Origin of the sequence: Microbacterium sp. JZ31 (assembly GCF_016805985.1) — a bacterium.
Classification (GTDB): Bacteria; Actinomycetota; Actinomycetes; order Actinomycetales; family Microbacteriaceae; genus Microbacterium.
The window spans coordinates 1,637,698-1,749,339 of the sequence record NZ_CP017661.1 but is presented as its reverse complement, the minus strand read 5'-3'; the positions used below and the strand labels follow the sequence as shown (position 1 = coordinate 1,749,339).

Annotated in this window: 111 protein-coding genes and 5 tRNA genes (1 of these 116 only partly in view); 77 read left to right on the top strand and 39 right to left on the bottom strand. The window is 71.1% G+C overall.

The features are described 5' to 3' along the window. Positions 1–237: 237 nt before the first annotated feature. From rpsB to BJP60_RS08325, 9 genes are all read left to right on the top strand, one after another. Positions 238–1,089 (top strand): 30S ribosomal protein S2, encoded by an 852-nt coding sequence (gene rpsB / locus BJP60_RS08365; protein WP_203135336.1) that lies wholly within the window; start codon positions 238–240, stop codon positions 1,087–1,089. A 48-nt stretch (positions 1,090–1,137) separates the two neighbouring features. Continuing rightward, positions 1,138–1,965, top strand: a complete 828-nt coding sequence (gene tsf / locus BJP60_RS08360) for a translation elongation factor Ts (RefSeq protein ID WP_203135335.1) — start codon at positions 1,138–1,140, stop codon at positions 1,963–1,965. Positions 1,966–2,093: 128 nt separating this feature from the next. After that, positions 2,094–2,813 (top strand): UMP kinase, encoded by a 720-nt coding sequence (pyrH, locus tag BJP60_RS08355; RefSeq protein ID WP_203135334.1) that lies wholly within the window; start codon positions 2,094–2,096, stop codon positions 2,811–2,813. A 78-nt stretch (positions 2,814–2,891) separates the two neighbouring features. Beyond that, positions 2,892–3,446, top strand: coding sequence for a ribosome recycling factor (frr, locus tag BJP60_RS08350; protein ID WP_203139130.1), 555 nt, complete (start codon positions 2,892–2,894; stop codon positions 3,444–3,446). Positions 3,447–3,492: 46 nt separating this feature from the next. Further along, a complete protein-coding gene (locus BJP60_RS08345; RefSeq protein ID WP_203135333.1) occupies positions 3,493–4,623 on the top strand; it encodes a phosphatidate cytidylyltransferase in 1,131 nt (376 codons plus the stop codon). Next, the gene (locus tag BJP60_RS08340) at positions 4,620–5,183 is read left to right on the top strand and encodes a DivIVA domain-containing protein (protein ID WP_203135332.1); all 564 of its coding nucleotides are present in this window, start codon (positions 4,620–4,622) and stop codon (positions 5,181–5,183) included. The genes BJP60_RS08345 and BJP60_RS08340 overlap by 4 nt, the downstream gene beginning before the upstream one ends. 68 nt (positions 5,184–5,251) lie before the next feature. Next, positions 5,252–6,070: a transglycosylase SLT domain-containing protein gene (locus tag BJP60_RS08335; RefSeq protein ID WP_238439351.1), complete on the top strand. Its 819-nt coding sequence runs from the start codon at positions 5,252–5,254 to the stop codon at positions 6,068–6,070. A gap of 10 nt (positions 6,071–6,080) precedes the next feature. Then, positions 6,081–6,365 (top strand): hypothetical protein, encoded by a 285-nt coding sequence (locus tag BJP60_RS08330; RefSeq protein WP_203135331.1) that lies wholly within the window; start codon positions 6,081–6,083, stop codon positions 6,363–6,365. Positions 6,366–6,385: 20 nt separating this feature from the next. Continuing rightward, entirely contained in the window at positions 6,386–7,099 is a 714-nt protein-coding gene (locus tag BJP60_RS08325) for an alpha/beta hydrolase (RefSeq protein WP_203135330.1), read from the top strand. A 66-nt stretch (positions 7,100–7,165) separates the two neighbouring features. Here the strand turns inward: BJP60_RS08325 and BJP60_RS08320 are convergent, their stop codons facing one another. After that, positions 7,166–8,215 carry an AI-2E family transporter gene (locus tag BJP60_RS08320; RefSeq protein ID WP_203135329.1) on the bottom strand — a complete coding sequence of 350 codons (1,050 nt, stop codon included), beginning with the start codon at positions 8,213–8,215 and terminating at the stop codon, positions 7,166–7,168. A 178-nt stretch (positions 8,216–8,393) separates the two neighbouring features. Between BJP60_RS08320 and BJP60_RS08315 the strand changes: the two genes are divergently transcribed. The 7 genes from BJP60_RS08315 (at position 8,394) to putP (ending at position 18,707) form a co-directional block, all read left to right on the top strand. Then, positions 8,394–10,349 (top strand): glycosyl transferase, encoded by a 1,956-nt coding sequence (locus BJP60_RS08315; RefSeq protein ID WP_203135328.1) that lies wholly within the window; start codon positions 8,394–8,396, stop codon positions 10,347–10,349. Between the two features lie 43 nt (positions 10,350–10,392). Continuing rightward, positions 10,393–11,358, top strand: a complete 966-nt coding sequence (locus BJP60_RS08310) for a tetratricopeptide repeat protein (protein WP_203135327.1) — start codon at positions 10,393–10,395, stop codon at positions 11,356–11,358. 17 nt (positions 11,359–11,375) lie between these two features. Next, on the top strand, positions 11,376–12,539 hold the full coding sequence (locus BJP60_RS08305) for a cysteine desulfurase family protein (RefSeq protein WP_203135326.1): 1,164 nt from the start codon (positions 11,376–11,378) through the stop codon (positions 12,537–12,539). A gap of 70 nt (positions 12,540–12,609) precedes the next feature. Continuing rightward, complete coding sequence (mnmA, locus tag BJP60_RS08300; RefSeq protein ID WP_203135325.1) at positions 12,610–13,713, top strand: tRNA 2-thiouridine(34) synthase MnmA; 1,104 nt, start codon at positions 12,610–12,612, stop codon at positions 13,711–13,713. Positions 13,714–13,901: 188 nt separating this feature from the next. Then, positions 13,902–16,094: an NAD-dependent DNA ligase LigA gene (gene ligA, locus BJP60_RS08295; protein ID WP_442923420.1), complete on the top strand. Its 2,193-nt coding sequence runs from the start codon at positions 13,902–13,904 to the stop codon at positions 16,092–16,094. 9 nt (positions 16,095–16,103) lie between these two features. After that, positions 16,104–17,093: an aldo/keto reductase gene (locus BJP60_RS08290; protein WP_203135323.1), complete on the top strand. Its 990-nt coding sequence runs from the start codon at positions 16,104–16,106 to the stop codon at positions 17,091–17,093. Positions 17,094–17,225: 132 nt separating this feature from the next. Further along, entirely contained in the window at positions 17,226–18,707 is a 1,482-nt protein-coding gene (gene putP, locus BJP60_RS08285; protein ID WP_203135322.1) for a sodium/proline symporter PutP, read from the top strand. Positions 18,708–18,740: 33 nt separating this feature from the next. On the opposite strand, the gene BJP60_RS08280 is transcribed toward putP, so the two are convergent. Both BJP60_RS08280 and BJP60_RS08275 read right to left on the bottom strand, forming a co-directional pair. Then, positions 18,741–20,591, bottom strand: coding sequence for a DEAD/DEAH box helicase (locus BJP60_RS08280; RefSeq protein ID WP_203135321.1), 1,851 nt, complete (start codon positions 20,589–20,591; stop codon positions 18,741–18,743). A gap of 64 nt (positions 20,592–20,655) precedes the next feature. Beyond that, the gene (locus BJP60_RS08275) at positions 20,656–22,362 is read right to left on the bottom strand and encodes a long-chain-fatty-acid--CoA ligase (protein ID WP_203135320.1); all 1,707 of its coding nucleotides are present in this window, start codon (positions 22,360–22,362) and stop codon (positions 20,656–20,658) included. 59 nt (positions 22,363–22,421) lie between these two features. On the opposite strand from BJP60_RS08275, the gene gatC reads away from it, so the two are divergent. From gatC to BJP60_RS15525, 9 genes are read left to right on the top strand one after another with little or no spacing between them, the layout of a single operon-like run. After that, positions 22,422–22,721, top strand: a complete 300-nt coding sequence (gene gatC, locus BJP60_RS08270; RefSeq protein ID WP_203135319.1) for an Asp-tRNA(Asn)/Glu-tRNA(Gln) amidotransferase subunit GatC — start codon at positions 22,422–22,424, stop codon at positions 22,719–22,721. After that, positions 22,718–24,247 (top strand): Asp-tRNA(Asn)/Glu-tRNA(Gln) amidotransferase subunit GatA, encoded by a 1,530-nt coding sequence (gatA, locus tag BJP60_RS08265; protein ID WP_203135318.1) that lies wholly within the window; start codon positions 22,718–22,720, stop codon positions 24,245–24,247. The genes gatC and gatA overlap by 4 nt, the downstream gene beginning before the upstream one ends. Beyond that, entirely contained in the window at positions 24,247–25,764 is a 1,518-nt protein-coding gene (gatB, locus tag BJP60_RS08260) for an Asp-tRNA(Asn)/Glu-tRNA(Gln) amidotransferase subunit GatB (protein WP_203135317.1), read from the top strand. Before gatA ends, gatB begins: the two co-directional genes overlap by 1 nt. Beyond that, positions 25,764–26,963 carry a glycoside hydrolase family 3 N-terminal domain-containing protein gene (locus BJP60_RS08255; RefSeq protein ID WP_238439350.1) on the top strand — a complete coding sequence of 400 codons (1,200 nt, stop codon included), beginning with the start codon at positions 25,764–25,766 and terminating at the stop codon, positions 26,961–26,963. Before gatB ends, BJP60_RS08255 begins: the two co-directional genes overlap by 1 nt. A gap of 46 nt (positions 26,964–27,009) precedes the next feature. Further along, positions 27,010–28,269, top strand: a complete 1,260-nt coding sequence (gene dinB / locus BJP60_RS08250; RefSeq protein ID WP_203135316.1) for a DNA polymerase IV — start codon at positions 27,010–27,012, stop codon at positions 28,267–28,269. Positions 28,270–28,301: 32 nt separating this feature from the next. Beyond that, positions 28,302–28,622 carry a hypothetical protein gene (locus BJP60_RS08245; RefSeq protein ID WP_203135315.1) on the top strand — a complete coding sequence of 107 codons (321 nt, stop codon included), beginning with the start codon at positions 28,302–28,304 and terminating at the stop codon, positions 28,620–28,622. A gap of 46 nt (positions 28,623–28,668) precedes the next feature. Next, positions 28,669–29,196 (top strand): hypothetical protein, encoded by a 528-nt coding sequence (locus BJP60_RS08240; RefSeq protein WP_203135314.1) that lies wholly within the window; start codon positions 28,669–28,671, stop codon positions 29,194–29,196. Positions 29,197–29,209: 13 nt separating this feature from the next. Continuing rightward, a complete protein-coding gene (locus BJP60_RS08235) occupies positions 29,210–29,728 on the top strand; it encodes a pyridoxamine 5'-phosphate oxidase family protein (RefSeq protein ID WP_336244343.1) in 519 nt (172 codons plus the stop codon). Next, entirely contained in the window at positions 29,676–29,810 is a 135-nt protein-coding gene (locus BJP60_RS15525) for a pyridoxine 5'-phosphate oxidase C-terminal domain-containing protein (RefSeq protein WP_336244342.1), read from the top strand. The genes BJP60_RS08235 and BJP60_RS15525 overlap by 53 nt, the downstream gene beginning before the upstream one ends. Positions 29,811–29,820: 10 nt before the next feature. Here BJP60_RS15525 and BJP60_RS08230 read toward each other — a convergent pair whose 3' ends face one another. The 5 genes from BJP60_RS08230 to orn all read right to left on the bottom strand — a co-directional run bounded on the left by BJP60_RS08230 (position 29,821) and on the right by orn (position 31,709). After that, entirely contained in the window at positions 29,821–30,306 is a 486-nt protein-coding gene (locus BJP60_RS08230; protein WP_203135313.1) for a DUF2017 family protein, read from the bottom strand. Continuing rightward, positions 30,303–30,605 (bottom strand): ATP-dependent Clp protease adapter ClpS, encoded by a 303-nt coding sequence (gene clpS, locus BJP60_RS08225; protein ID WP_203135312.1) that lies wholly within the window; start codon positions 30,603–30,605, stop codon positions 30,303–30,305. Before clpS ends, BJP60_RS08230 begins: the two co-directional genes overlap by 4 nt. After that, positions 30,596–30,946 (bottom strand): metallopeptidase family protein, encoded by a 351-nt coding sequence (locus tag BJP60_RS08220; protein ID WP_203135311.1) that lies wholly within the window; start codon positions 30,944–30,946, stop codon positions 30,596–30,598. The genes clpS and BJP60_RS08220 overlap by 10 nt, the downstream gene beginning before the upstream one ends. Positions 30,947–30,967: 21 nt before the next feature. Next, positions 30,968–31,043 (bottom strand) — tRNA-His (locus BJP60_RS08215). Positions 31,044–31,082: 39 nt separating this feature from the next. Next, positions 31,083–31,709, bottom strand: coding sequence for an oligoribonuclease (gene orn, locus BJP60_RS08210; protein WP_203135310.1), 627 nt, complete (start codon positions 31,707–31,709; stop codon positions 31,083–31,085). Positions 31,710–31,786: 77 nt separating this feature from the next. On the opposite strand from orn, the gene BJP60_RS08205 reads away from it, so the two are divergent. Further along, positions 31,787–31,858: transfer RNA gene (locus tag BJP60_RS08205), tRNA-Arg, on the top strand. 99 nt (positions 31,859–31,957) lie between these two features. Continuing rightward, positions 31,958–32,170, top strand: coding sequence for a methyltransferase (locus tag BJP60_RS08200; protein WP_203135309.1), 213 nt, complete (start codon positions 31,958–31,960; stop codon positions 32,168–32,170). A 6-nt stretch (positions 32,171–32,176) separates the two neighbouring features. On the opposite strand, the gene yczE is transcribed toward BJP60_RS08200, so the two are convergent. Then, positions 32,177–32,788: a membrane protein YczE gene (gene yczE / locus BJP60_RS08195; RefSeq protein WP_203135308.1), complete on the bottom strand. Its 612-nt coding sequence runs from the start codon at positions 32,786–32,788 to the stop codon at positions 32,177–32,179. Further along, positions 32,785–32,946 (bottom strand): hypothetical protein, encoded by a 162-nt coding sequence (locus tag BJP60_RS08190; RefSeq protein WP_203135307.1) that lies wholly within the window; start codon positions 32,944–32,946, stop codon positions 32,785–32,787. Before BJP60_RS08190 ends, yczE begins: the two co-directional genes overlap by 4 nt. Before the next feature lie 61 nt (positions 32,947–33,007). Here BJP60_RS08190 and yczR point away from each other — a divergent pair, with 61 nt between their 5' ends. After that, entirely contained in the window at positions 33,008–34,441 is a 1,434-nt protein-coding gene (yczR, locus tag BJP60_RS08185; protein WP_238439349.1) for a MocR-like transcription factor YczR, read from the top strand. Between the two features lie 7 nt (positions 34,442–34,448). Here the strand turns inward: yczR and BJP60_RS08180 are convergent, their stop codons facing one another. Next, positions 34,449–34,715, bottom strand: coding sequence for a hypothetical protein (locus tag BJP60_RS08180; RefSeq protein WP_203135306.1), 267 nt, complete (start codon positions 34,713–34,715; stop codon positions 34,449–34,451). Positions 34,716–34,825: 110 nt separating this feature from the next. On the opposite strand from BJP60_RS08180, the gene msrA reads away from it, so the two are divergent. From msrA to ettA, 4 genes are all read left to right on the top strand, one after another. After that, positions 34,826–35,368 carry a peptide-methionine (S)-S-oxide reductase MsrA gene (gene msrA, locus BJP60_RS08175; protein ID WP_203135305.1) on the top strand — a complete coding sequence of 181 codons (543 nt, stop codon included), beginning with the start codon at positions 34,826–34,828 and terminating at the stop codon, positions 35,366–35,368. 144 nt (positions 35,369–35,512) lie between these two features. Next, complete coding sequence (locus BJP60_RS08170) at positions 35,513–36,049, top strand: single-stranded DNA-binding protein (protein WP_203135304.1); 537 nt, start codon at positions 35,513–35,515, stop codon at positions 36,047–36,049. Between the two features lie 52 nt (positions 36,050–36,101). Next, positions 36,102–36,608 carry a DUF6993 domain-containing protein gene (locus BJP60_RS08165; protein ID WP_238439348.1) on the top strand — a complete coding sequence of 169 codons (507 nt, stop codon included), beginning with the start codon at positions 36,102–36,104 and terminating at the stop codon, positions 36,606–36,608. A gap of 58 nt (positions 36,609–36,666) precedes the next feature. Then, positions 36,667–38,346, top strand: a complete 1,680-nt coding sequence (ettA, locus tag BJP60_RS08160) for an energy-dependent translational throttle protein EttA (RefSeq protein ID WP_203135303.1) — start codon at positions 36,667–36,669, stop codon at positions 38,344–38,346. A 102-nt stretch (positions 38,347–38,448) separates the two neighbouring features. On the opposite strand, the gene BJP60_RS08155 is transcribed toward ettA, so the two are convergent. Genes BJP60_RS08155 through BJP60_RS08140 form a run of 4 tightly spaced genes read right to left on the bottom strand, consistent with a single transcriptional unit; the run spans position 38,449 to position 41,689 of the window. Continuing rightward, entirely contained in the window at positions 38,449–38,781 is a 333-nt protein-coding gene (locus tag BJP60_RS08155; protein WP_203135302.1) for a DUF202 domain-containing protein, read from the bottom strand. Beyond that, a complete protein-coding gene (locus BJP60_RS08150; RefSeq protein ID WP_203135301.1) occupies positions 38,778–39,194 on the bottom strand; it encodes a YidH family protein in 417 nt (138 codons plus the stop codon). The genes BJP60_RS08155 and BJP60_RS08150 overlap by 4 nt, the downstream gene beginning before the upstream one ends. Beyond that, on the bottom strand, positions 39,191–40,597 hold the full coding sequence (locus tag BJP60_RS08145) for an MFS transporter (RefSeq protein WP_203135300.1): 1,407 nt from the start codon (positions 40,595–40,597) through the stop codon (positions 39,191–39,193). Before BJP60_RS08145 ends, BJP60_RS08150 begins: the two co-directional genes overlap by 4 nt. Before the next feature lie 18 nt (positions 40,598–40,615). After that, positions 40,616–41,689: an MBL fold metallo-hydrolase gene (locus BJP60_RS08140; protein ID WP_238439347.1), complete on the bottom strand. Its 1,074-nt coding sequence runs from the start codon at positions 41,687–41,689 to the stop codon at positions 40,616–40,618. Positions 41,690–41,796: 107 nt separating this feature from the next. On the opposite strand from BJP60_RS08140, the gene BJP60_RS08135 reads away from it, so the two are divergent. From BJP60_RS08135 to sufU, 4 genes are all read left to right on the top strand, one after another. After that, the gene (locus tag BJP60_RS08135) at positions 41,797–42,720 is read left to right on the top strand and encodes a LysR family transcriptional regulator (protein ID WP_203135299.1); all 924 of its coding nucleotides are present in this window, start codon (positions 41,797–41,799) and stop codon (positions 42,718–42,720) included. Between the two features lie 46 nt (positions 42,721–42,766). Beyond that, positions 42,767–43,246, top strand: coding sequence for an acyl-CoA thioesterase (locus BJP60_RS08130; protein WP_203135298.1), 480 nt, complete (start codon positions 42,767–42,769; stop codon positions 43,244–43,246). 72 nt (positions 43,247–43,318) lie between these two features. Beyond that, the gene (locus tag BJP60_RS08125) at positions 43,319–44,587 is read left to right on the top strand and encodes an aminotransferase class V-fold PLP-dependent enzyme (RefSeq protein ID WP_203135297.1); all 1,269 of its coding nucleotides are present in this window, start codon (positions 43,319–43,321) and stop codon (positions 44,585–44,587) included. Continuing rightward, complete coding sequence (gene sufU / locus BJP60_RS08120) at positions 44,584–45,021, top strand: Fe-S cluster assembly sulfur transfer protein SufU (protein ID WP_203135296.1); 438 nt, start codon at positions 44,584–44,586, stop codon at positions 45,019–45,021. The genes BJP60_RS08125 and sufU overlap by 4 nt, the downstream gene beginning before the upstream one ends. A 24-nt stretch (positions 45,022–45,045) precedes the next feature. Here sufU and BJP60_RS08115 read toward each other — a convergent pair whose 3' ends face one another. Then, a complete protein-coding gene (locus BJP60_RS08115) occupies positions 45,046–45,915 on the bottom strand; it encodes an acyl-CoA thioesterase (protein ID WP_203135295.1) in 870 nt (289 codons plus the stop codon). Between the two features lie 39 nt (positions 45,916–45,954). Between BJP60_RS08115 and BJP60_RS08110 the strand changes: the two genes are divergently transcribed. Next, positions 45,955–46,620, top strand: a complete 666-nt coding sequence (locus BJP60_RS08110; RefSeq protein WP_203135294.1) for a hypothetical protein — start codon at positions 45,955–45,957, stop codon at positions 46,618–46,620. Here the strand turns inward: BJP60_RS08110 and BJP60_RS08105 are convergent, their stop codons facing one another. From BJP60_RS08105 to pepN, 3 genes are all read right to left on the bottom strand, one after another. Next, positions 46,621–47,061 carry a globin gene (locus tag BJP60_RS08105; RefSeq protein WP_203135293.1) on the bottom strand — a complete coding sequence of 147 codons (441 nt, stop codon included), beginning with the start codon at positions 47,059–47,061 and terminating at the stop codon, positions 46,621–46,623. It lies immediately after the preceding gene. A gap of 25 nt (positions 47,062–47,086) precedes the next feature. After that, complete coding sequence (locus BJP60_RS08100) at positions 47,087–48,295, bottom strand: mechanosensitive ion channel domain-containing protein (protein ID WP_203135292.1); 1,209 nt, start codon at positions 48,293–48,295, stop codon at positions 47,087–47,089. Between the two features lie 84 nt (positions 48,296–48,379). After that, positions 48,380–50,929, bottom strand: coding sequence for an aminopeptidase N (gene pepN, locus BJP60_RS08095; protein ID WP_203135291.1), 2,550 nt, complete (start codon positions 50,927–50,929; stop codon positions 48,380–48,382). A 159-nt stretch (positions 50,930–51,088) separates the two neighbouring features. Between pepN and BJP60_RS08090 the strand changes: the two genes are divergently transcribed. From BJP60_RS08090 to BJP60_RS08075, 4 genes are all read left to right on the top strand, one after another. Next, entirely contained in the window at positions 51,089–52,339 is a 1,251-nt protein-coding gene (locus BJP60_RS08090; protein ID WP_203135290.1) for a ferrochelatase, read from the top strand. A 78-nt stretch (positions 52,340–52,417) separates the two neighbouring features. Continuing rightward, entirely contained in the window at positions 52,418–52,903 is a 486-nt protein-coding gene (locus tag BJP60_RS08085; protein WP_203135289.1) for a ribose-5-phosphate isomerase, read from the top strand. Continuing rightward, positions 52,903–53,946 carry an Fpg/Nei family DNA glycosylase gene (locus BJP60_RS08080; protein ID WP_203135288.1) on the top strand — a complete coding sequence of 348 codons (1,044 nt, stop codon included), beginning with the start codon at positions 52,903–52,905 and terminating at the stop codon, positions 53,944–53,946. The genes BJP60_RS08085 and BJP60_RS08080 overlap by 1 nt, the downstream gene beginning before the upstream one ends. Beyond that, complete coding sequence (locus tag BJP60_RS08075) at positions 53,925–54,488, top strand: GNAT family N-acetyltransferase (RefSeq protein ID WP_203135287.1); 564 nt, start codon at positions 53,925–53,927, stop codon at positions 54,486–54,488. The genes BJP60_RS08080 and BJP60_RS08075 overlap by 22 nt, the downstream gene beginning before the upstream one ends. Before the next feature lie 59 nt (positions 54,489–54,547). On the opposite strand, the gene BJP60_RS08070 is transcribed toward BJP60_RS08075, so the two are convergent. Further along, positions 54,548–55,339 carry an SDR family NAD(P)-dependent oxidoreductase gene (locus tag BJP60_RS08070; RefSeq protein WP_203135286.1) on the bottom strand — a complete coding sequence of 264 codons (792 nt, stop codon included), beginning with the start codon at positions 55,337–55,339 and terminating at the stop codon, positions 54,548–54,550. Positions 55,340–55,417: 78 nt separating this feature from the next. Between BJP60_RS08070 and BJP60_RS08065 the strand changes: the two genes are divergently transcribed. The 5 genes from BJP60_RS08065 (at position 55,418) to BJP60_RS08045 (ending at position 60,331) form a co-directional block, all read left to right on the top strand. After that, positions 55,418–55,936 (top strand): MarR family winged helix-turn-helix transcriptional regulator, encoded by a 519-nt coding sequence (locus tag BJP60_RS08065; protein WP_203135285.1) that lies wholly within the window; start codon positions 55,418–55,420, stop codon positions 55,934–55,936. 58 nt (positions 55,937–55,994) lie between these two features. Further along, positions 55,995–56,648: an FMN-binding negative transcriptional regulator gene (locus BJP60_RS08060; RefSeq protein ID WP_203135284.1), complete on the top strand. Its 654-nt coding sequence runs from the start codon at positions 55,995–55,997 to the stop codon at positions 56,646–56,648. Continuing rightward, positions 56,645–58,162 (top strand): amidohydrolase, encoded by a 1,518-nt coding sequence (locus tag BJP60_RS08055; RefSeq protein WP_203135283.1) that lies wholly within the window; start codon positions 56,645–56,647, stop codon positions 58,160–58,162. Before BJP60_RS08060 ends, BJP60_RS08055 begins: the two co-directional genes overlap by 4 nt. 91 nt (positions 58,163–58,253) lie before the next feature. Further along, complete coding sequence (locus tag BJP60_RS08050; RefSeq protein ID WP_203135282.1) at positions 58,254–59,642, top strand: sensor histidine kinase; 1,389 nt, start codon at positions 58,254–58,256, stop codon at positions 59,640–59,642. 20 nt (positions 59,643–59,662) lie between these two features. Continuing rightward, entirely contained in the window at positions 59,663–60,331 is a 669-nt protein-coding gene (locus tag BJP60_RS08045) for a response regulator transcription factor (protein ID WP_238439346.1), read from the top strand. A 54-nt stretch (positions 60,332–60,385) separates the two neighbouring features. Here BJP60_RS08045 and BJP60_RS08040 read toward each other — a convergent pair whose 3' ends face one another. Together BJP60_RS08040 and BJP60_RS08035 are read right to left on the bottom strand one after the other, a co-directional pair. Continuing rightward, positions 60,386–60,871, bottom strand: a complete 486-nt coding sequence (locus tag BJP60_RS08040) for a Dps family protein (protein ID WP_203135280.1) — start codon at positions 60,869–60,871, stop codon at positions 60,386–60,388. 187 nt (positions 60,872–61,058) lie between these two features. After that, positions 61,059–61,241, bottom strand: coding sequence for a DUF1918 domain-containing protein (locus BJP60_RS08035; protein ID WP_203135279.1), 183 nt, complete (start codon positions 61,239–61,241; stop codon positions 61,059–61,061). Between the two features lie 113 nt (positions 61,242–61,354). Here BJP60_RS08035 and BJP60_RS08030 point away from each other — a divergent pair, with 113 nt between their 5' ends. After that, positions 61,355–61,909 (top strand): gamma carbonic anhydrase family protein, encoded by a 555-nt coding sequence (locus tag BJP60_RS08030; RefSeq protein WP_203135278.1) that lies wholly within the window; start codon positions 61,355–61,357, stop codon positions 61,907–61,909. 6 nt (positions 61,910–61,915) lie between these two features. On the opposite strand, the gene BJP60_RS08025 is transcribed toward BJP60_RS08030, so the two are convergent. Both BJP60_RS08025 and BJP60_RS08020 read right to left on the bottom strand, forming a co-directional pair. Then, the gene (locus BJP60_RS08025) at positions 61,916–64,786 is read right to left on the bottom strand and encodes a helix-turn-helix transcriptional regulator (protein ID WP_203135277.1); all 2,871 of its coding nucleotides are present in this window, start codon (positions 64,784–64,786) and stop codon (positions 61,916–61,918) included. Between the two features lie 44 nt (positions 64,787–64,830). After that, complete coding sequence (locus BJP60_RS08020; RefSeq protein ID WP_203135276.1) at positions 64,831–65,013, bottom strand: hypothetical protein; 183 nt, start codon at positions 65,011–65,013, stop codon at positions 64,831–64,833. 203 nt (positions 65,014–65,216) lie between these two features. Here BJP60_RS08020 and BJP60_RS08015 point away from each other — a divergent pair. From BJP60_RS08015 to BJP60_RS08000, 4 genes are all read left to right on the top strand, one after another. After that, positions 65,217–65,287 (top strand) — tRNA-Gly (locus BJP60_RS08015). 83 nt (positions 65,288–65,370) lie between these two features. Beyond that, a tRNA-Pro gene (locus BJP60_RS08010) sits at positions 65,371–65,444 on the top strand. A gap of 75 nt (positions 65,445–65,519) precedes the next feature. Beyond that, positions 65,520–66,941, top strand: a complete 1,422-nt coding sequence (gene tig, locus BJP60_RS08005) for a trigger factor (protein WP_203135275.1) — start codon at positions 65,520–65,522, stop codon at positions 66,939–66,941. A gap of 87 nt (positions 66,942–67,028) precedes the next feature. Further along, positions 67,029–67,610: a tetratricopeptide repeat protein gene (locus BJP60_RS08000; protein ID WP_238439345.1), complete on the top strand. Its 582-nt coding sequence runs from the start codon at positions 67,029–67,031 to the stop codon at positions 67,608–67,610. Here BJP60_RS08000 and treZ read toward each other — a convergent pair. Genes treZ through glgX form a run of 3 tightly spaced genes read right to left on the bottom strand, consistent with a single transcriptional unit; the run spans position 67,597 to position 73,789 of the window. After that, positions 67,597–69,303, bottom strand: a complete 1,707-nt coding sequence (gene treZ, locus BJP60_RS07995; RefSeq protein WP_203135274.1) for a malto-oligosyltrehalose trehalohydrolase — start codon at positions 69,301–69,303, stop codon at positions 67,597–67,599. The two genes, BJP60_RS08000 and treZ, sit on opposite strands and share 14 nt — an antisense overlap. After that, positions 69,303–71,618: a malto-oligosyltrehalose synthase gene (gene treY, locus BJP60_RS07990; protein WP_203135273.1), complete on the bottom strand. Its 2,316-nt coding sequence runs from the start codon at positions 71,616–71,618 to the stop codon at positions 69,303–69,305. The genes treZ and treY overlap by 1 nt, the downstream gene beginning before the upstream one ends. Beyond that, a complete protein-coding gene (gene glgX / locus BJP60_RS07985; protein WP_203135272.1) occupies positions 71,615–73,789 on the bottom strand; it encodes a glycogen debranching protein GlgX in 2,175 nt (724 codons plus the stop codon). Before glgX ends, treY begins: the two co-directional genes overlap by 4 nt. Before the next feature lie 200 nt (positions 73,790–73,989). Between glgX and BJP60_RS07980 the strand changes: the two genes are divergently transcribed. From BJP60_RS07980 to BJP60_RS07960, 5 genes are all read left to right on the top strand, one after another. Then, a complete protein-coding gene (locus BJP60_RS07980; protein WP_203135271.1) occupies positions 73,990–74,583 on the top strand; it encodes an ATP-dependent Clp protease proteolytic subunit in 594 nt (197 codons plus the stop codon). 38 nt (positions 74,584–74,621) lie between these two features. After that, entirely contained in the window at positions 74,622–75,290 is a 669-nt protein-coding gene (locus BJP60_RS07975; protein WP_203135270.1) for an ATP-dependent Clp protease proteolytic subunit, read from the top strand. 123 nt (positions 75,291–75,413) lie between these two features. After that, a complete protein-coding gene (locus BJP60_RS07970) occupies positions 75,414–76,877 on the top strand; it encodes an APC family permease (protein ID WP_203135269.1) in 1,464 nt (487 codons plus the stop codon). A gap of 111 nt (positions 76,878–76,988) precedes the next feature. Next, positions 76,989–78,260, top strand: coding sequence for an ATP-dependent Clp protease ATP-binding subunit ClpX (clpX, locus tag BJP60_RS07965; protein ID WP_203135268.1), 1,272 nt, complete (start codon positions 76,989–76,991; stop codon positions 78,258–78,260). Positions 78,261–78,325: 65 nt separating this feature from the next. After that, positions 78,326–79,438 carry an epoxide hydrolase family protein gene (locus tag BJP60_RS07960; protein WP_203135267.1) on the top strand — a complete coding sequence of 371 codons (1,113 nt, stop codon included), beginning with the start codon at positions 78,326–78,328 and terminating at the stop codon, positions 79,436–79,438. Here the strand turns inward: BJP60_RS07960 and BJP60_RS07955 are convergent, their stop codons facing one another. Further along, entirely contained in the window at positions 79,439–80,017 is a 579-nt protein-coding gene (locus tag BJP60_RS07955) for a carboxymuconolactone decarboxylase family protein (RefSeq protein WP_203135266.1), read from the bottom strand. Positions 80,018–80,080: 63 nt separating this feature from the next. Then, on the bottom strand, positions 80,081–82,144 hold the full coding sequence (locus tag BJP60_RS07950; RefSeq protein WP_203135265.1) for a M3 family metallopeptidase: 2,064 nt from the start codon (positions 82,142–82,144) through the stop codon (positions 80,081–80,083). An 82-nt stretch (positions 82,145–82,226) separates the two neighbouring features. On the opposite strand from BJP60_RS07950, the gene BJP60_RS07945 reads away from it, so the two are divergent. Next, the gene (locus tag BJP60_RS07945) at positions 82,227–82,829 is read left to right on the top strand and encodes an ArsR/SmtB family transcription factor (protein ID WP_203135264.1); all 603 of its coding nucleotides are present in this window, start codon (positions 82,227–82,229) and stop codon (positions 82,827–82,829) included. Beyond that, on the top strand, positions 82,826–83,053 hold the full coding sequence (locus tag BJP60_RS07940; RefSeq protein WP_203135263.1) for a hypothetical protein: 228 nt from the start codon (positions 82,826–82,828) through the stop codon (positions 83,051–83,053). The genes BJP60_RS07945 and BJP60_RS07940 overlap by 4 nt, the downstream gene beginning before the upstream one ends. Before the next feature lie 47 nt (positions 83,054–83,100). Here BJP60_RS07940 and BJP60_RS07935 read toward each other — a convergent pair whose 3' ends face one another. Together BJP60_RS07935 and valS are read right to left on the bottom strand one after the other, a co-directional pair. Next, positions 83,101–83,343 carry a hypothetical protein gene (locus tag BJP60_RS07935; RefSeq protein WP_203139111.1) on the bottom strand — a complete coding sequence of 81 codons (243 nt, stop codon included), beginning with the start codon at positions 83,341–83,343 and terminating at the stop codon, positions 83,101–83,103. After that, positions 83,343–85,907: a valine--tRNA ligase gene (valS, locus tag BJP60_RS07930; protein ID WP_203135262.1), complete on the bottom strand. Its 2,565-nt coding sequence runs from the start codon at positions 85,905–85,907 to the stop codon at positions 83,343–83,345. Before valS ends, BJP60_RS07935 begins: the two co-directional genes overlap by 1 nt. A 270-nt stretch (positions 85,908–86,177) precedes the next feature. Between valS and BJP60_RS07925 the strand changes: the two genes are divergently transcribed. Further along, on the top strand, positions 86,178–87,002 hold the full coding sequence (locus BJP60_RS07925) for an endonuclease domain-containing protein (RefSeq protein ID WP_203135261.1): 825 nt from the start codon (positions 86,178–86,180) through the stop codon (positions 87,000–87,002). A 114-nt stretch (positions 87,003–87,116) separates the two neighbouring features. On the opposite strand, the gene BJP60_RS07920 is transcribed toward BJP60_RS07925, so the two are convergent. Then, entirely contained in the window at positions 87,117–87,773 is a 657-nt protein-coding gene (locus BJP60_RS07920) for a pentapeptide repeat-containing protein (RefSeq protein ID WP_203135260.1), read from the bottom strand. Positions 87,774–88,021: 248 nt separating this feature from the next. On the opposite strand from BJP60_RS07920, the gene ileS reads away from it, so the two are divergent. The 4 genes from ileS to ndk are packed head-to-tail and all read left to right on the top strand — an operon-like array spanning position 88,022 to position 93,566. After that, positions 88,022–91,378 (top strand): isoleucine--tRNA ligase, encoded by a 3,357-nt coding sequence (gene ileS, locus BJP60_RS07915; RefSeq protein WP_203135259.1) that lies wholly within the window; start codon positions 88,022–88,024, stop codon positions 91,376–91,378. Next, positions 91,375–92,760 (top strand): bifunctional folylpolyglutamate synthase/dihydrofolate synthase, encoded by a 1,386-nt coding sequence (locus BJP60_RS07910; RefSeq protein WP_238439344.1) that lies wholly within the window; start codon positions 91,375–91,377, stop codon positions 92,758–92,760. Before ileS ends, BJP60_RS07910 begins: the two co-directional genes overlap by 4 nt. Beyond that, positions 92,757–93,143: a DUF4233 domain-containing protein gene (locus BJP60_RS07905; protein WP_203135258.1), complete on the top strand. Its 387-nt coding sequence runs from the start codon at positions 92,757–92,759 to the stop codon at positions 93,141–93,143. Before BJP60_RS07910 ends, BJP60_RS07905 begins: the two co-directional genes overlap by 4 nt. Before the next feature lie 3 nt (positions 93,144–93,146). Next, positions 93,147–93,566, top strand: coding sequence for a nucleoside-diphosphate kinase (ndk, locus tag BJP60_RS07900; protein ID WP_203135257.1), 420 nt, complete (start codon positions 93,147–93,149; stop codon positions 93,564–93,566). A gap of 210 nt (positions 93,567–93,776) precedes the next feature. Here ndk and BJP60_RS07895 read toward each other — a convergent pair whose 3' ends face one another. Then, positions 93,777–94,364 carry a vitamin K epoxide reductase family protein gene (locus tag BJP60_RS07895; RefSeq protein ID WP_203135256.1) on the bottom strand — a complete coding sequence of 196 codons (588 nt, stop codon included), beginning with the start codon at positions 94,362–94,364 and terminating at the stop codon, positions 93,777–93,779. Positions 94,365–94,634: 270 nt separating this feature from the next. Here BJP60_RS07895 and BJP60_RS07890 point away from each other — a divergent pair, with 270 nt between their 5' ends. Next, positions 94,635–97,256 carry an Rne/Rng family ribonuclease gene (locus BJP60_RS07890; protein ID WP_203135255.1) on the top strand — a complete coding sequence of 874 codons (2,622 nt, stop codon included), beginning with the start codon at positions 94,635–94,637 and terminating at the stop codon, positions 97,254–97,256. A gap of 20 nt (positions 97,257–97,276) precedes the next feature. Here the strand turns inward: BJP60_RS07890 and BJP60_RS07885 are convergent, their stop codons facing one another. Further along, on the bottom strand, positions 97,277–97,549 hold the full coding sequence (locus tag BJP60_RS07885; RefSeq protein ID WP_203135254.1) for a DUF4031 domain-containing protein: 273 nt from the start codon (positions 97,547–97,549) through the stop codon (positions 97,277–97,279). A 230-nt stretch (positions 97,550–97,779) separates the two neighbouring features. On the opposite strand from BJP60_RS07885, the gene rplU reads away from it, so the two are divergent. The 10 genes from rplU to BJP60_RS07835 all read left to right on the top strand — a co-directional run bounded on the left by rplU (position 97,780) and on the right by BJP60_RS07835 (position 104,857). Further along, a complete protein-coding gene (gene rplU, locus BJP60_RS07880) occupies positions 97,780–98,088 on the top strand; it encodes a 50S ribosomal protein L21 (RefSeq protein ID WP_203135253.1) in 309 nt (102 codons plus the stop codon). 24 nt (positions 98,089–98,112) lie between these two features. Beyond that, positions 98,113–98,367, top strand: coding sequence for a 50S ribosomal protein L27 (gene rpmA, locus BJP60_RS07875; protein WP_055991412.1), 255 nt, complete (start codon positions 98,113–98,115; stop codon positions 98,365–98,367). A gap of 86 nt (positions 98,368–98,453) precedes the next feature. Continuing rightward, entirely contained in the window at positions 98,454–99,962 is a 1,509-nt protein-coding gene (gene obgE / locus BJP60_RS07870; protein WP_203135252.1) for a GTPase ObgE, read from the top strand. Continuing rightward, on the top strand, positions 99,959–100,771 hold the full coding sequence (proB, locus tag BJP60_RS07865) for a glutamate 5-kinase (protein WP_203135251.1): 813 nt from the start codon (positions 99,959–99,961) through the stop codon (positions 100,769–100,771). The genes obgE and proB overlap by 4 nt, the downstream gene beginning before the upstream one ends. Positions 100,772–100,841: 70 nt before the next feature. After that, a complete protein-coding gene (locus tag BJP60_RS07860) occupies positions 100,842–102,119 on the top strand; it encodes a glutamate-5-semialdehyde dehydrogenase (protein ID WP_203135250.1) in 1,278 nt (425 codons plus the stop codon). A 58-nt stretch (positions 102,120–102,177) separates the two neighbouring features. Beyond that, on the top strand, positions 102,178–102,402 hold the full coding sequence (locus BJP60_RS07855) for a hypothetical protein (RefSeq protein WP_203135249.1): 225 nt from the start codon (positions 102,178–102,180) through the stop codon (positions 102,400–102,402). A 9-nt stretch (positions 102,403–102,411) separates the two neighbouring features. Continuing rightward, a complete protein-coding gene (gene nadD / locus BJP60_RS07850; RefSeq protein ID WP_257793725.1) occupies positions 102,412–103,011 on the top strand; it encodes a nicotinate-nucleotide adenylyltransferase in 600 nt (199 codons plus the stop codon). Then, positions 103,008–104,324 carry a hypothetical protein gene (locus tag BJP60_RS07845; RefSeq protein WP_203135247.1) on the top strand — a complete coding sequence of 439 codons (1,317 nt, stop codon included), beginning with the start codon at positions 103,008–103,010 and terminating at the stop codon, positions 104,322–104,324. The genes nadD and BJP60_RS07845 overlap by 4 nt, the downstream gene beginning before the upstream one ends. After that, complete coding sequence (gene rsfS / locus BJP60_RS07840) at positions 104,324–104,710, top strand: ribosome silencing factor (protein WP_203135246.1); 387 nt, start codon at positions 104,324–104,326, stop codon at positions 104,708–104,710. The genes BJP60_RS07845 and rsfS overlap by 1 nt, the downstream gene beginning before the upstream one ends. A 71-nt stretch (positions 104,711–104,781) precedes the next feature. After that, a tRNA-Ala gene (locus BJP60_RS07835) sits at positions 104,782–104,857 on the top strand. Between the two features lie 129 nt (positions 104,858–104,986). On the opposite strand, the gene BJP60_RS07830 is transcribed toward BJP60_RS07835, so the two are convergent. Further along, entirely contained in the window at positions 104,987–105,631 is a 645-nt protein-coding gene (locus tag BJP60_RS07830) for a Pr6Pr family membrane protein (RefSeq protein WP_238439343.1), read from the bottom strand. A 19-nt stretch (positions 105,632–105,650) separates the two neighbouring features. Here BJP60_RS07830 and BJP60_RS07825 point away from each other — a divergent pair, with 19 nt between their 5' ends. Beyond that, positions 105,651–106,106, top strand: a complete 456-nt coding sequence (locus BJP60_RS07825) for a hypothetical protein (RefSeq protein ID WP_203139462.1) — start codon at positions 105,651–105,653, stop codon at positions 106,104–106,106. Between the two features lie 20 nt (positions 106,107–106,126). Here the strand turns inward: BJP60_RS07825 and BJP60_RS07820 are convergent, their stop codons facing one another. After that, the gene (locus tag BJP60_RS07820; protein WP_203135245.1) at positions 106,127–106,909 is read right to left on the bottom strand and encodes a hemerythrin domain-containing protein; all 783 of its coding nucleotides are present in this window, start codon (positions 106,907–106,909) and stop codon (positions 106,127–106,129) included. Positions 106,910–106,966: 57 nt separating this feature from the next. After that, positions 106,967–107,884: an SDR family NAD(P)-dependent oxidoreductase gene (locus tag BJP60_RS07815; RefSeq protein WP_203135244.1), complete on the bottom strand. Its 918-nt coding sequence runs from the start codon at positions 107,882–107,884 to the stop codon at positions 106,967–106,969. Positions 107,885–108,109: 225 nt separating this feature from the next. Here BJP60_RS07815 and BJP60_RS07810 point away from each other — a divergent pair, with 225 nt between their 5' ends. Then, on the top strand, positions 108,110–108,787 hold the full coding sequence (locus BJP60_RS07810; protein ID WP_203135243.1) for a DUF402 domain-containing protein: 678 nt from the start codon (positions 108,110–108,112) through the stop codon (positions 108,785–108,787). Between the two features lie 98 nt (positions 108,788–108,885). Here the strand turns inward: BJP60_RS07810 and BJP60_RS07805 are convergent, their stop codons facing one another. After that, positions 108,886–109,968, bottom strand: coding sequence for a LacI family DNA-binding transcriptional regulator (locus tag BJP60_RS07805; protein ID WP_203135242.1), 1,083 nt, complete (start codon positions 109,966–109,968; stop codon positions 108,886–108,888). A gap of 31 nt (positions 109,969–109,999) precedes the next feature. Here BJP60_RS07805 and BJP60_RS07800 point away from each other — a divergent pair, with 31 nt between their 5' ends. Continuing rightward, entirely contained in the window at positions 110,000–111,295 is a 1,296-nt protein-coding gene (locus BJP60_RS07800; RefSeq protein WP_203135241.1) for an MFS transporter, read from the top strand. Here the strand turns inward: BJP60_RS07800 and BJP60_RS07795 are convergent. After that, positions 111,253–111,642, bottom strand: partial view of an epoxide hydrolase family protein gene (locus BJP60_RS07795; protein ID WP_203135240.1) — the final stretch only. 702 nt of this gene lie beyond the right edge of the window; only the last 390 of its 1,092 coding nucleotides appear in the window; the start codon falls outside the window, past its right edge — the gene reads right to left on this strand; it ends in the stop codon at positions 111,253–111,255. The genes BJP60_RS07800 and BJP60_RS07795 overlap by 43 nt on opposite strands.

The following is a 111,642-nucleotide window of genomic DNA, read 5'->3' as shown; positions in this document are numbered from 1 at the left end:
CGCGGCGAGCGCACCCCGCACTGATACACTGGAGGTCGCATCCCGTGCATCGGGATGACTCCGCGTGCCCAGAGCGACTCCTCGTCTTCGGATGAGCGTCGCGGCATCCACTCCCATCGGTCCCTCCCAGAGGGCGGTAGTGCGCCGGGCACCAGGCTCGCCGGTCGACCAACCGGCAGATCAACCGCAATGGCAGGAACCGGCTCGGCCGTCCTGCCCGAAACAAGGAGAAAGACCATGGCTGTGGTCACCATCCGCCAGCTGCTCGACAGCGGCGTGCACTTCGGACACCAGACCCGTCGGTGGAACCCGAAGGTCAAGCGCTTCATCCTGACGGAGCGCAGCGGCATCCACATCATCGACCTCCAGCAGTCGCTCACCTACATCGACAAGGCGTACGACTTCGTCAAGGAGACCGTCGCCCGCGGCGGCACCGTGCTGTTCGTCGGCACGAAGAAGCAGGCCCAGGAGGTGCTCGCCGAGCAGGCGACGCGCGTCGGCCAGCCCTACGTCAACGAGCGCTGGCTCGGTGGTCTGCTGACCAACTTCCAGACCGTGTCGAAGCGTCTCGCGCGCATGAAGGAGCTCGAGGAGCTCGACTTCGAGGACCCGGCCGGCACCGGCTTCACCAAGAAGGAGCTGCTGCTCAAGAAGCGCGAGCTCGACAAGCTGCACAAGTCGCTGGGCGGCATCCGCAACCTCACCAAGACGCCGTCGGCCCTGTGGGTCGTCGACGCCAAGCGCGAGCACCTCGCGATCGACGAGGCCAAGAAGCTCGGCATCCCCGTCATCGGCATCCTCGACACGAACGTCGACCCCGACGACCTGCAGTACCCGATCCCGGGCAACGACGACGCCATCCGCTCGGTCGGCCTGCTGACGCGCATCATCGCCGACGCCGCGGCCGAGGGCCTGCAGCAGAAGCACAACCCCGAGGGCGACGCCGAGCCGCTGGCCGAGTGGGAGCGCGAGCTCCTCGAGACCCCGGCCGAGACCGAGGTCGCCGAGGCCGAGGCGCCCGCCGCCGAGGCTCCCGCCGAGACCGAGGCTCCGGCCGAGGCCGAGGCCGCCGAAACCACCGAGAAGTAAGTCGTCCGGATCCGATCGGATCCACCGAACCTGAGGAGCCAGCAACCAATGGCCAACTTCACCATCGCCGACATCAAGGCGCTGCGCGAGCAGCTCGGCACGGGCATGGTCGACACCAAGAAGGCGCTCGAGGAGGCCGACGGCGACGTCGAGAAGGCCACCGAGATCCTCCGCCTCAAGGGCGCGAAGGGCAACGCGAAGCGTGCCGACCGCTCCACGAGCGAGGGCCTCGTCGCCGCGCGCGAGCAGGACGGCAAGGTCACGCTGATCGAGCTCGCGTGCGAGACCGACTTCGTGGCGAAGAACGACCGCTTCATCGCGCTGGCCGACAAGGTGGCCGACGCGGCCGCCGCCGTCGGCGCCGACTCGGCCGAGGCCGCGCTGGCCGCCCCCGCGGGCGACCAGACGGTCGACCAGCTGATCTCGGACGAGGCCGCCATCATCGGCGAGAAGGTCGAGCTGCGCCGCGTGCGCACCCTGTCCGGCGACGCCTTCCAGGTGTACCTGCACAAGACCAGCAAGGACCTGCCCCCGCAGGTCGGCGTCGCGGTCGCGTACTCCGGTGCGGACGCCGAGACGGCGCGCAGCATCGCGCAGCACATCTCGTTCGCCAACCCGTCGTACCTCACGCGCGACGAGGTGCCCGAGGCCGAGGTCGAGAAGGAGCGCACGCTCGTCACCGAGCTCACGCGTCAGGAGGGCAAGCCGGAGGCCGCCCTTCCGAAGATCGTCGAGGGTCGCCTGAACGCCTACTTCAAGCAGGTCGCCCTGCTCGACCAGGCGTACGCGAAGGACGACAAGCAGTCGGTGAAGCAGGTGGCCGACGCCGCCGGCATCACCGTCACGGGCTTCGTCCGCTTCAAGGTCGGCGCCTGACAGGCGTCTGAAGGGGCTCGGATCCATCCGGATCCGGGCCCCTTTTCCGCGCGCGGGCGGCCGATCCGACCGCGCGGGGCGGATCCGGCCGTCACCGGTAGCGTAGGAACGCGACGAGAGGAAGACACGTGACCAATGAGAAGACCGGGCGCCGCCGCGTCCTGCTGAAGCTCTCCGGCGAGGCGTTCGGCGCCGGCCAGCTGGGCGTGAATCCGGATGTCGTCAGCCAGATCGCGCGCGAGATCGCAGCGGCCACCGAGAGCGTCGAGATCGCGGTCGTCGTCGGCGGCGGCAACTTCTTCCGCGGCGCGGAGCTGAGCCAGCGCGGGATGGACCGAGGCCGTGCCGACTACATGGGCATGCTCGGCACCGTCATGAACGCCCTCGCCCTGCAGGACTTCCTGGAGCAGGCGGGCGCCGCCACGCGCGTGCAGTCCGCGATCTCCATGACCCAGGTCGCCGAGCCCTATATCCCGCGTCGCGCGCAGCGGCACATGGAGAAGGGGCGCGTCGTGATCTTCGGCGCCGGCGCCGGCCTGCCGTACTTCTCGACCGACACGGTCGCGGCGCAGCGCGCGCTCGAGATCGGCGCCGACGAGGTGCTGGTCGCCAAGAACGGCGTGGACGGCGTCTACACCGCCGACCCCCGCACGGATCCCACCGCGACGAAGCTCGACACCGTCAGCTACGCGGACGCGCTCGTGCAGGGCCTCAAGGTGGTCGACTCGACCGCGTTCAGCCTGTGCATGGACAACCGGATCGACATGCGGGTGTTCGGCATGGAGCCCGCCGGCAACGTCACGAAGGCGCTGCTGGGCGAGAAGATCGGCACGCTCGTCACGACCTGACGCGCGGCGTTGCCCGCCGGCGCGTCGCGGCGGGCACATTAAACTTCCTCTGAGTACCACCTGATGAATGGAGCCACCGTGATCGCGGACGTCCTCGCCGAAGCCACCTCCCGCATGGACCGGGCCGTCGACGCGGCCAAGGAGGACTTCTCGACGGTCCGCACCGGTCGTGCGAACCCGCAGCTGTTCCAGAAGGTCCTCGTCGACTACTACGGCACGCCCACGCCGCTGCAGCAGCTCGCGTCGCTCGCCAACCCCGAGGCCCGCACGCTGATCGTCACGCCGTACGACAAGTCCGCGCTCAAGGCGATCGAGGACGCGATCCGCGACATGCCGAACCTCGGCGCGAACCCGAGCAACGACGGCAACATGATCCGCATCACGATGCCGGAGCTGACCTCCGAGCGCCGCAAGGAGTTCGTCAAGCTCGTCCGCGCGAAGGGCGAGGACGCGAAGGTGCGCATCCGCGGCATCCGACGCCAGATCAAGGACGACCTCGACTCGCTGAAGGACGAGATCGGCGAGGACGACATCGTGCGCGGCGAGAAGGAGCTCGACGCGATCACGAAGGCCCACGTCGACAAGATCGACGAGGCCCTGAAGCACAAAGAGGCAGAGCTTCTCGAGGTCTGATGCCGTGTGTGTCGCTCTTCGCGTCCGAGGCGGGTGAGGGGAAGTCATGACCGAGCCGCAGCCTGATGCGCCCGACGCGGCGGGTCCCGCGCGCGACGGGTCGCCGGCGCGTCCCGCGACGCCCGCGGAGCCGGACTGGCAGAGCCTCGTGACGCCTCCTTCCGCCGAGCCCGCCGCGCCGCCAGAGGTGAAGCACGAGTCGCTCGTGACCCCCGTCGCGCCGCAGGTGGATCAGCCCGCATCCTTCCAGGCGCGCGTGCGCGCCGCCCGCAACGAGTTCGAGATGCACGCGGCGCACGCCCGCGACCAGTTCGACGAGGCGAACGAGCGCATCAAGCAGCGCACGGGGCGCGACCTGTTCGTGGCGATCGCGATCGGTCTCGGCATCGGCGTGCTGACCGTCGCGTCGCTGGTGTTCGTGAAGTGGACGTTCGTGCTGCTCGCGGCCGCCGCGGTCGTGTTCGGCGTGTTCGAGCTCTCACGCGCGCTGCAGGCAGTCGGCCGCAGAGTCGACCTCGTGCCGCAGCTGATCGCCGTTCCGCTGCTGCTCGTGTCGGGCTTCCTGGGCGATCTGTGGCTGCACTGGTCGATGCTGTTCACGGCGATCGCGCTCATCATCGTGTGGCGCCTGCTCGCGCAGATGGCGGCGCAGGACGGGCGGGTGTACGCCGACGTGCTGTCCGACGTCGTGGTCGGCGCCTTCATCACGCTGTACGTGACGTTCCTGGCGAGCCTGGCGCTGGTTCTGCTGCGCGAACCGGGCGGCGAATGGTGGGTGCTCGCGTTCATCATCGTCGTCGTGGTGTCGGACACGGGCGCGTACGCCGCCGGCCTCTCCTTCGGTCGCACGCCCATGGCGCCCCGGATCAGCCCCAAGAAGACGTGGGAGGGCTTCGCGGGCGCCGTGCTCGCGTCGCTCGTCGCGGGTGCGCTGCTCGCCCACTTCATGCTCGGCCTGCCGTGGTGGAGCGGTCTCATCATCGGCGCCGTCATCATGGCGACGGCGACGGTCGGCGACCTCAGCGAGTCCATGGTCAAGCGCGACCTCGGCATCAAGGACATGAGCTCCTGGCTCCCGGGCCACGGGGGCGTGCTCGACCGCCTCGACAGCATCCTGCCCTCGGCGACGGCCGCACTCACCCTTCATCACCTGCTCGTGCCGCTGGGGGCATCATGACCGACGCCGCTGCTCACCGCTCACAGCCGTTCCCGCTCGCGCGCGGCCGCGAGAAGGGATACGACCGTCAGGCGGTCGACGAGTTCCTCGCGCGGGCTCGCGGCACCTTCGAGTCGGGGACGGCGACCCTCGACGCCCGCGCCGTGCGGGAGGCCGCCTTCCCCCTGCGCCGCGGCGGCTACCAGATCGCCGCGGTCGACGCGGCCCTCGGGCGCATCGAGGACGCCTTCGCCGCACGGGAGCGGGAGCGTGCGATCGCGTCGGTCGGCGCCGAGGCCTGGGTCGCCCAGGCTCGGGAGGAGGCGCAGGTGATCCTCGACAGGATGAGCCGCCCGCGGGGGGAGCGCTTCGACCGGGTCGGACCGTTCGCGTACGGCTACGCCCGCGAGGAGGTCGACATCGTCGCGGATCGGCTCACGCGGTACTTCGAGGCGGGTGAGCCGCTGACCGTCGAGCAGGTGCGCGCCGCGGCGTTCCGCCCGGCGCGCGGCGGCTATCGCGAGGAGCAGGTCGACGCCCTGCTCGACGCGGTGGTCGACGTGATGCTGGCCGTGCGCTGACGAAAAATCACGAACAGATCACGTCCGCGGTGGATTCACCGGGAGGCGCGGGTTAGACTCGTCGGACTGTGACTTCGCCCAACGAGACCCGAACCCGAACGGCAGCCCAGCTCACCAGACGTGACGCGCGCGCGTCGAGCACGCGTGCCGCGGCCCCCGCGCCGGCCCGTCTGAGCCGCCGCCGCGGTGCGCTGAACGTGTTCGCCGGCGTCGCCGCGTTCGGGTTCCTGGCGGCCTACCTCGTGCCCACGACGGCCGCTCTGGCCGAGGGAACGCCCGCGTCCACCTACGAGGCCGTGCGGGCCGACGCGCAGATGTACGTCGCGGCCGCGAACCTCGCTCCCGCCGGCAGCCTGCAGTACGGCGGCTACTCGATCGAGCTGCAGGATCAGGCGGACGGCTCGCCGCATCCGAAGGCCTCGCTCGAGGAGTGGGTCGCCTACGCCGAGTCGCAGGGCGTCGAGGTCCCGGAAGGGGTCACGCGCGAGGAGATCCCGACGCTCATCGCGGAGGCGGAGGAGGCCGCGAAGGCGGAGGAGGCCGCTCAGGCCTCCCAGCCCGCTTCGACAGGCGGGGCGACGACGCTGGCATCCCCGTTCTACACGGGCGGCGGCGCTCCCGAGGAGTGGATGCGTGCCGCCGGCATCGCCGAGAGCGACTGGGGCTACGTCGACTACATCGTCTCGCACGAGAGCGGCTGGAATCCCAACGCGACGAACGCCTCGTCCGGGGCCTGCGGTCTGGTCCAGGCGCTTCCGTGCAGCAAGGTGCCCGGCGGCGGCTACAACCCCGTGGCGAACCTGCAGTGGGCGACGGGCTACGCCAGCGGCCGCTACGGCAGCTGGGCGGGGGCCTACGCGTTCTGGACCGCCAACCACTGGTGGTAGGCCGCGCGCCATGCCCCGCTCGAACCGTCGTCGTCGCGATGACCGCGACGACGATCCGCTCGATCGCCTGATCGCGGGCTGGCGGCGCACCGAAGCGCGCCGCGGTCGGGAGTACTCGGTGCAGCCCGTCTCGGGCGCCCGCACCGAGAAGACGTACACGTGCCCCGGCTGCGGCGGCACGATCGGCCTGGGCGTCGCGCATGTCGTCGTCTGGAGCGAGGACGGCGTGCTGGGCGCCGCGGCGGATCTCGCCGCGCGTCGCCACTGGCACACGCACTGCTGGAGGACGGCTTGAAGGCCTCGGAGGGAGACACCATGGAGATCCGCGGCGCGACGCTGCTGCCCGCCCGGCGCGAGGAGATCGAGCTGCACACGAGCGACGGGCTCACGCTCGTCGGCGAGCTCGCGATGCCCGAGGATCGCGATCCGGTCGCGACGCTCGTGACGCTGCATCCTCTGCCCACGCACGGCGGCTTCATGGACTCCCACATCATCCGCAAGGCGGCCGCACGGCTGCCTGCCCTCGCAGACATCGCGGTGCTGCGCTTCAACACCCGCGGCACGACGTCGCCCCGCGGCACGAGCGAGGGCGCGTTCGGGGAGGGCGTGGCCGAGGAGGCGGATGTGGCAGCCGCCATGGACTTCGTCGCCGCACGGAGCCTGCCCGACCCGTGGCTGCTCGGCTGGTCGTTCGGCACCGAGCTCGTGCTCAAGTACGGACGGGCGCATGATGCGCGCGGCGCGATCCTGCTGTCCCCGCCCCTTCACCGCACGACGGAGGAGGAGTTGCGCGCGTGGCACGGCGATCCGCGCCCGCTCGTGGCGCTCATCCCGGAGTTCGACGACTACCTGCGCCCGGCCGAGGCCGCAGAGCGGTTCGCCGCGATCCCGCACATCCGGCTCGTGGACGTCGAAGAGGGCAAGCACCTCTGGGTCGGCGAGAAGCAGACGAGCCGCGTGCTGAGCGAGATCGTCGGCGTCCTGAACCCGCAGGCGCTGCCGCTGCCGACGCAGTGGCCGGACCGCTAGGCGATCTCCCGTCCCGACCCGCTCGGCCGACGGCCGGCGCTGCCCGCTGCCGGTCGAACCACGCGACTAGCGTTCGTTCATCCGGGGGATGACGACCTGGCGGTAGATGATCAGGATGCTCGCTGCGACAGGGATCGCGATGAGCGCGCCGAGCAGGCCGAGCAGCGCGCCGCCCGCCAGCGCGGCGACCACGACGACGCCGCCGGGCACGGACACCGCGCGGCTCATGATGCGCGGGGAGAGCACGTAGGCCTCGATCTGCATGTAGATCAGGTAGTAGATGGCGGCGATCAGCGCGATGGTCGGCGACCCCAGTCCGGGTACGAGGCACGTCAGCGCGATGATCGTCGAGCCCGTGAGCGTGCCCACCAGCGGGATCAGTGAGCCGAGGAAGGCGATCACCGCCAGCACGGCGGGGAACGGCGCCTGGATGATGTTGAGGAAGATCAGGCTCAGCATGCCGTTGATCAGCGCCAGGCTGACCTGCCCCATGACGTAGTAGCCGACGGAGTCTGTGATCTGGTCGCCGAGCGACACGAACATCGGGCGCTTGGACGCGGGCGCGAGCTGGTAGATCGCCCGCTTGAGCGACGGTGTCGAGGCCGTGAAGTAGATGGTCAGGATCAGCACGATGAACGCCCCGAACAGGCCGTTCACCACGCCGAACGTGACGCCGACCAGGCTCTCGCTGATGGTGTCGATGTTGCTGAGCAGCCAGTCCTGCACGGTCGTGAAGACCTGGTCGATCACGTCTTCCTGGAAGTACAGCAGCAGCCATGTCTGGATCTCCTGCTGCCACGTGCCGCGCTCGATGATCGCGCTCACCTCGATCACGAGCTGCCCGATCTGCTCCACCAGCACCGGCAGGATGATCAGCACGATGCCGGTGAACAGGCCCAGCACGGCGACGAGCGTGATGAGCACGGACGCCCAGCGGGGAAGGCGATGCCGCTCGAGCCACGACACGACGGGGTCGAGGCCGAGCGCGATGAAGAGGGCCGTCCCGACGTACAGCAGGATCGTCGAGAGCGTCTGCACGCTCTGCAGCAGGACGATCCCGAGGCCGACGCCGAGGGTCGCGACGAGTGCGACCCGGAACGGATTGTGGATCTTCACGCAGCCTCCTCGGTTCCGTCCGGCGGGACGGAAGTCTGTGAGGTCAGAATAGGGGTCGCCGAGGACGTCGCCGTCGCACGACCTGCGTCTGGGCGACTTTCAGGACCCTTCGCTAGTCTGGAGAGTCGAGTGCCGAGCCCGCGCTGCCGATGAGCGGGCCATGTGAGGAGTCGGATACGTGCGTTTCGTCTGGGCGGTCATCGCCTTCGTGCTCGCGGCCGCGCTGATCGGAGCGGGGATCGCGCAGCGCACGGTCTTCCTGGGACCCGACACCGCGACCTCGCGGATCGAGACCTCCGAGGAGCAGCCCTACACGATGATCGACGCGGACGTGTTCCGTGCGAACGCGGGTACGCAGACGCTCGAGGTGTCCGGGTCCGAGCAGGTCTTCGTCGCCTACGGCCGTACCGCCGACATGGAGGCCTGGCTGTCGGACGCGCCGTTCTCGCGCGTCGCCCTCGACGAGCAGGGCCAGGTCGTGACGGAGTCGGTCGAGGCCGCCGAGCCGACGTGGGAGGGCTCCGAGTACCCCGGCCGCAACCCCGCGGGCGCCGATCTCTGGCTCGAGGAGTTCACGGGCGAGGGCTCGGTCAGCACCCGTCTGCAGCTCGCGGACGGCGTGAGCGTGCTCCTCGCCTCCGACGGCTTCGCGCCCGCGCCGGCCGAGATCTCGATCACGTGGCCGATCTCGAACGCGACGCCGTGGGCGGGCCCCCTGATCGTCCTCGGCGGCCTCCTGCTGCTGCTCGGTGTGATCCTGTGGGTGCTCGGCGTTCGCCACGTGAGGCGTTCGCGCGGTCCCCGCCGGAAGGGCACGGTCCTGCCCCCGACCGAGCCGATCGGGATCGGCTCCCGTCGCCGACGCCCCGCGGTCGCCGCCGCCGAGCCGCGCAAGGAGATCGCGGCGGGGCCGGATGCCGCGGACGCGTCGGAGGGCGACCAGCACGAGGATCAGACGGGGCAGGGCGCTTCGGACACGCCCGCGAAGACCAAGCCCGCTGCGGACGAGTTCGCCGCCGCACCCGGCGCGGACCGGGGGCGCGGGCGACGACGCCGCGGCACCCGCGGGCTGCTCGCGCTGCCGGCGATGGGCCTCAGCCTGGCGTTGCTGACCGGATGCTCGCCCGACGCGTGGCCGCAGTTCTCGGCCTCGCCGACGCCGACCCCGACCTCGACGACGGCCGCACCGGAGGAGGAGCCCGATCCGGCCCTCACCGACACGCAGGCCGCGCGCATCGTGCAGGACATCGCCGAGACCGTCGCCGAGGCCGATGAGCAGCGGGACGCGGAGCTCGCGGCCACGCGCCTCGACGGCATCGCGCTGCAGATGCGCGAGGTGAACTACACGATCCGCGGCGAGGTCGAGGACTACGCGACGCCGCTGCCGATCCCCGGCGAGAACGTGCGCATCCTGCTGCCGCAGGCGGTCGACGACTGGCCGCGCTCGGCGATGCTCGTCGTGGAGGGGGAGACCGCCGAGGGGGAGCAGCAGGCTCCGCCCACCATCATGAACATCTCGCAGGCCGATCCGTGGTCGAACTACAAGATCACGACGGTCGCGAGCCTCGAGGCCGCGGTGCAGATCCCGGATCTGGCGCCGTGGTACTTCGGCGCGCGGCTCGTGCCGCCGGACTCGTCGTTCCTGTCCATCCCGCCGTCGCAGCTTGCCGCGGCCTACGCGGACACGCTCGCCAACGGCGAGGCGAGCGAGTACGCGACACTCTTCGACCTGGAGAGCGACGCCTTCCGCGTCGCGCTCGAGGAGGCGCGCGCCCAGACGCAGGCGTCGTTCAACGAGACCGCCGCGGAGACGGGCGAGATGACGTTCGATCAGGGCCCCGGGTCGTCGGATCCGACGGCTCTCGCGACGCTCGAGAGCGGCGCCCTGGTCGCCGTCACGGTCGACACCTCCATCGTGACCCGGCCCGCCGGCGAGGACATCGTCGTGAAGTTCCCGGACAACCAGGCCGTCGTCGCGCTCGTGGGCGAGGAGAACTCGACGACCGGCGTGCAGGAGACCGCGACGAACCAGCTGTTCTTCTCGGTGCCGGCACAGGGCTCGAGCGAGAAGATCCGCCTGCTCGGCTACTCGTCGGGGATCAGCTCCGCGTCCCTGCTCGAGGAAGGCGAGTGACCTGCTCGCCGTTGCATCAACCGGATCCTTCGAAAGGTGACCGATGACTGACGCCTCCTCCGGACTGAACGCCGCCGCGCTGCGCGGTGCCGTCGACCTGTCCGCACTGCGGAACCGCCCCGCCTCGCCCGCGCCGGCACCGGTTCAGCCCGCTGGCGCTCCCGCCGGTGCGAACGGCGCGGACGGCGCGCTGCCGCTGGTGTTCGACGTGACCGACGCGACGTTCGGCGAGGTGCTCGAGCTCTCGCGCCGCGTGCCGGTCGTCGTCGACCTGTGGGCCGAGTGGTGCGGGCCGTGCAAGCAGCTCAGCCCGGTGCTCGAGAAGGTCGTGAACGAGCTCGCCGGTCGCCTCGTGCTGGCCAAGGTCGACGTCGACGCCAACCCGCAGCTGCAGCAGGCCTTCCGCGCGCAGTCGATCCCGATGGTCGTCGCGCTGGTGGGCGGACAGCCCGTGCCGCTGTTCACGGGCGCCGTTCCGGAGGAGCAGGTGCGGCAGGTGTTCGATCAGCTGCTGCAGGTCGCGGCGCAGAACGGGGTGACCGGCACGGTCCCCGCGGGCGGCGCCGCTCCGGCCGAGGCCGCCGAGGAGCCGCCGCTCCCGCCGCTGCACGCCGAGGCCTTCGCCGCGATCGAAGCGGGCGACTATGCCCGGGCGATCGCCGCGTACCAGCAGGCGCTCAAGGAGAATCCGCGCGACGAGGATGCCCAGGCCGGCCTGGCGCAGGTCAGCCTGCTCGACCGCGTGCAGGGTGTCGACCTGCAGTCCGCGCGCCAGGCGGCCGCCGCCGCGCCGACGGACGTGGAGGCCCAGCTCGTCGTGGCCGACCTGGACGTCGCGGGCGGACACGTCGACGACGCGTTCGACCGGCTGCTCGAGCTGTTCGCCGCACTGCCGTCCGACCAGCGCGCGCCCGTGCGGGATCGCCTCGTCGAGCTGTTCGGGCTCGTCGGGGCCGCCGACCCGCGCGTCGTGCGGGCCCGGGGACGCCTGACGTCGCTGCTGTTCTAGAACCGGGGCTCCATCCGGTGACCGTCTACCTCGACCACGCCGCGACGGCGCCGGTGCGCGCCGAAGCCCGCGACGCGTGGCTCGAGGCGTCGCAGGCCGTCGGCAACGCGTCGTCGATCCACGGCGCGGGGCAGGCCGCGCGGCGCACGCTGGAGGACGCGCGTGAGCGGCTCGCCGCCGCGCTGGACTGTCAGCCCATCGAGATCGTCTTCACATCGGGCGGCACCGAGGGTGCCAATCTCGCGCTCAAGGGACTTTGGTGGGCGCGTCCCGAGAGCGCCGACGGCATCGTGCTGCCCGACGGCGAGCACCACGCCACGCTCGACGCCGTCTCCTGGCTGCGTGCACATGAGGGGGCGCGCGTGGTGCCGGTGCCGCTCGACCGCGCGGCGCGCATCCGGCCCGACGCGTTCACCGCGGCGCTGGGGCCCGACATCGCCCTCGCGACAGCGCTCGTGGCGAACAACGAGGCGGGGACCGTCAACGACGCCGCGGCGCTGTCCGCCGCAGCGGCCGACCACCGGGTGCCGCTGCACCTGGATGCCGTGGCCGCCTTCGGGCATGTGCCCGTCGCCTTCCGCCGCTGGCGGGGCGATGCGTCGGGATCCGCCGGGCTCGTCGCGCTGAGCGTCTCCGGCCACAAGATCGGTGCCCCGGTCGGCACGGGCGCGCTCGTGGTGTCCCGTGGGGCCGACCCGACAGCGCTGCTCCACGGCGGCGGCCAGCAGCGGTCGCTGCGCGCGGGGACCCAGGACGTCGCGGGCGCCGTGGCACTCGCGGTGGCGGCCGAGCTCGCCGAGGTCGAGCGCGCCTCCGAGGCGGCACGACTGACCGCGCTGCGTGACCGCCTGATCGCGCGCCTGCGCGCGGACGTGCCCGAGGTCGTCCTGCTGGGCGACCCGTCCGACCGGCTGCCCGGGAACGTGCACGTGCACCTTCCGGGCGCGCCGGGGGAGTCGCTGCTGTACCTGCTCGACCGGGCGGGGATCGCGGTGTCGACCGGATCCGCGTGCCAGGCCGGTGTGCCCGAGCCGTCGCACGTCGTGATGGCGATGGGATACGACGAGCGCACCGCCCGGCAGGTGCTGCGCATCACGCTGGGGCGCACGACGACCGACGCCGACGTCGACGCGCTGCTCGCGGCGCTGCCCGAGGCGTATCGGACGGCCGCGCGCCGCTGATCCGGCGGCGTCCGTGCGCTGCGCACCGGCGATCCGCCCCCGCTCAGGATCCCGTTCGTAGACTGAGGACATGCGGATCCTGGCGGCCATGAGCGGAGGCGTGGACTCCGCCGTCGCCGCGGCGCGCGCGGTCGAGGCGGGACACGACGTGGTCGGCGTGCATCTCGCGCTGTCGCGCGCGGGCGGCACGCTGCGCACCGGCAGCCGCGGCTGCTGCACGATCGAGGACGCGATGGACGCCCGGCGCGTGGCCGACAGGCTCGGCATCCCGTTCTACGTGTGGGACTTCTCCGAGCGCTTCCGGGACGACGTGATCGACGACTTCGTGGCCGAGTACCGGGCGGGTCGCACCCCGAACCCGTGCATGCGCTGCAACGAGAAGATCAAGTTCGCCGCCCTGCTGGAGCGGGCGCTCGAGCTCGGGTTCGACGCGGTCTGCACCGGCCACTACGCGATCCTGCGCGACGGCGAGCGCGGCCTCGAGCTGCACCGCTCCAGCGAGGAGGCGAAGGACCAGTCCTACGTGCTGGGCGTGCTGACCGCCGAGCAGCTGGCGCACACGTACTTCCCGCTGGGGGAGACGCCCTCCAAGGCGCTCGTGCGCGCGGAGGCCGAGGCGCGCGGATTCACCGTGGCGACCAAGCCCGACAGCTACGACATCTGCTTCATCCCGGACGGCGACACGCGCGGCTGGCTCGCCGAGAAGGTCGGCACCGCCCCGGGCGAGATCCGGGATCGCACGGGCGCGGTCGTAGGGTCGCACGACGGCGCGCACGCGTTCACGGTCGGGCAGCGCAAGGGACTGCGCCTCGGCGTGCCCGCGCCGGACGGCAAGCCGCGCTTCGTGCTCGAGGTGCGGCCGGTGTCGAACACGGTCGTCGTCGGCCCGAAGGAGGCGCTCGCGATCGGCGAGGTCGCCGGATCCCGGTTCACGTGGGCCGGTGCCGCACCGCTCGACCCCGCCACGCCGTTCTCGTGCGACGTGCAGGTGCGCGCACATGCGGACCCGGTTCCCGCGACCGCGGTCGTGCGCGACGGCGAACTCGTCGTCACGCCGGTGGAGCCGCTGCACGGCGTCGCTCCCGGCCAGACCGCCGTGATCTACGATGGCACGCGCGTGGTCGGCCAGTGCACGATCGACCGCACGGTGTCGGCGGTCCCCGCCGGCGTCTAGCCCCGAGCGATGTCGGCGCCCGTCCCTAGACTTGGGGCGTGGCTGATGTCGTGAACGACCTTCCTGCTCTGACCCTGGACGAGGCGCGCGCGGAGGCGCGCGAGCTGACGGAGCGGATCCTCGAGGCGAAGGACGCGTACTACGGTCGCGACACGTCGCTCGTGGACGATGCGACCTACGACTCCTGGATGCGCAGGCTCGAGGCGATCGAGCGCGCGCACCCCGAGCTGCAGGGCCAGGACTCTCCCACGCAGATGGTGGGAGCGGCCGAGGGCACGGCGCTCGCGACGATCGAGCACGCCGAGCGCATGCTGAGCCTCGACAACGTGTTCTCGGTCGACGAGCTGCGCGAGTGGGCGATGAAGACCCGGGATGCCGCGGGCCGCACCGTCGCGTGGCTGACCGAGCTGAAGATCGACGGCCTCGCGATCAGCCTGCGCTACGAGAACGGCGTGCTGACGTCGGCCGCGACGCGCGGGGACGGCCGGATCGGCGAGATCGTGACGGAGAACGCGCTGCGGCTGTCCGACATCCCCGAACGGCTGTCGGGGGAGGGTCATCCCGAGATCGTCGAGGTGCGGGGCGAGGTGTTCATCCCCGTCGCCGCCTTCGAGCAGCTGAACGCACTGCAGGCGGACCTGCGCGAGCGTGCGGTCGCCGAGGGGCGCGACCGCGCCGCGTCGCGCGGACGCCCGTTCGACGAGGAGAAGGCGCAGCTGTCGGCCCTGCGGCGGTTCCCGGCGTTCGCGAACCCGCGCAATGCCGCGAGCGGCGGCCTGCGCCAGCAGATCGAGAAGAAGTCGGGCCTCGAACTCGAGGCCGCGCTGGCCCGCATCGGATCGCTGCGCCTGTACGTGCACGGCATCGGCGCGTGGCAGAACCCGCCGGTCGCCTCCCAGAGCGAGGTGTACGCGCTGCTGAAGGACTGGGGCCTGCCGATCAGCCCCCACCCGAAGGTGTGCGCCTCTATCGACGAGGTGCTGGGGTTCGTCGAGTACTTCGGCGAGCACCGCCACTCGATCGAGCACGAGCTCGACGGCATCGTCGTCAAGGTCGACGAGCTCGCGCTGCACGACGAGCTCGGTGCCACGAGCCGCGCGCCGCGCTGGGCCATCGCCTACAAGTACCCGCCGGAGGAGGTGCACACGCGCCTGCTCGACATCGTCGTCTCCGTCGGGCGCACGGGCCGCGCGACGCCGTATGCCGTGATGGAGCCCGCGCACGTGGCGGGATCCGTCGTGCGTCAGGCGACCCTGCACAACCAGGACGTCGTCAAGGCGAAGGGCGTGCTGATCGGCGACACGGTGGTGCTGCGCAAGGCGGGCGACGTCATCCCGGAGGTGCTCGGTCCCGTCGTCGACAGGCGCGACGGGAGCGAGCGGGCGTTCGTGATGCCCGAGGAGTGCCCCGAGTGCGGCACGCCGCTGCGCCCCATGAAGGAGGGCGACATCGACCTCCGCTGCCCGAACGCGAAGGACTGCCCCGCGCAGGTGCGCGGTCGCGTCGAACACGTGGGCTCGCGTGGCGCGCTGGACATCGAGGCGCTCGGCGAGGTGACGGCCGCGGCCCTGACGCAGCCGGACGTCCCCTCCGAGCCGCCGCTGCGCACCGAGGCGGGGCTGTTCGACCTCACGATCGAGCAGCTCGTGCCGATTGAGGTGGTCGTGCGCGACGGCGAGACCGGCGAGAAGCGGGTGGACGAGAAGACCGGCGAATACGTCCGCCGCGCGCCGTTCCGTCGCAACCCCACCGCTGCCGAGCGCAAGGAGGGGCGTGACGGGCCGCAGCCGTCCGCGCAGGCGCTCGTCCTGCTCGACGAGCTCGAGAAGGCGAAGACGAAGGACCTGTGGCGCCTGCTGGTTGCGCTGAACATCCGGCACGTCGGCCCGGTCGCGGCGCGCGCGCTCGCGCTGTACTTCGGATCGCTGGACGCCGTCCGCGGGGCCTCGCGCGACGAGCTCGCTGGGGTCGAGGGCGTGGGGCCGATCATCGCCGACTCGCTCCGGGAGTGGTTCGAGGTCGACTGGCACGTCGAGATCATCGACCGCTGGCGTGCCGCGGGCGTGCGGTTCGACACCCCGGGTCATCCCGGTCCGGGCGCGGCCGCGGTCGCCGGGGGCGTGCTCGAGGGCGTGACGGTCGTCGCGACCGGATCTCTGGAGGGTTACACGCGCGAGGGCGCGCAGGAGGCGATCATCAAGGCCGGCGGCAAGGCGGCCTCGAGCGTCTCCAAGAAGACCGACTTCGTCGCGGCCGGCCCGGGCGCCGGCTCGAAGCTCGCGAAGGCCGAGCAGCTCGGCGTCCGGATCATCGACGCCGCCCAGTTCCACATCCTCGTCACCGAGGGCCCGGACGCCCTGCCGCCCGCCGCAGCCGAATAGGCTCGAACCATGCAGCAGCGCACCCTCGGCCGCACCGGCCGCGACGTCTCGGCCATCGGCCTCGGAACCTGGCAGCTCGGAGCCGACTGGGGCGATGTCGCCCAGAGCGACGCGTTCGCGGTGCTCGACGCGGCGTACGCGTCGGGTGTGACGATCTTCGACACGGCCGACGTCTACGGCGACGGCCGCAGCGAGCAGACCATCGGGGAGTGGCGGCGCGCCAACCCCGACGCGCAGGTGTTCGTCGCGACGAAGATGATCCGCCGCGCGGACGCGCCGGATCTCGCGCACGCCACGCTCGAGAACTTCCGCGCCTGGACCGACCGCTCCCGCGAGAACCTGGGCGTCGACACTCTCGACCTCGTGCAGCTGCACTGCCCCACGAGCGACGTGTACGACGCCGACCGCGTGTTCGACGACCTCGACACGCTCGTCGCCGACGGGGCGATCGCCCACTACGGCGTGAGCGTCGAGACCGTCGCGGAGGCGCTGCGCGCGATCCAGCGTCCCGGCGTCGCGAGCGTGCAGATCATCCTGAACGCGTTCCGTCGCAAGCCGCTGGACGACGCCCTGCCCGCCGCGCGGGAGGCGGGCGTCGGCATCATCGCGCGTGTGCCGCTCGCGAGCGGTCTGCTGAGCGGTCGCTACACGCGCGAGACCACCTTCGCCGAGAACGACCACCGTTCGTACAACCGACACGGCGAGGCGTTCGACGTGGGCGAGACCTTCTCGGGCGTCGACTACGAGACGGGCGTGGACGCGGCGCAGCGCTTCGCCGCGCTGGCGCGAGAGGCGGGGCTCGAGCCCGCGACCGCCGCGCTCGCGTGGGTCGCGCAGCAGGCCGGCGTGACCACCGTCATCCCCGGCGCGCGCAATCCCGAGCAGGCCCGTGCGAACGCGTCGGCCGGCGAGGTCGGCGCGCTGCCGCAGGACTTCCTGGACGCGGTGCGCGACCTGTACGACGAGGCGATCCGCCCGCTGGTGCACGACCGCTGGTGAGGCGGGGGCCGGCCGGCGACGCCGGACGAACCGGGCATCGGGAGGGTCGCGAGTTCGCGCGATCGCGGGCAACCTCGTAACCTGGGCCGCTGCGCCTCGTCCGCGGCGCCAAGGCTCAGGAGGTTCTTCCCGATGTCCGCACACACATGGCTCATCGTCGCGCTGGTGATCTACTTCGGAGCGATGATCGCGATCGGCGTCTACGCCGCGGTGAAGACGAAGGATCACGAGGACTACATGCTCGGCGGCAGGAACCTGCCGCCGGCCGTCGCCGCGTTGAGCGCGGGCGCGTCCGACATGTCCGGCTGGCTCGTGATGGGGCTTCCCGGCGCGATCTACGCGGCGGGACTCATCGAGGCCTGGATCGCGATCGGACTCACGATCGGGGCCTACCTGAACTGGAGGTTCGTCGCGCCCAGGCTCCGCGCCTACACCGAGGTCGCACGGAACTCGATCACGATCCCGAGCTTCTTCGAGAACCGGCTGCGCGACCGCTCCCGCCTGCTGCGGATCGTGTCGGCCGTGGTGATCCTCGTCTTCTTCACGCTCTACGTCTCGAGCGGCATGGTCGCCGGCGGCGTGTTCTTCGAGAGCGCGTTCGGCGGCGACTACCTGGTCGGCATGCTGCTCGTCGGCGGCGTGACGCTCGCCTACACGCTGTTCGGGGGGTTCCTCGGAGCATCGTTCACCGATTTCGTGCAGGGCATCATGATCCTCGCGGCGGTGCTCATCGTGCCGGTCGCCGCCGTGGTCGCGCTCGGCGGCTTCGGCGAGGTCGGCGCCGCCGTCGATCCCGCGCACCTGTCGCTCGTCGGCGGCGAGGCCGTCACCGGCGCGACGATCATCGCGATCGTCTCCTCGCTGGCCTGGGGGCTCGGCTACTTCGGACAGCCGCACATCATCGTCCGCTTCATGGCGCTCCGCAGCGCCGAGGAGGCCAAGACCGCGCGGCGCATCGGCATGGGCTGGATGATCCTGTCGCTGGTCGGCGCGGTCGCCTCCGGCTTCGTCGGCATCGCCTTCTTCGCGGGCGCGGGACTGGACAACCCCGAGACGGTCATCCTCGAGATGGCGCAGGTGCTCATGCATCCGCTCGTCGCCGGCCTCGTGCTCTCCGCCGTGCTCGCGGCGATCATGTCGACGATCTCCAGCCAGCTGATCGTGTGCTCGTCCGCGCTCGTCGAGGACGTGTTCAGGGTCGTCGGGAAGCGCGAGCCGGGCCAGCGCCTGCTCGCGCTGCTGGGCCGCGGCTGCGTGCTCATCGTCGCGGTGATCGCGATCCTGCTCGCGCTGGATCCCGAGAGCACGATTCTCGAGCTCGTGGGCTTCGCATGGGCCGGATTCGGTGCCGCGTTCGGCCCGATCATCCTGCTGTCGCTGTTCTGGCGTCGCCTCACGGCCGTCGGCGCGCTGTCCGGGATGATCGTCGGCGCAGCGACGGTGTTCCTGTGGCCGCTGCTCGGCACCGGGCTGTACGAGATCGTCCCCGGGTTCGCGCTCAACCTGCTCGTCGCCTTCGTCGTCAGCCGGATGACCTACCGGCGGGACGAGGAGGTCGACGAGGAGTTCACCCGCACCGGCACGATCGTCACGAAGGGCGTGCGGGAGGGGTAGCCGGCAACGGCGCCCGGCTACCCCTCCCGGCGCTCAGTCCTTGCGGTGGCGCGGCTTGCGAGCCGGACGGTCGTCCCGGTCCGGGCGGTCGTCGCGGCTCGCACGGGAGTCGCGGTCCGGGCGGTCGTCGCGGGCCGGCCTGCGGTCGCGGTCGAAGCCGCGGTCGCCGTCGCGACGTCGACCCGGCGCCCCGCGGTCCGGGCGGATATCGATCAGCTTGCCGCTGATGCGGGTGTCGCGCAGCTTCTCCAGCACGCGACGGTCGAGGTTCGCTGGCAGCTCGACGATCGAGAACTCGGGGCGGATCGTGATGGCGCCGAAGTCGTCGCGCCCCAGGCCGCCCTCGTTCGCGAGCGCACCGACGATCTGCCGCGGCTCGACGCGGTGCCGGCGGCCCACGTCGATGCGGTAGGGCTCGTAGTCGCCGCGGCCGCGGCGCGCCGGACGCGCCTCGCGCGTGCCGCGCTCCCCACCCGCGCGCTCGCGCGGCGGACGGCCCGCCGCGTCGACCGCGGCCGCGAGCTGGTCGTCCTCGGCCTCGAGCAGCAGCGGCTTGTCGCCCTGCGCCACGATCGCGAGGGCGGCCGCGACGTCGGCCTCGGGCACGTCGTGGTGCCGCACGTAGTGCGAGATCACGTCGCGGTAGGTGTCGAGTCGGCCGGTGTCCTCCAGTGCGGCGGTGATGGCGTCGTCGAAGCGCGCCAGGCGCGTGGTGTTGACGTCCTCGGCCGTGGGCAGCTGCATCTGCGTGGGCTGCTGGCGCGTGGCCTTCTCGATGTGCCCGAGCAGGTAGCGCTCGCGCGGCGTGATGAAGCTGATCGCGTCGCCCGTCCGGCCCGCGCGACCCGTGCGGCCGATCCGGTGCACGTACGACTCGGTGTCCGTCGGGATGTCGAAGTTCACGACATGGCTGATGCGCTCGACGTCGAGTCCGCGCGCGGCGACGTCGGTGGCGACGAGGATGTCGAGCTTCGCCTCCTTGAGCTGGTTCACGGTGCGCTCGCGCAGGTTCTGCGGGATGTCGCCGTTGATCGCCGCGGCCGAGTACCCGCGGGCGCGCAGCTTCTCCGCGAGCGTCTCGGTCTCGTTCTTCGTCCGGACGAACACGATCATCCCGTCGAAGTTCTCGACCTCGAGGATGCGGGTGAGCGCGTCGACCTTCTGGGCGTACGCCACGACGAGGTAGCGCTGCGTGATGTTCGCGTTCGTGGCGGTCTTCGCCTTGACCGAGATCTCCTCGGGATCGCGCAGGTACTGCTGCGCGATGCGCCGGATCTGCGGCGGCATGGTCGCGGAGAACAGCGCGACCTGCTTCTCCTCGGGCGTCTGCGACAGGATCTGCTCGACGTCCTCGGCGAAGCCCATCTTGAGCATCTCGTCGGCCTCATCGAGCACGAGGTAGTCGAGCTCGGACAGGTCGAGCGTGCCCTTCGCGAGGTGGTCCATCACGCGGCCGGGCGTGCCGACGACGATGTGCACGCCGCGGCGCAGCGCCGACAGCTGCACGCCGTAGCCCTGACCGCCGTACACGGGCAGCAGCCGCACGTCGGGCATCTGCGCCGCGTACGACTCGAACGCCTCCGCGACCTGCAGCGCGAGCTCGCGCGTGGGGGCGAGCACGAGCGCCTGCGGCACCACGCGGTTGACGTCGAGCCGCTCGAGGATCGGCAGCGCGAACGCCGCCGTCTTGCCCGTGCCGGTCTGCGCCATCCCGACGACGTCGCGTCCGCTCAGCAGTGTCGGGATCGTCGCGCGCTGGATGGGCGAGGGCGTCTCGTACCCGAGGTCGCGGATCGCGGCCAGGACGGATCCCGTGATGCCGAGCTCCTCGAACCCGGGCTCCGGGGCGGTCGTATCGGGCTGCGTGTCGTCTTCAGGGCTCACCCGCCAACGTTAGCCCGTGCGCCTGTCAGGATGCCGGGGTCACGCCGACCGCGTGCGATCCGGGCTACTGCACGGCGCCCGTGTTCCGCGCGAGGATCTGCTCCTTCACCTGCCGGCGCAGCACCTTGCCGATCATGGACTTCGGCAGCTCGTCGACAATGAGGATGCGGCGCGGCACCTTGTACGGCGTCAGGATGCCGCGCACGTACGTTCGCACGGCCTCGACGTCGATGTCGGCGCCCTCATCCGGCACGACCGCGGCGACGACGTCCTCGCCGCTGCGGTCGCTCGGAAGCCCGACGACCGCGGCGTCGGCGATGTCGGGGTGCTGGCGCAGCGCGTTCTCGACCTCGGTCGGCGCCACGTTGAAGCCGCCGGTGATGATGAGCTCCTTGATCCTGTCGACGATCCGGACGAAGCCGGCCTCGTCGATCGTGACGATGTCGCCCGTGCGGAACCAGCCGTCGACGAACACCGCCTCCGTCTCCTCGGGCTTGCCGTAGTACCCGCCGAAGACCTGCGGCCCGCGCACGAGCAGCTCGCCCGGCTGCCCCGGCTCGACGTCGCGCCTCGGGTCCTCCTGGTCGACGACGCGGCACTCGGTGCCGGGCAGGGGAAGGCCGACGCTGCCGGCGACGCGGTGCGTCGCGACCGGGTTCGCCATCAGCACGGGGGAGCACTCGCTGAGCCCGTAGCCCTCGACGAGGAAGCCTCCCGACTCCGCCTCGAACGGCTCGACGAGCGCGGGGGACAGCGCCATGGCGCCCGAGATCGCGATCTCGGTGCCCGCGAGGGACACGCCCCGCTCCTTGGCCCGCGCGAGCAGCCGCTCCGCGATCGGGGGCACGAGGGGCAGGAAGGTCGCGGGGTGCTTCTTCACGGCATCGAGCACCATGTCGGGGTCGAACTTGGGGAACAGGATCAGCCGCGCCCCCATCGACATCGCGAACGTCAGGCACAGCGTGAGGCCGTACGCGTGGAACATCGGCAGCACGGCGTACACGTTGGTGCCCCGGCCTCGTGCGATGGTCGGCACCCAGGCGCGGGCCTGCGCGGCGTTCGCGAGCAGGTTGCGGTGCGTCAGGGCCGCGCCCTTGGGGGTGCCCGTCGTGCCGGAGGTGTACTGGATGATCGCGAGGTCGTCGGTGGACGGTCCGCGGTGCGACGCGGGAAGCGGGGCCGCCTCGAGCAGCTGCTCCCACGGCACGGCACCCTGCACCTTCGCGGTGAGCTGCGCGCGCGACTCGCGCGCCTTGCGGATCGGCAGCCGCAGGGCCGCGCGCGTCAGGAGCGGCATGGCGCGCGTGACGTCGACCGACACGAGCGTCTTCACCGCGAGATCCGCAGGGAACTCCTGCACGGTCTTCACGACCTTGCTCCACACGATCGCGTGCTTCGCGCCGTGATCCTCGAACTGCTTGCGCAGCTCGCGGGGCGTGTAGAGCGGGTTGTGCTCGACCGCCACCGCACCCAGGCGCAGGATCGCGTAGAACGCGATGATGTGCTGCGGGCAGTTCGGCAGGATGATCGCGACCGGATCGCCCCTGCGCACGCCGCGCGCGTGAAGACCGGCCGCGGCGCGGTCGATCGCCGCGTTCAGGTCGGCGTAGCTGGTGGTGCGGCCGAAGAACTGCAGGGCCGGCGCGTCGCCGAACTCGCGGCCGGAGGCGGCGACGAGGTGGGGGAGGGACCCGGTGATGTCATCGAGGTCGGCGGGGACCCCAGCGGCATAGCTGGAGATCCAGGGACGCGGCGGATCGTAGGTCGTCACGCGTTCAGCCTAGGGCTGACGGCTCCGGACGTCGGAGTCGCACCGCTTAGACTCGGGGGGTGTCTGAAATCACCCCCGATCTCGTGCGCCATCTCGGTGTGCTCGCCCGGATCCAGCTGTCGGATGAGGAGGTGACCCGCCTGACCGGAGAGCTCGACGCGATCGTCGACAACATCGCGAAGGTCTCGCAGGTCGCGACCCCGGACGTCCCGGCGACGAGCCACCCGATCCCGATGCGGAATGTCTACCGCCCGGATGAGGTGGCGGAGACGCTCACGACGGAGCAGGCCCTGCAGAACGCGCCGGACGCCGACGGGACCCGTTTCCGGGTGACCGCGATCCTGGGGGAGGAGCAGTGACCGACATCACGCGGCTGAGCGCCGCCGAGCTCGCCGACAAGCTCGCCGCGCGCGAGATCTCGAGCGTCGAGGCGACGCAGGCCCACCTCGACCGGATCGCCGCTGTCGACGGCGACATCCACGCGTTCCTGCACGTCTCGGACCACGCGCTCGACGTCGCGGCGGACATCGACCGCCGCCGCGCCGCGGACGAGCAGCTGGGTCCGGTGGCCGGCGTGCCGCTTGCGATCAAGGACGTGCTCGTCACGACCGACATGCCCTCGACGTCGGGATCGAAGATCCTCGAGGGGTACATGTCGCCGTACGACGCGACCGTCGTCGCCCGTTCGCGTGCCGCGGGCCTGGTTCCGCTCGGCAAGACGAACATGGACGAGTTCGCGATGGGGTCCTCGACCGAGCACTCGGCGTACGGTCCGACGCGCAACCCGTGGGATCTCGACCGCATCCCCGGCGGCTCGGGCGGCGGCTCGGCCGCGGCCGTCGCCGCCTTCGAGGCGCCGCTCGCGCTCGGCTCGGACACCGGCGGATCGATCCGCCAGCCCGCGCACGTGACCGGCACCGTGGGTGTGAAGCCGACCTATGGCGGCGTCAGCCGCTACGGCGCGATCGCGCTCGCATCGAGCCTCGACCAGGTGGGTCCGGTGACGCGCACGGTGCTCGACGCGGGCCTGCTCCACGACGTGATCGCGGGACACGACATCCACGACGCCACGTCGATCCCGGATGCCTGGCCGTCGTTCGCCGACGCGGCGCGCGAGGGCGCGCGCGGCGACGTGCTGAAGGGCCTCAAGATCGGCGTCGTGAAGGAGCTGCCCGACAGCGGCTTCCAGCCCGGCGTGGCGTCGTCGTTCCGCGACGCGCTCGCGAAGCTCGAGGCCCAGGGCGCCGAGATCGTCGAGATCAGCGCGCCGCACTTCGAGTACGCGGTCGCGGCGTACTACCTGATCCTTCCCGCCGAGGCGTCCAGCAACCTCGCGAAGTTCGACTCCGTGCGCTTCGGCATGCGGCTCGACGTGCCCGGCGGCACCGTGGAGGACGTCATGTCCGCGACGCGTGACGCCGGTTTCGGCGCCGAGGTCAAGCGCCGCATCATCCTCGGCACGTACGCGCTCTCGGCCGGCTACTACGACGCGTACTACGGCAGCGCACAGAAGGTGCGCACGCTCATCCAGCGCGACTTCGATCAGGCGTTCGCGGCGGTCGACGTGATCGCGACGCCGTCGGCGCCGACCACAGCGTTCCGCATCGGTGAGAAGATCGACGACCCGCTGTCGATGTACCTGAACGACCTGACCACGATCCCCGCGAACCTCGCAGGCGTGCCGGGCATCTCGGTGCCCTCGGGCCTCGCGGCCGAGGACGGGCTGCCTGTCGGCATCCAGTTCCTCGCGCCCGCCCGGGAGGACGCGCGTCTGTACCGCGTCGGCGCCGCTCTCGAGTCGCTGCTCCTCGACGAGTGGGGCGGCTCGATCCTGGATCGCGCGCCGGAGCTGACCGGCACCGAGCTGAAGGGGGCGAGCCGCTGATGGCGACCGCCAAGCTGATGGACTTCGACAAGGCGCTCGAGCTGTTCGAGCCGGTGATCGGCCTCGAGGTGCACGTCGAGCTGAACACGAAGACCAAGATGTTCTCGCCGGCCGCGAACCCCGCGCACGCCGACAATCACGACGCCGAGCCCAACACGCTCGTGGCGCCGGTGGACATGGGCCTGCCGGGCTCGATGCCGACCGTGAACGCCGAGGCGATCCGCTCGTCGATCAGCCTGGGCCTCGCGCTCGGCTGCTCGATCGCGCCGTCCAGCCGGTTCGCACGGAAGAACTACTTCTACCCCGACCTCGGCAAGAACTACCAGATCAGCCAGTACGACGAGCCGATCGCGTTCGAGGGGTCCGTCGAGGTCGAGCTGTCGGACGGCACGATCGTCACGGTGCCGATCGAGCGCGCGCACATGGAGGAGGACGCGGGCAAGCTCACGCACGTGGGCGGCGCGACCGGCCGCATCCACGGTGCCGAGTACTCTCTCGTCGACTACAACCGGGCGGGCGTGCCGCTCGTGGAGATCGTCACGAAGCCGATCCTGGGCGCCGAGCACCGGGCTCCGGAACTGGCGAAGGCGTACCTCGCGACGATCCGCGACATCGCGATCGCGCTGGGGATCTCGGAGGCGCGCATGGAGCGCGGCAACATCCGCTGCGACGCCAACGTGTCGCTGCGCCCGCGCGGCGCCGAGAAGCTGGGCACGCGCACCGAGACCAAGAACGTGAACTCGATGCGCTCTGTCGAGCGCGCGGTGCGGTACGAGATCCAGCGTCAGGCCGCGATCCTCGCCGAGGGCGGGACGATCACGCAGGAGACGCGGCACTGGCACGAGGACACCGGTGCGACCTCGCCCGGCCGCCCGAAGTCGGACGCGGACGACTACCGGTACTTCCCGGAGCCGGACCTGCTGCCCGTCGAGCCCAGCGCCGAGCTGATCGAGGAGCTGCGCGCCGCGCTGCCCGAGCCGCCGGCCGCGCGCCGGCGCCGACTCAAGGCCGACTGGGGCTTCACCGACCTGGAGTTCCAGGACGTGGCCAACGGCGGGCTGCTCGCCGAGGTCGAGGCGACGATCGCCGCAGGCGCCACGCCGGCGGCCGCCCGCAAGTGGTGGACGGGCGAGATCACGCGCGTCGCGAACGCCGAGGGCCGCGAGCCGGCCGCGCTCGTGTCGCCCGAGAATGTCGCGGCCCTGCAGAAGCTGATCGACGCGGGCACGCTGACCGACAAGCTCGCCCGTCAGGTGCTCGAGGGCGTCATCGCGGGCGAGGGCACGCCGCAGGAGGTCGTGGACGCGCGCGGCCTCGCCGTGGTGTCGGACGACGGCGCGCTGATCGCCGCGATCGACGAGGCGCTCGCCTCGCAGCCCGACGTGCTCGAGAAGATCCGCGACGGCAAGGTGCAGGCCGCCGGTGCGGTCATCGGCGCCGTGATGAAGGCGATGCGCGGCCAGGCGGATGCGGCTCGTGTGCGCGAGCTCGTGCTGGAGCGCGCCGCCCAGGCGTGATGTCCCGACTTGACCGAGGCCGGTCCGCGTGGCTCGCAGCCGCGCTGGCCGGCCTCGTGCTGTGCGGCTCGGCGGTGCCGCCGGCGGCGGCCGCGCATGTGCCCGCGCGGGCGGCGGCTGCGGCGATGCCGGCGGCCTCCGGCGACGACGCGCGAGCGACCCGTGAGGACATCGCCGCGGCGATCGCGACCGCGATCGTCGCCGACATGTCGCCCGCGCAGCGTGCCTCGGCCGTCGTGATGGGGCACATCGGCGGCACGGATCCCGAGACGCTCGGCTCGTATGTCGAAGACGGCGGCCTCGGCGGCTTCATCCTCATGGGATCGAACGTCCCGAGGACGCGCGAGCAGCTGCGAGGCGTGACGGATGCGCTGGACGGCGAAGACGGCGCGATGCCGCCGCTGGTCGCGATCGACCAGGAGGGCGGCGTGGTCTCCCGGCTGCGGTGGGACGACGGCCCGGCCGGCGCCGAGCTGCAGGGGCGCACGCCGGCGGACACGCGGGCGGCGTTCGAGGAGCGCGGACGGCTGCTGGAGGCGGCCGGGATCAGCGTGAACTTCGGTGTCGTCGCGGATGTCGGCACGAGCACGAGCGGGTTCATCCGGCCGCGCACGCTCGGCGGCGATGCCGGATCCGCGGCGGAGCGCGTGGCCGCTGCCGTGCAGGGGGAGCGGGGCCATGCGTTCTCGACGTTGAAGCACTTCCCGGGACACGGGGCCGCGCCGGGGGACTCGCACACCCTGATCCCGCAGACGCGGATGCCCGCCGCGCAGTGGCGGGCGGACCATGCCCCTCCGTTCGAGGCGGGCATCGACGCCGGCGCCGAGCTGGTGATGACGGGGCACCTGCGCTTCACCGCGACGGACGACGCGCCCGCCTCGCTCTCGCCCGCCTGGTACGGGATCCTGCGCGACGACCTGGGATTCGAGGGCGTGGCGATCACGGACGACCTGGGCATGCTGCGCTCGTCCGGCGAGGAGCGCTATGCCGACCCGGTGCGCAACGCGGTCGCCGCGGTCGCGGCGGGTGCCGACATGGTGCTGATGGTCGCGGGATCCGACGCGCGCACCGCGACCGACATGGCGGCGGGCATCGCGGCCGAGGTCGATGCCGGGCGGCTCGAGGAGGCCGCAACGCGCGTGGTCGCGCTGCGCGTCCAGGCCTCGGGGCTGCTGGACGATCCCGCTTTCGACGGGTGATCGCCGCGCGTCGCCGGATGTCGGCGCCCCGCGGGAGAATCGAGACATGGGACGCGCGGACGGATCGGGGCGCATCGTGTCGCCGGACGATGCGGACGACACGGGCACCGGCATCCTGCATGTCGACATGGATGCCTTCTATGCGTCGGTCGAGGTGCTCGACGACCCGTCGCTGAAGGGCAGGCCCATCGTGATCGGCGCGCCGGAGGGACGCTCGGTCGTCTCGAGCGCGTCGTACGAGGCGCGTCGCTTCGGCGTGCGGTCGGCGATGCCGATGGCGCAGGCGCTGCGGCTGTGCCCGCAGGCGATCGTCGTGCTGCCGCACTTCGACCGGTATCAGGCGGTCTCGGCGCAGGTGATGGACGTCTTCCGCAGCTTCACCCCGCTGGTGGAGCCGCTGTCGATCGACGAGGCCTTCCTCGACGTGCGCGGGGCGCGGAGACTGTGGGGCAGCCCAGGCCGGATCGCGCGGCTCATCCGCGAGCGGATCGCGGGCGAGATCGGCATCACGGCGAGCGTCGGCGTCGCGGCCACCAAGCACGTCGCGAAGATGGCATCGACCATGTCGAAGCCGGACGGCCTGCTCATCGTGCCGGGCGCGCGGACGCAGGAGTTCCTCGACCCGAAGCCCGTCCGCGCGATCTGGGGTGTGGGGCCGAAGGCCGCCGAGGCGCTCGAGTCCCGCGCGATCCGCACGATCGGCGACCTCCGGCAGACGCCCGTGCACGTGCTCGAGCGCATCCTGGGCCCCGCCGGCGCGCAGCGCCTGTCGCAGCTCGCGCGCGGCGTCGACGCGCGGGAGGTGCAGACGACGCACACCGAGAAGAGCATCGGCCACGAGGAGACGTTCGAGACCGACGTCGCCGACGTCGAGCTGCTGCGCGCCGAGCTGCTGCGGCTGTCCGATCGCGTCGCCGTACGGCTGCGGCGCGCCGGCTTCGAGGCGGCGGGCGTGGCGATCAAGGTGCGCTTCTCCGATTTCTCGACGATCACCCGCTCCATGACGCTGCCGGAGCCGTCCGCCGTCGGTCAGCGGATCGGGGAGGCGTCGCGAGAGCTGCTCGCCGGTGTGGATCTGCGGCTCCCCGTCCGGCTGATCGGCGTCCGCGCCGAGCGGCTGCGGCCCGCCGGAGCGGGCGGCGTCGCGCTGTGGGACGAGGACGAGGACTGGAAGCGGCTCGAGGGGACGCTCGATGACGCCCTGGCTCGCTTCGGCAGAGGCGCCGTCACACGCGCGACCTTCCTGGGGCGGAGCGAGAGCCGCCACCTGCCGTCCCATCCCCGGCCGCCCGCCGACTCGGACTGACGCGCCGGAGCGATCGTGGGTACGGTGGACGCATGTCCAACATCGCACTCGAGCTCGGCAAGGTCTCCACGAACATCGGCGTGCAGAGCGCCTACGGCGAGCAGCAGGATGTCGACGGCGTGCGGCTCATCCCCGTCGCCGCGACCTGGAGCGGCTTCGGCGGCGGGTCGGACCCGTCCGGCGGCGAGGGCGGTGGCGGCGGCGGCGTGACGCTTCCCGTCGGCGCGTACGTGCGGCGCGGCGACACGATCACCTTCGAGCCGAACGTCATCTCGCTCATCGCGGTCGCGATCCCGTTCGTGTGGGTCGCGGGTCACGCGCTCTCGCGCCTCATCCGTGCGCTCAAGAAGTAGCGCTCCGGATCCCTTCGCGATCGCCCATGACGCCGCGTTCGACGCGGTGACGGCTGCCGTGGCGGCGCTCGACGTCTCCGCGCCACGGGTGCTGATCGACGGCCGCAGCGGAAGCGGCAAGACGACGCTCGCGTCGCGGCTCGTGCGGGAGTGGCCGCGCGCGGGGGAGAAGCCGCAGCTGATCGCGCTCGATTCGTTCTATCCCGGCTGGGACGGGCTCGCCGAGGGGACGCGGCTCGCGCACGAGTGGCTGCTCGTGCCCCACGCGGAGGGTGTCGAGGGGCGATGGCGCCGCTTCGACTGGGAAGCGCACGCGTTCGCCGAGCCGCATCCCGTCGCTCCGCGGCGACCGCTGATCGTCGAGGGAGCGGGCGCCCTGACGCCCGCGGCGGCAGGCCTGGCACACGTCGTGGTCTGGGTCGACGCGCCCGAGCCGTCGCGACGGGCGCGGGCGCTCGAGCGCGACGGCGACACCTATGCGCCGCACTGGGAGCGCTGGGCGGCGCAGGAGGTGCGCCACATCGAGACGCACGATCCGCGCGCGCTCGCGCATCTCGTCTTCGACCTGCCGTGAACAGGGAGCCGCGATGACCGACACCCCACCCCTGGGCGACGTGGCCGCCTGGCTCCGCGCCCTGCTCGCGCTCAGCGGTGTGCCGTCGCCGATCGACGCCGGCGCGCTGCCGGCGGATCCCGTCGAGATGTTCCTGGCGTGGATCGGCGAGGCGGTCGACGCCGGAGTGCCCGAGCCGCACGCGGCGACGCTGGCCACCGTCGATCCGGACGGCATCCCGGATGCCCGGACGCTGATCCTGAAGGACGTGGGGTCGCGCGGCTGGGCGTTCGCCGGCACCCGGTCGTCCGGCAAGGGGCGGCAGCTCGCACACCGTCCGGCGGCGGCGCTCGACTTCTGGTGGCAGCCGCTCATGCGCGCGGTGCGTGCGCGCGGGCCCGTCGTGGAGGCGACGCGCGCGGAGAGCGAGGCGGACCTCGCCGCCCGCTCACCTGCGGCCCGCGAGGGCATCCCCACCGAGGACTGGGTGCTGTGGCGGCTTGTGCCCGCAGCGCGTCGAGTTCTGGCAGGGCGCGCTCGATCGGCGCCATGAGCGCATCGTGTACCTGCGCGACGAGTGCGGATGGCGCCTTGAGCGCGCCGTCGGCGGCCGGCCGGTCTCGGGGGCGGACTGACCGGGCCGACCTACTCGGCGCCGTGCTGCTCGGCGGCCTGCACGAGGCCCTCGAGCCGGTAGCCGAGCCAGTCGTAGACGCCGTATCGCGGGTCCTCGGGGTCGTGCTCCCCGGCGTCGTCCACGATCCCGAGCCGGTTCGCGATCACGAGGCGCACGGCGGCGAGAGTGCGCAGCCATGATTCGATGTGCTCGCCCTCGAGGGACACGTCGACGGGGGCCAGTTCGTCCTCCACGCGGTCGACGCGCGCGAGGTCGTCGAGTACGAGGCGGGCGTCGTGCGCGCGACGGCGCAGCAGATCTGCGCGCGTCACGGCCCGGAATTCGCGTGAGGCGTCGGCGTCGTCGGGATAGACGTCGGGTGTGAGGCGCTCGATCGCCGGATCGGGCATCGACGGCGTGCTGTCGACGAGATCCGCGAACTGTCGGACGAGGTCGGCGAGGTGCGTCGCCTCGATCCGCGTCAGGGTGAGCAGCACGATGCGGTCATCTGTCATGCGGGAGCCTTTCGGACGGTGGCCCACAGGCCGTAATCGTGCATCGCCTGGGCGTGCAGCTCCATCTGCTCGCGCGCACCCTCGGCGACGATCGCGTGGCCGTCGTGGTGCACGGCGAGCATGAGCTGGGTGGCCCGTTCGAGGCTGTAGCCGAAATACTCGCGGAACACGCGCACCACGTAGCTCATGAGGTTCACCGGGTCGTTCCAGACGACCGTCTGCCACGGCCGCGTGGGATCCCGGTGCTCGCGGAGGCGGGTGTCCTCGTCGAGATCAGGCGTCGCGGTGCTCATGCCCATCCCAGCTCGTGCAGACGCTCGTCGTCGATCCCGTAGAAGTGCGCGATCTCGTGCACGAGCGTGGTGTGGATCTCGTCGCGCAGCTCGTCCTCCGTCTCGCTCTGGGCGAGGTGTGGCTCGCGGTACAGGATGATCCGGTCGGGCAGCTCGCCCATCCCGTAGCGGTCGCGCTCCGTCAGGGCGAGTCCGTCGTACAGGCCGAGCAGGTCGAGCGAGCCGTCTTCCGGCCGGTCCTCAACCACGAACACCACGTTCTCGAGGCCCTCGACCATGTCGTCGGGGAGCCTGTCGAGCTCGTCGACGACGAGCCGTTCGAAGGCTTCGGTGTCCATGTCGATCATCGGATCATCCGCGGAATCCATTGGGGTGGCTGACGGGGCTTGAACCCGCGACCCCCGCGACCACAACGCGGTGCTCTACCAACTGAGCTACAGCCACCGTGGCCCCCGATCACTCGGGGACAACCTCTTCATTCTGTCACACTTCTGGAGCGAACGACGACACGACCGACGAGGCGATGGCACGCGCGGCATCGCTCGTCGGGCCGGGCTCGGCGACGAAGACGGCGCGGCGGTAGTACTCGAGCTCGCGGATGGATTCGAGGATGTCGGCCAGCGCGCGGTGGCCGCCGTCCTTGGCCGGAGCGTGGATGTAGGCCCGCGGGAACCAGCGCCGGGACAGCTCCTTGACGCTCGAGACGTCGACGCTGCGGTAGTGCAGGTAGGTGTCGACCTGCGGCATGTACTTCGCGAGGAACATGCGATCGGTGCCGATCGTGTTGCCGGCGAGGGGAGCCTTGCGCTCCTGCGGCGCGAACCGGCGGATGTACTCGAGCGAGAGGCGCTCGGCCTCCTCGAGCGTCACGCCGTCGGCGAGCTCGTCGAGCAGGCCCGACTTGCGGTGCATCTCCGTGACGAACTCGCCCATGTGATCGAGCGCGGCCTGCGACGGCTTGATCACGACCTGGAAGCCGGGATCCAGGATCCGCAGTTCGAAGTCGGTCACGACGATCGCGATCTCGACGAGTTCGTCGACCGAGAGGTCGAGGCCCGTCATCTCGCAGTCGATCCAGACGAGCCGGTCGTTCTCGGAGGCACCTACCATGCCCTCAAGCCTAACGACGGCGGGGACGGGCCCCGACGCATGCTCGAGCGGACGAGCGGGGTACCGTAGAAGGGCAGGCCTCCTTAGCTCAGCGGAAGAGCAGCAAGCTTCTACCTTGTCGGTCGAGGGTTCGAATCCTTCAGGGGGCACCGCCTGAGGTCGCCGTCCGCGAAGACGTGCGCCGCTGTCAACCCCTTCCGGCCGCGCGCCTCCGGGCGTAGCGTGCGAGCGGACGGAAGGAGCGGGCAATGGCGATGACGCACGAACGACGCCTGTACGTCGCATACGGTCCGGCCGGGGCGGTCGGAACCGTCCGAGAGGTCGAGGACGGGGTCTTCGCGGTCACGATGGCCGGCGCGGATGCGCCCGTGGGGCAGTACGAGGGCATCACGGTCGCGAAGAACGCGCTCGTCTCGCACCTGAAGCCCGGATCGGATCGACCGGAGTTCCGCGAGCACTGACTCCCGTCAGGCCACGGTGGCGACCGGCTCCGTCGGGGAGGCCTTCCGTTTCGTGTCCAGCAGGCGCAATGCGACGTCGACGCTCGGGCCGATCAGCAGTGCGAAGGCGAGCGTGCCGAGGCCGACCGTGCCGCCCAAGAGCCAGCCGAGGGCGAGCACGGTGAGCTCCACGGTCGCGCGCGCCCGCCATACCGGCCAACCGAAGCGGCGGTGCAGGCCCGTCATCACGCCGTCGCGCGGACCCGGTCCGAACTGCGCGCCGATGTAGAGCCCGGACGCGAGCCCGACGATCGCGATGCCGCCGAGCAGGGCGGCGACGCGCAGCCAGAGGTCCTCGATCGGCGGAAGCACGTCGAGCCCGAGTTGCAGCGCCGTGCCCACGATCAGGATGTTGAGGATCGTGCCGACTCCCGGACGCTCCCGCAGGGGGATCCACAGCAGCAGCACGAGCAGGCCCAGCAGGTTGGTGACCCAGCCCATGCCGATTCCCATGTGCAGGGAGATGCCCTCCGCGAGCACGGTCCACGGGTCGAGCCCGAGTCCCGCCTCGACCGTGAGCGAGATTCCGAAGCCGTACAGCGGCAGGCCCAGCATGAGCTGGATGACCCGGCGAATCACGGGATCCGGCTCTCGGACGATGCCCGCAGGTCGGGGATGCGCAGCGCGTCCGTGCGGACGGCACGGTAACCGTCGCGCGCGACCGCGCGCACGGTGGCGACGATCGCTGCGGAGCTGAGCAGTCCGATCGCGCCGAGCAGGATGACGAGAAGGAGCATGCAAGAAGTCCACACCGGAATTGGACACCGGTAAAGATGCCAATGCGGCTAGAGTGGCCGCATGGTGGACTCCCGACTCTCCGCACGTGCGCTCGACGCGCTTCTCGGGCTCTGGCGGACGCGAGAGCCGGCCTACGAGGCGCTGGCAGACGCGATCCGCCTGCTCTGCCTGGACAACCGCATCGCTCCGCGCACGGCTCTGCCCGCGGAGCGGGAGCTCGCCGTGCGGCTCGGTGTGAGCCGGACGACGGTCGCGGCCGCATACCGCAGCCTGCGCGCGTCCGGGCACATCGAGAGCATCCGGGGGTCCGGCAGTATCACGCGGCCGCTCGGACGCCGCGACCTCGGCCGGGTCACGGGGGACGAGCAGTCGATCGATCTGCAGCAGGCGAGCCCGGCGGCGTGGCCGGGACTCGCGGCCGTGTACGCCGATGCCGCCGCGGACGCCCCGTCGATCGTCGCCCGCGCCGGCTACGACGTGCTGGGCCGTCGTGGCCTGCGCGAGGCGATCGCCCAGCGCTACACCGCGCGCGGTCTGCCGACCGACCCCACGCAGATCATGGTCACCAACGGCGCACAGAGCGCGATCTCTCTGCTCGCGTCGCTACTGGTCGCGCGCGGTGATCGCGTGCTGCTGGAGACGCCGACGTACCCGCACGCGGCCGAGGCCTTCGCGCGGCAGGGAGCGCGTCTCGTCGGCGTGCCCGTCACGGTCGGCGCGGGGTGGGATCTCGAACGCGCGGAGCATGCCATCCTGCGCTCCCGCCCCAGCGCCCTGTACCTCATGCCCGACTTCCACAACCCCACGGGCGAGTCGATGTCGGTCGAGGCACGCGCGCGGATCGCGGATCTCGCGCGCTCGGTCGGAGCGCTCGTGATCGTGGACGAGACGACGGCCGAGCTCGGGGTGGATCGCGTGATCTCGCCCGTGCCCTTCGCCGCTTCCGCCGGCGATGACGGCGTGCTGACGCTCGGCTCGCTGGGCAAGACCGTGTGGGGAGGGGTCCGCATCGGGTGGCTGCGCGCGGACGTCGACATGATCCGGCGGCTCACGGCGGCGCGTCCCACCTCGGACCTCGGCACACCGGAGTTCGAGCAGGCTGTCGCCGAGCGGCTGATGCCCGCCATGCCCGAGATCCTCGCGCAGCGCTCGGAGATGTTTCGGGCGAGCCGGGACGTCGCCGTGCGGGTGCTGCGACGTGAGGTGCCGGAGTGGGATATCCCCGACGTGGCCGGCGGCGTGGCGCTGTGGGTCGGGCTCGGCGCGCCCCGCAGTTCGGCGCTCACCCTCGCCGCGCGACGGCGGGGGCTCCTGCTCTCGGCCGGCCCGCGGTTCTCGGTGGGAGGTGGACATGAGCGCCACATCCGCGTGCCGTTCACGGCGCCCGCGCCCGTTCTCGAGCGTGCGGCCGGACTGCTCGTCGCCGCCTGGCGCGACGTCGCGGACGCGCGGTTCGAGACGGGCGAGGCCGCGCCGCTCGACGCCGTGGTCTGAGGACCCGTCAGACCCGCAGGCTCGCGACGGCCTCGTCGGGCGACCAGAACTCGCCGACCTGGATGAACCGGCCGGTCGCGAGGTGCAGCCGCTCGGCGCGGAAGCGCATGCCGAGAGGGTGCTCGAGCCGCCGGACATGCCCGATCACGCGTCCGTCGGGTGCGACGACGCGCCAGAGCGCGGCGCCCGCGCGGCTCAGCGTCTCACGGCCGCGGATGGCGGGCGCGGCGTAGGGGACCTCGGGAACGACTGCGACCCGTGCGGTGTTGTGCATGATGGCTCCTCTCTGCACCCGACGATACGAGGGGCCACCGACATCCGCGTCTCACGGCTGATCCGCGTAGCGTGGAGCCATGCCGCCGGAGGCGGCGAAAGGAGCAAGACATGGAGACCTACGTTCTGGCAGGCGGCTGCTTCTGGTGTCTCGATGCGGCATACCGCGCTCTGCGTGGCGTGGAGAGCGTCGTCTCGGGCTACACGGGCGGTATGACGCCGCACCCGAGCTACGAGCAGGTCTGCACGGGCGCGACGGGACACGCGGAGGCTGTGAAGGTCACGTTCGATCCCGAGGTGATTCCGTCCGACGTCATCCTCGACGCGTTCTTCACGATGCACGACCCGCGTCAGCTGAACCACCAGGGTGCCGACACCGGCACGCAGTACCGCTCGGCGATGTTCCCGGCGGACGACGCGCAGCGGGAGCTGTTCGAGCAGGCGCGCGACCGCGCGTCCGACATCTGGGATGCGCCCCTCGGCGAGACCGAGGGCACGATCGTCACGACGATCGAGCCCCTGCGCGAGTACTTCGACGCCGAGGACTACCACCAGGACTTCTTCGCCAAGAACCCCAACCAGGGGTACTGCCTCGCGGTCGCCGTGCCGAAGGTGAACAAGGTGCGCGCCCGCTTCGCGGAGTTCGTCGCCTGAGCAGGCTCGTCCACAGCCGACCGGATCGCCCCCATCCATCCCGGATGGGGGCGATCCGCGTTTTCGCCCTCCGGATCGCGCCACAGTCGTCGCGAGGCCGACAGGCGGCCGGCCGGATCCCCGGCGAGCGAGAGAGGACGACAAATGACCGACATCATCACGATCACGGGCAACATCGCCACGGCGCCCGAGCACCGCGTGCTGCCGAGCGGCATCCCCGTGACCCGGTTCCGCGTGGCGAGCGGCACGCGCAGGTTCGATCGGGAGAGCAACGCGTGGGTGGACGGCCCGACGAACTGGTACAGCGTCTCGGCGTACCGCACGCTGGCGGACAACGCGCGCGACTCGTTGCAGAAGGGCGAGCGGGTCGTCGTGACCGGTCGGCTGCGACTGCGCGCGTGGGAGAGCGACGGACGCAAGGGGCTGGAGGCGGAGATCGACGCGGACGGCCTGGGGCACGATTTGCTCTTCGGGGTGAGCACGTTCCGCCGCACGGCCGCGCGCAGCGCGGCGGCCCCGGACGAAGCGGCCCCGGCGGACGGCCAGGACGCGTGGACGACGCTGGAATCGCCCGAAGCCGCCCCGACCGACTGGGGCAGTGCCGTCACGGCGACGAGCGGCGGCGCCTCGGCGCGTGAGCCGGTGCTCGAAGGCGCGTCAGGGGACACGAAGCCGTTCTGAGCAGACGGACGCCGGCACGGCGCGGATGCGGCGCCCCCGTAGACTCGGGCGCGTGAGCCTGCGACGCGACCCGCGACCGCTGCGCGCACGCGCTGCGGTGGCGGTCCTCGCGATCGCAGCCCTGACGCTGCTTTCCGGGTGCGCGGGAGACGAGCCCCGGCCCGACCCGACCCGCACGACGGCCACCGCGTCGGCGCCGACCGCGTCCCCCTCGGAGCAGCCCGTGGCACTGGTGCCGGAGGGCTCGGCGGCGGACAACCTGCCGATCTTCACGCAGGTGACCGAGCGGGTGTGGGCGTCGGACCGTCGGGCAGAGGGGCGGGCCTACGTCGACGCGCTCGTCGAGGCCGGCTTCGACAAGGCCGCGATGCAGGTCACCCGCGATGTGAGCACGGTGGGCAACCCCGCTGAGTCGATGCAGTTCTCCGTGCTGTGGCGGGGGGAGTGCCTCGTCGGTCAGGTCGGCCCGGACATCGGGGAGGCCGTGACCCGCGTGCTCCCCGCGCTGGAGGACGGGACGCTCTGCCTGCTCGGTGCCACCAGACCGATCGACTGGTGAGCTCGCGCCCCCTGCTCGCCCCGTGCATTCGGATGTGCGCGCCCTAGACTGGGTCCAAATGGCTGAATACATCTACTCAATGGTGCGCGCCCGCAAGAAGGTGGGCGACAAGCTCATCCTCGACGACGTCACGATGGCGTTCCTGCCCGGTGCGAAGATCGGCATGGTCGGTCCGAACGGCGCCGGTAAGTCGACGATCCTGAAGATCATGGCGGGCCTGGACACGCCGTCCAACGGCGAGGCCAAGCTCACGCCGGGCTTCAGCGTCGGCATCCTGATGCAGGAGCCGGAGCTCGACGAGTCGAAGACCGTGCTGGAGAACATCCAGGACGGCATCGCCATCAAGGCGAAGGTCGACCGCTTCAACGAGATCTCCGCGCTGATGGCGGAGCCCGACGCGGACTTCGACGCGCTCCTGGCCGAGATGGGCACGCTGCAGGAGGAGATCGACGCGGCCGACGGCTGGGACCTGGACTCGCAGCTCGAGCAGGCCATGGACGCTCTGCGCACGCCCCCGGCGGACGCCGCGATCGCGCCGCTGTCGGGCGGAGAGAAGCGCCGCGTCGCGCTGGCGAAGCTGCTGCTGCAGAAGCCCGATCTGCTGCTCCTCGACGAGCCCACCAACCACCTCGACGCCGAGAGCGTGCTCTGGCTCGAGCAGCACCTGCAGGCGTACAAGGGCGCGGTCATCGCCGTCACGCACGACCGGTACTTCCTCGACCACGTCGCCGAGTGGATCGCCGAGGTCGACCGCGGCCGCCTGTACCCCTATGAGGGCAACTACTCGACGTACCTGGAGAAGAAGGCCGAGCGCCTCGACGTCCAGGGCAAGAAGGACGCCAAGCTCCAGAAGCGCCTGAAGGACGAGCTGGAGTGGGTCCGCAGCAGCGCGAAGGGCCGCCAGACCAAGTCGAAGGCCCGTCTGGCGCGCTACGAGGAGATGGCGGCGGAGGCCGAGCGCACACGCAAGCTCGACTTCGAGGAGATCCAGATCCCCGCGGGCCCGCGCCTGGGCAGCATCGTGATCGACGCGAAGAACCTCCAGAAGGGCTTCGACGGCCGCACGCTCATCGAGAACCTCAGCTTCAACCTGCCGCCGAACGGCATCGTCGGCATCATCGGCCCCAACGGCGTCGGCAAGACCACGCTGTTCAAGACGATCGTCGGGATCGAGCCGCTGGACGGCGGCGACCTGAAGATCGGCGAGACCGTCAAGATCAGCTACGTCGACCAGAGCCGCGCAAACATCGACCCGGACAAGACGCTGTGGGAGGTCGTCTCGGACGGCCTCGACATCATCACGGTCGGCAAGACCGAGATCCCCTCGCGCGCATACGTGTCGAAGTTCGGCTTCAAGGGCCCGGACCAGCAGAAGAAGGCCGGCGTGCTGTCGGGCGGTGAGCGCAACCGACTGAACCTGGCGCTGACGCTCAAGGAGGGCGGCAACCTGCTGCTGCTCGACGAGCCGACCAACGACCTCGACGTCGAGACCCTGAGCTCGCTCGAGAACGCGCTGCTCGACTTCCCCGGCTGCGCCGTCGTCATCACGCACGACCGGTGGTTCCTCGACCGCATCGCGACGCACATCCTGGCCTACGAGGGCACGGACGAGGACCCGGCCAGGTGGTACTGGTTCGAGGGCAACTTCGAGGCGTACGAGGCGAACAAGGTCGACCGCCTCGGCCCCGAGGCCGCGCGCCCGCACCGCACGACGCACCGCAAGCTCACGCGCGACTGACGCGCAAACCCCAGCACGAAGGCCGTCCCGGATCCGGGGCGGCCTTCGTGCTCCGCGGGCTCGAGGCGTGACCGCGGACGGTGAGAGGGCCGCGGCGCGCGGTCATCCGAGCGCCACGACGAGCGCGGCGAGCGCGCCGAACAGGAACACCATTGCGGCGAGCGCCGCGACCGCGGCGGGAGAGGGCGCGCCCAGCCGAGACAGGGGAGTGTTCGCCAGGCGTGTCGCGCGCCGGCGGCGGGTCGCGCCGAGCGCGGACGCCGCGATCGCGCCCAGCACCGCGGTGAGCGTCAGCCAGGCGCCGAGGGACTCCGCCCAGCGAAGGCCCAGGACTCCCGTCACGAGCAGCGCGGAGCCCGTCCGGTTCCACGCGAGCCAGGTGCGCTCCGGTTGCAGCCCCGGATCCGCTGGCCCTGCGCCCGCGCGGGCGCTCATCCGGTCACGACCATGAGGATCGCGCCGCCCGCCGCGGCAGCGGACACCAGCGCCAGCACGGGGACGATGCCGGGGATCGGCAGGGGACGGCCGCGCCGCAGGCTCGTCTCGACGCGCCACCACCGCGCGGCCGCGCCCAGACCGATCAGCATCCCGGCGGCGATGCAGGACAGTGCGATGGCCTCGTGGGCGGCGGCGGACAGGCCGCCCGCCCCCAACGCCGCCAGCGCCACACCCCCGGCGATGAAGGCCAGGCCCGTGCGGATCCAGGCCAGGAAGGTCCGCTCGTTCGCCAGGGTGAAGCGCGGATCCGGCTCGCTGTCGCCGGGCAGGAACCGCCGTGCGACGGCGCCACGGCGAGGGAGCGGTGTCCCGTCCGCGGCGCCGTCGTCCGATCGAGGCGCGGATGTCACCGCGCCGGCTCCGACACGGCCGCTGAACTCGCCGACGTTCGGGAGGCGTGTGCGCCCGTGTCGCGATCGCTCGACGCTCCGGCCTGGGACGCGGGCCGATACAGCACGACCGCGCACGCGCCGGCGATGGCGAAGAAGGCCCAGTACGCGCCGATCCACCACAGCCCTCCGGTCGGCAGCAGCATGAACGCCGAGACGATCATGGGCGTCAGCCCGGCCCCCAGCGCCGACGCGGCCTGGTAGCCGAGCGACGCGCCGGTGTAGCGCACGGCAGGCGGGAACAGCTCGGCCACGTACGCGGCGATCGGGCCGTACACGAGGGCCTGCACGATGCCGTTGCCGACCACGATGGCGATCGCGTACTGGGTCAGCTCGCCGGTGCCGACGAGCATCGCGAGGGGGAACGCCGCGACGGCCGTCGCGGTGGTGCCGATCAGCAGCGCGCGACGACGACCGATCCGGTCGCTCACACGCGCGGCGGCGAAGGTCACGACGATCGTGAGGACGGCGGCCGCGGCCTTCCAGTTCAGAACGGCCGTCTGGTCCTCGCCGGCCGCGACGGCGACCGAGACGCCCCACACGGTGACGATGGACTGGGTGGTGTAGACGCTCAGGGTGACGAGCAGGGCGATCGCGACAGGTGCGAGGTGGTGGCGCAGGACGGTCACGATCGGCATGCGCCGCTCCTGTCCCTTCGCCTCGAGCGCCTGGAAGGCAGGCGTCTCGGCGACGCGCAGCCGGATGACAAGGCCGACCACGATCAGGGCTGCGGAGAGGACGAAGGGGATGCGCCAGCCCCACACCGCGAACTGATCGCCGGAGAGCACCGTCATGAGCGAGAGCACCAGGGTCGCGAGGACCGCGCCCGCGGGTCCGCCCGCGTTCGCGAACGCCGCCGCGAACCCGCGATGGCGCTTCGGGGCGTGCTCGAGGGCCATGAGCGCGGCCCCGCCCCACTCACCGCCGACCGCGATGCCCTGCACGATTCGCAGCAGCAGGAGCGAGATGGGGGCGATCGCGCCGATCTGCGCGGTCGGCGGCATGAGGCCGATCACCACGGTGACGCCGCCCATCATGAGCATGGAGACGACGAGCGCCTTCTTGCGTCCGACCCGGTCGCCGAAGTGCCCGAAGAGCACGCCGCCGAGCGGGCGTGCGAGATAGCCGGCCGCGAGCGTCGCGAAGGAGGCGAGCAGCGACAGGCCGGGACCGAGATCGGCGAAGTACAGCGTGCTGAACACGATCGACGACGCCGTCGCGTAGAGCATGAAGTCGTAGAACTCGATCGCCGAGCCGATGAAGCTGGACGCCAGGATGCGCCGCATGTCGACGGTGTTCAGGGAGGTCTGAAGGCCCTCGGCGTCGGTGGTGGGGGACGTGGAATCGCTCCGTTGCTGATCCATGGGTGTCTCCTTGTCAGGTCAGACGGGGAATGAGGCGGCCTCGAGGGCCGGGGTCGGGACGCGGCGCCCGTCAGGCCGCGGCGAGATGACGTCCAAGTCGGCGGGCACGAGGAAGCGCCCGGGCAGGAGCGCCTCCCCGCGTGCCCATACCGAGGCGTCGGTGTGACCCGGGACGAGGTGGTGCAGCGCGAGCCGGCGTGCGCCCGCGCGCTCGGCAACCCGGCAGGCACCCTCCACCGACGTGTGCGATTTGTAGTGGTGGTCGCGCGAAGCGCGCCCCTCCTCGTCGGTGCGGGCGCCGTAGAGGCCGTCCACCCACTCGAAGTCGATGGCCTCGTGCAGCAGCAGATCCGTGTCCCGCGCGAGACGCACGAGGTTGTCGGTCTCGCACGTGTCGCCGGAGAACGTCACCGAGCCTTCCTCCGCATCGATGCGGAACGCGAAGGCGGGCGCGATCGGCGGGTGCTCCACGAGGATCGCGCTGACCCTCACCCTGTCGTCCTCGAACACGACGAACGGCTCCATATCCGGTGTCGGCGCGAGGTTCGGGTGGTAGCCGATCCCGGAGGGGATCGCGATGTCGCGGGGATCCATGAGCTCCAAGGGATGGCGGCGGAGGGAGTCGAGGACCCGGTCGTTGAGGTCGGTCGCGAAGGCCCGCACGATGCCGTGCACGAGGCCGACCGTGCCCGGCGTCGGGTCGTCGGCCGCCACGGGGCGCGGCGCGACGGCCGCTCGCGGCGAGACGGGCGGCAGCGCGCCGCGGTCGCCGGGGCCGACGATGGGCACGGGGTGTGTCGAACGCCCCTGCAGCTCGTGCATGCCGAAGACGGCCAGAGCCGGCAGCCCGATCGTGTGGTCCGAGTGGAGGTGAGTGAGGAAGATCCCACCCAGATTCGACAGGTCGAGTCCCGCCTGCCGGATGCGTCGTCCGACGCCATCGCCGGCGTCGACCAGGTAGAAGCGGTCGCCCACCGCCACGGCGGTCGCGATGCCGGCGCGGTCCTGCCCGTCCGGCTTCCACCAGCGCGGCCCTCCCGCGGTGCCCAGGGTGATCACGCGCATCCGGTGATCGTCGGCGGCATTCGTCATGGTGCTCCTTCGCACGTCTCCCGCGTCCCAGCGGGTTGCAACCAGTCTCGGGCGCGGCGCATCATGGCGAAAGCTGAATAAAACTCACAAGGTCATAGGTGAAGGCGATGAAGGACGTCACGCTGCGCCAGATGCAGTACTTCGTGGCGGTGCTCGACCACGGCTCGGTCGGCGCGGGCGCTGTCGCGTGCCACGTGTCTCAGGCCACCGTCTCGGCGGCGCTGTCCCAGCTCGAGCGCACCATCGGCGCCGACCTGCTGGTGCGCGGTCCCGCGCGCCGCGCCCAGCCCACGCAGGCCGGTCTGGTGTTCGCGGCGCGGGCGCGGGACATCCTCGCGGCCGTCGACGACGCCACCGACGCCGTGGACGAGGCGCGCGAGAGCCTGCGCGGGCCGCTCGCCGTCGGCTGCATCCACACGGCCAGCCCCCGCTTCCTGCCGGGGCTCGTGGAGGCAGTGACGCTGGCGTGGCCCGAGGTCGAGCTGACGCTGCTGGAGGCCACCCCGTGGGAGATCCAGGAGCGGTTGGCCACCGGGCGCCTGGACATCGGGATCCTCTACGCACGCCAGGTGCGCCGGACGGACCTCGAGCAGCACCACATCGCGAACGTCGAGCTGCATGCGCTGCTGCCGGGCGACTCGCCGCTCGCCGCCGAGCCCGCGGTGTCGCTGCGAGACCTCGCGGCGCTGCCCGTCATCATGCTGGACATCCCGCCGACCCAGGAGCTGCTGCTCGAGCGCATCCACGCGATGGGACTCGACGTGACGGTGCGCTGGCGCTCGTCCAGCCCGGAGACCATCCGCTCCCTCGTGGCGCGCGGCCTCGGCTTCGGCCTGGTCAATGCGGTCCCTCACCGCGACGTCCGCTCCTTCGAGGGCCTCGATGTCGTGTACCGGCCGATCCGGGAGCAGGTGTTCGAGAACTCCGCGGTCGCGCTCACCGCGGCCGCCCGTCATCGCCCGCGCCGCGTGCATGCCGCGATCGACGTCCTGCGCCGGGTCGCGGCCGAGACGGATCCCCGGGGTTGGTGACGGCCGCATCGCGAGGTCGCCTGGGATGGGCGGGAGAATGGATCGCATGACTCGCGTCCACATCCCGATCCACCGCCGCTGGGGCGACCTCGATGCACTCGGCCACGTGAACAACACGTCGATGCTCAAGCTGCTCGAGGAGGCGCGCCTGCGCGCGTTCTGGGTGTCGGACGATCCGGACGACCAGGCGCCCACCGCGGTGTTCGATGCGAGCGCCCTGGAGGGCGGCGGGCCCATCGCGACGCTCATCGCGCGGCAGGAGATCGAGTACCTCGCGCCCGTGCCCTACGAGAAGAAGCCGCTCGACGTGCAGCTGTGGCTCGGTCGCGTCGGAGGGTCGAGCGCCGAGATCTGCTACGAAGTCTTCAGCCCCGTCGGCAGCGAGCCGCAGGTGAAGTACGCGCGGGCCTCGGCGGTCGTCGTGCTGGTGGACACCGCATCGGGCCGGCCCACACGGCTGCCGGAAGAGGTGCGGAGCGTGTGGGCGCCCTACGTCGAGGAGCCGATCGCCTTCAGCCGCCGCTGAGGTGGTGTCGGCCCGGAGCGCCGCCCGATGGGGGAGACTGGAAGACGGCCTTTCGGCCGGACTGGGAGCCTGATGAACACGACTTCGACCACGCCCACCACGCCGACCGCGTTCACCCGCGACGTCTACCCGTACCTGCGCCACAACGCCGACCGCACCTACCTGGACTCGGCGGCGACGTCGCAGCGTCCGGATGCCGTGCTCGCGGCCGAGGACGACTTCGCGCGCACGGAGTACGCGGCCGTGCATCGCGGATCCAGCATGGCGACGGGAGAGGCCACCTGGGCCTTCGAGGGCGCGCGTGAGGGGATCGCGCGGTTCGTCGGCGCGGCGGAGCGCGAGATCGTGTTCACCGAGAACGCCACCGACGCGCTCAACGTGGTCGCGCTGGGCCTCTCGGACGCCGCGACGTTCGGCGTCCCGCAGCTGGCCTTCGGGCCCGGCGACGAGATCGTCGTGACCGAGGCCGAGCACCACGCGAACCTCATTCCGTGGCAGCGCCTCGCGCGCCGCACGGGCGCGACGCTGCGCGCGGTGCCCGTCGACGAGCACGGCCTGTGGTCGATGGATGACCTGGCTGCGGTGATGAGCGAGCGGACCCGCCTCGTGGCGTTCGCACACGTGTCGAACGTCACCGGGTACATCGCACCCGTCGCGGACGTCGTGCAGCTCGCCCGCGAGTCGGGGGCGCTGAGCGTGCTGGACGCGTGCCAGTCGGCGCCGCACCTCCCGCTGGATCTCGGCGCCCTCGACGTCGACTTCGCCGCGTTCTCGTCGCACAAGATGCTCGGACCCACAGGGATCGGCGCACTCTACGGACGCGCCGAGCTGCTGGATCAGCTGCCGCCCGCTCGCACCGGAGGGTCCACGATCACCACCGTGACGATCGACGATGCCGAGTTCCTGCCGGCGCCGCAGCGCTTCGAGGCGGGAACCCAGCCGGTGACGCAGGCTGTCGGCTTCGGTGCCGCGGCCGCGTACCTGGCCGAGATCGGCATGGATCGCGTGCGCGCACACGAGGCGGAGATGGCGGGACTGCTCGTCGACGCCGTCTCGGCGGTGCCGGGCGTCACGCTCGTGGGGCCGGAGGCCGGCTCCGAGCGCGCGGGTCTGGTGAGCTTCGTGGTCGACGGCGTGCATGCGCACGACGTCGGGCAGTTCCTCGACGACCGCGGCATCACGGTGCGCACGGGCCACCACTGCGCGCAGCCGCTGCACCGCCGGCTCGGCGTCGCCGCGACCACCCGCGCGAGCGCCTACGTGTACACGTCGGCCGACGACGTCGCGCGCTTCGGCGCGGCCCTCGCCGAGGTGCGTGCCTTCTTCGGAGCCGACCGATGAGCGCCGGGCTGGAGGAGCTGTATCGCGAGCTGATCCTCGACCACTCGCGCAATCCGCAGGGCAAGGGCGATCCGGCGACGACCGCGCACACCCATCACGAGCTCAACCCGTCGTGCGGCGATGAGATCACGATGGGCGTCACGGTCGGTGCGGACGGCCGCATCGAGCGGCTCGTCTGGGACGGCCAGGGCTGCAGCATCTCGATGGCCTCCGCCTCGGTCATGGCGGACATGCTCGCCGGCGCTCCGAAGGCTGAGGCGCTCGAGCGGGTCGAGGAGTTCCGCACGATGCTGCGATCGCGCAGCGCCGGCGATCCGCCCGAGTCGCTCGAGGACGCCGCGGCGTTCCAGGGCGTCGCGAAGTACGTGATGCGCATCAAGTGCGCGATGCTCGGCTGGGTCGCCCTCGAGGCCTGCCTGAAGCAGACGGACTGACGGCAGGGCCGCCGGACCGCGTCCCTAGGGCACCCGGAGCATGACCTCCTGCGCGACGGACGCGAGCAGCCGGCCGTCGCGGGTGTAGAGGTGCCCCTGCGCCAGTCCTCGCCCGCCGCGCGCGCTGGGCGACTCCTGGACGTACAGCAGCCACTCGTCCGCCCGCCCGAAGCGGTGCCACCAGATGGCGTGGTCGAGGCTCGCCGTGCGGATGCCGGGCGTGGCCCACGGCACGCCGTGGGCACGCAGCACCGACTCCTGGATCGTGAAGTCGGTCAGGTACGCGAGCGCCGCGCGGTGCAGCACGGGGTCGTCCCCGATGGGGCGCCGCAGGCGGGTCCAGACCGCCTGCCGCGGCTCGCGCTCGTCCACCGACAGGTAGATGTCGGTGCCGACGTGGCGCACCTCGATGGGGTTGGCGCGCAGGAGCAGCGACGCGTCCGGCCGGTCAGCCACGAGCGGCGACGGCCCGCTCAGCTCCTCCGGTCCGGGGACGTCCGGCATCGGAAGCTGGTGCTCGAGGCCCGGGTCCTCGTCCTGGAACGAGGCGATGGCGGAGAAGATCGGCTCGCCGTCCTGGAAGGCCTGGATGCGCCGACGCGAGAAGGACCGGCCGTCGTGGATGCGGTCGACGGAGAACGTGAGGGGCTTTCGCACATCGCCGGGCCGCAGGAAGTACCCGTGCAGCGAATGAGGGGCGCGCTCCGGGGGCAGCGTGCGCGAGGCGGCGACGATCGACTGGCCGAGCACCTGCCCGCCGAACACCCGGCCGCTCGGCATCGGGTGGGACGACGCGGTGAAGATGTCCTCGCTCGTGCGAGCGCCGGTCTCGCCGAGGGACAGCACGTCCAGGAGCACGTCAATCGGATCGGCAGCGGCTGCGGCGTCGGTCATCCAGCCAGTCTAGGTTTCCCGCCGCCTAGGCTTGATCCAGTGACGACCGCCCGCCTCGTGCTCGCAGACCCGCCCTCCGCCCGGGACGCGCTGACCTTCGCGCAACGCGCGGCGCGCATCGGAGACGAGGGCGTCCGCCTGCAGGCGGCCGGCGGGGTGCTCGCGATGTCCACGGCGGCGCTGGCCCCTCGTGGCCTGCTCGATCGCACGCCGACGGTGCTCGGCATGCGGATCGTCGCGGCGGATCCCGAGCTCGAGTGCGATCTCGTCGTGTCCGAGCTGTCGGCGACGGACCAGGACACGGCGCTCGCCCTTCCGGAGACGGCCCTCGCACCCGCTTGGGCGGGCGTCGCGCCGCCCCGCGGGGGCTGGGAGCCGCGCGGCGGGATCGCGGCGGCGACCCTCGCCTCGCGAGCGCAGTGGGGGATCGCGGCGGTCGCCGAGCGCGTGCCGACGGACGCCGGCGAGGACGTCGTGCGCGCGATCCGCGGGGACGTGTGGGGCGCGCCCGATGACGCGCTCCTCGGTCTGCCGCTGGGCGTGGCCTTCGCCGCCTTCTCGCTCGGCTTCATCGGGGGCGAGGAGGACGCGCGCGTCACGACATCGGGTCGCTGGACGCGCATCACGCTGCACCGCGGGCACGTGCTCTCGCGCGGTCCGGCCGCGAGCGGCCTCACCGCCGTGCGGCGCACGGGCGCCGCCTGATCAGGGCGCCGAGGTGCCGGGCGTGGGCTCGAACGTGTTGACCATCGCGTGGGCGGCGCGCTGCAAGTAGTCCCACAGCGTCTCCTCGTGCAGCGGCGCCAGGCCGAGCTCGTCGACCGCCGTGCGCATGTGCTGCAGCCAGCGGTCGCGCGCGTCGGGGTTGACGTGGAACGGCATGTGCCGCATCCGCAGCCGCGGGTGGCCACGGTTCTCGCTGTAGGTCGTCGGTCCGCCCCAGTACTGCTCGAGGAACAGCGTGAGTCGCTCCTTGGCAGGCCCGAGATCCTCCTCGGGGTACATCGGCTTGAGCACCGGATCGTCCGCGACGCCGCGGTAGAAAGCGTCGACGAGCTTCACGAACGTCTCATGGCCGCCGATCGCCTCGTAGAACGTGATCGACGGGTGCTCCCCGTGCCCCTCCGGCCGGATCCCCAGGCTCATGCGCCGGCTCCGCTCGCCGCTTCGTTCACAGGGCACGGTCCTTTCCGGGGTGGCCGCCGTCGCCGTCCGGCGCTTCACCGGGGGCGTCGGCGGACGGGGCCGTCTCATCCAGATCGCCGTCGACGATCGGCTCGTCGTCCAGGGAGTTCGCCGGGGCGTTCCGAGCGGGCGAGGTGGTGACGGGGGCGACGTCGGCGTCGGTCGTCTTCTTGCGCCGACCGAGTGGGCGCCACGACGGGCGCTCCGGGATCGGCTGCGGCTCGGTGCGTGGCGGGTTCGCGCCGCGCACGCGCAGCGCCCCGTCGGCACCGGCGAGCGTCACGGTCTCGAGCGAGGGCAGCTCGTGGCCGAGCTCGTTCACCGTCTCGCGCAGCCGCATGCGCAGCTCGTGGGCGACATCGTCCTTCGCGCTCGGCTTGGCCCGCAGCACGAGACGCACGATGAGCGTCTCGCCCGCCACCGACTCGAGGCCCCACACCTCGGGCTTGTCGATGATGCGCGAGCGCCAGCGCTTGTCCTTCGCGAGCTCGTCGGCCGTGTCGAGCAGCGCCGCCTCGACCGCGGGGACGTCCACGTCGGCCGGCAGGCCCACGTCGATCACGACGCGTGACCAGCCCTGCGACATGTTGCCGATGCGGGTGATCTCGCCGTTGCGGACGTACCAGAGCGTGCCGTTCACGTCGCGCACGTGCGTGATGCGCACGCTCACGAACTCCACGACCCCGGTCGCGAGTCCCAGATCGACGACGTCGCCGATGCCGATCTGATCCTCCGCGACGATCAGGATGCCGTTGAGCACGTCCTTCACGATGTTCTGCGCGCCGAAGCCGAGACCCGCGCCGATCGCGGCGCTGATCAGCGCGAAGGAGCCGAGCAGGTTCTCGTCGATCACGTTGATGATCAGGATGATCGCCACGATCACGACGGTCGTGTTGATGATGTTCGTCAGGATGGAGCCGAGCGTGCGCGTGCGCTGCACGAGGCGCACAGAGGCCAGCGGCGACCTGTCGAGCGCGCGAGTGTCGTCGATCCTCGCCTTGCTCTTGGCGCCTCGCACGATGCGGTCGACCACGCGGCGCACGAGCACGCGCAGCAGCCACGCGATGAGGGCGCAGACGACGATCGTGACCGCGATCCAGAGGAGCTTTCCTCCGATGATCATGAGCACATCCAGAGCTCGCTCGCCGACGGTCAGCGCCTTGTCCACCGTGTCGTCCGTGTTCGTGAATCTCATCCCCTCCAGGGTATGACGCGAGCCCCGGGCCACGTGTCGTGGCACCGGGGCTCGCTGGGGATGTTCAGGCCCTGCTGAGGAAACTCATTCCGCGTCGCGGGCCTGCGCCGCGAGCGCGCGCTCGACGCCCGCGAGGTTCTCCAGCACGATGCGGCGCAGCGCGGCGGGGGCCTCCGGGTTCGCGCTCAGCCAGGCGCGGGTCGCCTCGCGCAGCGCCGTGTCGGCGAGCGGCGCGGGGTAGAGCAGCTCGCACAGGTACTCGGCGATCTTGTAGGTCCGCGATTCCCAGACCGGCAGCAGCATGTCGAAGTAGCGGCCGACGTAGTCCTCCAGCAGCGCGCGTCCGGCAGGGTGCACGAAGCCGAGCGCCGCGGAGCGCACGATCGTGTTCGGCAGGGTGTCCTGGTGGATCAGCGATGCCCACGCCGCCTCCTTGGCGGCCGCGGTCGGGATCGCGGCGCGTGCCTGCGCGGCGAACTCTCCGCCCTTGGCGGTGTTGTCGGCGTCGAGCGCCTCGTCGATCGCGGCCTCGTCGGCTGCACCGCTCGCCGCGAGGGAGACGAGGAGCTGCCACGACAGATCCGTGTCGATCGCGAGGCCGTCCAGCGCGAGCTCGCCCGCGCGCAGCCGGCGCACGGTGTCCGCGTGCGCGGGCGTCGCGGATGCCGACGCGAACGCCGTGACGAACTGCAGCTGCGCGTCGCTGCCGGCCTCGGCCCCCTGCGCGAGCTCCCAGAGCCCGTCGGCGACGTGCCGGCGAACGGCGTCGCGCCGCTCCGGCGCGACGTACGCGTTCGCCGCGAGCTGCAGCTGGGCGAGCGTCGTGCGGATCGTCGTCGACTCGGTCTCGCGTCCGATGTTGCGCAGCACGAGCTCGACGTAGTCGCTCGCGGCCGACTCGGCGTCGCGGGTCTGGTCCCACGCCGCACCCCACACGAGAGAGCGGGCGAGCGGATCCGCGATGTCCGCGAGGTGCTCGATCGCGGTCGCGAGCGATCGGTCGTCGAGGCGGATCTTCGCGTAGGCGAGGTCCTGATCGTTCAGCAGCACGAGGTCGGGGCGCCGCGTGCCCTTCAGCTGCGGCACCTCGGTGAGGTCGCCGTCCACGTCCAGCTCGACGCTGTGCGTGCGCACGAGAGCGCCGTCCGTCAGGTTGTAGAAGCCGATGCCCAGGCGGTGGGGCCGGATCGTGGGGTAGTCGGCCGGCGCCGTCTGCGTGATCGCGAAGCGCGAGATCGTGCCGTCGCCGGATTCGTCGATGACCGGCGAGAGGGTGTTGACGCCCGCCGTCTCCAGCCACTTCTTGGACCAGCCCGACAGGTCGCGGCCGCTCGTGCGCTCGAGCTCGACGAGCAGGTCGCTCAGCTCGGTGTTGGAGAACGCGTGCTTGCGGAAGTACGCGCCCACGCCGGAGAAGAACGCGTCGATGCCCACCCACGCGGCGAGCTGCTTGAGCACCGAGCCGCCCTTGGCGTAGGTGATGCCGTCGAAGTTGACCTGCACGTCCTCCAGGTCGTTGATCTCGGCGACGACGGGATGCGTCGAGGGCAGCTGGTCCTGGCGGTAGGCCCAGGTCTTCTCCATGGCGTTGAAGGTCGTCCACGCCTCGGTCCACTCGGTGGCCTCGGCGGTCGCGATGGTCGACGCCCACTCGGCGAACGACTCGTTGAGCCACAGGTCGTTCCACCAGCGCATCGTCACGAGGTCGCCGAACCACATGTGCGCGAGCTCGTGCAGGATCGTCACGACGCGACGCTCCTTCATCGCGTCCGTCACCTTGCTGCGGAACACGTACGACTCGGTGAACGTCACCGCGCCCGCGTTCTCCATGGCGCCGGCGTTGAACTCCGGCACGAACAGCTGGTCGTACTTCTCGAACGGGTAGGGGTAGCCGAACTTCTCCTCGAAGTAGGCGAAGCCCTGACGGGTCTTCTCGAAGATGTAGTCGGCGTCCATGTACTGCCACAGGCTCTGCCGCGCGAACACGCCGAGCGGGATGACGCGACCCTCCGAGTTCGTCAGCTCGGAGCGGGTCTCCTCGTAGGGGCCGGCGATGAGCGCCGTGATGTAGGACGAGATCCGCTGGGTGGGCGCGAAGCCCCAGGTGGCCGTCTTGGCGTCGTCGTGCGTGATGGGCTCGGGCGTGGGCGCGTTCGAGACCACCTTCCAGTTCGCCGGTGCCGTCACCGTGAACTGGAACGTCGCCTTGAGATCGGGCTGCTCGAACACCGCGAACATGCGGCGCGAGTCCGGAACCTCGAACTGCGAGTAGAGATAGACCTCGCCGTCGACGGGATCGACGAAGCGGTGCAGTCCCTCGCCCGTGTTCGTGTAGAGGCAGTCCGCATCGACGACCAGCTCGTTCTCGGCCTCGAGACCGTCGAGCTGGATACGCGAGTCGTGGAACACGACGGCCGGGTCCAGCTCGCGCCCGTTGAGCGTGATCTCTCGCACCTCGCGCGCGATCAGGTCGATGAACGTGGAAGCGCCCGGGGTCCCTGCGAAGCGGACGACGCTGCGCGAGCCGAACACCTCCGCGCCCTTGGTGAGGTCGAGAGCGACCTCGTAGGAGCGGGTGTCGACGACGGCGCGACGCTCGTGCGCTTCGATGCGGGTGAGGTTCTCTCCAGGCACTGCTGAGCTCCCGTGGGGTATGGGTCGGAGGACGCGCCGGGTGCGGGTGACGCCGGCGACAACTCGTCAAGACTACGTCGTCCCTCAGACGAGGCTCGGAAATCCGTCCGAGCGGTCGGGTGCCGCTGGTGTCGTCCCGACTTCTACAGAGGTGCGAAAATGGAGGACGTGAACGAGCAGCGCGACGACAACCAGACTTCCGGATCGACCCCGGTCACCGCAACGCTGGAGCGCCCCGGACCGCTGTTCGCATCGAAGGCCGCGTCGTCCGGAGCGCCCTTCATCGAGACGCCTGTCGCCTATGACGCGATTCTGCTGGCGAGCTTCGGAGGCCCGGAGGGGCAGGACGACGTTATCCCGTTCCTCCGCAACGTCACGCGGGGCCGCGGCATCCCCGACGAGCGCCTTGAAGAGGTGGCGACGCATTACCGCCACTTCCACGGTGTGAGCCCCATCAACGAACAGAATCGCGAGCTCAAGGCCGCACTCGAGGCCGAGGTCGCGCGACGCGGACTGGATCTGCCGATCTACTGGGGCAACCGCAACTGGGACCCGTTCCTGGAGGACGCGGTGCGCGAGGCGCACGCCGACGGACACCGGACGCTGCTCGCGATCGCGACCAGCGCGTACAGCTCCTACTCGAGTGACCGCCAGTACCGCGAGGACTTCGCGCGCGTACTGACGGACACGGGTCTCGGCGAGGGGGACGATCCCGTCACCATCGACAAGGTGCGTCTCTTCTTCGACCACCCGGGATTCGTCGAGCCGTTCTACGAGGGCGTGCGCGATGCGGTCGCCGCCTTCCTGGCCGACGGCGTCGAGGCGTCCGCGGTCCGCGTCCTGTTCTCGACCCACAGCATCCCGACGGCCGACGCCGAGCGCTCGGGTCCGCGCGACGTCGAGTGGGGCGAGGGCGGCGCGTATGCCGCGCAGCACCGCGCGGTCGCCGCGCACATCATGGAGCGTCTCGCCGAGGAGCTTCCCGAGACGGGCGGGTCGAGCTGGAGCCTCGTCTACCAGTCCCGCTCCGGCCCTGCCTCGCAGCCGTGGCTCGAGCCCGACATCAACGACGAGATCGCCGAGCTGCCCGCGCAGGGTGTGAAGGCCGTCGCGATCGTGCCGCTCGGTTTCATCAGCGACCACATGGAGGTCCTCTGGGACCTGGACAACGAGGCGATCCAGTCGGCGACCGACGCGGGCCTGCGGGCGGTGCGCACCCAGACGCCGGGCGTGCACCCCGCCTTCGTCGCGGGCCTGATCGACCTCGTCGAGGAGCGACTGAACGGCACCCCCGCAGCCGAGCGGCCCGCGCTCACGGAGCTCGGCCCCTGGTACGACATCTCGCGCCCCGGTGACAGCGAGAACGTCCGGCTCGGCTTCAAGCCCGCGGCCGCGGGCATCCTGCCCTAGTGGGCCGCGACGTCGCACCGCCAGGCGACCGGAACGGCGTCGGCGCGGCGCGACACCCGAGAATCTAGGATCGAGTCCATGCGCATCCACATCGCGACCGACCACGCCGGCCTCGAGTTCTCGACCCAGCTGCAGCACCACCTGGCCGAGCAGGGGCATGAGGTCGTCGATCACGGACCGATCGAGTACGACCCGGTCGACGACTACCCGGCCTTCTGCATCCGGGCGGCGCAGGCGGTCGTCGCGGATCAGCGAGCGGGCGTGCCGGCGCTCGGCATCGTGTTCGGCGGCTCGGGCAACGGGGAGCAGATCGCGGCGAACAAGGTCGAGGGCGTGCGCGCCGCGCTCGTGTGGAGCATCGCGACGGCCGAGCTCGCGCGCGAGCACAACGACGCGAACGTGATCGCGATCGGCGCGCGTCAGCACTCCTTCGAGGAGGTCGTGAGCTTCATCGACCGGTTCGTCGAGACGCCGTTCTCCCACGATGAGCGGCATGTGCGCCGCATCGGCCAGATCGCGGCGTACGAGCAGGACGGCTCGCTCCAGCCCGACCCGCGCGCCTGATGCCCGAGGGTCATTCCGTCCACCGCATCGCGCGCCAGTTCGCGCGCAACTTCGTCGGTCGCACCGTCGAGGCCTCCAGCCCGCAGGGGCGCTTCGCCGACGGCGCCGCCGTCCTGAGCGGCCGCACGCCGACCACGGCGCGCGCCGTTGGAAAGCAGATGTTCCTCGAGTTCGACGGGGAGATCTGGCTGCGCGTGCACCTCGGGCTCTACGGCGCGTGGGACTTCGCGGGCGAGATCCTCGTCGACTCGACGATCGCATCGGCGAACGGCCGGATGGGACAGACGAACCAGCGCGGCACGGATCTCGCGACGCCCGCAGACGTGCCGGTGTTCGACGACGCGGGAGAGAACTCGCTCACCTCGATCGGGGCTCCGCGCAAGACGCGCGTGCACGTCCGGATGTCGGAGCAGACCAAGTCCCTGGAGCCCTCCGCAGGCGGCGGAGCGGACGACACCGCCGCGCCTGACGCGGAATGGCCGCCGCCGGTCGTGGGTCAGGTGCGGCTGCGCCTCCTGACCGACGTGACGTGCGCCGATCTCCGAGGCCCGACGGCGTGCGCGATCGAAACGCCCGAGCAGGTCGCCGCCGTGATCGCACGGCTCGGTCCGGATCCGCTCGTGGGGGATCCCGCCGAGAACGAGGAGCGCTTCGTCGCCGCCGTGCGGGCGCGCAACGTTGCGATCGGTCAGCTGCTCATGGACCAGTCGGTCGTGAGCGGCATCGGCAACGTGTACCGCGCCGAGATGCTGTTCCGCGCGAACCTCGATCCGCACACGCCCGGGAAGGCGATCCCGGAGGAGGTCGTGCGCGGGATGTGGCGCGACTGGGTCGAGCTGCTGCGCATCGGCGTCGAGACCGGTCAGATGATGACGATGGACGGCCTCGAGGGTGAGGCCTGGCGCAAGGCGATGGCGCATCGCGACGACCGGCACTGGGTCTACCACCGCGCCGGTCTGCCGTGCCGGGTCTGCGGCACGGAGATCGTTCTGGAGGAGATGCAGGCGCGCAAGCTGTACTGGTGCCCGAATTGTCAGCGCTGACCGAGCCGCTTGTGGTCGGCGAACTGGTGCTCACGCCCGTCGCACGCGACGACCTTCCCGAGCTGCACCGGCTCCATGCCGATCCCGCCGTGTGGCGGCACCTGCCGTCCGGTCGTCACCGCACCCTCGTGCGCTCGCGCGAGATGCTCGAGCACTACATCGACGACTGGCAGCACGGTCTCGGCTACTGGACGGTGCGGCTGCGGACCTCCGGCGACTTCGTGGGCATCGGCGGGTGCCGCCTGCGCGAGAGCGCGGCGTGGAACATCTACTACCGCCTCGAGCCGGGCTACCAGGGCCGCGGCTTCGCGACCGCGATCGCGCGCGCCGGCATGGGCGCGGCGACGCACGTGGATCCGGACATTCCCATCAGCGCGGTCCTGCTCGAGCACAATCTCGCCTCGAAGGCCGTCGCGGAGAAGCTCGGGCTGTCGCTCGTGTGGCGCGGGCCGGACGAGGGGAACCCGGATCCGGACGCCATCCGCCTCGTCTACGCCGACCGCGACGTGACCACGGAGCAGCTCGACGTGCTGCGTTCCTAGCGAACCGAGCGGCCGTGCGCCGGCACCGTGCCCGCGCGACGGGTGATCCCCGTCCGGGTCTAGAGGACGGTGGTCAGCGTTCCTCCGTCGGCCCGGAGCGCCGCGCCGTTCGTCGCGGAGGACAGGGGGCTCGACAGGTAGAGAGTCAGGTTCGCGATCTCCGCCGGGTCGATGAAGCGCTCGAGCAGCGACGTGCGGTTCGACGCGACGATCGCGTGCCTGAGGTCGTCCGGGTCGATCGACTGCGCGTGCGCGATCCGCTCGATGGCTCCGGCGACACCGTCGGAATAGGTGGGGCCGCCGAGCACGCTGTTCACCGTCACGCTCGTCCCGCGGGTGAGCTTCGCGAGACCGTTCGCGAGCGCGAGCATCGCCGCCTTGGTGGCGCCGTAATGGATCATGTCCGACGGGACGTTCACGCCCGACTCGCTGGAGACGAAGACGATCCGGCCCCAGCCCCTCTCGCGCATCCCGCCGAGGACGTGACGCGAGAGGCGGACGCCGCTCATCAGGTTGACGTCGAAGTAGCGCCGCCATTCGGCATCGCTGATGTCCTCGAAATCCGCTACCTCGAAGACGCCGACGTTGTTGACGAGGATGTCGACGTCGCCGAGCTCCTGCAGAAGGTGAGCGATCTGCTCCGGATCCTCGAAGTCGGCGGCGATGCCCGACACATCGCTCCCGGGTGCGCCGGCCTCCAGTGCGGACACGGCGCTCTGCACCCGCTGCGGATCACGACCGTTGATCACCACCGAGGCGCCCTCGCGCAGCAGGGCTTCCGCGATGGCGAACCCGATTCCCTGGGTCGATCCGCTGATGAATGCGCGCTTGCCGTGCAGCTTCAGATCCATGGCTTCCGTGACCTCCGATAGTGAGTCGATAACTTGCCTGAGCAAGTAAAGCACGAATGCCGGAGGTAGGATCGGAGCGTGGAGGATGCGGTGGCGGCGGGCGAGCTGGAGGGCGAGGAGCTCGAGACGTGGGCGGCGCTGGCGACCGTGCTGGAATGGCTGCCGGTCGCGCTCGACGCGCAGCTCCAGGCGGATGCCGGCATCACGCACTTCGAATACGGCGTGCTATACGCGCTTGCGCAGGCATCCGAGGGGACCCTGAGGATGAGCGTGCTCGCCGGCTACGCGAACGGCACGCTGTCACGTCTGTCCCGGGCGGTGACGCGTCTCGAACGGCGCGGCTGGGTGCGCCGGGCGCCGGATCCCGCCGACGGCAGGGCGACGCTCGCGATCCTCACGGAGGAGGGACGCGAGATGGTGCGGATGGCGACGCCCGGGCATGTCGACACGGTCCGCCGCCTCGTGCTCGATCGGCTCAGCCGGTCGCAGGCCAGGCAGCTCAGGGCGATCACGGGCCGCCTCACGCAGGGGATCGAGGAAGACGGAGCACACGAGGCCGGGGTCGTCGCGCGACGCTGGGAGCCCTCGGCGGACTGAGACCGTCCGACCGCCGGCGACGGCGGGCGCGGACCCGGGTGGCCGTACGATCGGATCCATGCGTCAGAACCCCAGCTTCGCGCTCACGGACGTCGCCGAGCTGCGCCGGCTGATCGACCGGAACCCGTGGGTCACGCTCGTGAGCGCGACACCGGAAGGCCTCACGGCGTCGCACTACGCGGTCCTGCTCGACGAGACGCGCGAGGATCTCACGATCGTGGGCCATGTCGGCCGACCGGACGACGCGATCCACGGCCTGGGGGAGCGCGAGCTGCTCGTCGTCGTGCAGGGCCCGCACGGATACATCTCGCCGAACTGGTACGGGGACGGCCCCGCCGTGCCGACCTGGAACTTCGTCTCCGCCCACCTCAGCGGCGTGCCGGAGGTGCTCAGCCCCGAGGAGAACCTCGCCGTGCTGGATCGCCTCGTCACCCGATTCGAGTCGCGCCTGCCGGATCCCCGCCTGATGTGGGAGCGTCCGAACGACGCGGACTTCGTCACGAAGCTCGAGCGCGGCACGGTGGGGTTCCGCCTCACGCCCACGAAGGTCGTCGCCAAGCGCAAGCTGAGCCAGAACCGCCCCGACGAGGTCGTCGAGACGATCATCTCCCAGCTGGCGGCAGACGGGCCGTTCGGCAATCCCGCCCTCGCGGCCGAGATGCGCCGTTCCCAGGATGCTCGCGCCGCGGCGCGTGCGGGGGTCACGGGATGACCGCGCGAGGCGAGCACGTCGACGTCATCGCGGATGTCCGGATCAGCGGCGAGGGGCGAGAGCTCCTTCCGTTCGCGGGCGTGGACGGCGAGGCGCTGTACGACGTGATCATCGAGGGCGACGTGATCGCCGACATCGCGCCCGCCCGCGCTCTGGGGCGGCGCGGCACGGTGCTCGATGCGGCCGGCGGGTGGCTCATTCCCGGCTTGTGGGACCACCATGTGCACGTCCTGCAGTGGGCCCTGGGCGTCGAACGCTTCTCGGTGCGGCAGGCATCCTCGGCGGCAGAGACCGCCGCCCTTGCCGCCCGGGCACCCGTGCGATCCGACGGCAGGCGGATCGCGGTGGACATGCGCGACGCGCTGTGGGCCGAGCCGGCGACCGTCGAGCTTCTCGACGCGGCGACGGGAGACGCGCCCACCTACATCCTGAACCTCGACCTGCACTCGGCCTGGCTCAACTCCGCCGCGCTGCGCCGCGAGGGGCTCGTGTCGGACGCGAGCGGGTTCGTGCGCGAGGAGGCCGCCTTCGCCGTCGCGCGCGTCCTGAACGACGTCCCCGCCGCCGACGCCGACGCGGCCGTCGACCGCGCGGCGCGTGCCGCCGCCGCGCGCGGGCTCGTGGGCTACGTCGACCTCGACATGACGTGGAACGAGGACGCGTGGCAGCGACGTGTCGCGGCCGGCTTCGACGCGCTGCGCGTCGACTTCGGCATCTACCCGCAGCACCTGGATCGCGCGATCGCACTGGGGCTGCAGTCGGGCGACCCGTTGCGGGACGCCGGCACCGATCTCGTCCGGGTCGGGCCGCTCAAGGTCATCACCGACGGGTCGCTCGGCACGCGCACGGCGGCGTGCTCGCACGGCTACGGCGATGATCCGCACAATCACGGCATGCTGACGGTCGCGCCCGAGGAGCTCGCGGAGCTCATGACGGCCGCCACGGGCGCGGGCATCGGCTGCGCGATCCACGCGATCGGCGACGTCGCGAACTCCCACGCGCTGGACGCGTTCGCGTCCACCGGCGCGGTCGGGCGCATCGAGCACGCCCAGCTCGTGCGGCACGCCGATCTCGCGCGGTTCGCGCGGCTCGGCGTGGGCGCGAGCGTGCAGCCGCAGCACGCGGTGGACGACCGCGACCTGACCGACGAGCTGTGGGCCTCGCAGACCGCCCTGGCCTTCCCGCTGCGGTCGCTGCACGACGCAGGCGCGAACGTGCTGCTCGGGTCGGACGCCCCGGTGGCGCCGCTCGACCCGTGGGTCTCGATGGCCGCGGCCGTGTTCCGCTCGCACGACGAGCGCCCCGCGTGGCGCGCGGAAGAGCGGCTCGACGCCGAGACGGCACTTGCCGCGTCGACCTACGGCGGATCGCTGCACGGCTCTCGCATCGAACCCGGCGCCTTCGCCGATCTCGCGCTCGTCGCGCGCGATCCGCTGACCGCCGACGAGCACGCGCTGCGCACGATGGCGGTGCACGCGACGACGATCGGCGGCCGGATCACGCACCTGGCCTGAGACGGGGGATAACCCCCGGCTCGGTCCGGTCGCGGACCGGATGCCCGCCGCGCCGCTCGCTCGCGAGGCTGGATGCATGTATGAGGAGACGATGACCGCCCAACGCCCCCCGTCCGCGCCCGCGGCGCTGACGGCCCCGCGCCCGGATCCGGGGTGGGGATACGGATCGCTGTGGACCCGGGTGCCGGGGACGGCGCTGTACGCGATCGTGCACTTCGCGATCGCCACGCTGTCGATCTCGCTGCTGTCCGCGCTCTTCTTCGCGGGCGTGGGCACGATCGTCATCGTGATCGGGCTGCCGCTCATCGTGCTGTCGCTTCTCGTCGCGCGCGGGTTCGGCGTCGCCGACCGCTACCTGCTGCTGCTGACCGGCCTGCCGTTCATCCGCGAGCCCGAGTGGGACCGCGACCGCACGCCGCGCGGCGGATTCTGGGGGCGCCTCACGCTTCCCGTTCGCAATCCCCATTACTGGACTTCGCTGCTCCACGGCACGCTCGTGTCGATCGTCCTCGCGACCCTGAGTTTCGCGTTCGTGGTCGCATGGCTGAGCGTGGGGCTCGGCGGCGTGACGTACTGGTTCTGGTCGATCTTCATCCCAGACAACGACAGCGGCGAGTGGGGGCGTTATGTGGCCGACTTCCTGCCGTGGCTGTTCGGCGGCTGGTCGCCCGCCGTCGTGGAGGGGGTGCTGACCTTCGTCGCGGGGGTGATCTTCACTGCGACGATGCCGTGGGTGTTCGGCGCGCTCGCGCGAGTGCATCACGGTGCGGCGAGCGCGCTCGTCGGTCGCTGGCCCTCGGACGACCTTGCCGTCGAGCTGCGCGCGGAGGCTGCTGCGCGCGGGGCGGCCGTGCGCGCAGAGGATGCCGGGCTGCGTCGCCTCGAGCGCGACCTGCACGACGGACCGCAGCAGCGCCTGGTGCGACTGCAGTTCGACCTGGCGGCGCTCGAGCGCCGCGCGGCGGCGGGCGACGGGGAAGCGGCGGCCCAGCTCGCGCGTGAGGCGCGGGCCCACGCGCAGGGCGCGCTCGACGAGCTGCGCGCGCTCTCATCCGGTGTGGCGCCGCCGCTGCTGCAGGATCGCGGCCTGACGGCCGCGCTGCACGGCCTCGGCGCGACGAGCCCGCTGGAGGTGCGCGTCGAGGTGGCCCCCGGGCTGGACGCGAGCGTGCCCTCCGACATCGCCCGCAACGCCTACTTCGTCGCCGCCGAGCTGCTCACGAACGCCGCCAAGCACTCCGGCGCGCGCGCCATCACGATGCGGGCGTGGATGCGGCCCGCCACGGAGAGCGAGCCCTCCGCGCTGGAGCTGTGGGTCGTCGACGACGGGCGCGGCGGCGCGGTGGCCGCCCCGGGTCACGGACTGGAGGGGCTCGCGCACCGGCTCGCCGGCCTGCGCGGAACGCTTTCGGTGGACAGCCCGGCGGGAGGCCCCACGCGGATCGGCGCGCACATCCCGCTCGTCGTTCCTGCCGGGTGATTGCTCCGTATCCTGAACGCGTGACCGATGCCCCTCCTGCCGAGCCCCTCCGCGTCATCCTGGTCGAGGACTCGCTGCTGCTGCGGGAGGGGCTCATCCGCCTCTTCGACGAGGCGGGGTACATCGCGGCCGGCGCGTACGGCGATGCCGCCGACATCGTTGATCGCGCACGGAGGGCGAAGGCGGATGTCGCGATCCTGGACGTCCGTCTGCCGCCCTCCTTCCGTGACGAGGGCGTGCGCGCGGCGCTCGCGCTGAGAGAGGCGCTGCCGGGGCTCGGCATCCTCGTGCTGAGCCAGTACGTCGAGGGCGTCTATGCGCGCGAGCTGCTCGCGGGCGGGGCCGGGGGAGTCGGCTACCTGCTCAAGGATCGCGTGACCTCTCTCGAGGACTTCACGGATGCGGTCGCGCGGGTGCGTGCAGGAGGAACGGTGCTGGATCCGCTCGTGGTGAGCCAGCTGCTGGCGTCGCCGCCGGATCCGGTCGCGTCGCTCACACCGCGCGAGCGCGATGTGCTGGAGCTCATGGCGCAGGGCCGCTCGAACGGGACGATCGCTCAGAGCCTGTTCATCGGCGTCGGAGCCGTCGAGAAGAACGTGAGCGGGATCTTCGCCAAGCTCGGGCTGGAGGAGTCGCCGTCCGACCATCGTCGGGTGCTGGCGGTGCTGCGGTACCTGCAGCGCGCGTGAACGACGAACGCCCCGGCGGGTGCCGGGGCGTTCGAGGTCATTCGGGGCGGAGGGTCACTCCGCGATGTGCGCGACGAGGAACCAGCGGTCCTTCTCGAGGCCCTGCTTGATGCTGATCGCGATGTCCTGGCTGGTCAGGTCGATCTCGTCGAGGCCCTCGATCGCGGCCTGCAGGTCGACGAGGATCTTGTCGATGTCGGCGACCACCGCGCGGATCGTGTCGGTCGACTGCGAGAACCCGGCCGAGACGGCCGTGTCGGCGCCCTTCTGGGCGACGGTCTGGATGCGGGCGTCGACGGGCAGGCCCAGGGCGACGATGCGCTCGGCGGCGTCGTCGGCCCAGCCGCCCGCGTGCTCGACGAGCGTGTCGAGGAACTCGTGCACGCCGATGAAGTTGGCTCCGCGGACGTGCCAGTGCGCCTGCTTGCCGTTGACGGTCAGCGCCTGCAGACCCAGCACGACGGGGGAGAGGAACTGCGAAGCGCCCGCGGCGACGGTGGGGTCGGCGGCGGTGGTGGCGATGGTCTGGTTGCTGCTCATTGCTTTCCCTCCGAGTTGTGTCGGCCGAAATGCGTTGGATTCGAGCCGCTCAGTGAGTACAACGGTACTCAGCTCGCGGCATTCCGCAAGCAAGCGAAGGCTGGGCTAAATCGCTCCCGACCTGGGGAAAGCAAGGCTAGCCATACCTGTGCGCATCGCTGGGGCTTGACAGGCGCGATCGTGCGCGTCACGCCGGCACGATGTGCGCGTCCGGGCCCGGGAAGAGCAGGCTCTCGTGCCCATCCGCCCACCGCACGAGATACGGGGGACCGCCGTCCTTGCCGCGCGCCTCCAGCACGACGGCCTCGCGGCGGTGCACCTCCGCCGTCGGGCCCTCGACCACCAGGCGGTCTCCGATTTCCGCGCGCATCGCGACCCTCCCATCGTGAGTTCCGACATCTCCACGATGCTCCGCGCGAGGCGGGTCGGCAAGACCCCGCGCGGCGGCCGGATCGTCGCGCGCCACGACGTAGAGTCGGCGCCATGCCGGTCTCACCGCACGCCTCGATCCTGCCCCTGAGCTCGTCGACGGGAGAGGAGGATGCGCCCGCGATCCACCCCGACGCGTATGTCGCGGACGGCGCGCGGATCATCGGAGCCGTCTCCGTCGGCGAGCGCGCGAGCGTCTGGTACAACGCGGTCGTCCGCGGAGACGTCGAGACGATCTCGATCGGTGCGTTCAGCAACATCCAAGACAACGTGTCGCTGCACGTCGACGCCTCGCATCCGGCGGAGATCGGCGAGTACGTGTCCGTGGGGCACAACGCGGTGGTGCACGGGTGCACGATCGGCGACGGCTCGCTCATCGGCATGGGCAGCGTCGTGCTGTCGGGCGCGGTCGTCGGAGCGGGCAGCCTCGTCGCGGCCGGCGCCGTGGTGCTCGAGGGCACGCAGATCCCGCCGCGTTCCCTCGTCGCGGGCGTCCCCGGGAAGGTGCGCCGCGCGCTCACCGACGAGGAGGTCGCGGGGCTGCGCGACAACGCCGAGCGGTACCTCGCCAACGCCGAGCGCCACGGCGCGGGTCTCGCGGCCGGCTGAGCCGGATCAGCTCGAGACGAGGTCGCGCGCCAGGTGCGCCGCCTCCGCGCGGTTGGCGGCGCCCAGCTTCCGCAGGATCGCCGACACGTGCACGCTCGCGGTCTTGCCGCTGATGAACAGCCGCTCACCGATCTGCTTGTTGCTCAACCCCGCGGCGACCAGCTCGACGACCTGGCGCTCGCGCTCGGTCAGTCCGTGAGCGGCGCGGGATGCCGACGCGCGCAGCAGCCCCGCGGAGCGCCCGAACGCGAGGGTTTCCTCGCGTGCCGCGATCGCCCCGAACGTCTGCGCGCTGTCCAGAGCCTCCTCGACACGTTCGCGTGCCGCGGCGCGATCGCCCGCATCCCTCAGGGCTTCTGCCAGCCGCAGCAGTGCGCGAGGGCGGACGTGGCCGGGGACGCGCGCGTCGGTGGACGCCGCGACAGCGCGTTCGAGCGTCTCGACGGACGGTGCGAGCTCGCCTTCGATCAGCGGGCGCCAGGCCTCGTGCGTGGGCCACCACGAGAACAGGTCGACGACCTCACGCAGCTGCATGGCGGCGGCCGCGACGTCGACGGACTCGACCGGTGCGCGGGCCGCCCGTCCGATCACGCGCGCCACGGTCCAGGCGAAGGGCGGGACGTGGCCGGGGTGGAGCCGCTCGGGATCCGCCGCCAGCAGCGCCTGTGCCTCGCGCCACGCGCGCGCGTCGTCGCCCAGCGCGAGGGCGACCTCGGTGGACACGTGCGCCACGGTCAGCCGCGACTGCAGCTCGAAGGCGGACGTCGAGGTGAACAGGGAGCGCCCCGCCTCGAGCGTCTCGTGGGCTCCCGCCGCGTCCCCGCGCAGCACCTGGATCAGGGCACGGTCGCGCACCAGATACGAGCGGCCGGTCGTGGTGGGCGCGATCGCGAGGTAGCGCTCGAGCACGTCGCCGGCTTCGTCCCAGTGCCCGAGTGCGATGAGCGAGTCGAGCAGGTTGGACGCGAGGACGACGCCCGATGTGCGCTCCGCCCCGAGCCGGCGCGCTCCGGCGAGCCCCTCCCGGGCGATCGCGAGGGAACGAGGGTAGTCGCCCAGGTTCTGGGCGAGGTCGGAGGCGTTCACCCAGTACCTCAGCAGCGCGGGCCCGTCGTCGTTGGCGACCTCCCTGGCGCGCTCGAGCCCCGCGCGCGCCTCGTCGACGCGCCCGAGATGGCCGTGGCAGAGCGCGACGATGTTGATGCCGACCGACTCGAGCCTCGTCGCGCCGAGGCGGTGCGCAAGCGTGGCCCCTTCCGTGGCGAGAGCCAGGGACTCCCTGTCCTCGCCGATGAGCATGAGGCGCCCGGCGAGCGAGATCATGACGTCCGCGCGGAGCGTGTCGATCGCGCGCCCCTCGCCGAGCGCGTCCAGCGTCGCGAGCGCGTCCCGGTACGACTCGATGGACGCCGGCCGTGCGGCGATCGCGAGACCGCGACCCTGGTTGTTCAGCAGCAGCGCGTGATCGAACGTCCCGGGCTCGCACTCGCGCAGCGCGGCGCTCAGGATCGCGAGGCTGCGGTCGACGTCGCCCGCGTTGCGCAGGTATGTGGCCGTCCGGCCCATCAGCTCCAGGCGATGCATGCCGGCGACGTTCTCGGCGTCGGGAACCACGCTCCAGAGCGACAGAGCGCGCTCGGCGTGCTGGGCGGCGGAGGCGTAGCCCATCGCGGCCCGGGCCTCACGCATCGCGCGCAGGGACGCTCCGAACGCCTTCGCGGTGTCGCGTGCGCCCGCCCAGTGGTGGGCGATGGCGGCGGCGACCGAAGCACCCGCCTGTGCGCGCGCCTCGTACTCCTGGGCGTAACGCTCATGGAGCCGCTCGCGCTCACCCGGCAGGACGTCGTCGAGGATCGCCTCCCGGACAAGCGCATGCCGGAACGCATACCCCGTCGGCGTCGCCAGGATCACCGCGGCCGTGACCGCCTCGCGGATCAGGAGCTCGAGTTCGGCGGCGGTGCCGTCGAACACCGCGGCGAGCATGTCGTGGTCGACGTCGATGCCGCCGACCGCGATGTGCCGGACGATGCGGCGCGCGTCGTCCGTCAGCCACTCGTAGCGGACGAGCAGCAGGTCGCGGAGCCCGTCGGGGAGCGTCGTGGCGTCCTCCGCGCACGCCTGCAGGTCGGCGAGCTCCTCGATGTAGAACGGCACGCCCTCGGTGCGCTCGAGAAGCGCGTCGACCGAGGCGTCCGACGGTGCCGCGCCGAGCAGTTCGCGCATCAGCCGGCGGGTTCCATCCCGGTCCAGGCGCGGCAGGTCGATGCGCGTGGCCGCCCTGTCGCGCGCGATGTCCGCGACGAACGGGCGCGCGAGGTGGCCGCGGTGCACGTCCTCGGCGCGATAGGTCACGAGGAGCAGCACGCGGGCGTCGGGAAGGCCGCGTGCCAGGAAACGCAGGACCGCGAGGCTCGCCGGATCGATCCAGTGCAGGTCCTCGATCGCGAGGATGACAGGGCGCTCGGCGCTGACCGCCTCCAGCAGCAGCGCGATCGACTCGTGGAGGCCGCCGACCTGCCCGCCCGGAGGCCCGTCGCCGCCGAGCTGGGGGAACAGGCCCTGCAGCGCGTGCAGCCCGCCGCCCGCGATGCGCCGCACCTCGTCGGCGCCGAGCTCCGCGATCAGAGGCCGCAGTGCGGCCGCGATCGATGTGTAGGCAGCGCCGGATCCGCCCAGGTCGATGCAGCGGCCGATCAGCACGCGTGCGTCGTCGCTGTGCCGCTCGACGAACTCGTTCAGCAGGCGCGTCTTGCCGATGCCCGCCTCGCCCGCGATCGCGACCGTGCGCGGATGCCCGGCGCACGCGTCGACGAACGCGTCCGCGAGCGCGTCGAGCTCGGCGTCGCGTCCGATCAGTGCCGACGTCGGTGATGCCACCCGCTCATCGTCCCACCGGTCGCCGACATCCTGCTGCCCGCGGCTCACGCGCCGTGTCGCGGCAGCAGCCGACGCAGCACCCCCGTGCGGCGCACGACCGCACGGGCAGGCTGCGCGGACTCGTGTGCCCGCCGCTCCTCGAGCGCCCGCAGCCGGGCGATGTGCTGCTCCGCGTCACGCACGTGCAACTCGTACTCAGTGATCGCGACCATCGGATCGATGTACATGTCCCGCTCCCGTCAGCTCGTCTGATGACTCAACGGTCGTCTCTGAGGCAGGTGCCGGGCATCGGGCGATCGCCCTATTTCCCCGCGCGAAAGCGCCTTAGGAGGGTCGGTGGTGGGTCTGAGGCGACACGTCCGGGCGCCCGGTGCGGGGAAGCGGCGCGGAGTCGGCTAGACTTGCACATGCTGCCGGTTCCGCCGGCCGGGGGGCTGTAGCTTAATGGTAAAGCCTCTGTCTTCCAAACAGATGACGCGAGTTCGATTCTCGTCAGCCCCTCTGCACACGGCCCCGTGAAGGCATGTCCGACTTCGTCGGCTAGACTTCACGGGGCCGTTTCGTGTTCCCGTGCGGGGACTCCCCGGGGCGTAGCTCAGCTTGGTAGAGCGCCCGCTTTGGGAGCGGGAGGCCGCAGGTTCAAATCCTGTCGCCCCGACAATCGGCCCACCCAGACCTACGATCCCGTCGCGCGGCCTGCGCGCGGGAGGAGTCACGAGGAGAACGAACCCCTATGGTCACCAGCACCGTCGAGAAGCTCAGCCCCACCCGGGTGAAGCTGCACATCACGGTCAGCCCCGACGAGCTCAAGCCGAGCATCCAGCACGCCTACGAGCACATCGCGCAGGACGTGCAGGTGCCGGGCTTCCGCAAGGGCAAGGTTCCCGCTCCGATCATCGACCAGCGCATCGGTCGCGGCGCCGTCATCGAGCACGCGGTCAACGAGGGCCTCGACGGCTTCTTCCGCGCGGCCGTCGCCGAGCACGACGTCAAGATGCTCGGCCGTCCCTCGGCCGACATCGTCGAGTGGCCGAACGAGAAGGACTTCTCGGGCGACCTGATCGTCGACGTCGAGGTCGACGTGCGTCCCGAGTTCGAGATCCCGTCCTACGAGGACCTCACCATCACGGTCGACGCGGCCGAGGTCGACGAGACCGCTCTCGACGAGGAGCTCGACCGCCTGCGCGCCCGCTTCGGCACGCTCATCCCCGTCGACCGCCCCGCCGCCACCGGCGACTTCGTCGAGCTCGACCTCGTCGCGACGATCGACGGCGCCGAGATCGACCGCGCCGAGGGCGTGTCGTACGAGGTCGGCTCGGGCGAGCTGCTCCCCGGCATCGACGAGGCCATCGAGTCGCTCACGGCGGGCGAGGACACCACGTTCCGCTCGACGCTCGTCGGCGGCGACCACGCCGGCGAGGAGGCCGAGGTCGCGGTGACGGTGAAGGCCGTCAAGGAGCGCGAGCTGCCCGAGGCCGACGACGACTTCGCCCAGATGGCGAGCGAGTTCGACACGATCGCCGAGCTGCGCGACAGCCTGCGCGAGCAGGTCGCTTCGCGCGGCGCGTTCTCGCAGGGCTCCGCCGCACGCGACAAGCTCATCGAGACGCTGCTCGAGAAGGTCGAGATCCCCGTCCCGGCTCAGCTCGTCGAGGACGAGGTGCACCAGCACCTCGAGCAGGAGAACCGCCTCGAGGACGACACGCACCGCGCCGAGGTGACCGAGGCCAGCGAGAAGCAGTTCCGCACGCAGATGCTGCTGGACGCCATCGCGGAGAAGCTCGAGGTGCAGGTCTCGCAGGAGGAGTTCACGCAGTACCTGATCCAGATGTCGGGTCAGTACGGCATGGCGCCCCAGCAGTTCATCGAGGCGCTGCAGCAGGGCAACCAGCTGCAGTCCGTGATCGGCGACGTCGCGCGCAACAAGGCGCTCGCGATCGTCCTGGGCAAGGTCGAGGTCGTGGACAGCAACGGCAAGGCCGTCGACCTGTCGGGCTTCGCCGCGACCGAGGACGAGGTCGAGGAGACCGAGACCGCCGAGGCTCCGGCCGAGGAGGCTCCCGCCGAGGAGGCCGCGGCCGAGGAGGCTCCCGCCGAGGAGAAGCCGGCCAAGAAGACCCGCAAGAAGAAGACCGAGGAGGCCGCGGCCGAGTAATCCGCCGCGCTCCCGCAGGGGGACGGATGCCGCGCGCATCCGTCCCCTTTCTCATGCCCACGTTCTCATCCCCGCCAGAATGGACCCGTGGACATCTCGCACGACGACTGGCAGCACCGGATCGACGCGGTCTGGCAGGACGCCGCGCTCACGGATGAGGAGCGGGTCGACCGCATCGACGCACTCGCCGCGCGGCTGGGGGAGGATCATCCCGTCGCGCTGTTCGAGCGAGCCGGAGCGCGCGACAGCGCCGGTCTGGAGGCGGAGGCCGAGCCGCTGTACCGCCGGGCGATCGCGCGCGGCCTCGACGAGGATCGCCGCACGCAGGCGATCATCCAGCTCGCCAGCACGATCCGGAACCTCGGCAAGACGGACGAGGCGCTCGCGCTGCTGCGCGACGAGCACGACCGCGCCGATACGGCGACGCTGCGCGACGAGGTCGCGGCCTTCTACGCGCTCGCCCTCGCGTCTGCGGGCGAGCGCGACCGTGCGCTGTCGGTCGCGCTCACGGCGCTCGCCCCGCATCTGACGCGCTACACGCGCTCGGTGACGGGCTACGCCGCCGCGCTCGCGACCGACGAGCCGCCATCCCGCGCGTTCGCGCCGGACCCGCGCGGAATCGCGCGCGAGTTCGGTGCAAGCGAGCGGGGTCGCGTCAGGGGCGGATGATCGCGCCCGCGCGGGGCGGGATGCCGTCGGCCTCGGCGCCGAGCGGCTTCGTCGCGAACAGGACCTCCCGCGGCGGGGTGATCGCGAGCGGCACGTCGCCGAGGTTGACGACGAGCTCGAGCGCGCCGCGACGGATTCGGATCCACTTCGGATCCTCCGAGAACTCCGCCGACACCCGATCGAAGCGCGGATCTGTCAGATCCGGCTCGCGACGCCGCAGCGCGATGAGCTGACGGTGCACGTCGAGCAGTCGCGTGTGACGGGATTCGTCCCCGTACGGCTCGGACCAGTCGAGCTTCGAGCGGCGGAAGGTCTCCGGGTCCTGCGGATCGGGGACGACGGCGGGATCCCACCCCATGCGCTCGAACTCCGCGATCCGGCCCTCGGCGGTCGCCTTGCCCAGGTCGGGCTCGGGATGGGACGTGAAGAACTGCCACGGCGTCGACGCGCCCCACTCCTCGCCCATGAACAGCATGGGCGTGAACGGTCCGGCGAGGGCCAGCAGCGCCGCGATCGCGAGCAGGTCGTCGTCCAGCGTCTGCGACAGTCGGTCGCCCGTCGCGCGGTTGCCGATCTGGTCGTGATCCTGCGCGTATGCAACCAGACGCCAGGTCGGCGTCTCGGGCGGGATCGGATGCCCGTGCTCGCGCTCGCGGAACGACGACCACGTGCCGTCGTGGAAGAACCCCTTGGTGGCGGCCTTGGCGAGCGCCTCGATCGGCTCGAAGTCGGCGTAGTAGCCGGACGTCTCGCCCGTCAGCGCCACGTGGACGGCGTGGTGGTAGTCGTCGCTCCACTGGGCATGCAGACCGTACCCGCCCGCCTCGCGCGGCGTGATGAGCTTCGGGTCGTTCATGTCCGACTCGGCGATCAGCGTCAGCGGGCGGCGCAGGTGCGCGCTGAGCGCATCGACGCGCTCAGCCATCTCCTGCAGCAGGTGGACCGGCGAGTCGTCGACGAGCGCGTGCACCGCGTCGAGGCGCAGTCCGTCGACGTGGAAGTCGCGCAGCCACATCAGCGCGTTCTCGATGATGTGCTCGCGCACCTCCGGGCGCGCCAGGTCGAGCGACGAGCCCCACGTGTTGGCGCTGTCCTCGCGCAGGTACGGCGCGAACAGCGGCAGATAGTTGCCGCTGGGTCCGAGGTGGTTGTACACGACGTCCTGGATGACGCCGAGCCCCGCCGCGTGGCATGCGTCGACGAAGCGCTGATACGCCTCCGGCCCGCCGTACGTCTCGTCGACCGCGTACCAGAGCACGCCGTCGTAGCCCCAGTTCCAGTCGCCGTTGAAGGCGTTCACGGGCAGGAGCTCGACGAAGTCCACGCCGAGCTCGACGAGGTGCGGCAGTCGCTCGATCGCGGAGTCCAGGGTGCCGCCCGGCGTGAACGTGCCGAGGTGCATCTCGTAGATCACGGACCCGGCGAGCTGGCGGCCCGTCCACCGCTCGTCGGTCCACGCGAACGAGAGCTCGTGCACCTGGCCGGGCTCGTGCACCCCGTCCGGCTGGCGCAGGGAGCGCGGGTCCGGCACCGGATGGTCGCTGTCGTCGATCAGGTAGCCGTACCGCTGGCCGTGCCGGGGCGCGACGTCCGCACGCCACCAGCCCTGGTCGTCCCGCGTCATGTCGTGCGTCGACCCGTCGAGCAGCAGTCGCACGCGGGACGGCTTCGGCGCCCAGACTTCGAATCCCATCAGTCGTCCTCCCTCAGCAGCAGCGCGACGGGGTAGCGGGCGAGCACCTGCGTCAGGGGCAGTGCGTCGCCCGCGAAGGGCGCGCCGGTGATCGCATCCGCGTAGCGTCCGGGCGGCACCATGACGTACGTGTCGCCCCATCCGCCGCGCCGCTCCAGCGCCAGCGGCAGCCGCGTGCCGATCGCGATGGCGCCGCCGCGGTCGAACGCCACCGCGTGTGAGGCCGCCGGTCCCACGGTCTCCAAGCCCGCATAGCGCGTGAAGAGGTCGGGACGATCGCGCCGTGCCCGCAGCGCCCGCGCCGTGACGAGCAGCTTGGCCGCAGCCGTCTCGTCGAGCTCCGGCAGCTCGCCCGCATCGATACGCCGCAGAATCTCGCGCCGCTCGTCGTAGTCGACGGGCAGGCGGTTGTCCGGGTCGACGAGAGACCGGTTCCACAGCTCGGATCCCTGGTACACGTCGGGGACGCCCGGTGCGGCCAGCTGCAGCAGCTTGGCCGACAGCGAATTCGACCACCCCGCGGTGCGCACGGCGTCGACGCAGGCCTCGAGCGTGCGGCGCACCTCGTCGTCGTCGAAGGCCGAATCGACGAGGGCGTGCATGGCGCGCTCGAACTCCTCGTCGGGGGCCGTCCAGGTCGTGCTCGTGCCGGCTTCGCGTGCCGCCTTCTCGGCGTAGGCGTGGGCGCGCTCGCGCGACAGGGGCCAGGCGCCGATCAGCGACTGCCACAGCAGCGCCTCGAACGGACCGTCGCCGAGCGGAGCGTGCGCCCGCAGCGTGCGCAGCGTGCTGCGCCACAGCGCCGGCACCTCGGCGAGCGCGTCGATCCGCGCGCGGGTGTCCTCGCCGCGCTTGGTGTCGTGCGTCGACAGCGTGGTCATCGACTGCGGCCAGGACGCATGCCGCAGCGCCTGCCGGCGGTGGAACTCGGCCACGTCGACCGCGAACTCCGACGGATCCCCACCGACCTCGTTGAGCGAGACGAGCCGGCCGTACCGGTAGAAGGCGGCGTCCTCCACGCCCTTCGCCATCACCGCGCCCGAGGTCTGCTGGAACCGGATCGCCGCGGGGTGATCCGGGTCGGACAGACGGGGCAGCAGTCGTTCGATCGTGCCCGCCAGGTCGCGCCGCCGGCGCTTCGCCGCGTCGGCGGCCTCGTGCAGGTGCTCGAGTCCCGCCGGCAGGTAGGAGCGGTAGACGGGGAAGCACGCGAGCAGCTCGGCGATCGCGTCCTCCGCACCCTCGATGTCCGGCACGAGACGCGCCAGGCGGCGGACCTCGGCGTGCAGCAGGGTGTCCGCGACCGCGCGCTTGCCGTCGTGGACCATCCGGTGCCAGTCGGCCGGGCCCTCCTGCGGCGAGTCGCCGCGCAGCTCGGCCTCGAGCTCGTCGAGCGCCGTGCGGGCGGCGGGATCGACGAGCACGCGGTCGATGTCGCCGAGTGCGTCATAGCCCGTGGTGCCCGCCGTCGCCCAGTGCGGGGGCAGCGGCTCGCCGGGCTCGAGGATCTTCTCGACGAGCACGTAGGCCCCGTCGGTCGCCTCCGAGAGGCGTGCGAGATACCCGCCAGGATCCGTCAGGCCGTCCGGGTGGTCGATGCGCAGGCCGTCGACGAGTCCCTCGCGCAGCCAGCGAAGGATCTCGGCGTGGCTGTCGTCGAACACCCGCTCGTCCTCGACGCGCACAGCCGCGAGCGTCGACACCGCGAAGAAGCGGCGGTAGTTCAGGTCGGAGTCGCCGCGTCGCCAGCTCACGAGCTCGTAGTGCTGACGTCCGTGCACGACGCCGGGCGAGGCGCCGTCGTCGGCCGTTCCCGGGGCGAGCGGGAAGCGGTGCTCGTAGTACGCCAGCTGACCGTCCTCGATCGTCAGGCCGAGGTCCGGCTGCTGGGCGTCCTCGTCTCCCAGCACGGGGATCCGGATGCGCCCGCCGCCCGCGTCCCAGTCGATGTCGAACGCGTGCGCGTGCCGCGATCCGGGACCGTGCGTGAGCACGTCCCACCACCACGGGTTGAGGCGGGGCGTCTCGATGCCCACGTGATTGGGCACGACGTCGGCCAGAACGCCGAGGCCCGCCGCGCGGGCGGCGGCCGAGAAGCGCGCGAGCCCATCGGCGCCGCCGCGCTCCGGGTCCACCTTCGAGTGGTCGATCACGTCGTAGCCGTGGTTGGAACCCGGCTCGCTCGCCAGCAGGGGCGAGAGGTAGACGGTGTCGACGCCGAGCGCCTTGACGTAGTCGATGATCTGCGTCGCGGCGTCGAGGTCGAACTCGCGCCGCACCTGCAGCCGGTACGTCGAGAGGGGGATCCTGCTCATTCCGCGTCGCCCTTCTCCAGCAGGCGCCGCACGGAGGCCGCGGGTGACCAGTCCGCCTCGGCCTCGGGCTCCTGCCACTCGCGGAGCACGACGATCGAGCGCGCCTCGACCGGCATGGTGGAACCGGCTTCACGCGGCGTGAGGTCGCGGCCGTCGGCCGTGTTCAGCACGATCTCCCATGCGCTCGCGTACTCGTCCTCGGGCAGGGTGAAGTCGACGGGCTCGCTGTGCGCGTTGAAGTACAGCAGGAAGTTGCGGTCGACGATCCGCTGACCCCGCGAGCCGCGCTCGCGGATCCCCTGACCGTTCAGGAACACGCCGAGCGAGCGCGCGTAGCTCGTCTGCCAGTCGCTCTCGTCCATGGGCGATCCGTCGGGCGTGAGCCACGCGATGTCGGGCAGCGGGTCGCCCTCGCCGCGCCGCACGGTGCGACCGTCGAAGAACACCCAGCGCCGGAACGTCGGATGATCCCGCCGCAGCCGCGACACGCGCGCCGTGAACTCGATGAGGGGCTCGTCCGCCTCGTCCCAGTGCACCCAGCTGAGGGGGGTGTCCTGCGCGTAGCCGTTGTTGTTGCCCTCCTGCGTGCGGCCGAGCTCGTCGCCGTGCAGCAGCATCGGCACGCCCTGTGACAGCAGCAGCGTCGTGATCAGGTTGCGCTGCTGGCGGGCACGCAGCTCGAGGATCTCCGGGTCGTCGGTCGGTCCCTCCACGCCCAGGTTGTAGGAGCGGTTGTGCGATTCGCCGTCGCGCCCGTCCTCGCCGTTGGCCTCGTTGTGCTTCTCGTTGTACGACACGAGGTCGCGCATCGTGAAGCCGTCGTGGGCCGTGACGAAGTTGATCGACGCGAACGGCCGGCGTGCCGAGTTCTCGTAGAGGTCGGCCGATCCGGTGAAGCGCGACGCGAACTCGCCGAGCGTGGCGGGCTCGCCGCGCCAGAAGTCGCGCACGGTGTCGCGGAACTTGCCGTTCCATTCCGTCCACTGGGGCGGGAAGTTGCCCACCTGGTACCCGCCGGGCCCGACGTCCCACGGCTCGGCGATCAGCTTGACCTGCGAGACCACCGGATCCTGCTGCACGAGCTCGAAGAAGCTCGAGAGCCGGTCGACGTCGTAGAACTCGCGCGCGAGCGAGGCGGCGAGGTCGAAGCGGAAGCCGTCGACGTGCATCTCCGTCACCCAGTAGCGCAGCGAGTCCATGATCAGCTGCAGGGAGTGCGGGTGACGCACGTTCAGGGTGTTGCCCGTGCCGGTGTAGTCCATGTAGTACTGCGGGTCGTCCTCGACGAGCCGGTAGTACGCCTCGTTGTCGATGCCCTTGAACGACAGGGTCGGGCCGAGGTGGTTGCCCTCCGCGGTGTGGTTGTAGACCACGTCGAGGATGACCTCGATGCCCGCGGCGTGCATCGCCCGGACCATGGCCTTGAACTCCTGCACCTGCTCGCCGCGGTCGCCGCTCGAGGAGTACTCGTTGTGCGGCGCGAGGAAGCCGAGCGTGTTGTAGCCCCAGTAGTTGCGCAGGCCCTTCTCCAGCAGCACCGAGTCCTGCACGAACTGGTGCACCGGCATGAGCTCGATGGCCGTGACGCCCAGGCGCTTCAGGTGCGCGATGACCGAGGGGTGCGCGACGCCCGCGTACGTGCCGCGCTGAGCCTCGGGGATGTCGGGGTGCAGCTGCGTGAGGCCCTTCACGTGCGCCTCGTAGATCAGCGTGCGGCTGTAGGGGATGCCCGGGCGGCGGTCGCCGCGCCAGTCGAAGTACGGATTGATCACGACCGAGCGCATGTTGTGCGCCGCGGAGTCGTCCTGATTGCGCACCTCGGGGTCGTCGAAGTCGTGGTCGAACAGCGACGGATCCCAGTCGATCGCGCCGGACAGCGCCTTGGCGTACGGGTCGACGAGGAGCTTGCTCGGGTCGCAGCGGTGGCCGGACGCGGGGTCGAACGGACCGTGCACGCGGTAGCCGTACTGCTGTCCGGGGCCGACGTCCGGAAGATACGCGTGCCAGACGTTCGCGTCCACCTCGGTCAGCCGCACTCTCGTCTCGGTGCCCGCGTCGTCGAACAGACACAACTCGACCTTCTCGGCGACTTCGCTGAACAGCGCGAAGTTCGTGCCGTCGCCGTCGTATGTCGCACCCAGCGGGTAGGCCCGTCCTGGCCACGTCTCCATGTACACCTGCCGTTCTCATGAGGGAGCCAGGGACAGCTCTCGCGAAGACCGTAACCCGGGGCGGTGCGGCGCGAGAAGGGGTTGCATCCGCCCGCCGCAGGGGGGTAGGCGCGGCGCACCGTATGCCCAGGGCGAACACGCGCGAGGGCCCGATACCCCGCCGGTAGGGTCATATCGACGCCGCACCGAATGGAGTGAGAATGCCCGAACCGCTGATGGCACAGAGTGTCTTCGACCGGCTGCTGAAGGACCGCATCATCTGGCTTGGCTCGGAGGTGCGCGATGACAACGCGAACGAGATCTGCGCCAAGATCCTGCTGCTCGCCGCCGAGGACTCGCAGAAGGACATCTACCTCTACATCAACTCGCCCGGCGGATCGATCACGGCCGGCATGGCGATCTACGACACGATGCAGTTCGTGCCGAATGACATCGTCACGGTCGGCATCGGCATGGCCGCATCGATGGGCCAGCTGCTGCTGACCAGCGGCACGAAGGGCAAGCGCTACATCACCCCGAACGCGCGGGTCCTGCTGCACCAGCCGCACGGCGGCTTCGGCGGCACCGCGAGCGACATCCAGACGCAGGCGCAGCTGATCCTCGACATGAAGCGCCGTCTGGCCGAGATCACGGCCGCGCAGACCGGCAAGTCGGTCGAGCAGATCAACGAGGACGGCGACCGCGACCGCTGGTTCTCGGCCGAGGAGGCCCTCGAGTACGGCTTCGTCGACCACATCCGCGAGCACGCCGTGGACGTGACGGGCGCGGGCGGCACCGACCGCGACGCCAACTGACCGCCGGGTATCTGAGCACAGAGAAGGACGTACACAAGATGCACACCCCCTACACCGGCCAGACGTCGCCTCAGGGCTTGCAGCTGCCGAACAGCCGCTACATCCTGCCCCAGTTCGAGGAGCGCACGGCCTACGGCTACAAGCGCCAGGACCCCTACAACAAGCTGTTCGAGGACCGCGTGATCTTCCTCGGCGTGCAGGTCGACGACGCGTCGGCCGACGACGTGATGGCGCAGCTGCTGGTGCTCGAGAGCCAGGACCCGGATCGCGACATCATCATGTACATCAATTCGCCGGGTGGGTCGTTCACGGCCATGACGGCGATCTACGACACGATGCAGTACATCTCGCCCCAGATCCAGACCGTCGTGCTGGGCCAGGCGGCTTCCGCCGCGGCCGTGCTGCTGGCCGCCGGCGCCCCCGGCAAGCGACTGGCCCTGCCCAACGCGCGCGTGCTGATCCACCAGCCCGCCGTCGGAGAGGCCGGTCACGGTCAGGCGTCGGACATCGAGATCCAGGCCGCCGAGATCCTGCGCATGCGCACGTGGCTCGAGGAGACGCTCGCGAAGCACTCCAACCGCTCCGTCGAGCAGGTGAACAAGGACATCGACCGCGACAAGATCCTGAGCGGGCCGGAGGCCGTCGAGTACGGCCTCGTGGACCAGGTGCTCACGACGCGCAAGCGCCAGCCCGCGATCACGAAGTAGTCGCGCGATCGAGACGCCCCGGACCCGCCGCGTGCGGTCCGGGGCGTCTCGTCGTGTCATCGGTACTATTCCGGGACCACGGCCCTGGCGATGAGGCGCGGGCCACGTCTGGAAGGCGACGGCATGACGGAGCGCGCGACGACGGGACACCGCGAAGGGGTCTTCGAGAAGGCGATGGGATCGATCGACGCCCTGTTCGTGGGCTTCGGGGCGATGATCGGGTTCGGATGGATCACCCTCACGGGCGGATGGCTCGCGGACGCGGGCACGTGGGGAGCGGTGATCGCCTTCGCGGTGGGCGGCGGCATCATGATGCTCGTCGGCCTCGTGTACTCCGAGCTCGTCTCGGCGATGCCGCGCGCGGGTGGCGAGCACAACTATTTGATGCGCGGCATGGGCCCGCGCTGGTCGCTCATCGGCTCGTGGGCCATCACGGGCGGGTACATCACCGTGATCCTGTTCGAGGCGGTCGCGACGCCGCGCACGTTCGACTACCTGTTCCCCGGGCTCGGATCGCTGCTTCCCCTGTACTCGGTCGCCGGCTTCGAGGTCGGGCTCGTGTGGGCGCTCGTCGGCGTGGTCGCCGCGGTCGTCGTCACCTGGATCAACTACCGCGGCGTCAAGCTCACGTCGCTCGTGCAGACGTTCGTCGTGTCGTTCCTGCTGCTCGTGGCGCTCGTGCTCGTGTTCGGCGGCATCGTGGGCGGCGACGTCGCGAACACCGAGCCGCACTTCGCGGGAGGGTTCGCCGGGTTCGCGGTCGTGCTCGGGGCCGTGCCCTTCCTGTTCGTGGGGTTCGACGTGATCCCGCAGGCGTCGGAGGAGATCGCGGTGCCGCCGAGGAAGATCGGCCGCCTGCTGATCATCTCGGTGGTGATGGCCGTGGCGTTCTACCTCGTCGTGATCTACGTCACGTCGCTCGCACTGCCCGCCGGCGACCTCGTCGAGTTCGACCTCGTCACGGCCGATGCCCTCGCCGCCATGCTCGGTGCGGACTTCTGGGGGCGGGTCGTGATCGCGGGCGGGCTCGCGGGCATTCTCACGTCGTGGATCGGCTTCCTGCTCGGCGCCTCGCGCCTGCTGTGGGCGATGTCGGTGTCCGGCATGATCCCGGCGTGGTTCGGCCGGATCCACCCGCGCTACAAGACGCCCTCGAACGCGATTCTCTTCATCGGCGCGCTGTCGGTCGTGGCGCCCTTCTGCGGCACGGCCATGCTCGGCTGGGCGGTCGACGGCGGGTCGCCCATGATCGTGCTCGCCTACGCGCTCGTCGCGCTGTCGTTCTGTCTGCTTCGGGTCAAGGACCCGGGCATGGCGCGGCCGTTCCGCGTCGGTCGGGGCAATGCCACCGGCATGGCGGTGGGCGTTGCGGCCCTCGTGCTGTGCGTGATCCTGTTCCTGCTGTACATCCCGGGCCTCACGCCGATCAGCATCACGCTCGCATGGCAGTCGTACCTGATCTTCGGGCTCTGGATGATCGTCGGCGTCCTGTTCGCGCTGCGTCTGCCGGGCGGCATCAAGGCGGGTCCGGACACCGAGGCGATCCTGCTGTCGGAGATCGCCGCGCGGCGCGGGAGGTCATCCTGAGCGGTACCGTGACCGGACCGACACGCGAAACGGCGCGCGCTGCCGTCCCGGTGTCCGCGGCAGAGGTTAGGCTCTTGGGGACTCGAACGGAAAGGTCCGAGGAGGACACGCATGGCACGCATCGGTGAGAGCGCCGACCTCTTCAAGTGCTCCTTCTGCGGCAAGAGCCAGAAGCAGGTGCAGCAGCTGATCGCCGGCCCCGGCGTGTACATCTGCGACGAATGCGTCGAGCTGTGCAACGAGATCATCGAGGAGCGCATGGCCGAGTCGGCCGGTTCCGGCGAGGTCGCGGAGTTCGACCTGCCGAAGCCGCGCGAGATCTTCTCGTTCCTCGAGGAGTACGTCGTGGGCCAGGAGCCCGCCAAGCGCGCCCTGGCCGTCGCGGTCTACAACCACTACAAGCGCGTGCGGGCGCGGGGCGAGCTCAAGCCGGCCGATCAGAAGGCCGAGGACGTCGAGGTCGCCAAGAGCAACATCCTGATGCTCGGCCCCACGGGCTGCGGTAAGACGTATCTCGCGCAGACGCTCGCCAAGCGGCTCAACGTGCCGTTCGCCGTCGCCGACGCCACGGCCCTGACCGAGGCGGGCTACGTCGGCGAGGACGTCGAGAACATCCTGCTCAAGCTGCTGCAGGCGGCCGACTTCGACGTCAAGCGTGCCGAGACCGGCATCATCTACATCGACGAGGTCGACAAGATCGCGCGCAAGGCCGAGAACCCGTCGATCACGCGCGACGTGTCGGGCGAGGGCGTGCAGCAGGCGCTGCTGAAGATCCTGGAGGGCAGCGTCGCCTCGGTGCCTCCGCAGGGCGGCCGCAAGCACCCGCACCAGGAGTTCATCCAGATCGACACGACGAACGTGCTGTTCATCGTGGCGGGAGCCTTCGCGGGCCTGGAGGACATCATCTCGGCCCGCGTCGGCAAGCACGGCGTCGGCTTCGGCGCCCCGCTGCACGACAAGAACGACGACAGCGCCCTGTTCAGCGAAGTGCTGCCCGAGGATCTGCACAAGTTCGGCCTGATCCCCGAGTTCATCGGCCGTCTCCCCGTCGTCGCGTCCGTTCAGCCGCTCGACCAGGACGCGCTGATGGAGATCCTCACCGTGCCGCGCAACGCGCTGGTCAAGCAGTACCAGCGCATGTTCGAGCTCGACGGCGTACAGCTCGAGTTCGAGGACGAGGCGCTGCGCGAGATCGCCGACCTGGCCGTCGAGCGCAAGACGGGCGCACGCGGACTGCGCGCGATCCTGGAGGACGTGCTCGGCCCGATCATGTTCGACATCCCTTCGACCGAGGACGTCGCGAAGGTCATCGTGACGCGCGCCGCGGTGGCCGAGGGGGCCGAGCCCACCCTGGTTTTCGCGCAGAAGAAGAAGTCGGCCTAGGACGCAGACAGTCGGCCGCCTCGGCGCGACCGACGGTGTCGGTGGGCGGCGGTAGCGTCCGCGTCATGAGCGACATCCGGCCGTTCCGCCTTCACGTCCCCGACGACCAGCTCGGCGACCTGCGGGAGCGCCTGAGGCGCGCGCGGCTGCTGCCCGATTCGCCGCGGCGCATGCCGTCCGGCATGACCGCCGCGTGGCTGCGGGACCTCGTCGACACCTGGATCGAGTGGGACTGGCGGGCACGTGAGGACTGGCTCGCCTCGTTCCCGCAGTTCCTCGCCGACGTGGACGGCACGGCGATCCACTTCGCGCACCTGCGGGCGCAGCGCGCCGACGCGCCTGCGCTGCTCGTCATGCACGGCTGGCCGCACACCTTCGCGCTGCAGCTCGACTTCGCGGCCCGGCTTCCCGACTTCCATGTCGTCGTCGCGAGCCTGCCCGGCTTCGCGTTCTCCGCGGCGTACGCCGACGGTCCAGCGGACGAGACCCGCTTGGCGGAAACCATGCACCGGCTCATGACGGAGGTGCTCGGCTACCGCTCGTACCTCACGTACGGCGAGGACGTCTCCGCCAACGTCAGCGATCTGATCGCGGCGTCCCATCCGGACGAGGTCGCGGGCATCGTCGCGACGCACGCCCACTTCGGCACGCCGCAGGAGCGCGAGGCGTCGGACGATCCCGACGTCCGCGCGTTCTTCGCGCGCCTCGACGCCGAGCATGGCCCGAACAAGTCGTACGGGCACGTGCAGTGGGCACGGCCCGACACCCTCGCCGCGGCCCTCAACGATTCGCCGGCGGGGCTGCTGGCGTGGATCGCGGAGAAGCTCGCCGAGTGGTCGGACACCTCCGGGGACGAACCGTCGGCCGTGGAGGCCGTGATCTCGCGGGAGCGCATCCTGACGGAGGCGATGATCTACTGGGTCACGCAGAGCATCGGCACCTCGTTCCGCCCGTATCACGAGGGCGCCGACACGCCCGGCTCGATTCCGCCGGTCGCCGTTCCCGCGGCGGTGTTCATCCAGCGGCACGAGCACGACTATCCCGAGGTGCTCGCGCGGTCGTTCTACCGCGATCTGCGCACGTTCGAGCGACTCGGGCGCGGCGGCCACTTCACGGTCGCGGAGGTGCCGCAGGCGATGGCCGAGCGGGTGCGGGTGTTCGCCGCCTCGCTCGCCTGATCAGGGCCTGCCGACGGTGAGCTGCTCCCGCACGGTGGGGTCGTCGTCGAGGAACTGCGGCTCGACCGTCGCGCCGACCGCGTCGTAGTAGCGGCTGAGGAAGCAGCGGAACGACGCCGCGTACGCGATGTCCGCGATGTTCAGGTCGCTGAAGCCCACCGCGCGGAGGCGATCGATGTCGGCGGCCCGGACGCGCGACGCGTCGATCGCGATCTGCTCGGCGTAGTCGAGCATCGCCACGTCGCGTTCGCTCAGCCCCGCGCTGCGGTGGTCGGCCTGGATGGCGAGGGCCTGATCGCGTCCGGCGAACCGCGTGAGACCGCGGAAGTAGACGTGGCTGCAGTAGTTCGACGGCACATGCTTCGCGACGACGAGGGTGATCATCCGGAATGCCTCGAGCCCCAGCGAGAACCCGTCCCGCAGCTGATTGAGCAGCCGGTCGACGGGCACGAGCATGTCGGGCCGGGCGGAGAGGGCGCGGGTCGCGTTCATGACGGTCCCCATGCCGGCGCGTTCGGCCGCATAGGCCTCGGCGATCTCTGCGGTCGCCTCCTCGTCGGACACCGTTTTCAGGTACACGTCACCCTCCTGCCTCTGCCCCCTGCGCGAAGCGTAGACCCGCGGGGGAGCGCGCGACAGGTCTCAGGCGAGCAGGCCGCGCCGCTTCAGCAGCGGGGTGATCTCGGCGTCGCGACCGCGGAAGTCGCGATAGGCCTCGAGCGGATCCTTGGAGCCGCCGACGCCGAGCAGTCGCTCGCGGAAGCGGTCGCCGTTGGGCCGGGTGAGGCCGCCGTTCGCGCGGAACCACTCCACCGTGTCGGCGTCGAGCACCTCGGCCCAGATGTAGGAGTAGTACCCGGCGCTGTATCCGCCCGAGAAGACGTGCGCGAAGTACGTCGACGAATAGCGCGGCGGCAGGGCCGGATCGTCGAGGCCGATGTCCGCCAGGGCCGCGGCCTCGAACGCGGCCACATCCGTGACCGCCTCCGCATCGGCGCGCGACAGCGAGTGCCACGCCTGGTCGAGCCACGCGGCGGCGAGATACTCGCTCGTCGCGAAGCCCTGATTGAACGTCTCCGTCGCGCGCAGGCGCTCGACCAGCCCGGCGGGAAGCGGCTCGCCGGTCTCGTGGTGGACGGCGTAAGCGGCGAGCACCTCCGGCCACAGGATCCACATCTCGTTGACCTGACTGGGGAACTCGACGAAGTCGCGGTGCACCGCCGTGGCGGCGAAGTGCGGATAGGTCACGGTGGCGAACAGGCCGTGCAGCGCGTGGCCGAACTCGTGGAACAGGGTCGTGACCTGATCGAGCGTCAGCAGGGTCGGGGCGCCGTCGGCGGGCTTGGGGACGTTGAGGTTGTTCACCACGACGGGCTGCGTGCCGCGCAGCGCGGACTGCTTGACGATCGAGTTCATCCACGCGCCGCCGCGCTTGGTGTCGCGGGTGTAGAGGTCGAGCACGTACAGCCCGAGCGCGGATCCGTCCTCGTCGAACACCTCGAACGTGCGGGCGTCGGGATGGTACGAGGGGATGTCGGCGCGCTCTTCGAACGTGAGGCCGTACAGCAGCGAGGCGGCGCGGAAGACGCCGTCGCGCAGCACGCGCTCGGCCTCGAACCACGGGCGCAGCGCGGTGGTGTCGATGTCGTACGCGGTCGCGCGCACCTTCTCGGTCCAATACGCCCAGTCGTGCGCCGCGAGGGCGTACGGCTCCGCCTCGGTCTCGTCGATCAGCCGCTGCAGCGCGGCCTTCTCGGCGCGCGCGTTGCGTGCGGCCGGTGCGGCGAGCTCGCGCAGCAGGGAGTGAACCGCCTCGGGCGTGCCGGCCGTCTGGTCGGCCGTGACGTATGCCGCGTGCGACGGGTAGCCGAGCAGCTCCGCCCGTTCCGCGCGCAGCCGCACGATCTCGCGCAGCACGCCGGTGTTGTCGTGCTCGTCGCCGCGGGCCGCTCGCGCGCGGGAGGCTGTCATGATGCGCTCGCGGGCGGCGCGGCTGCGCAGCTGCGACGGGTAGGGATGGCCGGAGAACAGCGTGAGCGTGACGAGCCGGCGCCCCTCGAGGCCGCGCTCTCGCGCCGCCTCGGCCGCGGCGGACAGCTCGCCCTCCGTGAGGCCGTCGAGTTCGGCGGCGTCGTCGAACACGACCGCGAGCGCGTTCGTGTCGGCGAGCAGGTTCTTCTCGAAAAGGGTCGTCAGCTCGGACAGCCGCGAGTTGAGCTCCGTCAGACGGACCTTGGCCGCGTCGTCGAGTGCAGCCCCCGCGTGGGTCATCTCGCGGAAGTGCCGCTCGACGAGGCGGCGGCCCTCCGCGTCGAGTGCGAGGTCGTCGAGTCGGTCATGCAGGGTGCGGATCCGCGCATACAGGCGCCCGTCGAGCTGGATGGCGTCGGTGTGGGCCGACATCAGCGGCGCGAGCTGCTCGTCGATCGCCTGGATCGCGGGCGTCGCGTCGGCGGAGCTGACCGTGTAGAACGCGAGGACCACGCGCTCGAGCTGCGCGCCGGATCGCTCGAGCGCGAGCATCGTGTTCTCGAAGGTCGGAGGCACGGTCTGCGAGGCGATGGCCTCGATCTCCGCGCGGTGCGCCGCGAACGCCTCCTCGAACGCCGGCAGGTAGTGCTCGGGCTCGATCGCCGCGTAGTCCGGCACGCCGTAGGGGAGCGGCGACGGGGCGAGCAGCGGGTTGAACGCGGGGACATCGGTCATGCGCTCCACCCTAATCGCGCGCCGTCGAACGTTTGCAAAGAAACCGTTGCAAAGGAATCTTTGCATGGCTATCCTGTTCCTCATGACCGATGATCGACAGGCGGACGAGCAGGGACCCCGGGTCCTCGACACGGCGGCCCTCCGCGCCGTCGCGCACCCGCTCCGGATCAAGATCCTCGACCTGCTTGCGGCTCACGGACCCCAGACAGCCAGCACGCTGGCAACCCTGACCGGAGAGTCGTCGGGGTCGACGAGCTACCACCTGCGGATGCTCGCGCGACACGAGCTCGTCCGCGAGATCGAGGGCCGCGGCGGCCGGGAGCGGTGGTGGGAGCGACCGCGCGGAGGCATCTCGTTCGGCGACGAGTCGGTGCGCGATTCGCCGGCCGGCAGGGCCGTGCTGCAGGTGGCGGTGGGGGAGTATCACCGCGCCCGATCCCAGACCGCGTTCGAGTACTTCACCCGGCTTGCGGACGGCGAACCCAGAGAATGGCGCAACGCGAGTCTGTCCATGACGTCCTCCGCCCGCCTGACCGCGGCGCAGATGGCGGAGCTGGGCGAACGGCTGCGGAGCGTGCTCAGCGAGTACGTGGAGGCGCACCGCGATCAGGAGGGCGACGCGCTGCGCGCCGTCAACGTCAACATCGACCTCTTTCCGCTTCAGCCCCTCGGAGGTGCCTCATGACCGCAGTCAGCCTTCACCCGCCGACCACAGCCATCCGGTCGCTGCGCATCACGACGACCGAGCGTCTCGCGCTCCGCGCGGCGGATGCCGTCGCGGCGTACATCCATCGGCGCGCCATGCGACGCGATGCGCGACTGCTCGCGGATCTCGAGCGCGAGCGCGTTCTTGCCGAGAGCCGGCTGGCGGCGCTGCGGGCGATGGCCCACGACGTCCCGCGCCGCTGACGACGAAGGGCCGGAGGAGGATTCTCCGGCCCTTCGTCGTGGACGACTCAGCGCTCCTCGTCGTCCATGCCGTCGATGTGGCCGACCACCGCGAGGCCGTCCGCGCCCAGCGTCACGGTGACGCCCGTGTCGAGCTCGGCGATCGGCCGCCCCTCGAGCCACGTTAGCGTCCATCCGGGCTTGGGGCCCTCGGGGAGGTGGGCCTCGACCTGCGCGATCGTCTCGTGCAGTTCCGTCGGCACCGACGCCGGCGGCTGAGATCCTGCGGTCCAGCGGGTTCCGAGCTGCATCATGCCTCCGTCTCCGCGAGGTCGATCCGCGTCACCGCGAACTCCTCGCCATCGGTGATCTCGAGGTCGTGGATCCGGCCCACGGCCTTCAGGTCCCCGGCCACCAGGCGCAGGGCCGCGGCGGTCGCCGCGGGCGCGGTGATCGCCGCCTGCGCCACCGGGGTCTTCTGAGACGCCTTCGCCTCGGTCTTCGCCCGGCGCACGCCGATCAGGGCCTCGCTCGCGGCGGCGAGCACTGCGGCATCGCCCTCCACGCCGGTCGGCGCCGGCCAGGGCGCCGTGTGCACCGAGCCCTCGCGGAACCACGACCACGTCTCCTCGGCCGCGAACGCGAGCACGGGAGCGAACAGCCGGATGAGCGTCTCCAGAGCGGTCCGCAGCGCGAGCGCGGCGGACGCCTGGCCCGGATTCGCCTCGTCGTACGCGCGCTCCTTGACGAGCTCGAGGTAGTCGTCGCAGAAGGTCCAGAAGAACGACTCCGTCAGCTCGAGCGCGCGCGCGTGGTCGAACGCGTCGAGCGCCGCTGAGGCGTCCGTCACCACGCGATCGAGCGTCGCGAGCATCGACAGATCCAGCGGCTCGGTGACCTCCGCGCCCTCGGGCACGGGGAAGCCGAGGACGAACTTCGCGGCGTTCAGCAGCTTGATCGCGAGCCGGCGGCCGATCTTGATCTGCGTCGGGTTCTGCGGATCGAAGGCGGCGTCGGTGCCCAGTCGGCTCGACGCGGCCCAGTAGCGCACGGCGTCCGACCCGTGCTGCGCCAGGATGTCCGCGGGCGTGACGACGTTGCCCTTCGACTTCGACATCTTCTTGCGGTCGGGGTCGACGATGAAGCCCGAGATCGACGCGTTCGTCCACGGCGTCCGGTCGTCTTCGAGAGCGCTGCGCAGCAGGGTCGAGAACAGCCAGGTGCGGATGATGTCCTGTCCCTGCGGGCGCACGTCGAACGGCGCCACGAGGTTCCACAGCTCCTCGTCGCGCTGCCAGCCGCCCACGATCTGCGGCGTCAGCGACGAGGTCGCCCACGTGTCGAGCACGTCCGTCTCGCCGACGAACCCGCCCGGCACGCCGCGCTGGTCCTCCGCGTACCCGGCGGGTGTGTCCGTGGACGGATCCACGGGCAGCTGCTCGGGCGTCGCGTACAGCACCTCGCCCTGCTCGCCGTTCTCGTCGAGCGTGTACCAGACGGGGATCGGCACGCCGAAGAACCGCTGGCGCGACACGAGCCAGTCGCCCGTGAGGCCGTTGACCCAGTTCTCGTAGCGGACGCGCATGAACTCGGGGTGCCAGTCGATCTGGCGCCCCAGCTCGAGCAGGCGCTCCTTCAGCTTCTCGTCGCGCGCGCCGTTGGTGAGGTACCACTGCTTGGTCGAGACGATCTCGAGCGGCCGGTCGCCCTTCTCGAAGAATTTCACGGGGTGCATGAAGGGCTTGCCGACCTCGCGCAGGCGGCCCGAGGCCTCGAGCAGCTCGGCCATCTTCTTCTTGGCGCTGAAGACCGTGAGCCCCGCGAGCTCGGCGTAGGCGGACCTGCCCTCGTCGGAGGTGATCGCGTCGGGGGCGTCGGCGACCACGCGGCCGTCGAGGCCGATGATCGTCCGGATCGGCAGATCCAGCTCGCGCCACCAGATCATGTCGGTGACGTCGCCGAACGTGCAGATCATGGCGATGCCCGTGCCCTTGTCGGGCTGCGCCAGCGGGTGGGGGAGCACGGGCACCTCAACGCCGAAGACCGGCGTCGTGACGGTCTTGCCGAAGTACGGCCGGTAGCGCTCGTCATCCGGATGCGCCACGAGCGCGACGCACGCGGCGAGCAGCTCGGGCCGCGTCGTCATGATCTCGATGTCGCCCGATCCGTCCGTCTTGGCGAAGGCGATGCGGTGGAAGGACGCCTGCTGCTCGCGGTCCTCGAGCTCGGCCTGCGCGATCGCGCTGCGGAAGTCGACATCCCACAGCGTGGGCGCGAGAGCGCGGTACGCCTCGCCGCGGTCGGCGGAGCGCAGGAAGGCGAGCTGGCTCGTCCGGATGGTCTCTTCCGAGATCGTGCGGTAGGTCTGCGTCCAGTCGACGGAGAGGCCGAGCATGCGCCACACCTCCTCGAACGTCTTCTCGTCCTCGACCGTGAGCGTCTCGCACAGCTCGATGAAGTTGCGGCGGCTGACGGGCACCTGGTCGGCGGCCTTCAGGCTCTTGGCGTTGCCCTCGAACGGGGGTGTGAAGTCGGGGTCGTACGGCAGCGACGGGTCGCAGCGCACGCCGTAGTAGTTCTGCACGCGACGCTCGGTCGGGAGGCCGTTGTCGTCCCAGCCGATCGGGTAGAACACGGTCTTGCCGCGCATGCGCTCGAAGCGCACCTTGACGTCGGTGTGCGTGTACGAGAAGACGTGACCGATGTGCAGCGATCCCGAGGCGGTCGGCGGGGGAGTGTCGACCGAGTACACGCCCGCGCGGCCCGAGGCCTTGGCGGCGTCACGGTCGAACAGGTACGTACCCTGCTCTTCCCATGCGGAACCCCACTTGTCTTCGAGACCCTCGAGGGCGGGCTTGTCGGGAATGGCGGCCATAACGGATCTCCTCTGTATATGCGGCACGGTGTCTGCGTGCCTGAGTGTGGGGTTGTGCCCCCGAGTCTACCCGCCGGGCCGATGCGGACCGGGGTGCAGGGCGGAAGCCGGAACGGAGGACCGGATGGCGCATCCCCTCCTCCGTTCCGGCTCCCGTCCTGAGATCTGTCCGCGGGATGCGGTTCGTCCCCAGCAGCCGAAGGCGGCCTGTCGTCCCAATCCGGGGCCGCACGCCGGACGGAAGGACGCGCGAACCGCGACGGTGGTGGCATGGATCCCGTCGCCTTCGTCGCCGAGCGCGGCGGTGTCGTGCGCGTTCGCGCCCTGCTCGACGCCGGCGTGGCAATGGCCGCAGTCAAGCGCGCGAGGCGCGACGGCGCCCTGACATCGCCGCGCAACGGCTGGGTGGCCGTTCCCACGGCGGATCCTGTAGTCCGCTGCGCCGCCGAGCTCGGCGTCGTGATCACCTGTGTCACCCGCGCGGAGCGCGTCGGCCTGTGGACGTTCGGCGGCGACCGGTTCCATGTCGCGGCGGACCCGCGTCACAGCCTTCCGCGCCCGACCGAGGCGCGCGTTCATTGGGCGAGAGCCGTGGTGCCGCGCCCGGAGGGAACGCTCGAGGACGGGATCGAGAACACGCTCGTGCTCGTCGCCGAGTGCCAGCCGTTCGAGCACGCCCTGGTGGTGTGGGAGTCGGCCCTCCGCGCAGGGCTCGTGAGCAAGGAGATCCTGCGGTCGCTTCCGCTGCGGGAGCGGGTGCGGCGGGTGCTGGATGCCGCGCAGCCGTTCGCCGACTCCGGTCTGGAAACCGTGGTCGTCCCGCGTCTGCGGTTCCTGAAGCTGCCCTTGCGCCGGCAGGTCGTCCTGGCCGGCAAGCCGGTCGATCTGCTGATCGGCGATCGTCTTGTGCTGCAGATCGACGGCGGGCATCACGTCGGACCGCAGCGCGTCAAGGACAACCTGCACGACGCCGAGCTGACGCTGCGCGGGTACCACGTCATCCGCGTCAGCTATCAGCAGGTGATCGACGACTGGCCCACGGTGCAGCAGCTCATCATGATCGCGGTCGCGCAGGGACTCCACCTGGCGCGTTGAACGGCTCCGGGATCCAGGACGGCGGCCGGAACGCAGGGCGGGATCCTCCAATCGTTCCTTCGTTTCGGCTCGCGTCCTGAGATCCGGGCACTCCGCTCGCTCCTCGAGTGACGCTCAGTCGCGCACGTCGATGCCCGCCGCCGCCGCGAAGGCGGGGGCGAGGCGCTCGACCTGCCGGGACGTGAGCGTCACGCCGCGCAGGGCGAGCACGTCGAGGAAGGACGCCGCGTCCAGGCCGCGCAGGTCGACGTCCGTCGCGCGCATGCCGCGCGGATCCACCTCCTCTGCCCGGCAGTCGTCGAACGCGAGCCGCGTGATCGCCGCGTGGGGGAGATCCAGCGTCCGGATCGCGCACCCCGCGATCAGGACGTCCTCGGCCCGCGCCCCGCCGAGCGTGAGGTAGTCGATCCGCACGTCGCGCAGCTCGAGCTCGGCGAGCTGCGCCCCCGCGAGGTCGAGCGTGCCGATCCTGCCGCCCGTGATCCGCACGCGGCGGATGGTCGTGTCCCGCGCCGAGACGGATGTCGCCTTCAGATCCGATATCGAGACGTCGATCAGCGTCGCGCCGGTGAGGTCGAGCGCATCGACCGCGGCGGCGTCGATGGCGCACTCCTCGAGCGCGGAGTGCGCGAGGTCCACGGTTCCGCTCAGCTCGGCGAAGCGCACCTGGTGCGCATCCGCGCGTCGCGTCGCCACGCCCTCGCCGAGGTGCCGCGGCAGGTCGGGCGCCGAGACACGGGGCGGAACAGGACGCTGCACGGAACGGGCCATGCCGCCACGGTATCCCCGAGCGCCGACAGCCCGTAGAATCGGGGGACACGCTTTGATCCGGCCATCACCGGGGAGCTCGCGGAAGAACAGGCCTCGGCCCCAGTAGAACCGCGCGGGGCAGGCCCGTCACAGCCGCAGTGAGAGCGGCGGTCTCGCGAGAGACCGCAACGCGGGGTGGTACCGCGGCTCCTGCCGTTCGCCGGCAGAGGTCGTCCTCGCAGACCGAATCCGGATCTGCTGGAGTGCTGATGACCTACCCGAAGTCCTCGTCGTTCGGACCCGCCGCCGACCAGGCCGCCACGATCGTGCCGAGCCCGCGCTTCCCCGAGATCGAGCGCGACGTCCTGTCGTTCTGGGAGCAGGACGACACCTTCCGCGCCTCGATCGCGCAGCGCGACGGCGCCGAGGAGTGGGTCTTCTACGACGGCCCGCCGTTCGCGAACGGCCTGCCGCACTACGGACACCTGCTCACGGGCTACGCCAAGGACCTCTTCCCGCGCTTCCAGACCATGCGCGGCAAGAAGGTCGACCGCGTCTTCGGCTGGGACACCCACGGCCTTCCCGCCGAGCTCGAGGCGATGAAGCAGCTCGGCATCACCGAGAAGAGCGAGATCGAGGACATGGGCATCGACGCGTTCAACGCGAAGGCCCGCGAGTCCGTGCTCGCCTACACGCGCGAGTGGGAGGACTACGTCACGCGCCAGGCCCGCTGGGTCGACTTCGAGCGCGGCTACAAGACGCTCGACACCACGTTCATGGAGAGCGTGCTGTGGGCGTTCAAGCAGCTGTTCGACAAGGGCCTCGCCTACGAGGGCTACCGCGTGCTGCCGTACTGCTGGCGCGACCAGACGCCGCTGTCCAACCACGAGCTGCGCATGGACGACGACGTCTACAAGAACCGGCAGGACCCGTCGGTCACGGTGACGTTCCCGCTCACGGGCGAGAAGGCGGCCGCGCTCGGCCTGGATGGCGTGCGCGCGCTGGCCTGGACCACGACGCCCTGGACCCTCCCGACCAACATGTCGCTCGCGGTCGGTCCGGCGATCACCTACGCCGTCCTGCCCACCGGACCCGAGGGCGCGAAGGAGGGCGCGACGGGCGACGAGTTCCTGCTCGCCGAGGACCTCCTGGGCGGCTACGCGAAGGACCTCGGCTACGCGTCGGCGGACGACGCGAAGGCGGCCGTGCGCACGCGCGTCACGGGCGCCGACCTCGCCGACGTGCGGTTCGAGCGGCTGTTCGACTACTTCGCCGACACCGAGAAGTGGGGCACCCAGAACGCGTGGCGCATCCTGGTCGACGACTACGTCACGACCGGTGACGGCACGGGCATCGTCCACCAGGCCCCGGCCTACGGTGAGGACGACAAGCGCCTGAACGACGCCGCGGGCATCCCGACGATCGTCTCGCTGGGCGACGACGGCCGCTTCCTCGACATGGTCCCGGATGTCGCGGGCGAGCTCTGGATGGACGCCAACACGCCGCTCGTGCGCCTGCTGCGCCAGAACGGCCGCCTGCTGCGCCTGCAGTCGTACGAGCACTCCTACCCGCACTGCTGGCGCTGCCGGAACCCCCTGATCTACAAGGCCGTGTCGAGCTGGTTCGTGCGCGTCACCGACTTCAAGGACCGGCTGCTCGAGCTCAACGAGCAGATCACGTGGGCGCCCGAGAACGTCAAGCACGGCCAGTTCGGCAAGTGGCTCGAGGGTGCCCGCGATTGGTCGATCAGCCGCAACCGGTTCTGGGGCTCGCCGATCCCGGTGTGGAAGTCGGACGACCCGAACCACCCGCGCGTCGACGCGTACGGCTCGCTCGAGGAGCTCGAGCGCGACTTCGGCACCCTGCCGCGCAACGAGCAGGGCGAGATCGACCTGCACCGTCCGTACATCGACCAGCTGACGCGCCCGAACCCCGACGACCCGACCGGCAGGAGCACGATGCGCCGGATCGAGGACGTCTTCGACGTCTGGTTCGACTCGGGATCCATGCCCTTCGCCCAGGTGCACTACCCGTTCGAGAACGCCCAGTGGTTCGACACGCACGCGCCGGCCGACTTCATCGTGGAGTACATCGGCCAGACGCGCGGCTGGTTCTACGTGATGCACGTGCTCTCGACCGCGCTGTTCGACCGCCCCGCGTTCTCGGGCGTCTCCTGCCACGGCATCGTGCTCGGCAACGACGGCCAGAAGATGTCGAAGTCGCTGCGCAACTACCCGGACGTGTCCGAGGTGTTCGACCGCGACGGATCCGACGCGATGCGCTGGTTCCTGATGTCCTCTAGCGTCCTGCGCGGCGGCAACCTGATCGTGACGGAGGAGGGCATCCGCGCCGGCGTGCGCGAGTTCCTGCTGCCGCTGTGGAACTCGTGGTACTTCTTCGCGACGTATGCGAACGCGGCAGGCGGATCGGCGGGCGCGGGGTACGAGGCCACGTGGCGCACGGACTCGACCGACGTGCTCGACCGCTACATCCTGGCGCTGCTGGGCGATCTCGTGCGGGACGTCGCCACCGACCTCGACGCGCTCGACTCGACGACCGCCTCGGCGCGCCTGCGCGACTTCGCCGAGGTGCTGACGAACTGGTACATCCGCCGCTCTCGCGACCGGTTCTGGACGGGCGTGAGCGACGACCCGCGCAGCCGTGAGGCGTTCGACACGCTCTACACCGTGCTCGAGACCCTCACGCGCGTCGCGGCGCCGCTGATCCCGCTCGTGTCCGAGCGCGTGTGGCAGGGCCTGACGGGCGGGCGCAGCGTGCACCTGGCCGACTGGCCGGATGCCGCTGCGTACCCGGACGCCGCCGACATCCGCGAGGCGATGGATGCCGTGCGCGAGGCCTCGAGCGTCGCGAACGCGCTCCGCAAGAAGGAGGGCCTGCGCGTGCGCCTGCCGCTCGCGAAGCTCACGGTGGTGACCGCTCATGCGGGCCTGGAGCAGTTCGAGGACATCCTGCGCGAGGAGCTCAACGTGAAGTCCGTCGAGCTCGTGGCGCTGGGCGACGACACCGCCGCGGAGTTCGGCATCTCCCACCGCCTGACGGTCAACGCCCGCGCGGCGGGGCCGCGTCTGGGCAAGCAGGTGCAGCAGGCGATCCGCGCCGCGAAGGAGGGCGACTGGTCCGAGCAGGACGGCGTGGTCACCGCGGGCGGCCTGACGCTCGAGCCGGGGGAGTACGAGCTCGTCCTCGAGACCACCGGACGCCCGGAGGGCGAGGCGCTCGCGCTGCTGCCGACCGGCGGCTTCGTGCTGCTCGACACCACGACGACGCCCGAGCTCGAGGCCGAGGGCCTGGCGCGCGACGTGATCCGCGCCGTGCAGGACACCCGCAAGGCGGCCGGCTTCGACGTCAGCGACCGGATCCGGCTCTCGCTCGCGTTCGCCGACGAGGCGGACGCCGAGGCGGTGCGCGCCGCGTTCGACGTCGCCGACGTGGCGGGCGAGACGCTCGCCCTCGAACACGTCGTCAGCACCGGGTCCGACGCCGGCGACGCCGAGCACACGGCGCTCGTCAAGAAGGGCACGTACGCCAACAGGGGCGACTTCGCGGTCGCCGTGAGCCGGATCCCCCAGGCGGGCGCCGACGAGTCGAACGGAGCAGCCGCGTGAGCGACGAGGACGACATCATCGAGGGCACGCCCGGGGACCGCCGGCGCGCCGACGCGGTGTACCAGACCCTGCTCTCCCGGGCGGGCGAGCGCTGGGTGCAGCCGCGCAAGGAGCGCACGGCGCGCGTGCTGGAGCTGCTGGACGACCCGCAGCGCACCTACCGGGTCGTGCACGTCACGGGCACGAACGGCAAGACATCGACGAGCCGGATCGTCGAGAGCCTGATCCGCGCGCACGGGCTGCGCACCGGTCTGTTCACGAGTCCGCACCTGGAGCGCTTCACGGAGCGGATCCTCATCGACGGCCGGCCGATCGCCGACGCGGCCGTGGCGGACGCGTGGGACGAGATCCAGCCGTTCGTCGGGATCGTCGACGCCGAGCTCGAGTCGCAGGGCGAGGAGCCGCTGACGTTCTTCGAGCTGCTCACCGTGCTGGCCTTCGTGGCGTGCGCCGACGCCCCGATCGACGTGCTCGTGCTCGAGGTCGGCATGGGCGGTGCGTGGGACTCCACGAACACGGCCGACGGCGACGTCGCGGTGTTCGCGCCCATCGACATGGATCACGCGGATCGCCTCGGCGACACGATCGAGGAGATCGCGACCGTCAAGGCCGGGATCATCAAGGACGGTGCCCGGGTCGTCTCGGCGCGGCAGCGCCCCGAGGTCGAGCGCGTGCTGCGGCAGGTGGCGGCGGACAAGGGCGCCGAGATCGCGTTCGAGGGTGCGCAGTTCGCGCTGACGGAGGACAAGCTCGCGGTCGGCGGGCAGCTCATCACGGTGCGCGGGCTGGCGGGGGAGTACCCCGAGGAGTACCTGCCGCTGTACGGGCGTCACCAGGGCGCGAACGCGGCCCTGGCGATCGCCGCCGTCGAGTCGCTGATCGGCGCCGCGACGCAACCGATCGCGGGCGCCGTGCTCACCGAGGGCCTCGCGGAGGCGACATCGCCCGGCCGCCTGCAGCTGGTCGGCGTCGAGCCGACGGTGATCGTCGACGCCGCCCACAACCCGCACGGCGCCGCGGCCCTCGCCGCGGCCCTGCGTGAGGCGTTCGACTTCGACGAGTGGGGCCTCGTGCTCGGCGTGCTCGGCGACAAGGACGCCATCGGCATCCTGCGCGAGCTCGCACCCGTCGCCGCCCACGTGTTCGCCACCGCGCCGGACTCCGAGCGCGCGACGGATCCGGATGCCCTCGCGGACCTGGTCGAGAGCGCGGGACTGCGCGTCACGGTGCATCCGAACCTCGGCGAGGCCGCGGACGCGGCGCGCGAGTGGGCGTCCGAGGCGCCGCGGCGCGCGGTCGCGATCGCCGGATCCGTCGTCCTCGCCGGCGAGGCGCTGCGGCTTTCGCAGGAGGAGGACTGGAAGAGCGGGTGGCAGCGATGAGCCGCGCGCCGAAGGCGCCGCGCTATCGGCCGCTGCCCGAGAAGCTCGGCCAGGTCGTGCTGGGCTTCGAGGCCATCATCGTGTTCCTCGCGGGCCTGGTGATCTACGGACTGCGGGCGCTCCCCGAGCCGATCGCCCCGTGGTGGGGCATCGTCGCCGGGGTCGTCGTCGCCCTGGCGATGCTCGTCACCACGGGCCTGCTGCGGCGCCCGTGGGGCTTCATCGTCGGGTGGGGGCTGCAGGTCGTCGTCGCGCTCGGAGCGATCCTCGTGCCCGCGATCCTCATCGTGGCGCTCGTGTTCGGCTCCATGTGGGCGTATGCGACGATCGGAGGGGCGCGGATCGAGCAGCGCGTCCAGAACGAACGAGACAGCAAGGGATAAGACATGGCCACCGAAGAGACCCTCGTCCTGATCAAGCCGGACGGCGTCGCCCGCTCCCTCGTCGGATCGATCCTCGCCCGCATCGAGGCCAAGGGGTACTCGCTCGTCGACCTCCGTCTCGTCGAGCCCAGCCGCGACCTGCTCGCGCAGCACTACGCCGAGCACGAGGGCAAGCCGTTCTACGAGCCGCTGCTGGAGTTCATGATGTCCGGTCCGGTCGTCGCGATCCGGGTCGCCGGCAACCGTGTGATCGAGGGCTTCCGCTCCCTCGCCGGCACGACCGACCCCACGACGGCCGCGCCCGGCACGATCCGCGGCGACTTCGGTCGCGACTGGGGCGTCGCGGTCCAGCAGAACCTCGTGCACGGATCCGACTCGCCCGAGTCGGCCCAGCGGGAGCTCGGCATCTGGTTCTCCAACTGACCAGGGGGCGCCTCGCCTCCGATTCGAAACGGTCCGGACCTGGCCGCGGGGTGATCCCGCAGGCGATCCGGGCCGTTTCGACTCGCTGCGCTCGCTCAACGAACAAGCGGGGCCGGGGGTCCTCGCTTCCTGCTCGTTGAGCGAGGAGCGCAGCGACGAGTCGAAACGGTCCGGACGCGGACGGGTTGAACCCGCCCGGTGAGAGCCCCGTCAGAACAGCTGGTCCAGCACGTCCAGTCGCACTTCCGCGATCACCGCGATCACCGCGTAGCTGACGATCGCGAGCAGCGGCAGCCAGCCCATCACCGCGCCGGCACCGCGGCGCCAGCGGGACGGGCCGGCCGTGCGGATCACGTGCAGCAGCACGGCGTAGAACGACGGGATCGTCACGACCCACGTGACCATGCACCACGGGCACAGCGTCCCGATCACGAAGATGCTCTGGCCGATCAGCCACACGACGAAGCCGAATGCGAACGTCATCCCCGCGAGGAACAGCAGCCAGAACCAGCGCGCGAACCGTGCGCCCGCCAGGATCGCCACGCCGACCACGATCGGCGCGATCCAGCCGCTGAGGCCCAGGATCGGGTTCGGGAAGCCGAACACCGACCCCTGCCACGACTCGAGGTTCTTGCCGCACTGCACGAGCGGGTTGAAGTCGCAGGAGGCGGTGGCGGTCGGATCCATCAGCAGATGGAAGCGCTCCATCGTCAGCGAGTAGGCCGCCCACCACCCGACGACGCCTGCGATCACGAGCCAGACGGCGAGGGCGACGGGGCGGGTTCGGGGCTGGGTCACGGGCCCATTCTCTCGCGCGCGACCTGTGACACGGATCCGCGGAGCGCGCCCGCGTGCGATGTGCGCGCCGGGGGTGCGATAATGACCTGTGACGCACCCGCGGCCGCGCCGCGACCGCGTCGATTGAAGACTTCGGGGCAAGGGATGCCCCGCGCGACCAGAGCCATGAGCCGGTCGCAGGCCGAAAGAGTTCGCGGTTCCGTCGAGAGCGGGACCGCCAGAGATTTCCGGGCGACGCGCGGATGTCCGCCCGCAGGGAGCACGCCAGAGATGGCTGAACAGCACAATGAACAGGACGAGCGCACCTTCGACGAGACGGCGGACGCGGTAGCGTCCGAGTCGACTCAGGACGGCGCACCCGCCGCGGAGGTCCAGGCCTCCGAGGACCAGGTCGAGGACCAGGCGATGGACGAGGCGCCCGCGGGGGAGCCCGAGACGGAGGCTCTCGTCGCTGAGGAGCCCCCCGCCGAGGCCCCCGCCGTCGAAGCGCCCGCCGCCGAGGAGCCCGTCGTCGAGGGGCCCGTCGCCGAGGAGCTGCCTGCTCCCGAGGCGCAGGACGCTTCGGTCGAGGTCGAGCCGGACGCGGCGGTCGAGAGTGCCGCCGATGGCGACGCCGAGTCCGAGCCGCCGGCGGAGAACGGCGCCAGCGAGCCCGAGGCCGCCGCCGAGCCCGAGGCCAACGCTGAGCCCGAGGCCGCCGCTGAGCCCGAGGCCTCGGCCGAGCCCGAGACCCCCGAGCGTCCGACCGCCGTGAGTCTCGGCCTGCTGCCCGAGGAATTCGTGTCGCAGGTCTCGACGGCCCTGCACTTCTACGCGCCCGACGTCCAGCCGCTGCCCGCCCTCCCGGCGCCGGAGGAGGAGCCCGCCGCGGGCCGCTCGTCGCGCCGTCGCCGTCGTCGCGGCGGGGCGGAGGGAGAGCCTGAGGCGCAGGCCGCGCCGGTCGAGGAGAGCACCGGACGCCGCCGCCAGCGCGTCGTCGAGGTCGTCACGGAGCCGCAGCGCATCAAGGGCTCGACCCGACTGGAGGCGAAGAAGCAGCGCCGGCGAGACGGTCGCGAGGCCGGTCGCCGCCGTCCCGTCGTCACCGAGGCCGAGTTCCTCGCGCGCCGTGAGGCCGTCGACCGCCAGATGATCGTGCGCTCCAAGAGCGGCCGCGTGCAGATCGCGGTGCTCGAGGACAACGTCCTCGTCGAGCACTACGTCGCGCGCAGCCAGGACGCGTCGCTGATCGGCAACGTCTACCTCGGTCGCGTGCAGAACGTGCTGCCGAGCATGGAGGCCGCGTTCGTCGACATCGGTCGCGGCCGCAACGCCGTGCTCTACTCCGGCGAGGTCGACTGGGACTCGGTCGAGACCGGCAATCAGCCGCGCCGCATCGAGCTCGCGCTCAAGCCCGGCGACAAGGTGCTCGTGCAGGTCACGAAGGATCCGGTCGGCCACAAGGGCGCGCGCCTCACGAGCCAGATCTCCCTGCCGGGGCGCTACCTCGTGTACGTGCCCGGCGGCGCCATGAACGGCATCTCGCGCAAGCTCCCCGACACCGAGCGCTCGCGCTTGAAGAAGATCCTCAAGGAGGTGCTGCCGGAGTCCTCCGGCGTCATCGTCCGCACGGCCGCAGAGGGTGCGACCGAGGAGCAGCTGACGCGCGACGTCAACCGCCTCACGTCGCAGTGGGCGCACATCAACTCGCTCGTCGAGAAGGGCAACGCCCCGAGCCTGCTGCACAGCGAGCCCGACCTGCTGGTCAAGATCGTCCGCGACGTCTTCAACGAGGACTTCACGAAGATGCTGATCCAGGGCGAGGAGGCGCAGCGCACGATCACGAGCTACCTCGAGGGCGTCGCGCCCGACCTCCTCGACCGGATCGAGAAGTACGAGGACGAGCGGGATCCGTTCGACGCGTACCGCATCACGGAGCAGATCGAGAAGGCCCTCGACCGAAAGGTCTGGCTGCCCTCCGGCGGATCGCTCGTGATCGACCGCACCGAGGCCATGACCGTCGTGGACGTCAACACCGGCAAGTTCGTCGGCTCGGGCGGCAACCTTGAGGAGACCGTCACGAAGAACAACCTCGAGGCGGCCGAGGAGATCGTGCGCCAGCTGCGCCTGCGTGACATCGGCGGCATCATCGTCGTCGACTTCATCGACATGGTGCTCGAGTCGAACCGCGACCTCGTGCTGCGCCGCCTCGTCGAGTGCTTGAGCCGCGACCGCACGAAGCACCAGGTCGCCGAGGTGACATCTCTCGGGCTCGTGCAGATGACGCGCAAGAAGCTCGGGCTCGGCCTCCTCGAGACGTTCAGCGAGCCCTGCGAAGTGTGCGCCGGACGCGGCGTGATCGTGCATCACGACCCGGTCGCCAAGCACCGCCCGAGCGGCGGCGGCGGCAACGGCGGGGGTTCCGGATCCGGCTCCGGCCGCCGCTCGCGCGGCTCCTCCAACGGCAACGGCAACGGCGGCAACGGCAACGGCAACGGCCCGACGTCGAGCGCGGCGGCGAGCACCACGGGCACGCACGTGATCACGGAGGGCGTGAAGTCCGCGCTCGCGCAGATCGCGGCGTCGACGATCCATCCGGCCGAGAAGGCGGAGGCGCTGGCCGAGGTCGCGATCGAGCTCCCGGAGGGCCCGCGCACGCCGGCGAAGCAGGACGCGCCCAAGGACGCCCAGGAGGGCGGCTCACGCGCCGAGCGGCCCAAGAAGGGCCGTCGCAAGCGTCAGCAGTCCGAGCAGCCGAAGACCACGACCGACACGCTGCTCGACTCCGTGCTCAATGCGCTGCCCGAGCCGAAGGCGCCCGGTCAGGGGCGCAGTCGCAGCCGTCGCGTCACCACGGCGGCGCTGACCGGCACCGCGGTGCCCGTCACTCCGGTCGCCGTCACCGAGGACTGACGCCGCGAGCGGCGCGGGTGCTACAGCCCGCGCCGCTCGCGCGCCGTCACGCGCAGACCGGAGGCGATCAGCGCCCGCACGAGCTCCTTGCCGCTCACATGACGCGCGCCGGCCGCGATCAGGCGCGGCACCGCATCCTGCGGCACGTCGTAGTGGTCGCGGTCGAACGAGCGCGCCGGCAGGCCGGAGGCCTCGGCGAAGGCGTGCAGCTCGTGCAGATCCGCGTCGCTCACCAGGTGCGCCCAGAGTCGCCCGTGCGCGGGCCAGACCGGATCGTCCACCAGGATCGCCATCCCACGATCGTAACCAGGACGATGCGGACGCGACGCGCCGGTTCGGCGCTTTTGCCGGATCCCTGCCCGATCGGGTAGAGTATTCCTTTGGTGCGTCCCCTGTGTCGCGCGCCCTCGACGGCGGCGCGGCGAAAGTCTTGCAGACGCCCCTCGCGGCCAGCGAGAGCAAGCGAAGTCTTTCCGTGAGATACCGGAGCCGGACGAGGCTCCCCAATGAAAACAGGTGTGAAGTGGTTTACGCAGTTGTGCGCGCCGGTGGCCGGCAGGAGAAGGTCGAGGTCGGCACCATCGTTCAGCTCGACCGTGTGCAGGCTGCCGCGGGCGAGACGATCGAGCTGCCCGCCGTCCTCTTCGTCGACGGTGACAACGTGACGACCGACGCTGAGAAGCTCGCGAAGGTCAAGGTCACGGCCGAGGTCGTCGGCAACCTGCGCGGTCCGAAGATCGTCATCCAGAAGTTCAAGAACAAGACCGGCTACAAGAAGCGCCAGGGCCACCGTCAGGAGCTCACGCGCGTCAAGATCACCGGCATCAAGTAAGTCCCAGAGAGCAGAGGCTGAGCAATGGCACATAAGAAGGGCGCGAGCTCCACTCGCAACGGTCGCGACTCCAACGCCCAGCGACTGGGCGTGAAGCGCTTCGGCGGTCAGGTCGTCAGCGCGGGCGAGATCCTCGTCCGTCAGCGTGGCACCCACTTCCACCCGGGCGCCAACGTCGGTCGCGGTGGCGACGACACGCTGTTCGCCCTCGCCGCCGGTGCGGTCGAGTTCGGCAACAAGGGCGGCCGCAAGGTCGTCAACATCGTCGCGGGCGAGTAAGTCTCCTCCGCGCGAGCACATTCATCGTTGAACGGGGCGAGCTTCGGCTCGTCCCGTTCTTCTGTTTCTGAGAGTCTGTGGGGATCATGGTCACGTTCGTCGATGAGGTGACGCTCCATCTGCGCGCCGGCAAGGGCGGCAACGGCTGCGTCTCCGTCCGCCGTGAGAAGTTCAAGCCGCTCGGCGGCCCCGACGGCGCCAACGGCGGCGACGGTGGCGACATCGTGCTCGTCGCCGACCCGCAGACGACCACGCTGCTGAGCTATCACCACTCGCCGCACCGTTCCGCAGGCAACGGCGGCTTCGGCATGGGCGACATGCGCTCGGGTGCGCAGGGCGAGGACCTCGAGCTCCCCGTGCCGGTCGGCACGGTCGTGAAGGACCCGTCCGGCGAGGTGCTCGTCGACATGATCGAGCCGGGCATGCGCTTCGTCGTCGCCCCTGGCGGTCGCGGCGGCCTGGGGAACGCCGCTCTCGCGTCCCCCAAGCGCAAGGCCCCCGGCTTCGCGCTGCTCGGCACGCCGGGCTGGGAGGGCGACGTCGTCCTCGAGCTCAAGACCGTCGCGGACGTGGCGCTCGTCGGCTTCCCGTCCGCCGGCAAGTCGAGCCTGATCGCCGCGATCTCGGCCGCGCGACCGAAGATCGCCGACTATCCGTTCACCACCCTGCACCCCAACCTCGGCGTCGTGCAGGCCGGTGACGTGCGCTTCACGGTCGCGGACGTTCCGGGCTTGATCGAGGGCGCGAGCGAGGGGCGCGGGCTCGGCCTCGAGTTCCTGCGTCACGTCGAGCGCTGCACCGCGCTCGTGCACGTCCTCGACTGCGCCACACTCGAGCCCGGTCGCGACCCGCTCAGCGATCTCGAGGTCATCCGCGCCGAGCTCGGCGCGTACCCGGTGCCGGAGGGGCAGCTGCCGCTGCTCGAGCGCCCGCAGCTCGTCGTGCTGAACAAGACGGACGTGCCGGAGGCCGAGGAGCTCGCCGCGTTCGTGCGCCCCGACCTCGAGGCGCAGGGCTACCGCGTGTTCGAGATCTCGACCGTCGCGCGCAAGGGCCTGCGCGAGCTGACCTTCGCGATCGGCGAGATCATCGACGAGCACCGCAAGGCCCAGCCCGCCGCGCCCGACAAGCCGCGCGTGGTGATCCGCCCGAAGGGCTCCCAGAAGGAGTTCGAGATCCGGGTCGAGGGCGGTACGTACGGCAACGTGTACCGGATCCTCGGGGAGAAGCCGACGCGCTGGGTGCAGCAGACCGACTTCCAGAACGAGGAGGCCGTGGGCTTCCTGTCCGACCGCCTCGACAAGCTGGGCGTCGAGGACGAGCTGTTCCGCGCGGGCGCGGTGCCCGGATCCACCGTCGTCATCGGCGAGGGCGACTCGGTCGTGTTCGACTGGGAGCCGTCGATCGGCTCGGCCGCCGAGCTCATCCAGGCTCCGCGCGGCACCGATCCGCGTCTGATGCAGGGCGGGCGCCGCACGAGCAACGAGCGCCGCGAGCAGTACCACGCGCGTCAGGACGCTCGCGCCGCCGCGCGCGCCGAAGCGGAGGAGCTGCGCCGGTCGCGTCGTGACGACGTCGTCGAGGGCGACGAGTGACCGCTCGGGATCGCGCGGGCCTCGCGGCCGCGCGGCGCATCGTCGTGAAGGTCGGCTCGTCCTCGATCAGCGGTGAGGCATCCTGGCGCATCCCGATGCTCGTGAAGGCCCTCGCCGACGCGCACCGGCGCGGCGCCGAGGTGCTGCTCGTGTCCTCGGGAGCGATCGCGACCGGCATGCCGTTCCTGGAGCTCGACGCGCGTCCGACCGATCTCGCCACCCAGCAGGCCGCGGCCGCGGTCGGGCAGAACGTGCTCGTGTTCCGCTACCAGGAGGCGCTGCGGCCGTTCGGCATCGTGGCGGGCCAGGTGCTCCTGACCGCGGGCGACCTCGAGAACACCACGCACCGCAGCAATGCGCAGCGGGCGATCGAGCGCCTGCTCGGGCTGCGCATCCTGCCGATCGTGAACGAGAACGACACGGTCGCGACGCATGAGATCCGCTTCGGCGACAACGACCGGCTGGCCGCGCTGGTGGCGAAGCTCGTGGCGGCGGATGCGCTCGTCCTGCTCAGCGACATCGCGTCGCTCTACACGAAGCCGCCGACCGAGCCCGGCGCGGAGCCGCTCGACGTGATCGCGCACGATGCGGATCTCAGCGGCCTGGAGTTCGGCTCCACGGTCGTCAACAGCGTCGGCACCGGGGGAGCGGCCACGAAGGTCTCGGCCGCACGCCTCGCAGCGGGCGCCGGGATCGGCGTCCTCGTCACGAGCGCGGACCTCGTCGCCGACGCCCTGTCGGGGTCCCAGGTCGGCACGTGGTTCGAGCCGTCTCCGGCCGCCGTGCCGCTCGGTACACTCTCCGAATAGCCGCGTCCCGCCCGGAAGGGCGTCGACGGACGCGCCGCGCACATCCTGAACCCCAGCGGAGAGAAGCGCCATGAGCATCGTGGAGACCCCGGACGTCGTCGTCGACACACCGCAGGATCGGCTGCGTCTCGCGAAGGACGCCGCGCGCGTCACCGCGCGTCTGACGAGCGGGCAGAAGGCCGAAGCGCTGCACGCGATCGCGGATGCGGTGCTGACGCACTCCGACGAGATCATCGCGGCGAACGCGGACGACCTCGCGCGCGGCGAACGCGACGGCATCGGGGCCGGCCTCCTGGACCGCCTGCGTCTGGATGCCAAGCGGGTCGCGGGTCTGGCCGACGCCGTGCGGGACGTCGCGGCGCTGCCCGATCCGGTCGGCGAGGTCGTGCGCGGGCACCGCATGCCGGGAGGCGTCAACCTCGAGCAGGTGCGCGTCCCGTTCGGGGTGGTCGGGGCGATCTACGAGGCGCGCCCGAATGTGACCGTCGACATCGCGGCGCTCGCCCTGCGCTCCGGCAACGCGGTCGTGCTGCGCGGCGGCAGTGCGGCGCTGTCGTCGAACACCACGCTGGTCGCGGTCATGCGCGACGCGCTCGAGGCGCAGGGCGTCAGCCCCGACGCCATCCAGTCGGTCGACGCGTTCGGGCGCGACGGTGCCAAGGCGCTCATGCACGGGCGCGGCTTCGTCGACGTGCTCGTGCCGCGCGGCAGCGCCGGCCTGATCGAGACCGTGGTGACCGAGTCGACCGTGCCGGTGATCGAGACGGGTGCCGGCAACGTCCACATCGTGCTCGACGAGACCGCGCCGGAGGACTGGGCGCGCGACATCGTCGTGAACGCCAAGGTGCAGCGCCCCAGCGTGTGCAACGCGGTCGAGACCGTGCTCGTGCTGCGCAGCGCCGCCGATCGGCTCGTCGCGCCCGTCGCCGCGGCCCTGCAGGCGCAAGGCGTGACGGTGCACGGCGACGACACCGTCCGGACGCTCGCTCTCGGTGTCGAGCCGGCGACCGAGGAGGACTGGGCGACGGAGTACCTGAGCCTGGACATCGCGATGCGCGTCGTCGACACGCTCGACGACGCGTTCGCGCACATCCGCCGGTACTCCACGGGGCACACCGAGGCGATCATCACGACGGATGTGCGCAACGCGGAGCGCTTCCTCGCCGAGGTCGACTCCGCCGTCGTGCTCGTGAACGCATCGACGCGCTTCACGGACGGAAGCGAGTTCGGCTTCGGCGCCGAGGTCGGCATCTCGACGCAGAAGCTCCACGCGCGCGGTCCCATGGGGCTTCCCGAGCTGACGAGCACGAAGTGGCTCGGCCGTGGCTCCGGTCAGGTCCGCGTCTGAGAGATAAGCTTGTCGGGCACGTTCTCTACACCCGTGCCACAACCCGAACGGAGCACGAATGCACCTCGCCGCAGCGCTTGCCGTCGCCGCAGCCGCCGAGACGGAACACGAAGGCAACGTCATGCTGATGACGCTGCCCGCCGGCCTCATCGCAGCCGTCGTCTTCACGCTGCTGGCAGTCGTGACCGCGTCGTACCGCAACGTCTCGAACCGCCACGCCGACCCGGCACAGGTGCAGGCGACCGAGGGTCATTCCGAGCACGAGACGGGACACGGCCACTAGGTCGTCCTTGTGACGGTGCAGCCGAGGCCGCCGCGGATCGGGGTGATGGGCGGGACGTTCGATCCCATCCATCACGGTCACCTCGTGGCCGCGAGCGAGGTCGCCCAGTCGTTCGACCTCGATGAGGTCGTGTTCGTGCCGACCGGGCAGCCCTGGCAGAAGCAGGAGGTCTCGCCCGCCGAGCAGCGCTACGAGATGACGGTCATCGCGACCGCGTCGAATCCGCGCTTCACGGTCAGCCGGGTGGACGTCGACCGCGAGGGGCTCACCTACACCGTCGACACGCTGCGCGACCTCAAGGCGGAGCGACCCGACGCCGAGCTGTTCTTCATCACCGGCGCCGACGCCGTGGCGCAGATTCTCAGCTGGAGGAACCACGATGAACTGTGGGATCTCGCCCACTTCGTCGCGGTGTCGCGTCCCGGCCATGTCCTCGACATCGAGGGACTGCCGAGCGCGGACATCAGCCAGCTCGAGATCCCGGCGCTGGCGATCTCGTCGACGGACTGCCGTGATCGCGTGAGCCGCGGATTCCCGGTCTGGTACCTCGTGCCGGACGGGGTCGTGCAGTACATCGCGAAGCATCATCTGTATCGGAGCAATGCATGAGCACACCGGACGAGTTGTCGCAGCCGCTGACTCGCCGTCAGCTGCGCGAGCTGAAGCTGACCGGTCAGACGCCCGTCATCAGCGCTGAGGACATCGAGGCCGCCAAGGCCGCGCGCGACGCCGAAGCGGCGCACGCCCCGGCCGAGATCGACCCGCGTGGGGAAGCGGACGTGGTCGAGGCCGCCGTCGTGGAGTCGGGCCCGGCCGTACCCGAGGCCGCCGAGCCGGACGGCGTCGACGCCGAGCCGGACATCGTCGACGCCGAGGTGGTCGAGGAGCCGTCGGCGGACGCCCAGCAGCCCGACATCGTCGCCGCGCAGAACGAGGAGGCAGCAGCGCTGGACGCCGCTGCCCAGGAGTCGTCCGCGCCGTCCGTTCCCGCAGAGGGACAGCGCCCGCTCACGCGCCGAGAGGTGCGCGAGCAGGAGCGCATGCGCACGGCGCAGTTCGCCGTGGTGTCCCCTGACGAGGCCGAGTCGCCCGATGCGCCGACCTCCGAGGAGGAGTCCGCCGAGGAGGAGCCGAACCTCGCCGCGATCGAGACGAAGATCGTCGGCGAGAACGAGACCTCGGTGCTGTACGAGGTCGTGGAGGTGCCCTTCGAGCACCGTGCCGCGGAGGAGGAGTCCGACGCCCCGGTGCACGGCGAGCCTGTGCCGTTCGAGCGCGAGCTGCCGGTCGCCCACCTCGTGTACGAGGACGCCGCCGAGCCCGGGAGCGCGGAGACGCGTCCCGACGAGGAGTTCGCGGAGTCGAGGGTCGAGACGGTGTACGTGCCGGAGGACGCGCCGGCCGCGGACGAGCCGGAGCAGCGCCCGACGGTCGCGCCCGCGTTCGGGGCATCCCTTCTGAAGGAGCCCGCGGCGGAGCAGCCTGCCTCGTTCGAGGAGATCCTGTCGCGCTCCAACGATTCGAGCGGCACGTCGACGGCCGCGAGCGCGCTCATCCTCGCGGCCGATCCTGGATCCATCCCGCTGTCGGCGCCGATCGACGCCACCGGCGAGATCCTCGTGACGAGCACTCACGCGCTGCCGGATGGGTTCGGCTCGCGCGGCCACGCCGCCGGGACCACGGACGGCAAGGACGTGGACGTCGTGCTGATCGACGGCGAGCTGCCGCTCGCGTCGTCACCGACGCCGATCGCCGCGAGCGACGCGGTGAGCACCTCGAAGAGCCCGGCGGAGGTGATCCGCCCGCCGGCACCGGAGAAGACGCACCGCCTCACCCTGATCCTCGGCATCGCGGCGGGCGTGCTGGGCGTCGCTCTCATCGGCGTGGTGGTCGCCGCATTCACAACAGGAGTTCTGGGCTGATGGCCTCTGCCGAATCGCTGACAATGCTCAAGATCGCCGCGGCTGCGGCGGATGCGAAGGGCGGCGAGGATCTCGTCGCCCTCGACGTCTCCGAGCCCCTTCCGCTCGTCGACGTCTTCCTGATCGTGACGGGCCGGAGCGAGCGCAATGTGGCGGCGATCGCCGACGAGATCGAGGACAAGCTGAACGAGGCCGGGCACAAGCGCCTGCGTCGTGAGGGTCGCGCGGAGTCGCGGTGGGTGCTGCTCGACTTCGGCGATCTCGTCGTGCACGTGTTCCACCAGGAGGAGCGCGCCTTCTACGCGCTCGAGCGCCTGTGGAAGGACTGCCCGGTGCTGCCGGTCGAGGTCCCGGGCCCCGGCGCGGCGACGCGCCCGGCGGAGTGACGCGATTTCACCTGCGCGTCGTCGTGTTGTAAGCTGAATGAGTTGTCCGGGGCTTCTACCGGACAGCACCTGGGTCTGTGGCGCAGCTGGTAGCGCACCTGCATGGCATGCAGGGGGTCAGGGGTTCGAGTCCCCTCAGATCCACCAAGAACCCCCGCTCCGGCGGGGGTTTTCCGTTTGATCGGGGGTCCTCGTCGAGGGGAACCGTGTCGACACGTCGAGATGACGGGCGCCCCTCGCCAGCCGCGGGGCTCCTGTGGCTCACTTACTGCGGATTCAAGCGAAATCCGCTCGAGGGAGCAAGATCCCGGGCGACCGGGAGCCGGCCCATACCAGCGCGCCGGAGGCCACGAGCGTGAAGAGGAGCGCCGCGCTGTATCCGAGGAGCGACATCACGCCGCGCTCGGGCAAGAGGAACCCGTAAGGCACCCACCCGTCGGTCGCCCCGCGGACGAGGACGACTGCCAGCCAGGCAAGTGGGTAGGGCAGGACGATCCACAGCGTCCGCCACCGCAGAGGGGCGCGGTCGCCGACGAGCACCCAGTCGAGCAGCACGAACAGGGGAAAGTAGACGTGGAGCACGGCGCTGATCCACGCGGGCGCGGTGCCGGTGCCGGGAACGAGGCCGTTGTAGATCACGGCAACGACGAGCAGACATGCCGTCACCACGCCGCGTGCGGCCACGAGCCAGTGGGGTGGGCGCTGGTTCCGCACCGAGTGCGAACCGGAGGCGGTCAGGACGACGGCCGCGAGCAGGCTTGTCTGGTTCGTGAAGTAGCCGAAGTAGTCGAAGGGATTGGCGTCACCGACCGCGATGCGTCCCAAGAAGGTGTGCACCAGCAGGACGACGACGAACATCGCGGCGCCGATACGCGCGATGCCGATTCCGACCGCCGAGTTGCGAGGGGGGATCCGACTCACATCGGCCAGCATAGGAAGCATGAAGGCGCGAGATTTCCTTCCCATGGCCTCGGGCATCGCGGCTTCGCTCCTCGGCTTCTTCGTGTGCTTCGCCGTTCTTTCGTCGTCGTCGACTGCACCGCCTCTCGCCGCGCTGCTGCTCGCGACGGCCGCGATCGTCCCCGGCCTCGCTGTGGGCATCATCGTGAGGCGGCCTCATCGCCCCTGGGGAGGCGGTCGGCGCGGCGACAGGCGAGCGCCTCGAGGCGGGGCGAGCCCTGTCAAGGGTCTGCTCATCGCGCGCGGCAGCGTCGATGCTGGAGTTCACAGTCGAGAGGAGAAACGCATGAGCGACGAGAAGCCGCACGAGCGGCACGCAGACGACGCGCGGGCCGATGACGCCGCCCCCACGCCGGTCGTGAGTGACGAGGTCAGCGAGGCCGCCGCGGAAGCCCAGTCAGACGCCGACACCGACGACGAGTCCTCCCAGGGCTGAATCCGACGGCGCCGGCAGCATCAGGCTCGCCGGCGCCGCCTGATCAGCGTGATCGAGATCACGACCAGCGCCGCAGCGATCCATCCCCACGGTGGCGCCGGTGGACGATCGAGGCGCGTCGACGGGTCCTCGCCGCGTCGCATCGCGGGGAGATGTTCGATCGCGTGAGCAGTGCGCGTGAGCCCGGTCGACGCGATGCGCAGTGCGCTCTCGGCCCGGCCGGCACCGCGAAAACGGATCGCGTCCAGGCGGTCCCGCAGTCGATCGAGCGCCGTCAGCGGGAGCGCGGCGATGACGTTTCCCGGGGGACGGCGGGCGACGATGGGATGCGCCCTCGTCGGCGCGATGGCGCTGACCGCGCTCCAGGCGATCCCGAGCATCCTGAGCCGGCGGGCGCTGACCCGCTCCTGCAGGCGCGGGAACAACTCGTCCTCCTCGTCCCTGACGTCCTCGCGCAGCACCTCCACCAGCCTGTCGATCGCGGCCTGCCGCTCCTGGGAGCCGTACGCGAGCGCCTCCAGCCGAGTGACGATCTCATTCACCTCCTGATGCTCCTGCTCCACCTGGAGTGTCAATTCCTCTCCGTCAGGCAGCACCCGACGCATCACGGGCCACAGCACCGACTCCTCGGCGAAGGCGTGAGGGAAGACCAGCCGATAGAGGTCGAGCAGCACGGGGCGCTGATCCTCGTGCGACAGCTCCCCGAGTCGGTGCAGCAACGCGTCGAGCTCGATGTGATCGTCTCTCTGGCGGGTCAGCACGCTCAGGCGCCCTCCGAGTTCGTCGATGCTCTGGTCAGCCACGGACTTCATATCGCCTTCTTTCGATCGGTCGGCAGGAGCCGAAGTCATGGCGGAGGCTCAGCGCCCGATCCGCGTCCATACCCGCCACCCGCCGGTGACGGCGTTCGACGTCGGGTCGGGCGCCTCGAGGTTGCCTCGGTGCGGTGCCTGAGCCGCCCGCTTCAACGCGACGAGCTCCATATAGCGATGCGTCATCGCGTCGACGAGGCCCGGCAGCACGCGACGGACAGGCACCAGCATCCCCTGTGCGACGCCCACGATGGCGTTGCGGCGCGGTCGCTCCGCGAGCCGCACCACGGTTCTCGCCACGCGCCGAGGCGAGACGACGGGCGGCAGAGCGCGCACCTTGTGACCCGTGAGGTTCGCGGCGTGCTGGTGGATCGGGGTGTCGATGCTCGCCGGCATGACCGTGCACACGTCGACCGCGCCCCGCAACTCCATGCGCAAGCCCTTCGCGAACCCCGCGATGCCGTGCTTGCTCACGGCGTAGGGGATGACGTAGGGCGCAGCGAGCTCCGAGAAGACCGAGCCGAACAGGATGAGCACACCGCCTCGCTCGCGCAGGCTCGGCAGCGCGAGACGCGCGGCCTCCATGGTGCTCACGAGGTTGACGTCGATCGTCCGTCGCAGCACGTCGTGCGGCACCTCCTCGAAGCGCGCGAACCCGTAGACCGACGCGGCGGAGACCCACACGTCGACACCCCCGAACCGCTCACGGGCGCGAGCGATCATCGCGGCGACCGCTGCGTGGTCGGTGATGTCGAGCGGCGCGGCCAGAACGTCGGATGCTCCCCGCGCGCGGCACTCGGCATCCACCTCCTCGAGACTCGACGCGCTTCGCGCCGCGAGCACCATCCGCACGCCGCGGGCGGCGAACGCGTGAGCGGCAGCCCGGCCGATGCCGCTGGAGGCGCCCAGGATCACCACGACGCTGTCCGCGTCGAGGCGGTGTCGTCGTCTGCGTCGCGCTGTCATGTCGCCTCCGTCCGTCGCTGTGCGTCCGAGGCTAACCGCGCGCCGACCGGGCGCACACGTCCTTGCGCGCGATGCTCCGTCGCACTAAGGCCGGTCCGCCCGGGAGGGGAGGTGTCGATCCTGCAACGCAGCCGCCGCCGATCAGCCGCCTGGGCGACGACGAGGGACGTCTGACTGTCCTTCACCGGGACTTTGCGCCTGAGTCGGCTGTGTCAGCATCGGTGGATGGACATCGCCCATCCCTCGGACGCCAGAACCGAGCCCTTCGCCGCGGGAGAGGCGGTGGTGCTTCGCAGTGTGAACACCTACGGCCGACACGGCCGGGCGGTGGGCTTCGCGGTCGCAGGACGTGTCCTCGTCGACGATGACGAACTCGCCGTCGTGGCGAGCCCCGTCGGATCCGCGATGCGACGGCGGGCGGGAGCTGGCAGCGGGCCCAACGGCAGGCTGATCCTGCCCGAACACTGGGACGGCTCCTACGTCGACGACACATGGTCGGGCGCTCCCGTCGTGCGCGTTCACCAGAAGGGTTCGCCCTGGTCGGTCTGGCGATGGCATGACGGGACCGCATGGATGCCGCACTGGTACATGAACCTCGAGCTGCCCTGGGCACGCACCGCGACCGGGTTCGATACCCAGGACTGGACGCTCGACGTCATCGCCGGCACCGATCGGGACGGGACGTGGTCCGTTCGATACAAGGACGAGGACGAGCTCGCCTACTACGCCGGCACCGGCCACTGGCCTGAGAGCATGCGAGCGATCATCGAGCGCGCGGGGAAGGAAGCGAGCAGCGTCGCGCTGGCGCGGACCTTCCCGTTCGACGTCGACTGGTCGCAGTGGATCCCCGATGCGGCCTGGCCCGTTCCGGAGCTGCCGGCGAAGTGGGATCAGCTCGAATAGGGCATCGACCGCCGACCACAGAATCATGGAGCCGCGGCTCTGAGCACGGGAGCTCGCCGAGGGCTCGCGACGGCGAGCGCGACGAGGAGAGGCGCCGGTCAATCCGCGGCGGGATCCCCAGGACGCTGCACGACCCTCCACGAGACGGGGCGGGTCGGCTGCTTCAGGCCGAGCGCGGCCTCCGCGCACCGCCTGCCCTGCTCGCGCAGCGGGTTCTCGACGGAGATGATCCCCGCGGCGACGGCCTCCTCGGACGCATCCCACCCGGTGATGATCGCTTCTCTCTGCAGCGAGGCGAGCGCATCGCGGGCGCCGAGCGCCAGTTCGTCGCTCATGGCGAGGACGAGGAGAGGAGCGTCCGGGGCGATGCGGTCGAGCACCGCCGCGGTGTTGCGGGTGCCTTCGTCCCGAAGGTTCGTCGTGGTCACGGCGACGGCGACCTGGTCCCACCCGAAGCCGTGTGCCGCGAGCGCGTCCCGGTAGCCCTCGAGGCGACGCGCGGTGACCGGGTACGGCACGTCGGGCGTCAGGTCCCCGCCGACGCCGAGCCACGGCGACCGATCGCCGTCGACCGGGAAGCTGAGGACGACGGGCACGTGCCCGCCTCGCGAGCGCTCGCGGGTCGCCAGCGCGGCCGCTGCCACCGCGTACGCAGCCGCGCGATCGTCGCCCGTCACCGTGATGATCCCCGCCACCTCGGGTCCGCCCTGGATGGCGGCCGGCCGCCCGCTCGAGGCAACCGCCTCGAGAACGGGATCGCCGCTGTACGTGGTCCACAGGACGTAGGCGTCCACCGCGGCGGAGAGCACGCGATCGACATCGGATGATGCCCGGTCGCTGCGAGAAGCGCCGTGGGTGGGGATCAGCACCATGCCCAGGCCACGCTCGACGCAGACGTCGGCCACGCCGGCGAAGAAACGCGCGGCCTGCGGGTCATCGAAGGCGTACGACAGATGCTCGGGAACGACGACGCCGATCTGATCGGTGCGGCCCGATCGGAGGGAGCGGGCGACCGGACTGGGGCGCTGATAGCCGAGCTCGCGCGCGGACGCCATCACCCGCTCACGGGTCTCCGGGCTCACGCGGGAGGGCTGGCTGAACGCGTACGAGACCGTCATCACCGCCACCTGCGCGTGCGCGGCGACGTCCCGGATCGTGGGGCGGTCGCGTTCTCCTGGCACAACGTCACTCTACCTGTGTACCGTTACACACGTGACTGCAACCGCTCGTCCGCCGGTGCGCCCCATCGCTCCCTATGCCGCGTTCGCGTCCTTCGGCGTCTTCTGGGGTGTGTGGGGTGCGTCGCTTCCCGCCACACGGGCGCAAGCAGACGTGACCGATGCTCAGCTCGGGACGGCCCTGCTCTTCGTCGGGCTCGGTGCCGTGCCGGCGATGCTGCTGACCGGGCGCCTGCTGGACCGCGTGGGGACACGCCTGAGTGCCCTGCTGCTCGGCGCGCTGCTGCTTGCGGGGCTCGGCCTCGCGCTCCTCGCTCACGACCTGGCCGCGCTCATCGTCGCCATGGCCGTCGTCGGCGCCGCCTCGGGTGCCGCGGATGTCGCGATCAACGCCATCGCGACTGAGGCGGAGGCGTGGAGCGATCGGCCGATCCTGGCCCGGAGCCACGGGATCTTCTCCGCGGCCGTCGTCGTGGCGAGCGTCGCAAGCGGCGTCGCACTGAATTCGGCGCTCATCGTTCCCCCACTCGCGGGAGTGTTCGGCATGGCGGCTCTCCTCATCGCCGCAGGCAGCCTCGTCGTCTGGAGAGGGACGCGCTTCGGACAGCCCGATTCGCCCGCCCGCCCCCACACGGAGCGCGATCACGCCGGAGGTGCGCGCTCGCGCCGGCTCTGGCCCCTCCTCGCCGTCGGAGCCGTGGGCGCGATCGCCTACGCGATGGAGAACGCCTTTCAGAGTTGGAGCGCGGTGTTCCTCACGGATGTGCACGTGGCGGCCGCGCATATCGCCGCCTTCGGGCCAGCGGCCTTCGCGGCGGTCGCCGCCGTCGCTCGACTGACGCTCGCTCCGCTCTCGCGTTCGCACCCCGCGGCGCTGCTCGTCGCCGGCGGAGCTGCAGCGGCGATCGGGAGTGCGATCCTGGCTGCATCGAGCGGCGTCGCCACAGCCCTTCTCGGCATCGCGCTGGCGGCGCTCGGAACCGCGATGCTCTTCCCGACCCTGTTGGGCCGAGCCGTGCGGGGCGTCCCGAGCCGGCAGCGCGGGGCAGCGACGTCCTTGGCGGCGGCGACGGCCTACGTCGGCTTCCTGGCCGGGCCGGCGTGCATGGGGCTCGTCGCCGGGCAGGCGGGGATCCGCGTCGCGTTCCTCTCCGTCGCGGTCGTCGCAGTGATCTTCGCGATCATCGCAGCCCCGGCCAGCCGCTGGGCGTCGTCCCACCTGGGCGGCCGGCACGCGCAGGATGCGCGCGAGGACGAAGCCGCCGCATCGCTCGCCGACGGAGGAACTCAGCGCGCGAGCGCGATGGCCCGCCGCACGCCCCGCGCATAGCTGTCCGGCTGCTCCCACGCGGCGAAGTGCCCGCCGCGCGGGAATTCGAGCCAGTCCGCGACCGCGAAGTACCGCTCGACGTACCGGCGCGGGGCGTTCACGAGGTCGGCGGGGAACACCGTCATGACCGTGGGCGTGTCGATCCGAGCCCAGTCCTTCGGTGCGGCTGCGGCATACGGCGTGAAGGAGGTTCCGATCGCGCCGCTGAACCAGTACGCCGAGATCCAGGTCAGGGCCTCGTCGGGCGTGAAGGCGTTCGAGAGCTCGCCGCCGGAGTCGGTCCAGTCGACGAGCTTCTCCAGGATCCAGGCCGCCAGGCCTGCGGGCGAGTCGCCCAGGGCGATCGC

Excerpts from the sequence above, each read along its gene's own strand:
- tsf (WP_203135335.1), top strand. The coding sequence starts at position 1,138 with ATGGCCAACTTCACCATCGCCGACATCAAGGCGCTGCGCGAGCAGCTC.
- BJP60_RS07975 (WP_203135270.1), top strand. The coding sequence starts at position 74,622 with ATGCACACCCCCTACACCGGCCAGACGTCGCCTCAGGGCTTGCAGCTG.
- BJP60_RS08330 (WP_203135331.1), top strand. The coding sequence starts at position 6,081 with ATGCCCCGCTCGAACCGTCGTCGTCGCGATGACCGCGACGACGATCCG.
- BJP60_RS07920 (WP_203135260.1), bottom strand. The coding sequence starts at position 87,773 with ATGGCCCGTTCCGTGCAGCGTCCTGTTCCGCCCCGTGTCTCGGCGCCC.
- rpmA (WP_055991412.1), top strand. The coding sequence starts at position 98,113 with ATGGCACATAAGAAGGGCGCGAGCTCCACTCGCAACGGTCGCGACTCC.
- BJP60_RS07960 (WP_203135267.1), top strand. The coding sequence starts at position 78,326 with ATGAGCGACATCCGGCCGTTCCGCCTTCACGTCCCCGACGACCAGCTC.
- ligA (WP_442923420.1), top strand. The coding sequence starts at position 13,902 with ATGCGCAGGCTCGAGGCGATCGAGCGCGCGCACCCCGAGCTGCAGGGC.
- treY (WP_203135273.1), bottom strand. The coding sequence starts at position 71,618 with ATGAGCAGGATCCCCCTCTCGACGTACCGGCTGCAGGTGCGGCGCGAG.
- BJP60_RS08140 (WP_238439347.1), bottom strand. The coding sequence starts at position 41,689 with ATGACGAATGCCGCCGACGATCACCGGATGCGCGTGATCACCCTGGGC.
- clpX (WP_203135268.1), top strand. The coding sequence starts at position 76,989 with ATGGCACGCATCGGTGAGAGCGCCGACCTCTTCAAGTGCTCCTTCTGC.
- BJP60_RS08080 (WP_203135288.1), top strand. The coding sequence starts at position 52,903 with ATGCCCGAGGGTCATTCCGTCCACCGCATCGCGCGCCAGTTCGCGCGC.
- BJP60_RS07970 (WP_203135269.1), top strand. The coding sequence starts at position 75,414 with ATGACGGAGCGCGCGACGACGGGACACCGCGAAGGGGTCTTCGAGAAG.
- BJP60_RS07860 (WP_203135250.1), top strand. The coding sequence starts at position 100,842 with ATGAGCATCGTGGAGACCCCGGACGTCGTCGTCGACACACCGCAGGAT.
- obgE (WP_203135252.1), top strand. The coding sequence starts at position 98,454 with ATGGTCACGTTCGTCGATGAGGTGACGCTCCATCTGCGCGCCGGCAAG.
- BJP60_RS08180 (WP_203135306.1), bottom strand. The coding sequence starts at position 34,715 with ATGCACAACACCGCACGGGTCGCAGTCGTTCCCGAGGTCCCCTACGCC.
- yczR (WP_238439349.1), top strand. The coding sequence starts at position 33,008 with ATGGTGGACTCCCGACTCTCCGCACGTGCGCTCGACGCGCTTCTCGGG.
- BJP60_RS08050 (WP_203135282.1), top strand. The coding sequence starts at position 58,254 with ATGACCGCCCAACGCCCCCCGTCCGCGCCCGCGGCGCTGACGGCCCCG.
- BJP60_RS08130 (WP_203135298.1), top strand. The coding sequence starts at position 42,767 with ATGACTCGCGTCCACATCCCGATCCACCGCCGCTGGGGCGACCTCGAT.
- BJP60_RS08090 (WP_203135290.1), top strand. The coding sequence starts at position 51,089 with ATGGAGGACGTGAACGAGCAGCGCGACGACAACCAGACTTCCGGATCG.
- BJP60_RS08055 (WP_203135283.1), top strand. The coding sequence starts at position 56,645 with ATGACCGCGCGAGGCGAGCACGTCGACGTCATCGCGGATGTCCGGATC.
- BJP60_RS08135 (WP_203135299.1), top strand. The coding sequence starts at position 41,797 with ATGAAGGACGTCACGCTGCGCCAGATGCAGTACTTCGTGGCGGTGCTC.
- BJP60_RS08235 (WP_336244343.1), top strand. The coding sequence starts at position 29,210 with ATGACCGACACCCCACCCCTGGGCGACGTGGCCGCCTGGCTCCGCGCC.
- msrA (WP_203135305.1), top strand. The coding sequence starts at position 34,826 with ATGGAGACCTACGTTCTGGCAGGCGGCTGCTTCTGGTGTCTCGATGCG.
- BJP60_RS07885 (WP_203135254.1), bottom strand. The coding sequence starts at position 97,549 with ATGGCGATCCTGGTGGACGATCCGGTCTGGCCCGCGCACGGGCGACTC.
- BJP60_RS07845 (WP_203135247.1), top strand. The coding sequence starts at position 103,008 with ATGAGCACACCGGACGAGTTGTCGCAGCCGCTGACTCGCCGTCAGCTG.
- BJP60_RS08070 (WP_203135286.1), bottom strand. The coding sequence starts at position 55,339 with ATGGATCTGAAGCTGCACGGCAAGCGCGCATTCATCAGCGGATCGACC.
- BJP60_RS07855 (WP_203135249.1), top strand. The coding sequence starts at position 102,178 with ATGCACCTCGCCGCAGCGCTTGCCGTCGCCGCAGCCGCCGAGACGGAA.
- tig (WP_203135275.1), top strand. The coding sequence starts at position 65,520 with ATGGTCACCAGCACCGTCGAGAAGCTCAGCCCCACCCGGGTGAAGCTG.
- treZ (WP_203135274.1), bottom strand. The coding sequence starts at position 69,303 with ATGGGATTCGAAGTCTGGGCGCCGAAGCCGTCCCGCGTGCGACTGCTG.
- BJP60_RS08220 (WP_203135311.1), bottom strand. The coding sequence starts at position 30,946 with ATGATCGACATGGACACCGAAGCCTTCGAACGGCTCGTCGTCGACGAG.
- BJP60_RS08190 (WP_203135307.1), bottom strand. The coding sequence starts at position 32,946 with ATGCTCCTTCTCGTCATCCTGCTCGGCGCGATCGGACTGCTCAGCTCC.
- orn (WP_203135310.1), bottom strand. The coding sequence starts at position 31,709 with ATGGTAGGTGCCTCCGAGAACGACCGGCTCGTCTGGATCGACTGCGAG.
- BJP60_RS08020 (WP_203135276.1), bottom strand. The coding sequence starts at position 65,013 with ATGTACATCGATCCGATGGTCGCGATCACTGAGTACGAGTTGCACGTG.
- BJP60_RS07825 (WP_203139462.1), top strand. The coding sequence starts at position 105,651 with ATGAAGGCGCGAGATTTCCTTCCCATGGCCTCGGGCATCGCGGCTTCG.
- BJP60_RS08230 (WP_203135313.1), bottom strand. The coding sequence starts at position 30,306 with ATGACAGATGACCGCATCGTGCTGCTCACCCTGACGCGGATCGAGGCG.
- BJP60_RS08345 (WP_203135333.1), top strand. The coding sequence starts at position 3,493 with ATGACCGAGCCGCAGCCTGATGCGCCCGACGCGGCGGGTCCCGCGCGC.
- BJP60_RS08115 (WP_203135295.1), bottom strand. The coding sequence starts at position 45,915 with ATGACCGACGCCGCAGCCGCTGCCGATCCGATTGACGTGCTCCTGGAC.
- mnmA (WP_203135325.1), top strand. The coding sequence starts at position 12,610 with ATGCGGATCCTGGCGGCCATGAGCGGAGGCGTGGACTCCGCCGTCGCC.
- putP (WP_203135322.1), top strand. The coding sequence starts at position 17,226 with ATGTCCGCACACACATGGCTCATCGTCGCGCTGGTGATCTACTTCGGA.
- BJP60_RS08245 (WP_203135315.1), top strand. The coding sequence starts at position 28,302 with ATGTCCAACATCGCACTCGAGCTCGGCAAGGTCTCCACGAACATCGGC.
- BJP60_RS08310 (WP_203135327.1), top strand. The coding sequence starts at position 10,393 with ATGACTGACGCCTCCTCCGGACTGAACGCCGCCGCGCTGCGCGGTGCC.
- ndk (WP_203135257.1), top strand. The coding sequence starts at position 93,147 with ATGGCCACCGAAGAGACCCTCGTCCTGATCAAGCCGGACGGCGTCGCC.
- BJP60_RS08255 (WP_238439350.1), top strand. The coding sequence starts at position 25,764 with ATGTCCCGACTTGACCGAGGCCGGTCCGCGTGGCTCGCAGCCGCGCTG.
- rsfS (WP_203135246.1), top strand. The coding sequence starts at position 104,324 with ATGGCCTCTGCCGAATCGCTGACAATGCTCAAGATCGCCGCGGCTGCG.
- BJP60_RS08290 (WP_203135323.1), top strand. The coding sequence starts at position 16,104 with ATGCAGCAGCGCACCCTCGGCCGCACCGGCCGCGACGTCTCGGCCATC.
- ileS (WP_203135259.1), top strand. The coding sequence starts at position 88,022 with ATGACCTACCCGAAGTCCTCGTCGTTCGGACCCGCCGCCGACCAGGCC.
- glgX (WP_203135272.1), bottom strand. The coding sequence starts at position 73,789 with ATGGAGACGTGGCCAGGACGGGCCTACCCGCTGGGTGCGACATACGAC.
- BJP60_RS07815 (WP_203135244.1), bottom strand. The coding sequence starts at position 107,884 with ATGACAGCGCGACGCAGACGACGACACCGCCTCGACGCGGACAGCGTC.
- BJP60_RS08125 (WP_203135297.1), top strand. The coding sequence starts at position 43,319 with ATGAACACGACTTCGACCACGCCCACCACGCCGACCGCGTTCACCCGC.
- BJP60_RS08035 (WP_203135279.1), bottom strand. The coding sequence starts at position 61,241 with ATGCGCGCGGAAATCGGAGACCGCCTGGTGGTCGAGGGCCCGACGGCG.
- BJP60_RS07905 (WP_203135258.1), top strand. The coding sequence starts at position 92,757 with ATGAGCCGCGCGCCGAAGGCGCCGCGCTATCGGCCGCTGCCCGAGAAG.
- BJP60_RS07810 (WP_203135243.1), top strand. The coding sequence starts at position 108,110 with ATGGACATCGCCCATCCCTCGGACGCCAGAACCGAGCCCTTCGCCGCG.
- gatB (WP_203135317.1), top strand. The coding sequence starts at position 24,247 with ATGGCGACCGCCAAGCTGATGGACTTCGACAAGGCGCTCGAGCTGTTC.
- BJP60_RS07925 (WP_203135261.1), top strand. The coding sequence starts at position 86,178 with ATGGATCCCGTCGCCTTCGTCGCCGAGCGCGGCGGTGTCGTGCGCGTT.
- BJP60_RS08325 (WP_203135330.1), top strand. The coding sequence starts at position 6,386 with ATGGAGATCCGCGGCGCGACGCTGCTGCCCGCCCGGCGCGAGGAGATC.
- BJP60_RS07890 (WP_203135255.1), top strand. The coding sequence starts at position 94,635 with ATGGCTGAACAGCACAATGAACAGGACGAGCGCACCTTCGACGAGACG.
- BJP60_RS07935 (WP_203139111.1), bottom strand. The coding sequence starts at position 83,343 with ATGCAGCTCGGAACCCGCTGGACCGCAGGATCTCAGCCGCCGGCGTCG.
- dinB (WP_203135316.1), top strand. The coding sequence starts at position 27,010 with ATGGGACGCGCGGACGGATCGGGGCGCATCGTGTCGCCGGACGATGCG.
- BJP60_RS08100 (WP_203135292.1), bottom strand. The coding sequence starts at position 48,295 with ATGAGATTCACGAACACGGACGACACGGTGGACAAGGCGCTGACCGTC.
- BJP60_RS07950 (WP_203135265.1), bottom strand. The coding sequence starts at position 82,144 with ATGACCGATGTCCCCGCGTTCAACCCGCTGCTCGCCCCGTCGCCGCTC.
- BJP60_RS07980 (WP_203135271.1), top strand. The coding sequence starts at position 73,990 with ATGCCCGAACCGCTGATGGCACAGAGTGTCTTCGACCGGCTGCTGAAG.
- BJP60_RS08200 (WP_203135309.1), top strand. The coding sequence starts at position 31,958 with ATGGCGATGACGCACGAACGACGCCTGTACGTCGCATACGGTCCGGCC.
- BJP60_RS08340 (WP_203135332.1), top strand. The coding sequence starts at position 4,620 with ATGACCGACGCCGCTGCTCACCGCTCACAGCCGTTCCCGCTCGCGCGC.
- BJP60_RS08060 (WP_203135284.1), top strand. The coding sequence starts at position 55,995 with ATGCGTCAGAACCCCAGCTTCGCGCTCACGGACGTCGCCGAGCTGCGC.
- BJP60_RS08170 (WP_203135304.1), top strand. The coding sequence starts at position 35,513 with ATGACCGACATCATCACGATCACGGGCAACATCGCCACGGCGCCCGAG.
- BJP60_RS08145 (WP_203135300.1), bottom strand. The coding sequence starts at position 40,597 with ATGGATCAGCAACGGAGCGATTCCACGTCCCCCACCACCGACGCCGAG.
- BJP60_RS08155 (WP_203135302.1), bottom strand. The coding sequence starts at position 38,781 with ATGAGCGCCCGCGCGGGCGCAGGGCCAGCGGATCCGGGGCTGCAACCG.
- BJP60_RS07945 (WP_203135264.1), top strand. The coding sequence starts at position 82,227 with ATGACCGATGATCGACAGGCGGACGAGCAGGGACCCCGGGTCCTCGAC.
- valS (WP_203135262.1), bottom strand. The coding sequence starts at position 85,907 with ATGGCCGCCATTCCCGACAAGCCCGCCCTCGAGGGTCTCGAAGACAAG.
- BJP60_RS08085 (WP_203135289.1), top strand. The coding sequence starts at position 52,418 with ATGCGCATCCACATCGCGACCGACCACGCCGGCCTCGAGTTCTCGACC.
- BJP60_RS08105 (WP_203135293.1), bottom strand. The coding sequence starts at position 47,061 with ATGAGCCTGGGGATCCGGCCGGAGGGGCACGGGGAGCACCCGTCGATC.
- clpS (WP_203135312.1), bottom strand. The coding sequence starts at position 30,605 with ATGGGCATGAGCACCGCGACGCCTGATCTCGACGAGGACACCCGCCTC.
- rpsB (WP_203135336.1), top strand. The coding sequence starts at position 238 with ATGGCTGTGGTCACCATCCGCCAGCTGCTCGACAGCGGCGTGCACTTC.
- BJP60_RS07940 (WP_203135263.1), top strand. The coding sequence starts at position 82,826 with ATGACCGCAGTCAGCCTTCACCCGCCGACCACAGCCATCCGGTCGCTG.
- ettA (WP_203135303.1), top strand. The coding sequence starts at position 36,667 with ATGGCTGAATACATCTACTCAATGGTGCGCGCCCGCAAGAAGGTGGGC.
- BJP60_RS08040 (WP_203135280.1), bottom strand. The coding sequence starts at position 60,871 with ATGAGCAGCAACCAGACCATCGCCACCACCGCCGCCGACCCCACCGTC.
- BJP60_RS08030 (WP_203135278.1), top strand. The coding sequence starts at position 61,355 with ATGCCGGTCTCACCGCACGCCTCGATCCTGCCCCTGAGCTCGTCGACG.
- sufU (WP_203135296.1), top strand. The coding sequence starts at position 44,584 with ATGAGCGCCGGGCTGGAGGAGCTGTATCGCGAGCTGATCCTCGACCAC.